Annotated in this window: 121 protein-coding genes, 10 tRNA genes, 1 rRNA gene, 1 pseudogene, 2 riboswitches and 2 other annotated features (1 of these 137 cut by a window edge); of the genes and pseudogenes, 79 read left to right on the top strand and 54 right to left on the bottom strand. The window is 47.7% G+C overall.

Annotation, left to right across the window (positions count from 1 at the left end; genetic code table 11):
• On the top strand, positions 1-119 hold the 3' portion of the coding sequence (locus KNO95_RS10580; RefSeq protein ID WP_026824587.1) for a DUF3817 domain-containing protein. 178 nt of this gene lie to the left of the window's left edge; the window shows 119 of its 297 coding nt (coding positions 179-297); the start codon falls outside the window, past its left edge; the stop codon is at positions 117-119.
• Positions 120-139: 20 nt separating this feature from the next.
• On the opposite strand, the gene KNO95_RS10575 is transcribed toward KNO95_RS10580, so the two are convergent.
• On the bottom strand, positions 140-1,393 hold the full coding sequence (locus tag KNO95_RS10575; protein ID WP_214878975.1) for an MFS transporter: 1,254 nt from the start codon (positions 1,391-1,393) through the stop codon (positions 140-142).
• 110 nt (positions 1,394-1,503) lie between these two features.
• On the opposite strand from KNO95_RS10575, the gene KNO95_RS10570 reads away from it, so the two are divergent.
• Positions 1,504-2,694, top strand: a complete 1,191-nt coding sequence (locus tag KNO95_RS10570; protein ID WP_214878973.1) for a helix-turn-helix domain-containing protein — start codon at positions 1,504-1,506, stop codon at positions 2,692-2,694.
• Positions 2,695-2,698: 4 nt separating this feature from the next.
• Here KNO95_RS10570 and KNO95_RS10565 read toward each other — a convergent pair whose 3' ends face one another.
• Both KNO95_RS10565 and KNO95_RS10560 read right to left on the bottom strand, forming a co-directional pair.
• Positions 2,699-3,706: a S66 family peptidase gene (locus tag KNO95_RS10565; RefSeq protein WP_214878971.1), complete on the bottom strand. Its 1,008-nt coding sequence runs from the start codon at positions 3,704-3,706 to the stop codon at positions 2,699-2,701.
• Between the two features lie 63 nt (positions 3,707-3,769).
• Positions 3,770-4,096 (bottom strand): winged helix-turn-helix transcriptional regulator, encoded by a 327-nt coding sequence (locus KNO95_RS10560; protein WP_214703645.1) that lies wholly within the window; start codon positions 4,094-4,096, stop codon positions 3,770-3,772.
• Positions 4,097-4,202: 106 nt separating this feature from the next.
• Here KNO95_RS10560 and KNO95_RS10555 point away from each other — a divergent pair, with 106 nt between their 5' ends.
• Complete coding sequence (locus tag KNO95_RS10555) at positions 4,203-5,006, top strand: VOC family protein (protein WP_214703647.1); 804 nt, start codon at positions 4,203-4,205, stop codon at positions 5,004-5,006.
• Positions 5,007-5,017: 11 nt separating this feature from the next.
• Here KNO95_RS10555 and KNO95_RS10550 read toward each other — a convergent pair whose 3' ends face one another.
• Together KNO95_RS10550 and KNO95_RS10545 are read right to left on the bottom strand one after the other, a co-directional pair.
• Positions 5,018-6,010, bottom strand: coding sequence for a 5'-3' exonuclease (locus KNO95_RS10550; RefSeq protein ID WP_026824581.1), 993 nt, complete (start codon positions 6,008-6,010; stop codon positions 5,018-5,020).
• Positions 6,011-6,210: 200 nt separating this feature from the next.
• Positions 6,211-7,533 carry a hemolysin family protein gene (locus KNO95_RS10545; RefSeq protein ID WP_251125158.1) on the bottom strand — a complete coding sequence of 441 codons (1,323 nt, stop codon included), beginning with the start codon at positions 7,531-7,533 and terminating at the stop codon, positions 6,211-6,213.
• Between the two features lie 189 nt (positions 7,534-7,722).
• On the opposite strand from KNO95_RS10545, the gene KNO95_RS10540 reads away from it, so the two are divergent.
• Positions 7,723-8,520: a glucose 1-dehydrogenase gene (locus KNO95_RS10540; protein WP_214700906.1), complete on the top strand. Its 798-nt coding sequence runs from the start codon at positions 7,723-7,725 to the stop codon at positions 8,518-8,520.
• A 33-nt stretch (positions 8,521-8,553) separates the two neighbouring features.
• Here the strand turns inward: KNO95_RS10540 and KNO95_RS10535 are convergent, their stop codons facing one another.
• On the bottom strand, positions 8,554-10,509 hold the full coding sequence (locus KNO95_RS10535; RefSeq protein WP_214700920.1) for an ATP-binding protein: 1,956 nt from the start codon (positions 10,507-10,509) through the stop codon (positions 8,554-8,556).
• Positions 10,510-10,698: 189 nt separating this feature from the next.
• Here KNO95_RS10535 and KNO95_RS10530 point away from each other — a divergent pair, with 189 nt between their 5' ends.
• Entirely contained in the window at positions 10,699-11,019 is a 321-nt protein-coding gene (locus tag KNO95_RS10530; RefSeq protein WP_026824570.1) for a PadR family transcriptional regulator, read from the top strand.
• The gene (locus KNO95_RS10525) at positions 11,016-12,044 is read left to right on the top strand and encodes a DUF4097 family beta strand repeat-containing protein (RefSeq protein WP_214878969.1); all 1,029 of its coding nucleotides are present in this window, start codon (positions 11,016-11,018) and stop codon (positions 12,042-12,044) included. The genes KNO95_RS10530 and KNO95_RS10525 overlap by 4 nt, the downstream gene beginning before the upstream one ends.
• A gap of 39 nt (positions 12,045-12,083) precedes the next feature.
• Here KNO95_RS10525 and KNO95_RS10520 read toward each other — a convergent pair whose 3' ends face one another.
• The 4 genes from KNO95_RS10520 to KNO95_RS10505 all read right to left on the bottom strand — a co-directional run bounded on the left by KNO95_RS10520 (position 12,084) and on the right by KNO95_RS10505 (position 16,428).
• Entirely contained in the window at positions 12,084-12,776 is a 693-nt protein-coding gene (locus tag KNO95_RS10520) for a LutC/YkgG family protein (protein ID WP_026824568.1), read from the bottom strand.
• Positions 12,776-14,176, bottom strand: coding sequence for a LutB/LldF family L-lactate oxidation iron-sulfur protein (locus KNO95_RS10515; RefSeq protein WP_285800440.1), 1,401 nt, complete (start codon positions 14,174-14,176; stop codon positions 12,776-12,778). Before KNO95_RS10515 ends, KNO95_RS10520 begins: the two co-directional genes overlap by 1 nt.
• A gap of 2 nt (positions 14,177-14,178) precedes the next feature.
• Positions 14,179-14,916: a (Fe-S)-binding protein gene (locus KNO95_RS10510; RefSeq protein ID WP_026824566.1), complete on the bottom strand. Its 738-nt coding sequence runs from the start codon at positions 14,914-14,916 to the stop codon at positions 14,179-14,181.
• A gap of 228 nt (positions 14,917-15,144) precedes the next feature.
• On the bottom strand, positions 15,145-16,428 hold the full coding sequence (locus KNO95_RS10505) for an NCS2 family permease (protein WP_214703822.1): 1,284 nt from the start codon (positions 16,426-16,428) through the stop codon (positions 15,145-15,147).
• A 244-nt stretch (positions 16,429-16,672) separates the two neighbouring features.
• Here KNO95_RS10505 and KNO95_RS10500 point away from each other — a divergent pair, with 244 nt between their 5' ends.
• The 6 genes from KNO95_RS10500 to KNO95_RS10480 all read left to right on the top strand — a co-directional run bounded on the left by KNO95_RS10500 (position 16,673) and on the right by KNO95_RS10480 (position 21,509).
• The gene (locus KNO95_RS10500; protein ID WP_026824564.1) at positions 16,673-16,906 is read left to right on the top strand and encodes a hypothetical protein; all 234 of its coding nucleotides are present in this window, start codon (positions 16,673-16,675) and stop codon (positions 16,904-16,906) included.
• 10 nt (positions 16,907-16,916) lie between these two features.
• Entirely contained in the window at positions 16,917-17,876 is a 960-nt protein-coding gene (locus tag KNO95_RS10495; protein WP_214703656.1) for a LacI family DNA-binding transcriptional regulator, read from the top strand.
• Positions 17,877-17,943: 67 nt separating this feature from the next.
• Complete coding sequence (locus tag KNO95_RS10490; RefSeq protein ID WP_214703658.1) at positions 17,944-18,225, top strand: HesB/YadR/YfhF family protein; 282 nt, start codon at positions 17,944-17,946, stop codon at positions 18,223-18,225.
• 97 nt (positions 18,226-18,322) lie between these two features.
• Positions 18,323-18,457, top strand: a complete 135-nt coding sequence (locus KNO95_RS14495) for a hypothetical protein (RefSeq protein WP_256441184.1) — start codon at positions 18,323-18,325, stop codon at positions 18,455-18,457.
• A 93-nt stretch (positions 18,458-18,550) separates the two neighbouring features.
• The gene (locus tag KNO95_RS10485) at positions 18,551-19,480 is read left to right on the top strand and encodes a manganese-dependent inorganic pyrophosphatase (RefSeq protein ID WP_214878967.1); all 930 of its coding nucleotides are present in this window, start codon (positions 18,551-18,553) and stop codon (positions 19,478-19,480) included.
• Between the two features lie 202 nt (positions 19,481-19,682).
• Positions 19,683-21,509, top strand: a complete 1,827-nt coding sequence (locus KNO95_RS10480; protein ID WP_251129392.1) for an IS1182 family transposase — start codon at positions 19,683-19,685, stop codon at positions 21,507-21,509.
• On the opposite strand, the pseudogene KNO95_RS14590 reads toward KNO95_RS10480, so the two are convergent.
• The 3 genes and pseudogenes from KNO95_RS14590 to KNO95_RS10465 all read right to left on the bottom strand — a co-directional run.
• Positions 21,466-21,927 (bottom strand): annotated as a pseudogene (locus KNO95_RS14590) (DUF418 domain-containing protein); the annotation flags it as partial. The gene KNO95_RS10480 and the pseudogene KNO95_RS14590 sit on opposite strands and share 44 nt — an antisense overlap.
• 602 nt (positions 21,928-22,529) lie before the next feature.
• Positions 22,530-24,083 carry an ABC-F family ATP-binding cassette domain-containing protein gene (locus KNO95_RS10470; RefSeq protein ID WP_026824559.1) on the bottom strand — a complete coding sequence of 518 codons (1,554 nt, stop codon included), beginning with the start codon at positions 24,081-24,083 and terminating at the stop codon, positions 22,530-22,532.
• Positions 24,084-24,143: 60 nt separating this feature from the next.
• Positions 24,144-24,752, bottom strand: coding sequence for an NAD(P)-dependent oxidoreductase (locus KNO95_RS10465; RefSeq protein ID WP_214703663.1), 609 nt, complete (start codon positions 24,750-24,752; stop codon positions 24,144-24,146).
• Positions 24,753-24,878: 126 nt separating this feature from the next.
• Positions 24,879-24,980: riboswitch (purine riboswitch) on the top strand.
• Positions 24,981-25,057: 77 nt separating this feature from the next.
• Between KNO95_RS10465 and KNO95_RS10460 the strand changes: the two genes are divergently transcribed.
• Genes KNO95_RS10460 through KNO95_RS10445 form a run of 4 tightly spaced genes read left to right on the top strand, consistent with a single transcriptional unit; the run spans position 25,058 to position 28,011 of the window.
• Positions 25,058-25,639, top strand: a complete 582-nt coding sequence (locus KNO95_RS10460) for a xanthine phosphoribosyltransferase (protein WP_214703665.1) — start codon at positions 25,058-25,060, stop codon at positions 25,637-25,639.
• Positions 25,636-26,940 (top strand): nucleobase:cation symporter-2 family protein, encoded by a 1,305-nt coding sequence (locus KNO95_RS10455; protein WP_214703668.1) that lies wholly within the window; start codon positions 25,636-25,638, stop codon positions 26,938-26,940. Before KNO95_RS10460 ends, KNO95_RS10455 begins: the two co-directional genes overlap by 4 nt.
• Positions 26,941-26,974: 34 nt before the next feature.
• Complete coding sequence (locus KNO95_RS10450) at positions 26,975-27,622, top strand: NAD(P)H-binding protein (protein WP_214703670.1); 648 nt, start codon at positions 26,975-26,977, stop codon at positions 27,620-27,622.
• On the top strand, positions 27,619-28,011 hold the full coding sequence (locus KNO95_RS10445; RefSeq protein WP_214703672.1) for an RDD family protein: 393 nt from the start codon (positions 27,619-27,621) through the stop codon (positions 28,009-28,011). Before KNO95_RS10450 ends, KNO95_RS10445 begins: the two co-directional genes overlap by 4 nt.
• Before the next feature lie 19 nt (positions 28,012-28,030).
• Here KNO95_RS10445 and KNO95_RS10440 read toward each other — a convergent pair whose 3' ends face one another.
• Positions 28,031-29,296 (bottom strand): purine/pyrimidine permease, encoded by a 1,266-nt coding sequence (locus KNO95_RS10440; RefSeq protein WP_026824553.1) that lies wholly within the window; start codon positions 29,294-29,296, stop codon positions 28,031-28,033.
• Between the two features lie 73 nt (positions 29,297-29,369).
• On the opposite strand from KNO95_RS10440, the gene KNO95_RS10435 reads away from it, so the two are divergent.
• Entirely contained in the window at positions 29,370-30,074 is a 705-nt protein-coding gene (locus KNO95_RS10435; protein WP_214703675.1) for an alpha/beta hydrolase, read from the top strand.
• 35 nt (positions 30,075-30,109) lie between these two features.
• On the opposite strand, the gene KNO95_RS10430 is transcribed toward KNO95_RS10435, so the two are convergent.
• The 3 genes from KNO95_RS10430 to KNO95_RS10420 form a co-directional block, all read right to left on the bottom strand.
• Positions 30,110-31,288, bottom strand: a complete 1,179-nt coding sequence (locus KNO95_RS10430) for an MFS transporter (protein ID WP_214878965.1) — start codon at positions 31,286-31,288, stop codon at positions 30,110-30,112.
• 117 nt (positions 31,289-31,405) lie between these two features.
• A complete protein-coding gene (locus KNO95_RS10425) occupies positions 31,406-32,140 on the bottom strand; it encodes an endonuclease/exonuclease/phosphatase family protein (protein ID WP_353048131.1) in 735 nt (244 codons plus the stop codon).
• A 108-nt stretch (positions 32,141-32,248) separates the two neighbouring features.
• Positions 32,249-33,877 carry a PTS transporter subunit IIBC gene (locus KNO95_RS10420; protein WP_214878964.1) on the bottom strand — a complete coding sequence of 543 codons (1,629 nt, stop codon included), beginning with the start codon at positions 33,875-33,877 and terminating at the stop codon, positions 32,249-32,251.
• Between the two features lie 220 nt (positions 33,878-34,097).
• Here KNO95_RS10420 and KNO95_RS10415 point away from each other — a divergent pair, with 220 nt between their 5' ends.
• The 3 genes from KNO95_RS10415 (at position 34,098) to KNO95_RS10405 (ending at position 35,955) form a co-directional block, all read left to right on the top strand.
• Entirely contained in the window at positions 34,098-34,862 is a 765-nt protein-coding gene (locus KNO95_RS10415; protein WP_214703687.1) for a TrmH family RNA methyltransferase, read from the top strand.
• Positions 34,810-35,379, top strand: coding sequence for a GNAT family N-acetyltransferase (locus KNO95_RS10410; protein WP_026824547.1), 570 nt, complete (start codon positions 34,810-34,812; stop codon positions 35,377-35,379). The genes KNO95_RS10415 and KNO95_RS10410 overlap by 53 nt, the downstream gene beginning before the upstream one ends.
• A gap of 87 nt (positions 35,380-35,466) precedes the next feature.
• Complete coding sequence (locus tag KNO95_RS10405; RefSeq protein ID WP_251125156.1) at positions 35,467-35,955, top strand: hypothetical protein; 489 nt, start codon at positions 35,467-35,469, stop codon at positions 35,953-35,955.
• Positions 35,956-35,979: 24 nt separating this feature from the next.
• Here the strand turns inward: KNO95_RS10405 and KNO95_RS10400 are convergent, their stop codons facing one another.
• Positions 35,980-36,477 carry a hypothetical protein gene (locus KNO95_RS10400; RefSeq protein WP_214878963.1) on the bottom strand — a complete coding sequence of 166 codons (498 nt, stop codon included), beginning with the start codon at positions 36,475-36,477 and terminating at the stop codon, positions 35,980-35,982.
• A 111-nt stretch (positions 36,478-36,588) separates the two neighbouring features.
• Between KNO95_RS10400 and KNO95_RS10395 the strand changes: the two genes are divergently transcribed.
• Complete coding sequence (locus KNO95_RS10395; RefSeq protein ID WP_026824544.1) at positions 36,589-37,245, top strand: TVP38/TMEM64 family protein; 657 nt, start codon at positions 36,589-36,591, stop codon at positions 37,243-37,245.
• A 30-nt stretch (positions 37,246-37,275) separates the two neighbouring features.
• Here KNO95_RS10395 and queF read toward each other — a convergent pair whose 3' ends face one another.
• Genes queF through queC form a run of 4 tightly spaced genes read right to left on the bottom strand, consistent with a single transcriptional unit; the run spans position 37,276 to position 39,567 of the window.
• Positions 37,276-37,764 (bottom strand): preQ(1) synthase, encoded by a 489-nt coding sequence (gene queF, locus KNO95_RS10390; protein WP_483297388.1) that lies wholly within the window; start codon positions 37,762-37,764, stop codon positions 37,276-37,278.
• 11 nt (positions 37,765-37,775) lie between these two features.
• Positions 37,776-38,486, bottom strand: coding sequence for a 7-carboxy-7-deazaguanine synthase QueE (gene queE, locus KNO95_RS10385; RefSeq protein WP_214703691.1), 711 nt, complete (start codon positions 38,484-38,486; stop codon positions 37,776-37,778).
• The gene (queD, locus tag KNO95_RS10380; protein ID WP_026824541.1) at positions 38,468-38,926 is read right to left on the bottom strand and encodes a 6-carboxytetrahydropterin synthase QueD; all 459 of its coding nucleotides are present in this window, start codon (positions 38,924-38,926) and stop codon (positions 38,468-38,470) included. The genes queE and queD overlap by 19 nt, the downstream gene beginning before the upstream one ends.
• Complete coding sequence (gene queC, locus KNO95_RS10375) at positions 38,923-39,567, bottom strand: 7-cyano-7-deazaguanine synthase QueC (RefSeq protein WP_026824540.1); 645 nt, start codon at positions 39,565-39,567, stop codon at positions 38,923-38,925. The genes queD and queC overlap by 4 nt, the downstream gene beginning before the upstream one ends.
• Before the next feature lie 217 nt (positions 39,568-39,784).
• Here queC and nhaC point away from each other — a divergent pair, with 217 nt between their 5' ends.
• The 4 genes from nhaC (at position 39,785) to KNO95_RS10355 (ending at position 43,661) form a co-directional block, all read left to right on the top strand.
• Positions 39,785-41,161 carry a Na+/H+ antiporter NhaC gene (gene nhaC, locus KNO95_RS10370; RefSeq protein WP_214878962.1) on the top strand — a complete coding sequence of 459 codons (1,377 nt, stop codon included), beginning with the start codon at positions 39,785-39,787 and terminating at the stop codon, positions 41,159-41,161.
• A gap of 84 nt (positions 41,162-41,245) precedes the next feature.
• On the top strand, positions 41,246-41,830 hold the full coding sequence (locus tag KNO95_RS10365; RefSeq protein ID WP_214878961.1) for a DNA-3-methyladenine glycosylase: 585 nt from the start codon (positions 41,246-41,248) through the stop codon (positions 41,828-41,830).
• An 82-nt stretch (positions 41,831-41,912) separates the two neighbouring features.
• Positions 41,913-42,425: a type 1 glutamine amidotransferase domain-containing protein gene (locus KNO95_RS10360; RefSeq protein WP_026824537.1), complete on the top strand. Its 513-nt coding sequence runs from the start codon at positions 41,913-41,915 to the stop codon at positions 42,423-42,425.
• Between the two features lie 165 nt (positions 42,426-42,590).
• Positions 42,591-43,661 (top strand): MFS transporter, encoded by a 1,071-nt coding sequence (locus tag KNO95_RS10355; RefSeq protein ID WP_214878960.1) that lies wholly within the window; start codon positions 42,591-42,593, stop codon positions 43,659-43,661.
• Between the two features lie 275 nt (positions 43,662-43,936).
• Here KNO95_RS10355 and bshB2 read toward each other — a convergent pair whose 3' ends face one another.
• Genes bshB2 through pdxK form a run of 3 tightly spaced genes read right to left on the bottom strand, consistent with a single transcriptional unit; the run spans position 43,937 to position 45,835 of the window.
• The gene (bshB2, locus tag KNO95_RS10350) at positions 43,937-44,587 is read right to left on the bottom strand and encodes a bacillithiol biosynthesis deacetylase BshB2 (protein ID WP_026824535.1); all 651 of its coding nucleotides are present in this window, start codon (positions 44,585-44,587) and stop codon (positions 43,937-43,939) included.
• Positions 44,584-44,955 (bottom strand): YojF family protein, encoded by a 372-nt coding sequence (locus KNO95_RS10345; RefSeq protein ID WP_026824534.1) that lies wholly within the window; start codon positions 44,953-44,955, stop codon positions 44,584-44,586. The genes bshB2 and KNO95_RS10345 overlap by 4 nt, the downstream gene beginning before the upstream one ends.
• Before the next feature lie 55 nt (positions 44,956-45,010).
• On the bottom strand, positions 45,011-45,835 hold the full coding sequence (gene pdxK / locus KNO95_RS10340) for a pyridoxine/pyridoxal/pyridoxamine kinase (RefSeq protein WP_026824533.1): 825 nt from the start codon (positions 45,833-45,835) through the stop codon (positions 45,011-45,013).
• A 186-nt stretch (positions 45,836-46,021) separates the two neighbouring features.
• Between pdxK and cbpA the strand changes: the two genes are divergently transcribed.
• Entirely contained in the window at positions 46,022-46,657 is a 636-nt protein-coding gene (gene cbpA, locus KNO95_RS10335; protein WP_026824532.1) for a cyclic di-AMP binding protein CbpA, read from the top strand.
• A gap of 36 nt (positions 46,658-46,693) precedes the next feature.
• Here the strand turns inward: cbpA and KNO95_RS10330 are convergent, their stop codons facing one another.
• The 3 genes from KNO95_RS10330 to KNO95_RS10320 form a co-directional block, all read right to left on the bottom strand.
• Entirely contained in the window at positions 46,694-47,212 is a 519-nt protein-coding gene (locus KNO95_RS10330) for a GNAT family N-acetyltransferase (RefSeq protein ID WP_353048130.1), read from the bottom strand.
• A 63-nt stretch (positions 47,213-47,275) separates the two neighbouring features.
• Positions 47,276-48,160, bottom strand: coding sequence for a diacylglycerol/lipid kinase family protein (locus tag KNO95_RS10325; protein WP_214878959.1), 885 nt, complete (start codon positions 48,158-48,160; stop codon positions 47,276-47,278).
• Between the two features lie 128 nt (positions 48,161-48,288).
• A complete protein-coding gene (locus KNO95_RS10320) occupies positions 48,289-48,663 on the bottom strand; it encodes a hypothetical protein (protein ID WP_015880488.1) in 375 nt (124 codons plus the stop codon).
• 159 nt (positions 48,664-48,822) lie between these two features.
• Between KNO95_RS10320 and KNO95_RS10315 the strand changes: the two genes are divergently transcribed.
• The 4 genes from KNO95_RS10315 to KNO95_RS10300 all read left to right on the top strand — a co-directional run bounded on the left by KNO95_RS10315 (position 48,823) and on the right by KNO95_RS10300 (position 52,708).
• Positions 48,823-49,254, top strand: a complete 432-nt coding sequence (locus tag KNO95_RS10315; protein ID WP_026824529.1) for a MarR family winged helix-turn-helix transcriptional regulator — start codon at positions 48,823-48,825, stop codon at positions 49,252-49,254.
• A 119-nt stretch (positions 49,255-49,373) separates the two neighbouring features.
• The gene (locus KNO95_RS10310) at positions 49,374-50,009 is read left to right on the top strand and encodes an NAD(P)H-dependent oxidoreductase (protein WP_026824528.1); all 636 of its coding nucleotides are present in this window, start codon (positions 49,374-49,376) and stop codon (positions 50,007-50,009) included.
• Between the two features lie 80 nt (positions 50,010-50,089).
• Complete coding sequence (locus KNO95_RS10305) at positions 50,090-50,767, top strand: uracil-DNA glycosylase (RefSeq protein WP_034770695.1); 678 nt, start codon at positions 50,090-50,092, stop codon at positions 50,765-50,767.
• 143 nt (positions 50,768-50,910) lie between these two features.
• Positions 50,911-51,104 (top strand) — a binding site (T-box leader).
• Between the two features lie 44 nt (positions 51,105-51,148).
• A complete protein-coding gene (locus tag KNO95_RS10300) occupies positions 51,149-52,708 on the top strand; it encodes an aromatic amino acid hydroxylase (RefSeq protein WP_214878957.1) in 1,560 nt (519 codons plus the stop codon).
• A gap of 49 nt (positions 52,709-52,757) precedes the next feature.
• Here KNO95_RS10300 and KNO95_RS10295 read toward each other — a convergent pair whose 3' ends face one another.
• Positions 52,758-53,756, bottom strand: a complete 999-nt coding sequence (locus tag KNO95_RS10295; protein WP_214703712.1) for an alpha/beta hydrolase — start codon at positions 53,754-53,756, stop codon at positions 52,758-52,760.
• 30 nt (positions 53,757-53,786) lie between these two features.
• Positions 53,787-54,608 (bottom strand): Cof-type HAD-IIB family hydrolase, encoded by an 822-nt coding sequence (locus KNO95_RS10290; protein WP_026824525.1) that lies wholly within the window; start codon positions 54,606-54,608, stop codon positions 53,787-53,789.
• A gap of 125 nt (positions 54,609-54,733) precedes the next feature.
• On the opposite strand from KNO95_RS10290, the gene KNO95_RS10285 reads away from it, so the two are divergent.
• From KNO95_RS10285 to KNO95_RS10270, 4 genes are all read left to right on the top strand, one after another.
• The gene (locus KNO95_RS10285) at positions 54,734-55,426 is read left to right on the top strand and encodes a response regulator transcription factor (protein ID WP_026824524.1); all 693 of its coding nucleotides are present in this window, start codon (positions 54,734-54,736) and stop codon (positions 55,424-55,426) included.
• On the top strand, positions 55,423-56,802 hold the full coding sequence (locus KNO95_RS10280) for a sensor histidine kinase (protein ID WP_214703714.1): 1,380 nt from the start codon (positions 55,423-55,425) through the stop codon (positions 56,800-56,802). The genes KNO95_RS10285 and KNO95_RS10280 overlap by 4 nt, the downstream gene beginning before the upstream one ends.
• A gap of 64 nt (positions 56,803-56,866) precedes the next feature.
• Positions 56,867-57,232, top strand: a complete 366-nt coding sequence (locus tag KNO95_RS10275) for a DUF1499 domain-containing protein (RefSeq protein ID WP_214703716.1) — start codon at positions 56,867-56,869, stop codon at positions 57,230-57,232.
• Positions 57,229-58,653, top strand: a complete 1,425-nt coding sequence (locus KNO95_RS10270) for a dihydrolipoyl dehydrogenase family protein (protein WP_214878955.1) — start codon at positions 57,229-57,231, stop codon at positions 58,651-58,653. Before KNO95_RS10275 ends, KNO95_RS10270 begins: the two co-directional genes overlap by 4 nt.
• Before the next feature lie 33 nt (positions 58,654-58,686).
• Here the strand turns inward: KNO95_RS10270 and KNO95_RS10265 are convergent, their stop codons facing one another.
• The 3 genes from KNO95_RS10265 to KNO95_RS10255 form a co-directional block, all read right to left on the bottom strand.
• Entirely contained in the window at positions 58,687-59,466 is a 780-nt protein-coding gene (locus KNO95_RS10265; protein WP_026824520.1) for a flagellar motor protein MotB, read from the bottom strand.
• Positions 59,444-60,226 carry a flagellar motor stator protein MotA gene (gene motA / locus KNO95_RS10260; protein ID WP_026824519.1) on the bottom strand — a complete coding sequence of 261 codons (783 nt, stop codon included), beginning with the start codon at positions 60,224-60,226 and terminating at the stop codon, positions 59,444-59,446. Before motA ends, KNO95_RS10265 begins: the two co-directional genes overlap by 23 nt.
• Before the next feature lie 86 nt (positions 60,227-60,312).
• Positions 60,313-60,504: a hypothetical protein gene (locus KNO95_RS10255; RefSeq protein ID WP_224862903.1), complete on the bottom strand. Its 192-nt coding sequence runs from the start codon at positions 60,502-60,504 to the stop codon at positions 60,313-60,315.
• A gap of 200 nt (positions 60,505-60,704) precedes the next feature.
• Here KNO95_RS10255 and KNO95_RS10250 point away from each other — a divergent pair, with 200 nt between their 5' ends.
• Positions 60,705-62,084, top strand: coding sequence for a TrkH family potassium uptake protein (locus KNO95_RS10250; protein WP_214703718.1), 1,380 nt, complete (start codon positions 60,705-60,707; stop codon positions 62,082-62,084).
• A 141-nt stretch (positions 62,085-62,225) separates the two neighbouring features.
• Positions 62,226-62,549, top strand: a complete 324-nt coding sequence (locus KNO95_RS10245) for a hypothetical protein (protein WP_214703720.1) — start codon at positions 62,226-62,228, stop codon at positions 62,547-62,549.
• 69 nt (positions 62,550-62,618) lie between these two features.
• Here the strand turns inward: KNO95_RS10245 and KNO95_RS10240 are convergent, their stop codons facing one another.
• Together KNO95_RS10240 and KNO95_RS10235 are read right to left on the bottom strand one after the other, a co-directional pair.
• Positions 62,619-63,689, bottom strand: a complete 1,071-nt coding sequence (locus KNO95_RS10240; protein WP_214703722.1) for an SDR family oxidoreductase — start codon at positions 63,687-63,689, stop codon at positions 62,619-62,621.
• Positions 63,686-65,860, bottom strand: a complete 2,175-nt coding sequence (locus KNO95_RS10235) for a PAS domain-containing sensor histidine kinase (protein WP_051545917.1) — start codon at positions 65,858-65,860, stop codon at positions 63,686-63,688. The genes KNO95_RS10240 and KNO95_RS10235 overlap by 4 nt, the downstream gene beginning before the upstream one ends.
• Before the next feature lie 127 nt (positions 65,861-65,987).
• Here KNO95_RS10235 and KNO95_RS10230 point away from each other — a divergent pair, with 127 nt between their 5' ends.
• Positions 65,988-66,482, top strand: a complete 495-nt coding sequence (locus KNO95_RS10230; RefSeq protein WP_026824515.1) for a restriction endonuclease — start codon at positions 65,988-65,990, stop codon at positions 66,480-66,482.
• 217 nt (positions 66,483-66,699) lie between these two features.
• Positions 66,700-67,182: an LURP-one-related family protein gene (locus tag KNO95_RS10225; RefSeq protein WP_026824514.1), complete on the top strand. Its 483-nt coding sequence runs from the start codon at positions 66,700-66,702 to the stop codon at positions 67,180-67,182.
• A 61-nt stretch (positions 67,183-67,243) separates the two neighbouring features.
• Here KNO95_RS10225 and KNO95_RS10220 read toward each other — a convergent pair whose 3' ends face one another.
• On the bottom strand, positions 67,244-67,867 hold the full coding sequence (locus KNO95_RS10220; RefSeq protein ID WP_026824513.1) for a DUF1836 domain-containing protein: 624 nt from the start codon (positions 67,865-67,867) through the stop codon (positions 67,244-67,246).
• A gap of 151 nt (positions 67,868-68,018) precedes the next feature.
• On the opposite strand from KNO95_RS10220, the gene KNO95_RS10215 reads away from it, so the two are divergent.
• Positions 68,019-68,669 carry a diacylglycerol/polyprenol kinase family protein gene (locus tag KNO95_RS10215; RefSeq protein WP_026824512.1) on the top strand — a complete coding sequence of 217 codons (651 nt, stop codon included), beginning with the start codon at positions 68,019-68,021 and terminating at the stop codon, positions 68,667-68,669.
• Positions 68,670-68,823: 154 nt separating this feature from the next.
• Positions 68,824-69,744 carry a UDP-N-acetylmuramate dehydrogenase gene (gene murB / locus KNO95_RS10210; protein WP_214879056.1) on the top strand — a complete coding sequence of 307 codons (921 nt, stop codon included), beginning with the start codon at positions 68,824-68,826 and terminating at the stop codon, positions 69,742-69,744.
• An 88-nt stretch (positions 69,745-69,832) separates the two neighbouring features.
• Here murB and ald read toward each other — a convergent pair whose 3' ends face one another.
• The 4 genes from ald to trhO form a co-directional block, all read right to left on the bottom strand.
• Complete coding sequence (ald, locus tag KNO95_RS10205) at positions 69,833-70,963, bottom strand: alanine dehydrogenase (protein WP_026824510.1); 1,131 nt, start codon at positions 70,961-70,963, stop codon at positions 69,833-69,835.
• 132 nt (positions 70,964-71,095) lie between these two features.
• Positions 71,096-72,319 carry a PucR family transcriptional regulator gene (locus tag KNO95_RS10200; RefSeq protein WP_214703726.1) on the bottom strand — a complete coding sequence of 408 codons (1,224 nt, stop codon included), beginning with the start codon at positions 72,317-72,319 and terminating at the stop codon, positions 71,096-71,098.
• Between the two features lie 90 nt (positions 72,320-72,409).
• Positions 72,410-72,835, bottom strand: coding sequence for a divergent PAP2 family protein (locus KNO95_RS10195; protein ID WP_026824508.1), 426 nt, complete (start codon positions 72,833-72,835; stop codon positions 72,410-72,412).
• A gap of 117 nt (positions 72,836-72,952) precedes the next feature.
• A complete protein-coding gene (gene trhO, locus KNO95_RS10190; RefSeq protein WP_026824507.1) occupies positions 72,953-73,894 on the bottom strand; it encodes an oxygen-dependent tRNA uridine(34) hydroxylase TrhO in 942 nt (313 codons plus the stop codon).
• 225 nt (positions 73,895-74,119) lie between these two features.
• Here trhO and KNO95_RS10185 point away from each other — a divergent pair, with 225 nt between their 5' ends.
• Positions 74,120-74,764, top strand: a complete 645-nt coding sequence (locus KNO95_RS10185; RefSeq protein WP_214703727.1) for a TVP38/TMEM64 family protein — start codon at positions 74,120-74,122, stop codon at positions 74,762-74,764.
• A 17-nt stretch (positions 74,765-74,781) separates the two neighbouring features.
• Here KNO95_RS10185 and KNO95_RS10180 read toward each other — a convergent pair whose 3' ends face one another.
• Both KNO95_RS10180 and KNO95_RS10175 read right to left on the bottom strand, forming a co-directional pair.
• Positions 74,782-76,065: a Na+/H+ antiporter NhaC family protein gene (locus KNO95_RS10180; RefSeq protein ID WP_026824505.1), complete on the bottom strand. Its 1,284-nt coding sequence runs from the start codon at positions 76,063-76,065 to the stop codon at positions 74,782-74,784.
• 67 nt (positions 76,066-76,132) lie between these two features.
• Positions 76,133-76,228: riboswitch (SAM riboswitch) on the bottom strand.
• A gap of 98 nt (positions 76,229-76,326) precedes the next feature.
• Positions 76,327-78,006, bottom strand: coding sequence for a GGDEF domain-containing protein (locus tag KNO95_RS10175; RefSeq protein ID WP_026824504.1), 1,680 nt, complete (start codon positions 78,004-78,006; stop codon positions 76,327-76,329).
• 154 nt (positions 78,007-78,160) lie between these two features.
• Positions 78,161-78,372 (top strand) — a binding site (T-box leader).
• A 58-nt stretch (positions 78,373-78,430) separates the two neighbouring features.
• On the opposite strand from KNO95_RS10175, the gene argS reads away from it, so the two are divergent.
• Positions 78,431-80,113, top strand: coding sequence for an arginine--tRNA ligase (argS, locus tag KNO95_RS10170; protein WP_026824503.1), 1,683 nt, complete (start codon positions 78,431-78,433; stop codon positions 80,111-80,113).
• 44 nt (positions 80,114-80,157) lie between these two features.
• Here argS and KNO95_RS10165 read toward each other — a convergent pair whose 3' ends face one another.
• Together KNO95_RS10165 and KNO95_RS10160 are read right to left on the bottom strand one after the other, a co-directional pair.
• Positions 80,158-80,736, bottom strand: coding sequence for a metallophosphoesterase family protein (locus tag KNO95_RS10165; protein WP_214703729.1), 579 nt, complete (start codon positions 80,734-80,736; stop codon positions 80,158-80,160).
• On the bottom strand, positions 80,733-81,224 hold the full coding sequence (locus tag KNO95_RS10160; RefSeq protein ID WP_026824501.1) for a YajQ family cyclic di-GMP-binding protein: 492 nt from the start codon (positions 81,222-81,224) through the stop codon (positions 80,733-80,735). Before KNO95_RS10160 ends, KNO95_RS10165 begins: the two co-directional genes overlap by 4 nt.
• 68 nt (positions 81,225-81,292) lie before the next feature.
• Here KNO95_RS10160 and pulA point away from each other — a divergent pair, with 68 nt between their 5' ends.
• Entirely contained in the window at positions 81,293-83,290 is a 1,998-nt protein-coding gene (gene pulA / locus KNO95_RS10155; RefSeq protein ID WP_214703731.1) for a type I pullulanase, read from the top strand.
• Positions 83,291-83,304: 14 nt separating this feature from the next.
• Here pulA and KNO95_RS10150 read toward each other — a convergent pair whose 3' ends face one another.
• On the bottom strand, positions 83,305-83,469 hold the full coding sequence (locus tag KNO95_RS10150) for a YycC family protein (protein WP_214700972.1): 165 nt from the start codon (positions 83,467-83,469) through the stop codon (positions 83,305-83,307).
• Between the two features lie 130 nt (positions 83,470-83,599).
• Between KNO95_RS10150 and KNO95_RS10145 the strand changes: the two genes are divergently transcribed.
• The 3 genes from KNO95_RS10145 (at position 83,600) to KNO95_RS10135 (ending at position 87,496) form a co-directional block, all read left to right on the top strand.
• Positions 83,600-84,400: a hypothetical protein gene (locus tag KNO95_RS10145; RefSeq protein ID WP_214700973.1), complete on the top strand. Its 801-nt coding sequence runs from the start codon at positions 83,600-83,602 to the stop codon at positions 84,398-84,400.
• A gap of 91 nt (positions 84,401-84,491) precedes the next feature.
• Positions 84,492-86,615, top strand: a complete 2,124-nt coding sequence (locus KNO95_RS10140) for an MMPL family transporter (protein ID WP_214703732.1) — start codon at positions 84,492-84,494, stop codon at positions 86,613-86,615.
• Positions 86,616-86,863: 248 nt separating this feature from the next.
• On the top strand, positions 86,864-87,496 hold the full coding sequence (locus KNO95_RS10135; RefSeq protein ID WP_214878953.1) for a YitT family protein: 633 nt from the start codon (positions 86,864-86,866) through the stop codon (positions 87,494-87,496).
• An 11-nt stretch (positions 87,497-87,507) separates the two neighbouring features.
• Here KNO95_RS10135 and KNO95_RS10130 read toward each other — a convergent pair whose 3' ends face one another.
• The gene (locus KNO95_RS10130) at positions 87,508-87,963 is read right to left on the bottom strand and encodes a hypothetical protein (protein ID WP_214703736.1); all 456 of its coding nucleotides are present in this window, start codon (positions 87,961-87,963) and stop codon (positions 87,508-87,510) included.
• 140 nt (positions 87,964-88,103) lie between these two features.
• Between KNO95_RS10130 and KNO95_RS10125 the strand changes: the two genes are divergently transcribed.
• Both KNO95_RS10125 and KNO95_RS10120 read left to right on the top strand, forming a co-directional pair.
• Complete coding sequence (locus tag KNO95_RS10125) at positions 88,104-88,289, top strand: hypothetical protein (protein WP_214778338.1); 186 nt, start codon at positions 88,104-88,106, stop codon at positions 88,287-88,289.
• A 109-nt stretch (positions 88,290-88,398) separates the two neighbouring features.
• Positions 88,399-89,121 carry a YwiC-like family protein gene (locus KNO95_RS10120; RefSeq protein WP_214878951.1) on the top strand — a complete coding sequence of 241 codons (723 nt, stop codon included), beginning with the start codon at positions 88,399-88,401 and terminating at the stop codon, positions 89,119-89,121.
• Here KNO95_RS10120 and KNO95_RS10115 read toward each other — a convergent pair.
• From KNO95_RS10115 to KNO95_RS10105, 3 genes are all read right to left on the bottom strand, one after another.
• Positions 89,118-90,068, bottom strand: a complete 951-nt coding sequence (locus tag KNO95_RS10115; protein WP_214878949.1) for a DUF4003 family protein — start codon at positions 90,066-90,068, stop codon at positions 89,118-89,120. The genes KNO95_RS10120 and KNO95_RS10115 overlap by 4 nt on opposite strands.
• A gap of 89 nt (positions 90,069-90,157) precedes the next feature.
• Positions 90,158-90,589, bottom strand: coding sequence for a type III secretion system chaperone family protein (locus tag KNO95_RS10110; protein WP_026824494.1), 432 nt, complete (start codon positions 90,587-90,589; stop codon positions 90,158-90,160).
• Positions 90,590-90,656: 67 nt separating this feature from the next.
• Positions 90,657-90,923 (bottom strand): metal-sensitive transcriptional regulator, encoded by a 267-nt coding sequence (locus tag KNO95_RS10105; protein WP_026824493.1) that lies wholly within the window; start codon positions 90,921-90,923, stop codon positions 90,657-90,659.
• Positions 90,924-91,199: 276 nt separating this feature from the next.
• Here KNO95_RS10105 and KNO95_RS10100 point away from each other — a divergent pair, with 276 nt between their 5' ends.
• The 5 genes from KNO95_RS10100 to KNO95_RS10080 all read left to right on the top strand — a co-directional run bounded on the left by KNO95_RS10100 (position 91,200) and on the right by KNO95_RS10080 (position 96,661).
• Positions 91,200-91,505 carry a rhodanese-like domain-containing protein gene (locus KNO95_RS10100; RefSeq protein ID WP_026824492.1) on the top strand — a complete coding sequence of 102 codons (306 nt, stop codon included), beginning with the start codon at positions 91,200-91,202 and terminating at the stop codon, positions 91,503-91,505.
• Positions 91,502-93,967, top strand: a complete 2,466-nt coding sequence (locus tag KNO95_RS10095; protein ID WP_214878947.1) for a CoA-disulfide reductase — start codon at positions 91,502-91,504, stop codon at positions 93,965-93,967. Before KNO95_RS10100 ends, KNO95_RS10095 begins: the two co-directional genes overlap by 4 nt.
• 207 nt (positions 93,968-94,174) lie before the next feature.
• On the top strand, positions 94,175-95,620 hold the full coding sequence (locus KNO95_RS10090) for an alanine/glycine:cation symporter family protein (RefSeq protein ID WP_214878945.1): 1,446 nt from the start codon (positions 94,175-94,177) through the stop codon (positions 95,618-95,620).
• A gap of 85 nt (positions 95,621-95,705) precedes the next feature.
• Positions 95,706-96,161 (top strand): hypothetical protein, encoded by a 456-nt coding sequence (locus KNO95_RS10085; RefSeq protein ID WP_214878943.1) that lies wholly within the window; start codon positions 95,706-95,708, stop codon positions 96,159-96,161.
• Positions 96,162-96,214: 53 nt separating this feature from the next.
• The gene (locus KNO95_RS10080; RefSeq protein ID WP_214878940.1) at positions 96,215-96,661 is read left to right on the top strand and encodes a hypothetical protein; all 447 of its coding nucleotides are present in this window, start codon (positions 96,215-96,217) and stop codon (positions 96,659-96,661) included.
• 39 nt (positions 96,662-96,700) lie between these two features.
• Here KNO95_RS10080 and KNO95_RS10075 read toward each other — a convergent pair whose 3' ends face one another.
• Positions 96,701-97,657 (bottom strand): metal ABC transporter solute-binding protein, Zn/Mn family, encoded by a 957-nt coding sequence (locus KNO95_RS10075; protein ID WP_214878938.1) that lies wholly within the window; start codon positions 97,655-97,657, stop codon positions 96,701-96,703.
• A 175-nt stretch (positions 97,658-97,832) separates the two neighbouring features.
• Here KNO95_RS10075 and KNO95_RS10070 point away from each other — a divergent pair, with 175 nt between their 5' ends.
• The 3 genes from KNO95_RS10070 (at position 97,833) to KNO95_RS10060 (ending at position 99,918) form a co-directional block, all read left to right on the top strand.
• Positions 97,833-98,768 (top strand): alpha/beta hydrolase, encoded by a 936-nt coding sequence (locus KNO95_RS10070; RefSeq protein ID WP_026824486.1) that lies wholly within the window; start codon positions 97,833-97,835, stop codon positions 98,766-98,768.
• Positions 98,769-98,831: 63 nt separating this feature from the next.
• Positions 98,832-99,431, top strand: a complete 600-nt coding sequence (locus KNO95_RS10065; RefSeq protein WP_214878935.1) for a histidine phosphatase family protein — start codon at positions 98,832-98,834, stop codon at positions 99,429-99,431.
• 10 nt (positions 99,432-99,441) lie between these two features.
• The gene (locus tag KNO95_RS10060; protein ID WP_214700984.1) at positions 99,442-99,918 is read left to right on the top strand and encodes a DUF456 domain-containing protein; all 477 of its coding nucleotides are present in this window, start codon (positions 99,442-99,444) and stop codon (positions 99,916-99,918) included.
• Positions 99,919-99,993: 75 nt separating this feature from the next.
• Here the strand turns inward: KNO95_RS10060 and KNO95_RS10055 are convergent, their stop codons facing one another.
• Positions 99,994-100,467, bottom strand: coding sequence for a YwpF-like family protein (locus tag KNO95_RS10055; protein WP_026824483.1), 474 nt, complete (start codon positions 100,465-100,467; stop codon positions 99,994-99,996).
• Between the two features lie 113 nt (positions 100,468-100,580).
• Here KNO95_RS10055 and KNO95_RS10050 point away from each other — a divergent pair, with 113 nt between their 5' ends.
• Entirely contained in the window at positions 100,581-100,883 is a 303-nt protein-coding gene (locus tag KNO95_RS10050; RefSeq protein ID WP_026824482.1) for a hypothetical protein, read from the top strand.
• Between the two features lie 32 nt (positions 100,884-100,915).
• On the opposite strand, the gene KNO95_RS10045 is transcribed toward KNO95_RS10050, so the two are convergent.
• Positions 100,916-102,361, bottom strand: coding sequence for a nicotinate phosphoribosyltransferase (locus tag KNO95_RS10045; RefSeq protein WP_214703765.1), 1,446 nt, complete (start codon positions 102,359-102,361; stop codon positions 100,916-100,918).
• Positions 102,362-102,383: 22 nt separating this feature from the next.
• Complete coding sequence (locus tag KNO95_RS10040; protein WP_026824480.1) at positions 102,384-102,917, bottom strand: cysteine hydrolase family protein; 534 nt, start codon at positions 102,915-102,917, stop codon at positions 102,384-102,386.
• A gap of 139 nt (positions 102,918-103,056) precedes the next feature.
• Between KNO95_RS10040 and KNO95_RS10035 the strand changes: the two genes are divergently transcribed.
• From KNO95_RS10035 to KNO95_RS10025, 3 genes are read left to right on the top strand one after another with little or no spacing between them, the layout of a single operon-like run.
• Positions 103,057-103,332: a 4a-hydroxytetrahydrobiopterin dehydratase gene (locus tag KNO95_RS10035; RefSeq protein ID WP_214703768.1), complete on the top strand. Its 276-nt coding sequence runs from the start codon at positions 103,057-103,059 to the stop codon at positions 103,330-103,332.
• Positions 103,325-103,807 (top strand): hypothetical protein, encoded by a 483-nt coding sequence (locus KNO95_RS10030; protein WP_251125153.1) that lies wholly within the window; start codon positions 103,325-103,327, stop codon positions 103,805-103,807. Before KNO95_RS10035 ends, KNO95_RS10030 begins: the two co-directional genes overlap by 8 nt.
• 33 nt (positions 103,808-103,840) lie before the next feature.
• Positions 103,841-104,158, top strand: a complete 318-nt coding sequence (locus KNO95_RS10025) for a hypothetical protein (RefSeq protein WP_026824477.1) — start codon at positions 103,841-103,843, stop codon at positions 104,156-104,158.
• A gap of 44 nt (positions 104,159-104,202) precedes the next feature.
• Here the strand turns inward: KNO95_RS10025 and KNO95_RS10020 are convergent, their stop codons facing one another.
• Positions 104,203-104,928 carry a rhomboid family intramembrane serine protease gene (locus KNO95_RS10020; protein ID WP_026824476.1) on the bottom strand — a complete coding sequence of 242 codons (726 nt, stop codon included), beginning with the start codon at positions 104,926-104,928 and terminating at the stop codon, positions 104,203-104,205.
• A 63-nt stretch (positions 104,929-104,991) separates the two neighbouring features.
• Here KNO95_RS10020 and acpS point away from each other — a divergent pair, with 63 nt between their 5' ends.
• From acpS to KNO95_RS09925, 19 genes are all read left to right on the top strand, one after another.
• Positions 104,992-105,360: a holo-ACP synthase gene (acpS, locus tag KNO95_RS10015; protein ID WP_026824475.1), complete on the top strand. Its 369-nt coding sequence runs from the start codon at positions 104,992-104,994 to the stop codon at positions 105,358-105,360.
• On the top strand, positions 105,347-106,423 hold the full coding sequence (gene alr / locus KNO95_RS10010) for an alanine racemase (RefSeq protein WP_214878933.1): 1,077 nt from the start codon (positions 105,347-105,349) through the stop codon (positions 106,421-106,423). Before acpS ends, alr begins: the two co-directional genes overlap by 14 nt.
• A 129-nt stretch (positions 106,424-106,552) precedes the next feature.
• Positions 106,553-106,831 carry a hypothetical protein gene (locus KNO95_RS10005; RefSeq protein WP_026824473.1) on the top strand — a complete coding sequence of 93 codons (279 nt, stop codon included), beginning with the start codon at positions 106,553-106,555 and terminating at the stop codon, positions 106,829-106,831.
• 5 nt (positions 106,832-106,836) lie between these two features.
• Positions 106,837-107,187, top strand: coding sequence for a type II toxin-antitoxin system PemK/MazF family toxin (locus KNO95_RS10000; RefSeq protein ID WP_026824472.1), 351 nt, complete (start codon positions 106,837-106,839; stop codon positions 107,185-107,187).
• Positions 107,188-107,330: 143 nt separating this feature from the next.
• The gene (locus KNO95_RS09995; RefSeq protein ID WP_015880558.1) at positions 107,331-107,657 is read left to right on the top strand and encodes an STAS domain-containing protein; all 327 of its coding nucleotides are present in this window, start codon (positions 107,331-107,333) and stop codon (positions 107,655-107,657) included.
• Complete coding sequence (gene rsbW / locus KNO95_RS09990) at positions 107,654-108,133, top strand: anti-sigma B factor RsbW (protein WP_026824471.1); 480 nt, start codon at positions 107,654-107,656, stop codon at positions 108,131-108,133. The genes KNO95_RS09995 and rsbW overlap by 4 nt, the downstream gene beginning before the upstream one ends.
• Positions 108,099-108,899 carry an RNA polymerase sigma factor SigB gene (sigB, locus tag KNO95_RS09985; RefSeq protein WP_015880560.1) on the top strand — a complete coding sequence of 267 codons (801 nt, stop codon included), beginning with the start codon at positions 108,099-108,101 and terminating at the stop codon, positions 108,897-108,899. Before rsbW ends, sigB begins: the two co-directional genes overlap by 35 nt.
• A 24-nt stretch (positions 108,900-108,923) precedes the next feature.
• Positions 108,924-111,095: a Tex family protein gene (locus KNO95_RS09980; RefSeq protein WP_051545916.1), complete on the top strand. Its 2,172-nt coding sequence runs from the start codon at positions 108,924-108,926 to the stop codon at positions 111,093-111,095.
• A 233-nt stretch (positions 111,096-111,328) separates the two neighbouring features.
• A tRNA-Asn gene (locus tag KNO95_RS09975) sits at positions 111,329-111,403 on the top strand.
• A gap of 9 nt (positions 111,404-111,412) precedes the next feature.
• Positions 111,413-111,504 (top strand) — tRNA-Ser (locus KNO95_RS09970).
• Positions 111,505-111,534: 30 nt separating this feature from the next.
• Positions 111,535-111,609, top strand: a tRNA-Glu gene (locus tag KNO95_RS09965).
• Positions 111,610-111,614: 5 nt separating this feature from the next.
• Positions 111,615-111,690: transfer RNA gene (locus KNO95_RS09960), tRNA-Val, on the top strand.
• A 21-nt stretch (positions 111,691-111,711) separates the two neighbouring features.
• Positions 111,712-111,787: transfer RNA gene (locus KNO95_RS09955), tRNA-Asp, on the top strand.
• Positions 111,788-111,794: 7 nt separating this feature from the next.
• Positions 111,795-111,866: transfer RNA gene (locus KNO95_RS09950), tRNA-Gln, on the top strand.
• 9 nt (positions 111,867-111,875) lie between these two features.
• A tRNA-Lys gene (locus KNO95_RS09945) sits at positions 111,876-111,951 on the top strand.
• A gap of 23 nt (positions 111,952-111,974) precedes the next feature.
• Positions 111,975-112,062 (top strand) — tRNA-Leu (locus KNO95_RS09940).
• Between the two features lie 3 nt (positions 112,063-112,065).
• Positions 112,066-112,142, top strand: a tRNA-Arg gene (locus KNO95_RS09935).
• An 11-nt stretch (positions 112,143-112,153) separates the two neighbouring features.
• Positions 112,154-112,230: transfer RNA gene (locus KNO95_RS09930), tRNA-Ile, on the top strand.
• Positions 112,231-112,330: 100 nt separating this feature from the next.
• A 16S ribosomal RNA gene (locus KNO95_RS09925) occupies positions 112,331-112,399 on the top strand; the annotation flags it as partial.

Raw genomic sequence — 112,399 nt, 5'->3', positions numbered from 1 at the left:
GGCGCTTCCGTTGGGGCTTCAAAGTTTTGACGCTTGCTGTTATGGCATCCGTCATCCCATTCGGACCATTTTTATTAGAAAAACGGGTACTCCCGTCAACAGAGAAGACATCGAACTGATTCGTTCGATGTCTTTTTCGTTACGACACACGTTCGGCTGACTGAAGTGCAGCTTTTTCTGCCTGGATGTCGTGACGGATGCGATAGGTGAGTGTGAAAGTACATAAGAGTAGACCAATCATACAGGCGGTATATAGATGAGCGACTGGCACAAGATCACTTAATATTCCGAATAAGATGAAACCGATTGGTGTGATCCCCATCGCGAGTGATTCGAGTACCCCAATCACACGACCTAAGTAGTTCGGGTCCGTATTCGTTTGTAAGAGCAATTGAATGGGGATATTGACACGTACGATGAAGAAACCGCTCAGTAAAGCGAACATCGCAAAAAAGAAAATCGACGTGATGACGTTGAAGTTCAAATATAATGGAATGGCAGGGCCGACAAATAGAATGCTGAGTATGGTCAGTGCTGATCGCATGGTCGATAGGCGATGTTTGATGTTGAATAACGGCAAGGCGTGAAGTAAAGAAGCGACTAAAAATCCAATGGCAACCATGCTTTCAAGTAGTCCGAACTGGAACGGGGACACACCGACCTCTTGTAATGCTGCAATCGGGAACAACACTTCTGACGCGACGAAAAAGAAGTTCAAGAATGCGGCGAGGACGGTGACCGTCCATAAAACGCGCTGCTGTTTCAAATAAGACAGACCGGACCGTACATCTTCCCAGGTGGATTGTTCGGTTGGAGCAACCTCTTTCTGATGAAATGTGAGTCGAGAAGCAAGTAACGCAGCAATCATGAAGAATAGGGCTGAGCTGAATAAAAACACTGGAATCGGTATGAGTTTAAACAGTGCTCCGGCAAGAAGCGGAGTACCGATACTTGAGATGGAGATGATACTTTGAATGAGGGAGTTGGCACGTTGAAGCTCTTCCTCTTCAAATAGAAGTGGAATCGAACTCGATAGCGTGACCGATAAGAAAGTGGAGACGATGGATAAGAAAAATGTGATGACATAAAAGGCAGGTGCTTCAAAAGTCCACATTAGACTTCCAATCCCTGCGAGTAAAAATAATCCTCCATTCAAAGACTCCATCTTGATGATGACGCCTTTTCGGTCAAGCTTATCCGCATAAGCACCGGCAAATGGTGACAGGAGAACGCGTGGCAATGTTCCTGCCAGTAAGACAAATGCAAATTGCAGTCCAGATCCGGTCGTCGTCAATACCGTTAAGCCTGCTACGAACGTAAATAAGTTGGATGCGAACAAAGACATGAATTTACCGAGTAATAAAATGGAGAGGTTGGACGAAAAGAATTTCATAGGAAGCACTCCTTTGCAAATTTGTTAAATGTGATTTAACATTAGCATAAAGGTACGGGAGTGAAATGTAAACAAAAAGTTCAATATAATTTAACTTTTCGAGGTGGCATATGATTGGTGAACGAATTAAAGCGTTACGAAAACAGAAAAAAATGACCCAGACGCAGTTGGCGGAAGGGATTGTCACGAAATCGATGCTCAGTATGATTGAGAACGGGAAAGCGGAAGCATCGATGCGTAGTTTGCGAGAACTTTCCAGTCGTTTAGGTGTGTCGATGCAACAGTTATTGACGGACCCGAAAGAAGCTGAGCTACAAACGATGGTCGAACAGTTAGAATATGAAGAAATGACACTCATCTCGCGTTCGGATCAAGAAATACGACAGATGCTTTCCCCATACTTAAAAGAAGAAATGAACTCTGTGTGGCAAGGGAAAGCGTATATGTTGTATGGCGATACGTACTTTCAAGAAGAAGAAAATGAGAAGGTGTTAGCCTACTACGACCGAGCGATTGAGATTTTTGAAAAATTAGGAGAAACAGATGAATTGGCGATCGGGCGCATCAGCCAAGCTTACTATTTATTGATGTGGAACCGATATGAAGAATCGATTGAGCGGATTGACGCGATTGAACTCCTTGATGCGAAGTACATGAAAGCGAAAACGAGAACTGAGTATGCCATGTTGATCGTCTTTAAAAATCTTCTTTGTGATGAGGATTTGGAAGGCTCCATTCGACAGCTTGAAGACGCGCTCGAGTATATGAAGCGGACTAGAATCTACTACCGTGCGGATGACGTATATCGGACCATTTCGATTTGTGCGCTCTATTTGAATGATGAGACGAAAATTCGTGAGTCTTTACAAAAAGCGAAGCAATACATTCAATTCACGGAAGACCGCTTGGCAGAAATCAAAGTGGCACTTTCCGAAGCACTCTATGCGATGGAATACCGACATATTGATCTGTTAGGAGAAAACGTCAAGTTGATGGAATCACTCACGACAGAGATTGAGCCGTTCATTGCGGCGATTTCGATGGCGAAAGGTGTGTACTACGCTTTTCGAGGGGAATCGGAAAAAGGAAGAGAGTGTTTATTGGCATTATGGGAAAATCGAGACGAGTGGAAAACACATAGTTTAGTCGATATCGCGATTTACTACGAAGGGTTATTAAGGGGAACACTGAACGGATGCGGGGACGACTGGGTATCCGTGATCGAAGAAAAAGTGAAGGAATTCCCACAAGGTCTGTTTCGCAAACGTTTAGAATTATTACTACAACAGATCAAGGGCTGACGAATCAGCCCTTGAACGTTTGAACCAATGTCCCTTTACCATGTTCGACCTGCACAGAAGCGTGCGCTCCGTTAACGAGCGTCATCTGCGGGGGAACGTGCCCACAATCGATATCGTAAAAGATTGGAATACCTAGAGTGTGGTGAAGCTCTTCATACACCATCTCGACCGTATAGTCTTGATGCACAGAAGGTGCCTCACTCCGTCCAAATAGAATACCAGACGTATGCTCGAACCAACCGGCCCACTTCATTTGAAGGAGGGTCCTTTTTAGTGCCGGAATGTTCATCTCGGCGTTTTCAAAATACCAAAGAATCGGTTCGCCGTTCAGGTGCTCGTGTTGGAACGTCTTGACGTTTCCATATGGCGTCCCGATTGTATGTAAGAGCACATCAAGACATCCACCGAGCAATCGACCTGTCGCGTGTTGACCACCGACAGCTTTCCATTCATTCGTTTCCGTCAAGTGAAACAGATGTGGCGTTGGGTTATCAAACTGCCATTCTTTTTGGAACTTCTCGGACGAACGTTGGATGACCGTCTCGTTGGTCCGCGTCGACAACACATCGAGCCAACGTGAACTCGTCTCGTCCCACACTTCGGCACGTAAGTCGACTAAGTTTGGACCGTGTGCCGAGGCGATTCCGGTTTTTAGCGTATACACAAAAAGCAATAAACTTGTATCCGAATAGCCGAGCATCCATTTTGCGGGTAATGTCTGCCACTCGATTTGATTGAGAATCTCCATTAAGAGTTCCCCACCCCAGGGCGGGACAATCAAGTCGACTTTGTCATCTTGAAGTAGAGATGTCAGCTCATGTGCACGGACCCGAGCCGGAGCGGACTTCCCAAATCGTTGTTTCCACGCATTCGGAGTGAATTGCAACGTGAACCCTCGAGTGGAAAACTTCTGTTCCGATTGATGTAATAAATGGTGCAGTTCTTCTGGTATACCTGACGAAGGGGCAGTGACACCGATGTGATGCCCGGTCAACTGTGGATAACGAATCATGACGACCTCCTGTGGATAAGTGATGATTGGGATGGGTTAAAATGGTTATCCACATGTGGACAACTAATTAGAGCGCATTCGTTCGGCATGACGTATTCCCCATTCATTCATCGCTTCGAGAATCGGGATGAGCGTTTTCCCATACTCACTTAAGCGATAGTCAACACGGGGAGGGACTTCTGGATAGACGGTTCGGATGACAATCTCCTGTTCTTCTAAGTCACGGAGTTGTGCGGTCAATATCTTTTGACTGATTTTTGGTAACGATCGCTTCAACTCACTGAAGCGTAACGTATCCCCGTTGATTAGTACGAGGAGGATGGAATGCTTCCATTTTCCTGTGATCAGTTCGAGTGCCGTATCGACTTCGCAGCTTGTTATGTTGGTCACATCGCTCTTCCTTTCCAATAGTATCGTTGAAGTAACTATACCACCTTTTTGTGCCTACTTCTGTAACGTAAGCTGAGCGGGTATAGTGGGGGTGAGGTGATTTTATATGAAAATCGAGAAAATTGAACTAGGACCGGTGACGCTTCGGGTCCGTGATATCGAACAGGTGAAACAATTTTATGTAGACGTAATCGGGATGAACGTCATAGAAGAAACCGAAGAACTTGTCACGCTCGGAACGAAAGAACGTTCACTCGTTATCTTGCACAGTGTGCCACAAGCGAAGACGAATCCACGAGCGGCAGGGTTATTTCATTTAGCAATTCTATTGCCGGATCGCGTGGAGTTAGGAAGCATCTTGGCACATCTTATTGAGCGGCGTATCGAAGTCGGGCAAGGTGACCACTTGGTGAGTGAAGCGTTCTACTTGAGTGACCCAGAAGGGAATGGAATCGAGCTGTACGCCGATCGTCCGAAAGACCAATGGACGTATGAAGCAAACGGTCATGTGAAAATGGCGACAGAGCCTGTCGAGTATGAGTCGATGCTTCAAGCTGCGGCGAATCGACCGTTCACAGGTTTACCAATCGGGACAACGATGGGACATGTGCACTTTAAAGTTCGGTCAATCGAAGCAGCAAAACGCTTCTACCATGATCGTCTCGGTTTTTCCATCACGACGGATTCTTATCCGGGGGCACTGTTCCTTTCGGCAGACGGATATCACCATCACATTGGTACGAACGTGTGGGCACGTCCGAGTGATGCTCTAGGAGTTGAGGCAGGACTCGAGACATGGACGCTTCTCGTCAATGAGCAGACGAATCAAGCATTAGGTGGTACGTCATCTGAATGGTCGTTGACCGATGAAGACGGGATTACCGTGCATATAAAAAGAACGGACGCTTGACGTCCGTTCTTTTAATGTGCGGATACTTTCTTCTGACTTGCATTGAATGAGATGCGAAGTCCGCGTTTTTGATACGCTTGCTCGACTCTCTTCGGGTTGATGCTGAGCTCGAGATGAGCTAGCTTCAAATGTTCAAGTGCTGGCACCGTGACATCAAGACGAACGAGCTCCATATTACGCTCTGCTTTTTTGCGTGTTCGTCTCAAGTTACGGGGCACCTCCTCTGACGTCAGTGCCGCGATCGTTTCATTTACTTGTTGTCGTTTGTCACCTTTGATGCTCAAGGCAGAATACAGCTTATCGAGTGAACCGAATCGTTTGATCAGTTGAACCGATTGACTTTCATCGAGTCCAGCCACTGGAGGAATACCGTCAGAACGGTCTCCTGTCAACGCTTTAACGGCTGACAATTGCTTCGGTTTCAACCCTTCGTATAACGCTGCAATCTCTTCTGGTCGAATTTCTAAATGACGTTTGAGAGGTAACGGACGGTTATCACGAATGTCACAGCGAGCCTGCATTTGCTGAAGCTCCTGTGTTTGTAACCAAACGGTGATTCGTGGACTGACAAGCTGTAACAAGTCTTTATCTTTTGTCATGATGACCACAGGGGCACTGCAACTGAATTTACGCGCGATATGGGCAATCAAATCTTCCCCTTCATACCCTTCTACTTGGAATTGTGGAATCCCACTATCCTCAAGCAATTGGCGCATGAGTTCCATCTGCGCTTTCAATTCAGGCGGTGTTTGGCGTCTGCGGCGTTTATAGCCCGGGTACAGTTCTCGACGCCATAATGTTTCACGTGAGACGTCCCAGACGACGACAAAATGAGTCGGACGATGTCTACGTAGAATCGTCCGAATGAGGCCGGTCATTCCGATGACGGCACTCCGATCGTTTTTTGATACCTCGCGTCCTTTTTTCGTTCGGCTCGCGGCGGCACCATAATAAGCACTGGCCAGCATGGAGTTACCGTCAATCAAAAATAGTTTGCGTTCCATGCGTAACCTTCTTTCTATTTCTTTCTGTTTAAACCGAACATCTCGCCATGTTTCGGTGATGTTGTGTCATTGAGTGGGTGACACTCAAATAAGCAACATATGTGCAGTATATCACGGTAAGAGGCGAAAATATAGCGACAGTTCGATTCGAATGTTAAAAACCCTTCTCTACATTTAGGAGAAGGGCGTGAAAAAAAGCATCATTCTGATATAGGTTCTTCCTTTTCATATGAGGCTAAAATCAAATCAACGAAGACGATGCGGTGATTATCGACTTCACTCACAATCAGTTCGTGATTACCAGGCAAAGTGAAGCGTTCGCCCGTTCGTGCGTTCGCTTTTTGTGATAAAACGAATCCGCCGACCGTATCGACATCATCCTCGATTTCAATGCCAAACCGCTCTTCGAGTTCTTGTGTTAATACGAGTCCCGAGAGACGGTAATGTTTCGGAGCGACTTCTGTAATTTCAGCTTGTTCATCTCGGTCGAACTCGTCTCGGATTTCACCAACGATTTCTTCTAAAATATCTTCAATCGTCAAAAGGCCGGCAGTTCCCCCGTATTCATCGATGACGAGGCACATCATCGTCTGTGCGTTTTGCATTTTCACCATCGCTTCTTGAAGTGGAGTGAACTCAGTAACGAGTGGTAATTGATGAATGAACGATTCGAACGGCGCATCATTTTTCGAAAGTTGAGCAGTGAAAAGTTGTTTTGCGTTCACGAATCCGAGAACATCGTCCCGATCGCCATCCCGTGTGACCGGATAACGCGTGTACTGGTGTTCTTCGACAACCGAAATAATTTCTTCGATTGTATCTTCTTCATCAATCGTCACCATGTTCATTCGTGGAACCATGGCATCTTTGGCAATCCGCTCGTCAAAGGAGAAGATGTTTTGTACGTATGCTAACTCGTTTTCGTTAATCTCACCACTACGGAAACTTTCCGTCATGATGATTTTCAGTTCTTCTTCCGAGTGAGCCGTTTCTTGAGCCGTCGTCTGAACCCCGAACAAGCGGAGAGTCAGTCGAGCCATACTGTTCAAGGCACGAATGAACGGATAGAAGAGTTTCGTGAACACATAGAGCGGACGCGCGACAAGGAGCGTCAACTTTTCAGATTCATGAACCGCAAGCGTCTTTGGAACTAATTCCCCGATGACGACGTGCAGGAACGCGATCAGTAAAAATGCAATCAGAAACGACAAGAACGTCACGAGTGATTGTGATAAGTTCAACTGTTCAACCAACGTGTGGATATATTTTTCGATTTGGTCAGCGCCGATCCATCCGAGACCTAGTGCGGAAAGCGTAATCCCGAACTGAGAAGCAGAGAGCGAGTCGTCAATATTTTCGATGACTTTTTTCGCAGTGACGGCTTTCTTGTTTCCTTCGAGCACGAGCTGGTCGAGTCGAGCGCTACGCACTTTTACAATTGAAAATTCGGCTGCCACGAAAAAGGCAGTCAAAAAGATTAAGAGCGTAACGATGAATAAGCTAAGTAACATGGGACTGTCCAACAATTCCCCCAAAAATCGGGGAGTCACCTCCATTAAGAATAAGATCAAACGTCCTTCAGGCGTTTCCTGAAAACGAATAGTTTGTTTCAGTATAGTTGATTTGTATCAAATATTCAAAATGCAGCCAACTATGTTTGAGGAAAAGGGAAATGCGGGAACTAAAACCGAGAAGATGAAGGAGGAATTGATATGGCAAACTATCCAGAGTTGAAAGGAAAAGTCGCAGTCATCACCGGAAGCTCGAAAGGTCTTGGTCGAGCGATCGGGGAACGCTACGCAAAAGAGGGGATGAATGTCGTCCTCAACTATCGAAGCAGTGAAAAGGAAATGGAAGAGGTCATCCGGGGAATCGAAGCGGGTGGCGGGAAAGCGGTCGCCGTGAAAGGAGATGTCTCTGAAGAAGGGCTTGCGGAGAAGATGATTGAGAAAGCCATCTCTGAATTCGGGAAGATGGATCTTTTCGTCAACAATGCCGGTGTACAAGTCGAAGCGAAGACGCATGAAATGGAATTCGATAACTGGAAACAGATTATCGACGTTAACTTGAACGGGACATTCCTTGGCGTTCGTGCCGCTTTGAAATACTTTGTTGAACATGAAATCGAGGGCAATATCATCAATATGTCTTCTGTTCATGAGGTCATTCCACGACCTGGCTATACACATTATGCAGCAAGTAAGGGTGGCGTGAAAATGTTCACGAAATCAGTCGCTCTCGAATACGCACCGAACCATATTCGCGTCAATGCGATCGCGCCAGGTGCAATCGACACGCCAATCAATGAAGAGACGATGAACGATCCGGAAGAAAAAGAGGGGTTAGAGGCTCTCATCCCATCACATGCGATTGGGAAGCCGGAGCAAATCGCTGCCGTTGCCGCTTGGCTCGCATCAGATGAATCGTCCTATGTGACAGGGACAACAATCTTTGCTGATGGTGGGCTTTCGCTCTATCCATCATTCGGTCCAGAGAACAAAGTACAGTAAACAAGAGGGTGCGATGTCGCACCCTCTTGTTGTTTAACTACTCATTTGATTCGATAGATCCATTTTTGGGAGACTCACGGTGAAAATGGAACCTTTGCCGATGTTTGATGTGGCGTGGATTGCACCACCATGACCCTCTGCAATTTCTTTACAAATCGCGAGCCCGAGACCCGTGCCCCCAATTTTACGACTTGCGGAATTGTCGACGCGATAGAACTTGTCAAACAGCTTCGGCAGCGCCGTCTGAGGAATTCCGATTCCATGATCTTCAATCGAAATATCAATCCAGTCGGGTCGTTCACATGCGACACGAACATTGATATCGCCACCCTTTGGAGAATACTTGACTGCGTTATGCAGCAAATTCGTAAATAGCTGTCCAAGTCGTGTCCGGTCTCCGTATACATAGACATCTTCCTGACAATCAAACGTGATGCGATGGTGTTGGCTCGATCCTTGGTGCACCGTGATGGCCTGTTCGAGAATGACGGATAGACGTTCTGGTTCGTTATGGTACGTCTGTTTGCCAGACTCCATCCGCTGCACATCAAGCAAGTTTGAAATCAAGTCTTCGAGACGCAATGTCTCTTGATGAATCATTCCTAAATATTTTTCGGAACGTTCAGGAGACAGTTTACGGAAACGAAGTAGTTCTGTGAAACCGATGATACTTGTGAGCGGCGTACGGAGTTCGTGAGATACAGTTGACACAAGCTCGGTTTTCAGGCGATCGACTTCAGTCTCATGTGTCACATCACGGAAGACAAGCATCGTACCGTGGCGTGTCCCTCTCAAGTAAACCTTCTCCGCATACATTTGAATGAAGCGCTCTTCTTGATTCATCGAGAACGTGACGCTCTCTTCTTTACACTGTCCATCGAATGACCGTTCCATGAAGGCGAAAAACGCATCCTTTTGGTCGACCTGGAGGCCGAGTTCTTCTAGACTCACATCTAATCGATATAAATCGACTTCATTTCGTTTCGTAATCGGTTGATTAAACAAGACGAAGAGTGCCTGATTGGCTACTTTTTCTTTTGTTGTGTGCTCCACATAGATGACAGCATCCCGAATCGAGTGGAGGAGACGTGCTGTCTTTTCACGTTCTTCCTCGATTCGATGACGTTGTGTCGTGAGTGACGAAGCCATCTGGCGGAAAGATGTCGTCAATTGCCCGACTTCATTTTTAGATTGAGCAGTTGCCGGGATGACCGGCTGTCGCTCTCCAGCAAGACGCTTACTATTTTCAATCAACTCCTGAAGTTGCCCTGTCAATCGTCTGACGTAAGGACGGGCAACGATGAAGAGAATGAATAAAACACCGAGTAAAGAAAGAAGCCAAAGTGCCTGTGCCCATTTTGTATGGGTCGCAAGTTGGGCACGGAGGGCGTCCTCCTCTGCGTTCAGTGAGTTCCGGTATTTCGTGAAGACGCTCTCCATATCGACAATGCTCGCGCTCATATCTGCAGCACTTTTCGAATTGATTTTGAATTTACGATCCGTCGGCGGTTCTTTTTGTGGATTTACTTTCCCGAGTGTCGGCATTTTCAAGAAAGGCTCGGTGACACTTCCGCTCCGCTTTCCTTCTACATAACGTTCAAGGCTCGGCATGACGCGTTCCTGATAAGCGACAAACAGCGTACGAGCATCTCCCGCGTACGTTTTTTCCTTATCGGTCACGGCGTTCTGTTCGAACCAAGTCGTCTGTTCGTCAATCAAGACTTGCTTTTCTTGGACGCGCTCTAACATCGCGTCGTCCCCGAGGATAACGTATCCACGCATTTCATATTGCATCGACTGCCATGTCTCGAACAATTCGGTCGCATTCGTGCGCCGTTCACTAATGTTCTCGAGCGATGATGTCGTCTGTTCGATTTGGTTTTCCGTATACACATATACGGCAAGAGACGTGAGGAGAATCAGTCCGATGAATAAGTAGAAGACGAATAAAAATTGTCTTCCAATCTGTTGGTCAATCCATGACTTCATAAAGACCATTCCTTCCTGGAATGATGAACATTCCGGCTGTGACAAATATCCTACGAGTGTCATTCTTTCATTGTACAGATTCGTTTCCTCAGATGCTATATATTAAGAAATTAGGGGAATACTCACTATTGTTTATTGAATAGTAGTAAATGATGTGCTATTGTTCTATGTATAGTAGGGGGTGGGATCATGAATCCTCAATTCAAAAAAGGTGTGTTGAATCTTTGTGTACTTGCGCTTGTGGCAGAACAAGACCGCTACGGCTATGAACTCGTTCAAGCGATTTCGGCCAAAGTGGCCATTTCGGAAGGTGCTGTTTATCCATTGTTACGTCGACTGACGACAGATGGCTATTTCACGACGTATTTAACGGAGTCCGGGGAAGGGCCACCGCGAAAGTATTATCAGATTACGGAACAAGGGAAAACACATTTGACTGAGTTGCGAGCGGAATGGGATGTATTCACAAACGGCGTCAATGACTTAATCCGAGGGGGAGACGACAGATGAATGAAGAACAGTACTTGTCAGAGCTTGAGCAATTATTGATGAAAGTAAAGGTGAAGGATCGCCTCGATATATTACGAGATGTGTCCGAGTATTTCTCGAGCGGCCGATTAGAAGGAAGAAGTGATGAAGAGATGGCACGCGAGTTAGGGGAACCGAGCATACTCGCCTCGGAACTGCTCGCCTCCGTCGATTTTGAAGTATCGGAGTCGACACGACCACCCGCGGTTGTTAAAAGTTCGACGGTAGCCTTTCAAAGTGTCCTCATTCAAGTACAAAATGCGCAAGTGTTCGTCACTCCATCACAAGATGGCTATGCTTACGCAACGCTCGAAACAGAGACGGATCATGGGGTCGCGATGGACATCGTTGGGGACACACTGGAGATTCGAATCGAATCAGAACGTCGTTTTGGTCTATCTGATCTATTTTCGTGGTTCGGGTCGAAAGCACCGGTGCTTCGGGTTGAATTGCCACATCACGCCTATCATCAAATTCAATTGAAAAATCGCCACGGTTCGAGTGATGTACAGGACCTCCAAGCGGAACGATTACATGTCGAAAGTGAGAACGGTCGAGTCGTCGCGCATCAGATTCAAGCGAAACACGGTTTACTGTGCACCTCGAACGGAAAAGTGCTTGCGTCGAGTTGTCACGGTCATGATTGGGAGCTTCACTCCTCAAATGGTCGTGTCGAAGCGAAACACTCTCGACTGGAGCACATCAACATCCATTCGTCGAACGGTCGAATCGATATCAATCACGTCACGGGGGCGATTGATGCCAAAACGTCAAACGGACGGATTGACTGTTCCGTACAAGCGATTCAAGCACCGATTCGGTTAAAATCGAGCAATGGAAAAATTGACTTACATGTCGATGAACGTCCGGAAGATGTGACGATTCGAGCGAAGTCTCGAAATGGTAAAGTTGATGTGTTCGGCGAACGATCGAAGGAATGCGTGTTTGGGGACGGGGCGATTGAAGTGAAGTTAACAAGTTCAAACGGAAGCGTCACCGTGTCATGATAAAAGTAGCCCCTCCATCAATCGATAGAGGGGCTTTCCTTATAAATCATGCACCAAAATATAGGCGACTCGAACAGGACCATGAACGCCGACAATGAGATTCATCTCGATGTCGGCTGAGTTTGACGGTCCAGAGATGAAATTGACACCGTTCGGGGAATGAAGGCCGTCTCGGTCTAGTGCGGCAAGTTGTTGTGCCGTTTGCGTCATGCGCGGAACAAGGACAGACTTCGGGATGATCGCGATATGGTCTTGTGGTAACAGACTGATGGTCCGTGATTTACCAGGTTTCGCATATTGGACGATCGTCGCACTTTCCGCAAACGCTGCATCCGCAATTGTGATTCCGATGTCAGCACGTATAGCCAAATCTCGACTCATTTCCGGTTGTGTCGAATCCCACCAAGCGAACGTCTCACTCGTTGAGGGTGCCCAAGCAGAAATCCGTTCATCGTTTTCCGCAAGGATGCGCGTTCCTTCATAGCGTTCAATCAAGAGACGGAGCGTATCATCAAGATGTTTCGATTCACATTCTACTAAATCGGTGTGGATTCGGGTCGCGACCATGCGAAACGTCTCGAGCAGTTCCTCTTCACTCACACCTTTTAACACGTGATCTTGTGGATGGTTCTTATATTCGCGTTTCGGTGGTGTGAGGTCAATTTCACGACCAAGTTGTTTCGCGATGCGTTTTAAAAAGTCTTCACGGTTTGTAATTGTTCCAGGATTCATCAGACGTTCCCTCGTTTCTTGAACCAATCTCGAACGGTCTGTTTATTTGGCTGTGGTAAGTCTTTCGAGTCCGTCCAAGCTGGTAGTCCTTTTTCAATCTGACCAGACGTGGCGAATGGTGATGACGCAAACGGTGCAACGTGTTCCGCTGCTTCAAATAAGAACGGACTCGAAGCCGTGACGGCAAATCCTTTCATCGCAATCCGCTCCACGAAAGGTGATTGTTTATTCTCTTCTACGATGACACGGCGGTGTTCGATCAACAGTTCATGTAGCGGAATCTTCACAGGACATGCCTCTGTACAGGCGCCACATAGACTCGACGCGTAGGGGAGTTCTTTGTAGTTCTCATACCCGTCAAGGAGTGGGGCCAAGACGGCACCAATCGGACCAGGATAGATGGAGCCGTACGCATGACCACCGATATGACGGTAGACAGGGCAGACATTGATACAGGCCGCGCAACGAATACATTGCAGGACAGATTGAAACTGTGTGCCGAGAATGCCTGATCGTTTGTTGTCGACGATGACGAGATGGAACTCTTCTGGTCCATCGACTTCCCCGACTGCGCGCGTTCCGGCGAACGTCGTGATATATGAAGTGAGTCGCTGACCGACGGCGCTTCGACAAAGCATATTGACGAGTACCTCGAACTCTTCATAGGAAGGGACGACGCGTTCCATCCCCATAACAGAGATGACCGTGTCAGGAAGTGATGTCACCATGCGTCCGTTTCCTTCATTTGTCACAAGCCCGACGGCTCCACTCTCCGCAATGGCGAAATTACAGCCGGTGATGCCGACTTCTGCCTTCAAAAAGTCTTTCCGTAATTCTTGTCGCGCATAGCGACCGAGTTCAGTCGGGTCGTTCGAGCCGATATATCCGTGAGCAGTGAACGTTTCATGCACAGCGTCTCGGTCTTTATGCAAGGCAGGGGCGACGATGTGAGACGGTGGGTCTTCGTCAAGTTGTAAGATCCATTCCCCAAGGTCGGACTCGACGACGGTACATCCTTCTTCCTGAAGCGCCTCGTTCAATCCGATTTCTTCTGTGACCATCGATTTTGATTTCACGACATGTTTGGCTTGTTTCGAGCGAACGACTTCCCGAATGTAGCGGTTCGCTTCTTCTGGTGTCTCTGCAAAGAAGACGCTCCCGCCGCGTTTTGAGACGTTTTCACTCAATTGATATAAGTAATAGTCCAGATGTTCAAGCACATGCTGACGAATCTCTTCCGAGTGGTCACGGAATGCTTCCCAGTCCCCGAGTTCGCCCGCAGCGTTCAACCGTCCATCGCGCAGTCGGTTTTGAGCCGAACTGACGGCTTGACGCATAAACGCATCCTCAATCCCGTCTTTCCGACGGTCCTGAAACTTCTCATCTAACCGAATCCCCATGCTCATGCTTGCTTCACTCCTTCATTTAAGACTTCGGCAATATGCATCACTTTAATCGGATGTCCTTGTTTATGAAGACGTCCACCGATATTCATTAGGCATGAAGCATCAGCTCCAATCAACACCTCTGCGCCTGACTGTAAGATGGACTCGACTTTCTCATCCACCATCTGGACCGACACATCAGGCATTTTGACAGAGAACGTTCCTCCAAACCCGCAACAGTTATGTACGTTCTCAAGTGGAATCATCGTCAGACCGTCGACGTTCTCGAGCAATTTCCCGGGAGCTGCTTCAATTCCGAGGAGGCGAGTCATATGACAGGATGCATGGTACGTCGCCTTACTAGGGAACTTAGCACCGACATCGGTGACTTCGAGCACATCAACGATGAACTGCGTCAGTTCGAACGTTTTGGCGGCGTGCGCTTCTGCGCGTGGTCCCCACATCGGGTCATCTTGAAATAAATGTGGATAGTCGCGCATCATCATGACACAAGATCCTGATGGTCCGACGATATACTCTGCATCTGCCTTCTCAAACGTTTCAATCATGTGCTTGGCGATTTTCTTCGTTTCCTCATGATAACCACTATTATAGGCGGGTTGTCCACAGCACGTCTGTTCAAACGGGAAAGTCACATCGCATCCTAAATGTTCGAGTAGTTCGACTGTCGCTTTTCCGACAGAGGGGAACAACGTATCAGATAAACATGTGACGAATAAAGCTACATTCGGCATAGTCATTCCTTCTTTCTTCTAAATAATAACGATTTCAACGTCATTATTTCATAAAGCGTAGGAAAGTGACAGAAAAATGGGGAGAAAAACTTATTTATTTGTAAAATACTGTTTAATTGATAACGCATCTCACTGAACCGATATTCATCTCTTTTCTGATATAAAACAGGGAAGGAGCACGTATAACAGAAAAGATCCTCGTCACATGACAAGGATCTTTTGTCTAACTTATAGGAAGAACATTTCCAAAATGAAGAGTGCGCCGAACAAGTAGATGAGCGGGTGAACCGTCTCTTTGTTCATTGCTTTGAAGATTGGGTATAAGATGAACCCGAATGCGATTCCGCGTTCGATGCTTCCTGACAAAGGCATGATCAAAATCGTCATGAACGCCGGGAAGTATTCGCTAAAGTCACTCCAATCGATGTACCGGACATTCGTCAACATGAGCGCACCGACGATGATGAGGGCAGGAGCCGTGATCGCCGCTACGCCAGAAATGGCACCGATGAGCGGGCTGAAGAAGAGTGTCAATCCGAACAATCCAGCGACGATGGCCGTCGTGAGACCCGTACGTCCACCTTGGGCGACACCGGCAGCAGACTCGATGTATGCCGTAGATGGGCTCGTTCCGACGAGTGATCCACCCATTGTAGCAAGCGAATCGGCAAAGAGTGCACGGTGACCATTCTCGATCGTTCCGTCTTCTTTTAAGAGACCGGCTTGTTTTCCGACACCGACAAGCGTACCTGTCGTATCGAACAATGTGACGAGGAAGAACGAGAGCACGGCACCGAACAAACCGTATTGAATGACATCACTAAATGCCGTCACGGGGTTGACCATGAGTCCCTCCGGAAGGGTTGGCATCGCCGTGACACCGTCGATTTTTAAGATATCCATGAAGTATGCCGCAATCCCGGTAAGTACCATCCCGATGAGTAAAGAACCGGGTACGTTTCGTGAGAAGAGGAGTGCTGAGATGATCAAACCGCCTAGTACGAGTAGAGCTTCTGGAGAAGACACGTCACCGAGACGCACCAAGTTCGCCTCGTCGGCGACGATTAAGCCCGATAACTTCAAACCGAGTGAAGCGATGAAGAGCCCAATCCCGGTCGTGATGGCATGCTTCAACGAAGTCGGGATCGCTTGAATCAACTTCGTTCGAATCGGAGAGAGCGACAAAATCAAGAAGAAGACGGACGAGACGAAGACGACACCGAGCGCGGCAGACGGGGCAATCTGCTCTTGGGCGACGAGCGTGTAAGCGAAGAATGCGTTTAGTCCCATCCCTGGCGCCACAGCGATTGGTAAGTTCGCATAAAACGCCATCAAGCCTGTCCCGATAAGGATAGCAATAATTGTTGCTGTGAAAGCTTGTGCGAACGGGATACCTGCGTCAGATAGGATCGCCGGGTTGACGACAGAGATGTACGCCATTGTGACGAACGTTGTGATCCCAGCGGTCACTTCTTGTTTAACATTCGTCCCATGTTGTTTCAGCTGAAAGATATTCATCGATAAAACTCCTTATTACAGTCTATTTCCGAACATTAATTGAAAAAAATGAGTAAATTAACGTTATCAACTTGATGACTATACAAAAATGTTCGATTCACGTCAATTGTTTTACGTAAAAAACATGGAAAATGAGGAATAGTAATAAAAAATGTTCGGAAATAAACTTTTCTAAAAAGATGCTTGCTCTGAAACGCGTTTCAGAGGATACGGTATAGACAAAGGGAGGGGAACCGATATGAAGCCGACAACGTGGAAGACATGGTGCAGTGGAATCGTATACGAGCTCGTCATCAATCAGTTGTATACACCGTTTGGAAAAATGTTGTGTACCCGTTTCCGTGAAGAGTTTCTTCATTTACCGTTAGAAGAGCGCTTCCGTCTCGTTCAGGCGATCCGTTGCCAAGTCGTCGAAAGAGGTGACAGTCAGCAAGCAGAGTGGGTACACTATATGCAAAGACTGACAAGTTGAGGTGAGACGAATGGCGAATATTCGAGATATCGCAAAGCACGCTGACGTTTCGGTGACGACGGTTTCGCGCGTCTTGAACGAGCATCCGTACGTATCGAAAGAAAAACGGGCCCGTGTCCATAAAGCGATGAAGGAGCTCGGGTATTTGCGGAATCAACAGGCGTTGACGCTGTCGACGGGGAAAACACAACGCGTCGTCGTCATCTTGCCTTACATGGATCATCCGTATTACGGTCTCTTCGTCAACGGGCTTGCGAAAGCGGCCCTCGAGCACGATTACCGACTCGTCATGTGGCAAACGGAGTATAAGCTGAGTGAAGAGCGGCAAGCGCTTGATCTATTGAAGCATCGCGAGGTCGATGGGGCGATCGTCTTGTCTCACGAGATGTCCTTTAAAGAAATGGAGACGTACCGCGCTTACGGACCGATTGCCGTGGCGACCGTCGGTGCACCAGAGACGATCTCATCGATTCATGTCGATCATTACGCATCATTCGTATCCGGTATTCGTGTATTACAGAGTCACGGGTATGAGCAGATTGGTATGATTTTGTCGAGAAGCCATAGTCCGAGTTCCCTTGCGCGTCAGCAAGCCTATTTCGATGAAGTAGACCATGCGCGTGAGCAATGGATTTGGACTGGGTATTTGACGAGCGAGGATGGCGTTCGGTTGGCTGAAACGTTCCTCTCTCAAAAAGAGCGTCCTCGAGCGCTCTTTTTCTCGTCTGATTATGTCGCGCTCGGATTTTTAGGAGAGATGCAACGAAGGCATATTGCCATTCCCGAAGAAGTCGCTATGCTCGGATTTGATGGGCATCCGATTGGTCGGGCGTTCGGACTGTCGACGATGCTCTCTCCGAATGAACAGATTGGCAGGCGTTTATTTGAAACGACGCTTGCCGAGATGAACGGTGCTCAACCTGAAACACATGGGATGACAGTCAGCTATCAAGTCGGGACAACACTTTAGGCAACTTCCTCGCTCGACTGTTTTGAAACGTTTAGAATGAAAGGAGTAGTCGAGAGGAGGAGATGTTATGAAGATTCAAGTAACAGAAGAAGCGCTCCAATGGTTCAAACAAGAGATGGAAGTCGAAGCGGGTCAAACGGTTCGTTTGTTTGCGAAATACGGGGGTTCGACAGACTTGACGCACGGTTTCTCCGTCGGGGTCATCACGGAAGAAGTGAACAATGCGGCCGTTGAGACAGAAGAAGATGGCATCCGTTTCGTCGTGGCGGAACAAGATGAGTGGTTATTCCAAGGCCAAGACGTGAAAGTCGAACTTCGCGAAGAAGAAATCGTCTTCGTACAAGCCTGACGTTTCAGTTTGTTTACGTTTGATGAAATATCGTTTCATGAAATCTAGCTTGGGGAACAGGTTACGACAAGTCAGATTTTCGAAAGGATGACGTGATATGTCAGACAAAGAAAAGCGTGAACAAGAAGAAAAAGAGAAGTTGAAACGAGATCAACCGGACATCTCCCACGAAGAGGATTCAAAAGGAGATCATTCCGACCTCGAAGAGACAGATGAAGACGAACAATCATAAGAGCCGACACGGCTCTTTTTGTTTGGGAATTGAAAGAAATGTCGTGGACGTTATAATGGATAAGGGAAAACTATTTAGTGAGGAGAATGAGATATGAGTACAGTACTAGTCTTCGGACATAAAAATCCAGATACCGATACGATCACGTCAGCGCTCGCCTATGCCGAGTTGAAGAAGAAATTAGGGATGGACGCAGAGGCAGTCCGTCTCGGTGAAGTGAACGGGGAAACACAATATGCACTCGATCACTTCCGCGTAAAAGCACCACGCTTGATCGAAGGCGTGAAAGGTGAGGCGGAAGAAGTCATCTTAGTCGACCACAACGAGTTCCAGCAAAGTGCGGACGGCATTGAAGACGTGCGAATCCTTGAAGTCATCGACCACCACCGCATCGCGAACTTCCAAACGGCAGACCCGCTCTACTATCGTGCGGAACCAGTCGGATGTACAGCGACGATTTTGTTGAAGTTGTATAAAGAGAATGGTGTCGACATTGCAGCGGACATGGCCGGTTTGATGCTTTCAGCCATCATCTCGGATTCGCTTCTCTTCAAATCGCCGACATGTACGGATGAAGACATCAAGGCAGCGAAAGAACTTGCAGACATCGCTAGCGTCGATGTGGAAGCATACGGTCTTGAGATGCTCAAAGCGGGTGCGGACCTCAGCCAAAAAACGATTGAAGAGCTCATCTCACTCGATGCGAAAGAATTCGCGATGGGTGACTATCGTGTCGAAATCGCACAAGTGAACACGGTCGACGCGAACGATGTCTTGAACCGCAAAGAGGAAGTCGAAGCGGCCATCTCCAACACGGTTGCAGCGAAAAACTTAGACTTGTTCGTATTCGCCATCACGAACATTTTGACGAACGATTCGGAAGCCATCGTCGTCGGACCAAAACCAGAACTCTTCGAACAAGCGTTCAACGTGACGCTTCAAAGCGGATTGGCGACACTTCCAGGCGTCGTCTCGCGTAAGAAGCAAATCGTACCCGTTTTAACTGAAGCGGCAACAAAATAAAAACTCGAAGCCTATGCCTCGAGCGGAGAGGCTGGGACATAACCCAGTAGATTTATAAGAAAGAGGCCCCCGTGAGCGACTTGTTCGCTCGCGGGGGCCTCTTGTCATTTTTATGGGTTCGTGCACGCATTTCGGACTAAACAGATAGGGGCGACCTCTGATAAAGTTAAAGTGACCAAACCATAACTTTGGAGGTGCCCCTATGTACAAAGAGTATACCATGAACCAATTGGTTTTGCCCCTAGATTTAGAAGTCCGGCTGCAGGAAAACGATATCGCCTTCGCCGTCCATGACCTCGTCGAACAGATCCCGGACGAGGCATTCGAACCGTTCTGGCGAACGACGGGCTGCCCGGCCTATCACCCGCGCATGATGATGAAAATCGTCCTCTGCGCCTACACACAGTCCGCGTTCTCAGGACGAAAGATCGAGGGCCTTCTCAAGGACAGCCTACGGATGATGTGGCTCGCCCAGGGCCACGAGCCGAGTTATCGGACGATCAACCGTTTCCGTGTCCATCCGGCCGTGTCCCCGATCCTGAAGGAGGCTTTCGTCGCCTTCCGGTGCCATCTCGTCGAGACCGGCGCAATCGATGAGGAGGCGATCTTCATCGACGGCACGAAAATCGAGGCGAACGCCAACCGCTACACCTTCGTCTGGCGCAGGGCGGTCGAAAAACACCACGCCGCGCTCGTCGAGAAGTCGAACCAGATGTACGACGAGCTGATGGCCGACCAGGTCATCCCTGAGATCGAACGGGAGAGCCCGGACGCGCTCACGGCCCAAGAGCTGGAACAAATCGCAGCGCGACTCGAGGAAACGATCGAGTCCATCAACGAGGAGATCAGCTCAACGACGGACGTCGAGGAACGGAAACGATTGCGTGCGGAACGTAAGAAGCCCCGCCATCTCCGCAAACAGGCTGCCGACTTCGCGGCCCGGAAACGTCGATACGAGGAACACATGGCCACCTTCGGCACACGCAACAGCTATTCGAAGACCGACCGTGACGCGACGTTCATGCGGATGAAAGAGGATCACATGAAGAACGGTCAACTGAAACCTGGCTACAACGTCCAAATCGCAACCGAAGGTCAGTACACGCTCGCCTATGACGTCTATCCGAACCCGACCGACACGAAAACGTTGATCCCGTTCCTCGACGAGATCGAAACCTTCCTCGACCTGCCCGCCTACATCGTCGCCGATGCCGGGTACGGGAGCCAACAGAACTACACGGACATCCTCGAGCGCCGAGGGCGCCAACCTTTGATCCCGCACACGATGTACCGGAAGGAACAGAAGAAGAAATGGCGCGACGACCCGTTCAACCTCGCGAACTGGGCATATGACGAGGGGACCGACACGTTCACGTGTCCGGACGGAAGAAAGCTTCCGTTCAGTCACGAGTCCCACCGAACCGACCGTGACGGCTTCATCCGTGATTTTCGTGTGTACGCGTGCGAGAGCTGCGTCGATTGCCCGTTCCGAGAGCTGTGCACGAAAGCCGAGGAAGGGAGACACCGCCAGGTCAGCGTGAACGGGACCTGGGAAGAACAAAAGAATATGACGAGAACGCTGCTTTCGGATGAGAAAACCGGTGCCGTCTATGCCCGACGCAAGACGGACGTGGAACCAGTTTTTGGATATCTGAAGGCCAATTTGGGTTTCACCCGCTTCTCCGTAAGGGGGAAACAGCGTGTGAAATGTGAGCTCGGCTTCGCCCTCATGGCGGTGAACCTACGAAAGTTCATCGCCAATGGCATCGGCGGAAGTACAAAGAAGGGGTCCGGCCACCGAAAATCGGTGACCGGACCCCTCTTTTTATCAAAATCTCTAAAACCGGCTAGTTATGTCCCAGCCTCTTTTGTTTTAAAAAAAGACCGGACAATAAAGTCCGATCTTAAGATGATTTTGTTTGTCTTCCGTATGTTCCGAGACGCCACAGCTTCTCAAACGGTCCGTAACGGTGATTTTTTAGCCACCACATCGAGAAGAACGATTGGGCAATCAAAATGGCGATGCTGAGGAATAGGCCTTCGGTTAAAGAAAGCGCCCCGTACGCCCCGAGTGCGATCACTGGCAAGACAATAATCAACGTATGTGTCAAATAGTTCGTAAGTGCCATCCGTCCGAGCGCTTGAAGCGGTGCGAACGTGCGACCTTTTCGAACGGCGACCGTGAACAGGCAGACGTATGTTGTAGCGAGTAACTTCCCGGAAATCCATACAGCTGCTGAGTTCGTAGACACATAAGAGGCGCCATCACCGTAATGATGCCAGATGATGATTCCCCAGAATGGTATGGCTGCAATTGCGCAGATGGCAGCAGTCCGGGTCAATCCTTGGATGCTCCAAGTCAGAAGCTTTCGTTCACGTCCGATGAAGAGACCGAGTAAGAACAGACCGAGAATCTCGATTCCGACAAAAAGTGAATTTTGAATCATAGTAAAAATCTCGTTGTCGAATCGATAGTCTAGCCAAGGACCGAAGCCTGAATTAAAGACCGTCGGGAACGACTCTCCTAAATACATGTATCCAAAAGCCCACTCTACATAGATAGGGGCAACGTTGAATAGTAAGAAATTTACAGTCAACAGTCCCCATGCCCACGTCAGAATGGCACGGTTACTCAATCCGTAAAAAAGAGGAAGCAATAAGCCCCACATCGCATACGTATGAAGGATGTCACCCGACCAAATCGCCAAGTGCGCGAGACCGAACAAGAAAAGAATCAAGATTCGGCGTATGTAACGACTGACCGAATCGCCCCGGGCGTAAGAGCGCTCGAGGAAAATCGAAAAGCCGATCCCAAATAAGAGGGAGAAAATCGTATAAAACTTCGTCTGCACGAACAAGTCGAAGAGGGTGCGGACGAATAAATCGCTTCCCGCATAGTCGGGGCGACCGAACATCCAGTCGCTCCCGAGCATGGTAGGAATATTGACGAGGAAAATGCCGCAGAGGGCAAACCCTCGGATAATGTCATACAAGATAATCCGTTCATTCGTTTGAATTGGGCCAGCCATACGACACGTCCTTTACTGAATTAGAATACTTTCGTCGTCCACGATTCACAGTTCCAGACGTCTGTGACGATATCCTCATAGAATTCTGGTTCGTGACTGATGAGGAGGACGCTTCCTTTGTACTCTTTCAACGCACGCTTCAACTCTTCCTTCGCGTCGACGTCCAAGTGGTTCGTCGGCTCATCGAGCAAGAGAAGGTTTGTCTCGTTATTAAGGAGTTTACAAAGACGAACTTTCGCCTTTTCCCCACCACTGAGGACCGAGATCTTACTTTCAATGTGCTTCGTCATGAGACCGCATTTCGCGAGCATCGCGCGCACTTGCTGTTGATTGAGTGACGGGAACTCGCTCCAAATTTCTTCGATACACGTGTTGTTACTCGTCGCCGCTTCTTGTTCGAAGTACCCCATTTCAAGAAACTCGCCGCGTTCGACTGTCCCTTCAAGCGGGTTGATCAAGCCGAGTAAGCTCTTCAAGAGTGTCGTTTTCCCGATTCCGTTCGCTCCGACGAGGGCGATCTTTTGACCGCGCTCCATCTGCAGGTCGAGCGGACGTGAGAGCGGCTCATCATATCCGATGACGAGACCTTTCGCATCAAAGATGAGGCGTCCTGACGTACGGGCCTGCAAGAAGCGGAATTCCGGTTTCGGACGATCTGCGCTCAATTCGATGACATCCATCTTGTCGAGCTTCTTCTGACGTGACATCGCCATGTTTCGCGTCGACACACGCGCTTTGTTTCGTGCGACGAAGTCTTTCAAATCGGCAATCTCGGCTTGTTGACGCTTGTAGGCGGCCTCAAGCTGCGAACGCTTCATCTCGTACACTTCCATGAACTTGTCATAGTCTCCGACATAGCGGTTCAACTCTTGGTTTTCCATATGATAGACCAAGTTGATGACGCTATTTAAGAACGGGATATCGTGCGAGATCAAGATGAAGGCATTGTCATAGTTTTGGAGATAACGCTTCAACCATTCGATATGGACTTCATCCAAATAGTTGGTCGGCTCATCGAGGAGTAAGATATCTGGCTTCTCGAGAAGCAACTTCGCAAGCAATACTTTCGTACGCTGCCCACCTGACAAATCCGTGACGTCCCGGTCGAGACCGACATCTAAAATACCGAGACCGCGTGCGACTTCTTCTACTTTCGCATCGATGATATAAAAGTCGTTCGAGTCGAGCGTCTCTTGAAGTTCACCGACCTCCGCGAGCATGTCTTCCATCTGTTCAGGTGTCGCGTCGCCCATCTCCATGTAGAGTTCGCCGATGCGCGTCTCCATGTCGATCAAGTATTGGAAAGCACCTTTCAAGACGTCACGAATCGTCATCCCGCGCTCGAGTACCGCGTGTTGGTCGAGATAACCGACACGGACGTTTTTCGCCCATTCGATTTTTCCTTCATCCGGTTGCAGTTTGCGTGTGATGATGTTCATGAACGTCGATTTTCCTTCACCGTTCGCTCCGACGAGACCGATGTGTTCCCCTTTTAAGAGACGGAAAGAGACATCGTTCAAAATAGCGCGGTCACCAAAGCCGTGGCTCAAGTTTTGTACCGTTAATATACTCATAATTCGTTTTCGTTCCTTTCAAAGTAAACTACCCGATATTGTAGCATGAATCCAATCAAATTAGTACGCCAGTCCGACTGACTCCCGTACGTGTTCATGTTCTTCAATCGTATGAAGCATGAACTGGGCGACATCTGCCCGGGAGATGTGCTTCCCGTTCTCTGGCACTTCATCGATGGCCGTGCGATAAGTCGAGGTGCGAGGGCCGTCCGTCAATTGCATCGGTCGTACAATCGTATAATCGAATGACGAATTGCGCCATAAGTTCACGGCTGCTCGATGATCGCGGAGCGGCTTCCGAAGCATGAACGTAATGGCCTTTCCGGCAAGTCCAGGAATTTCATTGTCAATCCCCGCTGAAGCGAGATAGACGATACGTGAGATAGTGTTCGATTTCATCGCGGGGACGAGCTTGTCCGTGACACTCGCTAAAAAGTCAGGGTCGCTCAAATCCGTTCCGAGACAACTGACGACTGCGTCGTGACCGTGCATCGCTTCCGTCAATGCGTCGACATCATATAAGTCGCCTTCGATGATTTCAAGTTGTGGGGTCCGAATCAGCTTTTTCTGTTCACGAACGAATGCGGTGACATCATGACCGTGCTCGATAGCTTGATCGATGAATTGATGTCCGGTCCGACCGGTTGCGCCTAATACGAATAACTTCATACGGGCAGGGCTCCTCTCTCATATCCAATAACTACAGTATACAGCAGTTTCAGAAAAATCGAACATTTCACCGTTTGATTCTAACCTATTGCATTTCTCGTCAGCTTGTCTACAATAAGGTCTATCTTATATAAATAGATTCGCACTCGTATATCAGCGGAAATATGGTCCGCAAGTCTCTACCGAACTACCGTAAATGGTTCGACTACGGGTGGCGCTTGTCGTATGCTATCGTTGATTTCCATGCGGTTCGTTGCCTCCCGATGAGGGGTGACGAATCGCATTTTTTATTGGAGGGGAAAACAATGAAGCAGTTAGAAGACAAAATCCGTGAAGAAGGTCGGGCCTTATCCGACCAAGTGTTGAAAGTCGACGCCTTCTTGAATCATCAAGTCGACCCGGTACTCATGCAAGCCATCGGTAAAGAATTCGCAGAACGTTTCAAGGACGCCAACATCGACCGCATCGTCACACTCGAATCGAGTGGGATTGCGCCGGCGATGATGACGGCGCTTGAGATGGGTATCCCGTTCGTATTCGCGCGTAAACGGAAATCGCTGACACTCCAAGATGATCTCGTGGAAGCGGACGTCTATTCGTTCACAAAACAAGAGACGAATCGGATCAGTTTGAGCCGACGCTTCGTCTTACCAGGCGAACGTGTTCTCGTCATCGATGACTTCCTTGCGAACGGGGAGGCGGCACTTGGTCTGACACACCTCGTGGAAGCGGCAGGTGCAGAGGTCGCAGGGGTTGGGATTGTCATCGAGAAGTCATTCCAACCAGGGCGCGATAAATTGATCGAGCGTGGCTATCGCGTCGAATCGCTGGCACGCATCGCGAAATTAGAGAAAGACCACATCTCGTTCGTGGAGGTCGTTCGATGAATACGTTCAAGACGGCAAGTCTCGGATTTCAGCATCTACTCGCGATGTACACGGGAGCGGCAATCGTTCCACTCATCGTCGGTGGTGCCATCGGGCTTGGTCCAACCGAACTCGCCTATCTCGTCGCAATTGATTTATTCATGTGTGGGGTAGCGACGTTACTACAAGTATGGACGACACGCTTCACCGGTGTCGGATTGCCGGTCGTCCTCGGATGTACGTTCACAGCAGTCGGTCCGATGATCGCTATCGGGAGCGCAAACGGGATCACGGCTATTTATGGCGCGTTGATTGCGAGCGGACTCATCGTCATCCTCATTTCTGGCTTTGTTGGCAAACTTGCACGCTTCTTCCCACCGGTTGTGCTCGGTTCGGTCGTGACAATTATCGGTCTCTCGCTAATTCCGGTTGCGATTAATGACATCGGTGGCGGGATGCCGGGTGAACCTGGGTTCGCATCCATGCAGAATCTCGGATTAGGTGGTTTAACGATTTTACTCATTCTAGTCTTGAATCGTGTCGGGACCGTCTTCACACGGGCCGCTGCCGTTCTCTTTGCCGTACTGATTGGAACGGGGGTCGCCGCTTCACTCGGGCTCGTCGACTTCAGTCCTGTCCGTGAGGCGGGTTGGTTCCAAATGGTCCAGCCGTTCTACTTCGGCATGCCGACATTCGACGTGTCCGCCATCCTCGTCATGACGCTCGTCGCCATCATCTCGATGATTGAATCGACCGGTGTATTCTTGGCGCTCAGCGATATCACGAAAAAGCCAATCGGTGTGAACGAATTGACGAAGGGGTATCGTGCGGAAGGCGTCGCGACGATTCTCGGAGGGATTTTCAACAGTTTCCCGTACACGACGTTTAGTCAAAACGTTGGACTCGTCCAATTGTCAGGTGTGAAATCACGGCGTGTCATCTTTTGGACAGGTGGGTTGCTCATCTTGCTCGGCTTCCTTCCGAAAGTCGCTACGTTCACGACATTGATTCCAAAACCAGTGCTTGGGGGGGCGATGCTCGTCATGTTCGGAACAGTCGCCGCTTCTGGAATTCGGATTCTGAGCCAGGTCGACTTTTCGAAAAACGAGAACTTGATCACCATTGCCCTCTCAATCGGTGTCGGACTCGGGATTACGGCAAACCCGGCTATCGTCGCAAACATGCCGGAATGGCTTCAGTTGTTCACAGATAGCGCCATCGTAGCAGGTTCGTTCACAGCGCTCCTCTTGAACGGGTTCTTCCGTACGATGGACCGTTATCGTCCCACGACGATCATTGCCGAAGAACGACAAGTCAGCTAGACTGAAGGAAATAGTAGTCTAGGAGGAGTCATAGATGGGGAAAACTGCACTTGTCGTAGGCGCGACCGGCTTGATTGGCCGCGAATTGGTTGAACAGTTGTTAGAAAGTGACCGTTATGATGCGGTCTGGATTGTCGTCCGACGCTCAAAGCGTTGGAGTCATCGGAAGCTACATGAGGTCGTCGGATTCGAGGAGATGGATGCAGCGCTTCCACAGATCGACGACGTGTACTGTGCACTCGGCACGACGATTGCGGTAGCAGGCTCGCAGGAAGCGTTCAAACAAGTTGATTTAGAATTACCACTTGAAGTTGCTCGTGTCGCCAAGGCACATGGTGCGACGCGCTATGCAGTTGTATCGGCACAAGGTGCATCGTTGCGTTCATCTTTCTTTTACAACCGTGTGAAAGGGGAACTCGAGAACGCGTTACGCGTCTTCAACTTCCGTCATTTGATTATCGCACGTCCTTCTCTATTACTCGGAGAGCGTGATTCTTTCCGACTTGGGGAGAAAGCGGCCGAGGTCATCAGTCGACCGTTCCAGTCACTTTTGCTTGAGAAGACACCGGAAGTCGCACCGATTCAAGCGCTGCACGTTGCACGTGCCTTGATCATGGCGTCTGAAGAAGGTGAAGGAATCGAAGTGTTGACGTCGGGGATGATGCAGAGGATGAGCCGATGAATCCATTGACGAAGAAACGAACGAAAGCGGTCTTGATTGACAGTGTCATCGCAGGGTTCGTCAGTTATGGCGTAGAACAACTTGTTCGAAAGAAAGTGAAGAGCGAGTTCGTACATGCGGTCGTGACACCGACGCTATTAACGTATGTGATGGAAGCTTGCCAAATGAGTCGAGGAGGACAAACAATCGGCTATAAACTGATGGGACTCGAGTTGAAAAATGATGACGGCACGGCTGTCACGGCGAAGCAGGCGTTACAGCGCGCCCTATATCGTGACACCTCGTCAGCAGTTCGTTATTGGAAAGACCGTGCGCATTTCGAACAAGAAGAAGGCGCCGTATTACCGCACGATGCCCGTTACCATATGCATGTACGTGAAAAGAACTGACCATAGGCCAGTTCTTTTTTTAATCCTTGATTTTACTTAAGATGGCCGTCGTTAAGGCAACAATTGTTCCAAGGACGAGTCCGTTAGAGAAGACGGTCGCAAGGAGCGGTGGCAAATCATTCATCGAACCAGGTGGCAGAAGCATTGCTCCGGCACCGATGACGAGCGGGAGACCGACCGTGAGAGAAGCCGTTGATTGTTTTAATTCAAAGGCTGCCTCATTGATTCCGATGATGATCATCGTCGCGATGAGCGGAGTCACAATCGCATAGCCGACAGCGGCCGGGATACTCGCAATCAACGAGACGAATGGACCGATGAGTGCTAACCCCATCATGAGGGCGTGAGCAATCAGATGAGGGGCGCGTTGGACGCTCTCCGTCGAAGAGAGGAATCCGGCCGTCCCTGAAATAGCGACAGGACCCGGTGTACCGAAGAGACCGGCCACGATTTGACTGACACCACTGGCGACACCCGACGCGGGAACGTTCCCTTTGATTTCTCGTTTTTCACGAGAACTGACGATGCGCTCGATCAACTTGATATTCGCGAGTACGTTCGTCATGAGAAGCAAGGTGATGACGAAAGCCGTCGGCAACAAGTTCCAATCCCACACCCAATTTCCGAACGGAAGCAATTCCGGTACGAGGAAGAAGGATTCCGAACGAACGATTGGATTCCCGAGGTTAAGTAAGTGAAACAAACCGAATCCGACGAATAGTGTCATGACGAGTCCATATTGCTTGAAGCGACTTTGCTCGAGCGTGAGTGCGAACAAGACGAGCCCTGCCGTCGCGACGGCTTGGACGATGTTGATCCCGTCTTCCGTCACCCCGAAGCCACCTTTAATGACAGCCCCTGATAATTGGAGGACGAGCAAAATCATATAGACGCCGAGCACTTGCGGTGTAAACAGGGAAAGCATGCGTCTCAAGATGCCGGTGACGGTCAACAATACGCCGATGATCCCGCTCAAGAACAACATAAAACCGAGTGCCTGCAGTGTTTCTTGCTGACTTCCGTATAGGGCGGGACCGATTGATGCGTATAGGGTGAAGACACCCCACCAAATGCCGGCGGGCCCTTCGAGAATCGGGAGGCGATGCCCGAGCATCGTCTGGACGATGCTAAAGAGTGCGAAGATGAAGAGTGAGCGGGATATGAAGGTCATCGTCTCATCTGGTGACAGTTCAAACAAGGCGGCGATGGAGAGTGGTGGTACAATATTTGTAGCTAAAATAAAAATAAACCACTGAATCGTCGTGGTTACATTACTTCTGGTCATGGTGTCCCCCTGATCATACTTTTTCTTATTAGTGTAACGTTATGATGAAGTGGATGCAAATGGAGGCTATATAATGAAGAAATTCTTTAAATGGGCAGGACTGGTAGTCTTAGGACTGCTTGTCATCGCGGTCGCTGGCTTTTTCATTTGGACACAGTTCACGTATGGACCGACCGATGAAGCGACGCAGTATGCGGAAGAAGGGACCTTGGTTGACAATCGTCTCGAGTTCGGAGACACGGCGAGCGAGGTCGGGGTCATTCTCTACCCAGGGGCAAAAGTCGAGAAAGAGGCGTATGCGTATTATGGAACACGATTAGCCGAGGAAGGTGTTTTCGTCGCCATTCCGTCGCTTCGTCTCAACTTAGGCATTTTAGATATCGACGCAGCCGATTCAATCATCGAGGCACATCCGGAGATTGAACGCTGGATCGTGGCCGGTCATTCGCTCGGAGGTTCGGCGGCATCGGGTTACGCGCTCGAGCATCAAGAGTTGGTGGACGGTGTGATTTTCCTCGCCTCGTATCCGATCAGTTCGATGGTCGATAGTGATTTACGCGTGTTATCGATTTCAGGTGAATTGGATGGGCTGGCTGTCCCGGAAGACATCGATGCGAGTCGAAACGATCTTCCTGACGATAGTCAATTCGTGCAAATTGAAGACGGGAATCATGCGAACTTCGGGATGTATGGTCCACAAAAAGGAGATCAGGAAAGTCCGCTTACATCGAAAGAACAATTGGACGAAGTCCTTTCGGCGATTCTCGAATGGTTATAAAAAAACGTGCGCACCTGCATCGAGGTGCGCACGTTTTATCGTTGGTCGAGCGAATAACTGATTGCAGTCAACCCGGTTGTGACGAGGGCGACCAATCCGCCGACGAGCGCGAGCGTCATGATCGGACTCGTCGCATAGACGACACCACCGAGAGCGGAACCGAGTCCAATTCCGACGTTACTTGCCACTGGCATGAGTGACGAGGCGAGACCTTTGGCGTTCGGATTGAACTTCTCTGCCAAATCAATCAAATAAATCTGAGTCGATGTCGTCAATAAAATTGCCATGAACGACATGAGTGCGATATTGAGAAGACCGAGCGTCACATTCGACGTCGTCACAAATAGCGCGGCCAGGACGAACGCCTGGACGAGAAAGACGAACCGTAGGCGTCCGATTGGATTGTGACTAGCGATTTTTCCGGCAGCGATATTACTGAAAATCGAAATGAATCCGTATGCGAATAAAATCGGACTGACCCAAGCGACCGGTACACCGAGTACATCTTTTAAAATCGGCACGAGATACGTATACACGACATACGTTGCCCCGAAACCGAATGCCGGAATCAAGAAGGCGATCAAGATGCGCGGATTCGTCAGGAGTGCCATTTGTTCACGGAGTGATGCTTTTTCTTGAGACAATTGATTCGGCAAGACACGATAAATGGCGATCCAGGCTACTGCACCGAGCAGAGTCGTCAACCAAAACGTCGATTCCCAGCCTGCCTGTTGTCCGATGAGGGTCCCAATCGGAACACCGAACACGTTCGCCATCGTGAATCCACCGAAAATAAAGGACACGGCCACACCCCGTTTTGTTGGAGGGACGCTCTCGCTGGCGACGAGCATGGCAAGCGAAATCAAGACGCCTGTGACGACGGCCGTCAGCATACGCAAGACGAGTAACCACTCATACATGGGAGCAAGGCTGCTCAACAAGTTCAGGACCGTGAAGAGGATGGTTAGGCCGAGCATCAATTTACGTTTTGGAAGATGGCTCGTCAAGGACATCGTGATGGGTGTGCCGACGGCAAAGCTGATGGCGAATGCCGATACGAGACTTCCTGCCGTCGCGATGGAAATGGATAGACCGCTTGCGATATCAGGCAAAATGCCGACGATGACAAATTCACTCGTTCCGAGAACGAAGGTTAATAAGGAGAGGGATAGGACTAGGGTCCAGTCGCTTCGATTGAGCGAGCTTGTCTTCATGTTCAAACACTTCTTTCTATTTCATTCATTAGTAGTTAGACATCAGTCTTTTATCACGTTACAAGATTTTCCCCAAAAGAAAAACCCTTTTCTCCCAAGTCGGAAGAAAAAGGTGAATCAGCGCCAAAACACGGTCGCTTCGACACCGGCGTGGTCGGAGACGACGGGCCCGTTCTCGCCATCGAAAACGACGGCATGACGGGAGACGTGAATCGGTGCATTCGTCAACATCAAGTCGATGCGGAGCGATTTCTTGTTTTCATCCCATCCAGCGATTTTCCCTTGGACGGTCGCATCGCCTTCGCGTTCCGTTGCGAGATGGAACAAGTCTTGGAGCCCTTTCTCCATCAAATAATCGTATCCTTCGCCTCGAATGAAGGCATCGTTGTTGAAATCACCGAGTAGAAGAGCATGATCGTCATGCTCGACGCGACGCAGCAGTTCATCGAGTTGATGCTTCACCGGTTCTTCTTCGTCATGCCACCATCCGAGGTGACACGAGTAGACGGTCGTCGGAGCATCTGCTCCTTCGATGACAGCTTTGACAATCTTACGGGACTTGTAATTGTCAGGGTCCGTCGTCTTCGATACGAAGAATGAATCGGTCGATAGAAACGGCGTGCGTGACAAGATGGCGACGCCTTCCTCATAAATGTCATATCCGTAATGAGCAAAGTCCCATGTCATGTGATAGGGAAGATCTAACTCTTTCAGGCGCTCGACGAGGACGTGTGCGAAGTTGTTCTCACGGATGTTCCCGTAGAGGATTGGAGCCTCTTTATGTTGATTGACTTCTTGAAGCGCAATGAGATCGTACTCTTCGCTCGCAATGCGTTCGATGATGGCATCAATTTTCTCTTGTTGGCGGTCTTCTAATCAGGCATGACAATTGAGCGTTAAAATGTTCACGATAGTCCTCCTTTAGAAAAAGGCCAACTCTCGAGCGAGTTGGCCGATAGATTATGCACCGATGACGTCTTGAATGTCTGATTTCAATACGTCGGCTTTCGGGCCGTAGATGGCTTGGACCCCACGGTCTTTCACAATCAGACCCATAGCGCCATTTTTCTTCCATTCTTGTTCGTCAGAGACGAGTGAGACGTCTTTAACGGTCACGCGAAGACGAGTCATACATGCGTCGACATCCTCAATGTTTTCTTCCCCGCCGAGAAGCGTGATAATCCCCATGACTTGTTCGTTACCTGTCACAGACGACTTCTCTGTCGTCTCTTCCATGTAGTTCCCGTTACGTCCTGGCGTTGGCAAGTTCATCTTCTTGATGAAGAAGTTGAATACACCGAAGTTGAGGAAGAAGAATACGACAGAAACGAGAACGAAGTTGATCAAGTCTTGAAGAAGTCCTGCTTTGACGATCATCGGGATGCGCGTCAAAAGTTCGATCGCACCGAAAGCGTGAACACGTAGGTCGATGATATCTGCCAAGGCGAAGGCAGCACCCGCCATGAGTGCGTAGACGACGTAAAGAACTGGTGCGACGAACATGAACATGAACTCGATTGGTTCTGTGACACCTGTCAAGAAGACAGCGAGTGCGGCTGACAAGAACATCGGCTTGTACTGTTCTTTTTTCTCTGCATCGACGTTACGATACATCGCATATGCGGCACCAATCAACGCAGCGAATGACAAGATGACTTGACCGACTTTGAAGCGGGCCGGAACGACATCGGCGAGAAGCGCGTTGTATGCGGCAGTATCACCAGCAGCACGCAAGTTGACGAGGTCCGTCACCCATGCCAACCAGAGCGGGTCTTGCCCGGCAACGACCGATCCAGCTGTCGCACCTGTTAAAATCGTATACGTTCCACCGAGTTCCGTGTAGTTCATTGGTACTGTGAGCATATGGTGTAAGCCAAACGGCAAGAGTAGACGTTCGAGTGCCCCGTAAATGAATGGGGCGAGTACTGGAGCCGTGTTACGAGATGTGGCAATCCACTCACCAAAGCTGTTGAGCGCCCCTTGAATTGTTGGCCATACAATCGATAGAACGATGGCAGCAACGACTGAACCAAGGATGACGACAAATGGTACGAAGCGCTTCCCGTTAAAGAACGAGAGGGCGTTCGGCAACTTGTTGAAGTTGTAGAAACGGTTATAAAGTGCACCACCGAGGAAACCGGCGATGATCCCGACGAACACACCCATGTTGAGGGCAGGTGAACCGAGTACAGATGTGAAGTAGTCCGCGACGACAAGGTTTGCACCGAATAGTGAATCGATTGTCGCTTCAGGGTCTTGAAGCATGGCGCCGTTGACACCGAAGATGGCTCCCGTGACACGGTTAATCAAAATGAAGGCGAGGAGTGCTGCGAACGCACCACCTGCACGATCTTTTGCCCACGAACCACCAATCGCGACTGCGAAGAGGATATGTAAGTTGACGATGATTCCCCAACCTAAATCTTCAATGATGCGAGCCGTCGTTAATAAAATACCGACATCTCCGGCTGACATTCCAATCAGTTTTCCAATCGAAATCATCAAACCGGCAGCCGGCATAACGGCGATGACGACCATTAAGGCCTTGCCAAGTTTCTGCCAGAAATCGAATGAGATCATTTTTTTCATACTATACGCTTCCTTCCTGTGAGGGAGTTTTGTATATTTTTATGTTTGCCAATAGTGCAATCGCTTGCATGAATAATTGTAATCGATTGCATAAATTCGTGCAACCGTTTTCGCTATTTTCATTTTTTTCATTCTTTAAACAGATTTGGGTACATAGGGGCAAACTTGTCAGTCGAATCGAATCTAGCTACAATATGATAGGTTGAAGGGAGCGAGAAAGATGGGATGGAGACAGACTACATCTGCTTTGACGAAAGAGGAGCAGATTGAATTAAAAGAAGAGTTGCTACAGAAAGGTGTCTTATTGAAAGAGGATCTTCCTCTCTATGAGATGCTCATGCCGGACCGAATCAAACGGATGTATGAAGTATTAAATATACGAACGAACCATATCACGATTTTAACGGAAGGTGTGGACGATCCACACAACCAATCTGCCGTCTTACGTTCGGCCGATGCGTTCGGGGTACAGACATTACACGTGGTCGAAGGGCGAGCGAAGTTTAAACCGAACTCGATCATCGCCAAGAGCGCAGATCGCTGGGTGGACGTCGTAGAGCATGGCTCCATTGAAGAAGCGATTGACTCCTTAAAAGAAGGCGGCTATCAAGTGTATGCGACGGCATTAAGTGAGGAAGCAATCCCACTCGATGAAGTCGATGTGTCGAAGCCAACCGTTCTTCTATTCGGGAATGAACATAGTGGTGTGTCGGAAGCGGCACTGAAGCAGGCGGACGGGAACTTTGTCATTCCGATGCAAGGGTACGTACAAAGCTTGAACATCTCCGTGGCGGCTGCGATCTCCTTGTATGATGTCACGACACGGTCTCGTCATATCGTGACGGATGGCTATGAACTGCCTGTCGAGGATCAAGCACGCATCTTTAAAGACTGGATGGTCAAGAGTCTACCGAAACGTTCGCTCGGACTATATAAACAAAAAGGCGTCACGGCTTTCGAACGGGAGACAGGAAATTCGGAATGAACGGCGAAAGGAAAAGACGTACGGAATCTTTGTCCAGAAACTGAAAGGGGATGGAACGATGAGTACGACGAGTTCATTTATCGTAAAAGATGTGACAAACAACTTTAAAGATTTTGAAGAGGATTTCTTCCGACTGTATCGTACGTTATATGGCGATCTCGATCAGTTACGATTTAAAGAGCGCCTGTATCGACACGCTAATCCGTTAGTGCTCTTAGCATTCTCAGAAGATCAGCTAATCGGCTTTAAGATTGGCTATGAGGCAGAGCCTTATCGATTTTATAGCTGGGCGGGCGGCGTACACCCGGACTTTCAAAAGCATGGTATCGGTCGCAAGCTGATGGACACGCAACTCGAGTGGGTCGAAGCGCAAGGGTTCCATTCGATTCGGACGAAAGCACGCAATACGAACAAAGGAGTCATCATCTTGAACCTCCTTTGTGGATATGACATCATGGGCGCCTACACAGAAGATGGAGAGCCACGCATCATGATGGAGAAACAATTGAATAGTTGAATAAATGCCGCGGTCGTTTGATCGCGGTTTTTTGATGAAACCAATTCGATTGAATGAACGTACATAAAGAAAAAGGGGGAATTTGGAATGAAAGTGTTTGGATTTAGTGGAGATCCATTTAGTAACTCGATAGGGGATTCATTCTTTAATGGGTTATTTGGCGTGTTTCCAATCATTTTCATGGTTGTGTTCGGTCTGATTATTTTTGCGTTTATCAAATCAGGAATGAACTATTCTAAAACATCAAGTACGTTGAAAGACTTACAGCGCTTCGCCTCTCAGCTCGCCGATGACCCAGACGACGATACGGCCGAACGATTGGCAGACTATTTACGAGGAATCGATTCCTTTTCCATTGAGCGTACACGCATGGAGCCGTTCCGTGTCGCGCTCGGGTGCTATCAACTGATTATGGAGTCTAATTCCATTCGTGAGGAGACGAAAGAGCGGGTCGACCGACAATATAAACGTCTCGGGATTTTGGACGGGGAGAAATTTGCCGATGAAGCACCCCCGCGTAGCCGTTCCTCGTCGAGTCACCACGACATCCATCACAATCACCATGATCACATGTAAAAAGCGAAGGGGTTCCTTCGCTTTTTACATGTATCGTGATGCATCAAATTCAATGTCTGCTTGATGACGGATAGCTTGGATGGCACTTTCGATTCGGATGGCCCGTTTCTTAATGTCACGTGCCTTCAAACGATATAGTTCTGGGTCGTACAAGGCATGTTTGATTACGGCGACCCCGTGTACATATTCTTTTTTCGGACGAAGTGACAACTTTTCATAAAGCCGTGCCTGAACACGTAACTGAATGGCAAGCTCAATCGCTTCGACGAGTGGGAGTGGACCGTCGTGTGTTTCGACGACGGATCGGACGTTCTCTTCTTGAATCAAGCGGTCGAGTTGGCGTAAGTCAAGACGGATATGTTCCAGTTCCATCTCGATGTCTTGAAGAGAACGGGACTGAATCGTCGGAATGGATTCAGTCGCTTCGATTGAGATGAACGCTACGTTCTCAATCTCTTCGGTCAATGTATCGATTTGCTCATGGAGCAACTGTTTTAATATTAGGGCATCTGCAAGGTTCATATCGATTTCCTCCTTCTGCTTTTTCTAACCGTACCACATCGAGATGGCTGAAAAAAGGTGGATGACATCCTGGATTAGGGGAATAAAAACAAATAGGAAGGAGGAAGGGCGATGAAAAAATGGAAAACACAGTGGATGATTGCATTCGTCCTACTCTTGTTCGGAACAGCGACGTTCCTGTATCAGTGGATTGACGTAAGTCCAGGCGACATTCGGGACTACATCATCCAATTCGGATGGTTGGCTCCCTTGATCTATATCATTTTATTCACCATTCGACCGCTCATCCTGTTTCCGACATCGGTCCTGTCGGTCGCCGGCGGTTTGGCATTCGGGATCATACCTGGCGTCATCTATACTGTCATCGGAGCGACGCTAAGTGCTCTCGTCGCTTATTATGTGGCTATCTATTTCGGCGATCGTTTCCTGCATCATTTTGAATCGACGAACTATGAAGCGATTCAACAAAAAATCGAAGAAGACGGATTCTTTTATGTCCTCATCTTACGCCTCATTCCACTCGTCAATTTCGATTTGGTCAGCTACGCTTCAGGTTTGGCGAAAGTAAAGGTGCCGGCGTATCTGTTTGCGACCGTCGTCGGCATGATTCCGGGGGCGTTCGCAAACAATTTTCTCGGAAGTAGTATCGCTAGCGGTGATTGGACGCTCATCGCCTTGGCATTCGGAATCATGCTCGTATTGACGCTCATCGCGACGGTGTTTCGTGAACCGATTAAACGACAGATTCATCGCTATCAAAAAAAGTAGGCGACTCCACATGGAGCGCCTACTTTTCAATTAACGATTGTCGATCGTCTCAGGGTAGAGGTCATGGTTGAACAGACGATGTTCTGCCATTTTTTCGTATTTCGTGTCCGGTTTTCCGTAGTTGTAGTATGGGTCGATCGAGATGCCGCCACGCGGTGTGAATTTCCCCCACACTTCGAGATAGCGCGGCTCCATCAACTTGACGAGGTCTTTCCCGATGACGTTGATGCAGTTCTCGTGGAAGTCGCCATGGTTACGGAAGCTGAACAAGTACAGTTTCAACGACTTCGACTCGACGAGCTTCTCATCCGGGATGTACGAGATGTAGATTGTCGCAAAGTCCGGTTGATTCGTAATCGGGCACAAGGAAGTGAATTCCGGTGCGTTGAATTTGACGAAGTAATCATTCTCCGGGTGACGGTTCGGGAACGCCTCAAGTACGTCCGGTGTGTATTCAAAAATATAAGGGACGCTCTTCTGTCCGAGGAGCGAGAGGTCTTGTAAGTCTTCTGATCTCATGTTCATTCTCCTTACACGCCACGTTCGTTGGCGTACAGTAATGTGTGTAGTTGCGGTAGGACGCGGACGCTTTGCCAAGACGGGTCGCGTGCGACGTCTTCCCACAGCTGTTTCAAGCGACGAAGCTGGGCATCGGTGATATCACCATCAGCACCCGGATCTGGGTTACCGGCAGATAAATACATGACGTCCGGTGAGTAGCGCTGTTGCACTTCTTTTGCGTAGGCAAGATCCACTTCATCAAACACGGCGACTTTAAATGTCGTTTGCTCCGGACGCAACCGTTCGACGATCGCGTCGAGTTGTTCCCAGTTTGTCTTCATACCAGACGACGGGGGCTTCGGACTGAGGGTCACGTCGTCGATTTGTGTGATCCAGTCTTGATAGCGGCTACCTTGTGTCTCGACAGCTAATGTGATGCCACGTTCTTTCAACTTCACGACGAGGTCTTCCATGGCTGCGATGAGGAGCGGGTTGCCCCCCGAGATGGTGACGTAATCATACATACCGAGTGCGTCAAGGCGTGCGATCACCTCGTCTGCTGTCAGCATATCCGGTTTTTCTGAACCGTCCCACGTGAAGGCGGAATCGCACCACGAACAGCGGTAATCGCAACCGGCGGTCCGGACGAACATCGTCTTTTGTCCGATGGCGCGGCCTTCTCCTTGGAAGGTCGGTCCAAACACTTCAAGAACAGGGATTTTCACGATTCCACCAACCATTCACGGCGGAACTCAGCGTACGACGTCGGCGTTTCATACAAACGGACGAATTCGACGCGGACGTCGCGTTCATTCGGCAAGTGTGTCGCCAACTGTTCAAAAATCCAATAGCACATGTTTTCTGCAGTTGTATTCATATAAGGGAGTGACTCGTTCAAATAGCGATGATCGAGATAAGGCTCAAGCTCTTCTTTAAAGATGGTCTTCAAGTCACCAAAGTCGAGTGTCATCCCACGATTGTCGAGAAAGCCGCTGACACCCATCTGGAGTTTGTACGTATGACCATGAAGGGCACGACATTTGCCGTCATAATCAAATAGATGGTGCGCCGCGTCGAACGTCACTTCTTTGACGATTTGAACGCGATGCGGACAGTAGATGAGCGATCCTTCTTGTTTTGATTCGACACTTGTCGGAGCGAGGAACGGAGCATGCTTCATACGCGCACCTCCTCATAAGCTGTGAGTCCGTTTTGGCGAAGGATACACGCCGGACATTCTCCACAACCTGAACCGATGACACCGTTGTAGCAAGTGAGCGTGCGTTCTTTGACATAGTCGAACGCACCGAGCTTGTCGGCGAGTGCCCACGTTTCTTTTTTATCGAGCCACATGAGTGGTGTGTCGATGACGAATGGATAATCCATCGCTAAATTGAGTGTCACGTTGAGTGATTTGATGAATTGGTCTCGGCAATCCGGGTAGCCTGAAAAGTCCGTTTCACATACACCGGTCACGATGTGGTGCATACCGAGTTGTTTGGCCATGACGGCCGCGAATGATAAAAATAGATGGTTGCGTCCATCAACGAACGTGTTTGGGACGTCCGCATTGTCGATGTCGAGATCGTGTCTCGTGAGCGCATTCGATGTGAGTTGTCCGAGTAGGGACAAATCGAGGATGTGGTGTGGGACATCGAGTTCTGTCGCAATTTCTTTTGCGACCTCGATTTCCGCATCATGGCGTTGACCATATGCGAACGTCACCGCCTCCACATGAGAGAATTGTTGTTTTGCCCAAAACAGGCAAGTGGTTGAATCTTGGCCACCACTAAAGACGACCAATGCTTTTTCGTGTTGCATGAAGCACACTTCCTTTTCGCTAGTTTTGATGTCGGAGGAGGTTACGAACTCCGGAGGTCACCCTCAAGCATTTAATTTATCATAAAAAGTCGTTTGACAGGGAGAAAGGAAGCGAGTATAGTAAAAAACATCACTAATACGCTTTTGTGCATAAAAGCGTTTAAGCGGTTAGGTGGAATAATAAATAATCAGGATATAACGAAAGGAGGGGACGTCGATGCAGATGAAAGGAAAAGAAGCTGTATTCGTCGTGTTAATGAGCGGGATCACCTTGCTCGCACTGATGTTTTTGGCCAAAGCGACGCCACACATGGCGATTTTTGGCACAATGGTAATAGTAGGTGGATACGCGTATTATCGTTCACGCGACTTCAAACAGATTGAAACAGCAATGATCAACGGGATTCGTGAAGCGATTATGCCGGTGTTGATTCTGTTGTTGATTGGGATGCTCATCGGGGTATGGCAAATGTCCGGAACGGTCGCGACGATCCTCTCCATCGGATTAAATACAATCTCTGCTGAATGGTTCTTACCAAGTGTCTTATTAATTACGATGATTGTCTCAACATTCACAGGAAGCGCATTTACGACAGTCGGTACGGTCGGTGTCGCCTTGTTCGGAATCGGGACGGCGCTAGGCATCTCGCCGGCTCTCGCCGCAGGTGCGATCGTGTCGGGTGCGCTCTTCGGAGACAAGATGAGCCCGTTGTCGGATACGACCAACTTTGCTCCGGCAGTGGCAGGTGTCAAACTGTTCGACCACATTCGTTTTATGATGGGGACGACGATTCCAGCGTTTATCATCACATTGATTTTATTCACATTCCTTGGACGCAGTGGTCAAACTGCCGATACGACACAAATCGCGGAAGCACAGACAGCGCTCGGCGGACGATTTGATCTTTCTTGGCTCACGTTGATTGCCCCTGTTCTTGTCGCAGTGCTTGCATTTCGCCGCATGCCGGTCTTGCCGACGATGCTCGTCGGGATGTTCGCTGGTGTGTTGACGGCTGGATTCGTTCAAGGAAACTGGAGCATCTCGAACTGGCTCGGCGTCATGCAGTCTGGATTCAAGTCAGGTGTCGAGAACGAGACGATTGCGACGGTACTCGATCGTGGTGGTCTTGAATCGATGCTTTGGTCGGTCAGTCTCGTCTTGATTGCCCTTGCATTCGGCGGCTTATTGCGCGAACTCGGTGTCTTCCAAGCCATCGTTGAATCGTTGCTCGAGCGGTTGAAATCACCAGGAAGTTCGGTCCTCTCGGTCGTCCTCAGTTCAATCGGTGTCAACTTGCTCGCGGGAGAGCAGTACTTATCGATTCTCTTGCCAGGACAGGCGTTCAAACAAGGGTTCATCGATCGCGGGATTGACCCACGCTACTTGTCACGTGCGCTTGAGGATGGTGGGACTGTGATTAACCCACTCATTCCGTGGGGTGTCTCCGGAGCGTTCTTCGCAGCGACGCTCGGTGTACCTGTATTGGAATATGCACCATTTGCGTTCTTCCTTTGGCTCAGCCCGGTCTTCACCATCATTTTGGGATACGTTCGGTTGGGGAAGCAGCATGAATCACTAAAAATCGCATCGTAAATGAGTGATGTCCTGCCGTGCAGGGCATCTTTTTTGTATGGAGGATACGACTTTTGAGAAAATGGAACAAACGGAGGTGGAACTATGAAGCGACTCGATTTGGCATTTTATGAACAACCGACACTCGATTTGGCCCGCTCCTTACTCGGTCAATATTTGGTGAGACGACACCCGGAAGGCGACATCATCGCAAAGATTGTCGAGACAGAAGCTTATCTCGGTGCCATCGACCGAGCGGCACACAGTTTCGGGGGACGTCGGACGAAGCGAACGGAAGTCATGTTCGGAAAACCGGGACATGTATACACGTATCAAATGCATACGCATACGCTCTTGAACGTGGTCAGTGGACCAGTCGGCACACCGGAAGCCGTGTTGATTCGAGCCGTCGAACCGATTCAAGGTCATGAATGGGTTGCGGCGAATCGTCCCGGGGTGAAGCGATATGACCAAACGAACGGACCGGGGAAGTTGACAAAAGCACTCGGAATCACGATGGATTTATACGGACACTCGTTCCAACAAGACCCGCTCTATATTGCGGAAGGTGAGACTGAAATGGTGATCGAGGCGGGTCCACGTATCGGGATTCCGAATACGGGCGAGGCCCGTGACTACCCGTATCGCTTCTTTGAACGCGACAATCCGTACGTCTCGAAGTTCCGTTGAATGCATGCAGTGATGTTTAAGTGATTCATGCCTGTGGAACAGTCCCTATGTGCATAAAACAAACAGAGGGAGTGTTTAGAACATGGCAAAAGTAGCAACGCTCATTACAGATATGTTTGAAGATGTAGAATTCACGGGTCCCCGTGACGCATTGGTGGATGCGGGACATGACGTCGTGACAATCGAGAAGAAAGCAGGCAATACGGTAGAAGGAAAACAAGGAGAGGCGAAAGTGAACATCGATCAATCGATTGACGATGTATCGCCAGAAGATTTTGACGCCCTTCTCTTACCAGGCGGATTCTCTCCTGACTTGTTACGTGAAGACGAGCGGTTCGTTTCGTTCGCCAAAGCCTTCATGGACGCGAAGAAGCCTGTGTTTGCCATCTGTCACGGACCACAGCTATTGATTACGGCGAAGACGCTTGAAGGTCGTGATGCAACCGGATATAAATCGATTAAAGTCGACATGGAGTATGCTGGAGCGAAATATGCGGACAAAGAAGTCGTTGTCTGCCAAAACCAGCTCGTGACGAGCCGTCAGCCGGATGACATTCCGGCGTTCAACCGTGAGATTCTCAACTTATTAAAATAACACGTCGACCACGAGATTCGTCTCGTGGTTTTTTTGTGTTTTCGGGAATAGACAAGTAAGGAGGAGATTCAAGTGAGAAAACGAGCACGTTCACCGAGTTAAGTTCGTCGAAACGTTGTCCGACTAGGGTGGGTTCGTTGGTTTGAAGGGCTGATTCCTGCCTACGTGATTGAACGGCTGTTCTGGGAGTCACGGGGCATCTCCATTCAGGAAGTCGTCTATCTAGAGATGGTGTATGCGCTCATCATCGTCCTGCTAGAAGTACCGACTGGCGTCTGGGCGGACCATACGGCACGGCGTCGACTCGTCCAAATCGGTATCTGGTTGGAGTGGCTGTCGTTTGTCGTCATCTTGCATTCGTTCACGTTCATCGGTTTCTTTGTCGCGATCAGCTGTTCGGCCATTGGGTCGGTCATTCGAAGCGGGGCAGAGAATGCGTTGCTGTATGAATCGTTACAAGAAAGCCATGATGCTTCGTCATTTGAACGAGTTCTTGGAAGGTTGAATGCGATTGGCATCTTGTCCGCTGTTACAGCGGCATTGAGTGGTAGTATGTTGGCTCAGTACCTTTCCTTGGAGTGGAACTATCAGCTTTCCATCGGGAGTCTATTGATGGCGACACTGTGTAGCGTATTTCTCGTTGAACCGACTCATCGAGAGCGGGAGGAGCGTTTGACGTGGCGTCATGTGTTCAAAGGGTTTCAATTCATTTGGTCAAAACAACAACTTCGCTATGTCACAATCGGTTTTTTGGCAACGGTATCCGCTTTTAATTTCATCGATGAATTTTGGCAACTGTACGCTCGCGATGTGTCCGTTCCGATCTATTGGTTCGGTGCCATTTCAAGCGTCCTGCTTTTGATTCAGTTACCTGGTCAACTTTTTGCGGGGACGCTTATACGATTTGCGTCATCTGAGCGTTGGTTAAACGGGTTCGGTTGGGTGATGGGTGGCGGGTTTCTCTTCATCGGCTTATTTCCGAGTCCAATCGGAATTGGTGTGATGGGATTGTTGGGACTTCTATATGGGGCGATGGAGCCGCTCTATTATGGACTTTTGCACCATCAAGTTCCTTCATCTATTCGAGCGACGACGGAATCGTCTGTCTCGATGCTATGGCATCTCGGTATCCTCATAATAGGGATTGTCTTTATTGGGGGAACGACATCGTCGCTATTTCTTGCGTTCATACTAATCGGACTTGTCGTTTGGTTCGTTCATGCGACTCACTCTTAATCATGACAGGCATGGGCCATAAGCCATGTCTGTTTTTACGTCTTAAGACGGACGAAATGACAGGATATTGGGTGTATGATGAAAATAATCAAATTTTGTACATAAAAAAACAGCACACCCTAATAAGTGGGTGCCCTGTTTGAAACCAATCAATTGAAACGTTCGTAAAGTCTAGAAGAGGTGAAAACATGGGACAAATCGTTGTAGTATTCGGAACGTTGATTGGTCTTGGGACCGTCGGGGCCTTGCTGTATATGACCCGCCTAGCCTATGAATCATGAGAACGGATAATGATAGAAGCGCTCACGTTGGAGTAACTCCATAACGTGGGCGTTTTCTGCATTGTCAATGGCGCGTAGAAGACCTTCCGTCTGAGAACGATGGGCAAAGAGGGAGTCTTTCTTCTGTTCACTTTCTTCCGTCACATCGACGATCACGTGAGGTTGTCCGAGCTCTTCTTCTGTGCGGCGATCGAATGCGACACCTAAAAACTCAGGGCGCGCTTCTCCCATCTCCTGAAGTGCTCGTACGACGGCACGAGCTGTCGCTTCATGGTCCGGGTGAACGGCATATTCTGGATAGAATGAGATGACGGTTTCCGGCTTCACTTCGTCAATCAAGGCGCGGAAACGAGCAGCGAGTGCGGCTTCGTCTTCGAACTCGACGGTTTTATCACGAAGACCCCACATGCGCAGGTCTTCGATTTCCATTATCCGACAAGCCTCTTCTAATTCACGTTTTCGAATTTTAGGGAGTTCTTCACGTGTCGTAAAAATTGGGGAGCCCATGTTGCGCCCCATCTCACCGAGTGTTAAACAGACATACGTGACCGGAAGCCCTTTTTGACGATGTTGAATGATCGTTCCGGCTGAGCTGAACGCCTCATCGTCTGGATGTGGGAAGATGACGAGTAATGGTCCATTCATTGATTTTCCACCTCCGAAGCTCCTTGAGGGAGCGGTTTTACATCGATATGCAGCGCACATGCCAGGCGACCGAGACGATCGTGACCAGCGAGTAACAGCTGCTCGCCATGCACTTCAAAATCGGTCAAACCTTCCACATAGAGCCAGCCATGATCAAGTTTTAATCCGACTCGATAAGGTCCGTTTCCTTTAATTTGACCGATGCTATATTCGATTTTAGCGTTACGAATAAACATCCCGGCATTATGAAAGTCGGGGTCGTTATGTGTCGCATAGGCACCGTTTGTTGTCTCAACATGTACGAAAAGCGGTGTTGCGACGTGACTGTCCAAATATTGTTGAATGTGATTAGGTTGAATTGCTTTCACGTCTGTCCCTCCAATGGAAAGGATGACCCGAAACACGCGGTTCCGGGTCATCTTTTTACGATTGTGCAGCTACTTTTTTGCGGTACCCTGTATGGTTCGTCGGTCCAACGTATTGGTTTAGACGGAATGAGTGACGAACTGCTTCTGTGATAAACTCTTTGCCGATTTCGATTGCTTCATCGACCGTATGACCGTTTGCGAGAGAAGCTGCGATGGCAGAAGAGAACGTACACCCGCCACCATGTGTGAATGCAGGCTTAATTTTTTCACTTTCAAGTAGACGGAATTCATTTCCGTCGTATAAGACGTCAAACGCTGTGTCGAATCCGAGTTTGCCGCCGACTTTAACGATGACGATTTCCGCGCCGAGCTCATGGATTAAACGAGCTGCTTCTTTGATTTCGTCCATCGTCGATGGTGTTTTGTCGAGGCCAGCGAGCATACGCGCCTCGAATAAGTTCGGTGTGATGATTTTTGCGACCGGCACGAGGTGTTTCCGCATTGCGACCGCAACGTTCGGATCAAGAATTTCATCGGCACCTTTACATGCCATGACTGGGTCGACGACCGCATTCTTGATGCCATACTCTTTAATTTTACGCGCAGCGAGTTCAATGATTTCAGGTGTCGGGAGCATACCTGTCTTCACCGCGTCGACTCCGATTCCAGCGAGAACCGTATCGATTTGCTTTTCAATCAATGTCGTATCGATTGGAAAGACTTCATGGTTCCATGCGTTATGTGGATCTTGTGCCACAATGACAGTCAAGGCTGTCATGCCATACACACCGAGTTCTTCCATCGTTTTGAGATCGGCTTGGATACCCGCGCCGCCACTCGTATCAGAACCGGCGATCGTCAATGCTTTTTTCATCGTCATAATCGTTCATCCCCTTTGTCTGTTTGGATAGTTTCACTATAACGACTTTTTCGAATTCCGACAAATTCAAGGATTAAAAGAAGTGTTCATAACTTTTCAGAAAAAACATGCAGGATATTCATCATATTTGGGGAATAATAATGAATAGGGTGTAGACCACTTTATTATTGGCTAGGAGGAAAACGCATGTTAGTGCATAGCTTATGTATCCCAAAGAAAGATGTTGTCACCATCAGTGAAAAGGCAACATTGCGGGAAGCGCTTCATACGCTTGAAGAAACAGGGTATCGCTGTGTACCTGTTTTAGACGAGACGGGAACATTTTTCCGCGGTAACATTTATAAAATGCATATTTATCGTCATGGAATGAACGGGGAAAACATGGATGATAATGTGATGACACTTATTAAAAATACGCAAAAATACGTTCATGAATCCGATGGGTTCTTCGAAGTATTCTTCTCCATCAAAGAATTGCCGTACATTGCGGTATTAAAAGATGAAAGCAACGAGTTTTATGGAATTTTGCCACACGGTAAGATGCTCGGCATGCTCGAAGAGGCGTGGAGTCGTGACACAGGAAGCTACGTCTTGACGATTGCCTTGAGTGAACAAGCGGGGGCGCTCGAAAAAATCACGAAAGTCGTGAACAAGTACACATCGATTGCGAGCCTGATGACACTCGATGCGAAAAGTAAGGTAGTGCGTCGGGTGCTCGTGACGCTGCCACCTGATTGCGATGAAGATAAGAAGAACAAAGTAGTCTCTAAGCTCGAACAAAAAGGCTTCCGCATCGTCGAAGTCGAAAATTTGAATAATTAAGTAAAAAATCCTTCCACATCAAGTGGGAGGATTTTTTTAGTCAAAGCGTTTCTCCATACGAATATCGGCCCAAAATTGATCATCCCAATAGGTGAAATGCTCGATCCGTCCAATTTCTTGATAGCCACATTTTGAATAGAGACGATGGGCCGCATGGTTGAAGGCAAATACGCCGAGTTCCATACGAGGCGTTTGTTTGGCTCGCAATATCTCTTCTAACAAACGAAGAGCTTCCGTACCAACGCCTTTCCCTCGACCGATGGATTCACCGATGACGAAACCGAGCCATGCCGTACCGGGTTGTTGACGATACAAGTGAGGCGGGTCATACATAACGTTCATTTCTCCAACGAGATGGTCATCTGCATAGATGAGAAAAATGTCATGCGTTAAGAGCCGTTCTTCTAAATCATCAACTGTCATCTCATAATGGGCGGTCAAATCTTCTTCAGAGCGGCTCGGTCGAATGAGATGTACGATTTGTGGGTCGTTATTCCAACGATTGAACGTATTGACGATGTCGTCGGTTGCTGTTGTAAGTGGAACGAGCGAGATATTAATAGGTCATTCTCCTTTCTCGCTTAAAAACATTCGGTTCCATTGATAAAAGTCCTGCTCTTAGACCGGCTTCAATACGTTTAAATGGCTCGGTAAAATCTCAAATGTTAGCGGCAACGCACCGCCTGTGTCTCCATCTGCGTTTACCGGAAGGGCATCAGGCGAGCTTACTTTCACACATTTCGTACAAAATGATGTGACGCTGTCGGTCTCCTTCAGTTTTCCTGTGAATAGGGCGGGTGTTAATTGAAGGGCATCTTTTAGACGAAGTTCTTCAAAAATATAGACATGAAGAAGCCCATCGTTGAGTCGCGCATCCGGTTCGAAATTTTCAAAACCTCCGACTGAGTTCGTCAAAGCGATGACGGCGAGATATGCCTTATTATCAAATTGTCCGTCCTCACTCTCAACCATCAGTTCATATGGGCTATGTTCTCTGAAGGCTTTAATTCCTTCAATCAAGTAGGCGAACGGTCCCCATTTTGTTTTTTCTTCCACACTTACTTCGTCGACCGCTTCGGCAATGAGGCCGATGGCGATGATGTTCATGAAATAACCGTTCTCATATTTTCCGATATCCATCGGCGTCGGTTTGGCATCACGAAGTGCCTCGATCGCTTTTTTAGGATTGCTTGGGACACCGAGTGCACGGGCGAGGTCGTTGACCGTACCGAGTGGGATGATGCCGAAGTCAGGTCGATGAGTGGCTTCGGCCAGGCCGGTTACCGCTTCGTTCAAGGTTCCGTCCCCACCCATCGCAATGACGGCCTGGTAGTGCTTTTCTGCTGCTTCACGTGCGAAGTCCGTCGCATCCTGTTCCTTTTCAGTGAATCGGACATCGACGTGTCCATATCGTTCGCGCAACACCTCTTCGGCATGTGTCGCATGTTGTTCCCCTAACTCTTTTCCTGAGGATGGATTGACGATTAACATGACTGTGTCCATTCCGACATGTCTCCTTTTTCATTCGAATACTGTCCTTTATTCCCGTCAAAGAAAACAGCTACTCCTAAAAAAATCCCCATTTCGGCTAGTTGTTTCGGTCTAACCGTCATGGGGGATTATCATTTTGTTTAGTAATGACGAAATGCGGACATATCTAAATGACTCGCTTCAGACTCATCGACCGCGAGCTCAATCCGCAAATGTTCATTGAACGGAGAGACGAGGGCACCCATACACGCGACCGGTTCATGATCGGGGACCGGTGATTTACGTTTCGTTTTGACGAATAAATAGTCCGATCGTTTCAACGTCAACAAGAAACGTTCCACGGCATGCGGTTCACGGGTCACGTTTGGCCAAGGTAAATGATTGAATAACAAAAAGACCGCACCTTCTTTTTCGAGCGCATAGTCCGGTGCGATGCCTTCCCGATTCAACAAATCGATGACAGCATGCAAAAACTCCCGTTTAATCGTCAATGAAATTTCGTAATACTCACGCATACGGTCCACCCCTTCTTAAAATCACAATACTACCATTCTAAACGTTTCCGACATAGGCGACAATGAAGAAGTTCCTTGACGAAGAATTTTTCCCGGCTTATACTTCATAAGTCCTGCTATACTAGTGATATATGATGAACGAATTGAGGTGAAACCGACATGATTGAATCCCTTGAATTGAAGGCGTGGGTCGTTCTTGCGCGGACGATGGATGCCATCAGTGATCGTGTGAAAGAAGATTTACGACGCCACCAGTTAAATTCAACAGAGTTCGGTGTTTTATCCGTACTGTATAAACGAGGAGACACCCCGCTACAACAAATTGGGGATCAGATTTTGATTACGAGCGGTAGTGTGACATACGTCATCGACAAGTTGGAGAAGCGAGGGCTGATTGAACGAATCGCCTGTCCGTCTGACCGTCGCGTCACGTACGCCTCGTTGACAGACGATGGACAGACGCTCATGGACGTCGTCTATCCGCAACATATTGAAATCTTCAAAGATATATATGGACCGTTAAGTGATGAAGAGACGGAACAATTGATTACGTTATTAAAACGAGTCGGTTATAACGCAGCGGGCAAATAAAGCCCGTTGCTTTTTTACATAATATCTTGAAATTAAAATAATTGACGATGAGATATACAGATGATATAGTTCTAACTGTTATTGAAAAAGTATAGATTACACAAATGGAGGATTACACGATGACTAAAGTATTATATGTATCGGCTAACCCGAAACCAGCTGAACTTTCATACAGCAAGCAAGTTGCAGAAACATTCGTATCGACACTTAAGGCTGAAAACGAATCAATCGAAGTAGAAGCAATTGAACTCTACGATGTCGATGTACAAGAAATCGATGGAGATGTGCTTAGCGCATGGGGCAAATTCGCGTCAGGTGAAGCACTTACTGACGTGGAAGCGAAAAAAGTAGGAACGATGAGTAGCATGCTCGAGACATTCATGGAAGCGGATCTCTACGTATTCGCGACACCAATGTGGAACTTCTTCTTCCCAGCGCGTATGAAAATGTTCCTCGATAGCGTCCTTATGGCGGGCAAAACGTTCCGTTACACAGAGCAAGGACCTGTCGGCTTGCTTGAAAACAAACAAGCGATTCACATCCAAGGAACGGGTGGAATCTACACAGGAACGGACCTCAACTTTGCGGACGCGTACCTCCGTCAAGCGCTCGCGTTTGTCGGTGTATCTGAAGTCACAACGGTAGCGGTTGAAGGGATGAACCAATACCCAGACAAAATCGAAGAGATCGTGGCGGACGCGAAAGCGAAAGCAGAAGCACTTGCAAAAGAAGTAGCAGGCGCAGTAACGGTATAACCTTGAAGGACGAGTCGATCGACTCGTCTTTTTGTATGCAATTATTTTGGGTATGATACAAAGGGAAAGGGGAGTATGCAATGGCAGATCAGTTATCGAGTCGACTGCTTGGAGATTGGACGGATATCATCCAAGAGGAAATGAAACAGCCCTATTTTCAACAGTTGAGGCAATTCGTCGACCAAGCTTATGAAGAAACGATCGTTTACCCGACCCGAGAAGACATTTGGAACGCATTTATTTACACGAAATTCAGTGAGGTGAAGTGCGTCATTTTAGGGCAAGATCCGTACCACGGACCGAATCAAGCGCATGGACTCAGTTTTTCGGTGCAGGACGGGGTACGTTTCCCACCGTCTCTACGAAACATCTTTCAAGAACTAAAAGATGACGTTGGATGTGACCTCCCGAAGAGTGGCAATCTTGAGAAATGGGCGAAACAAGGGGTCCTTCTCTTAAATACGGCACTGACGGTTGAAGCGGGGAAGGCGGGCTCTCACCGTGGAAAAGGGTGGGAACAGTTCACTGACTCCATCATTGAGCGGCTCGGGAGTCGTGAGGAACCAATCGTATTCATTTTGTGGGGAAATGATGCGAAGAAGAAAATGAAATGGATTGGAGACCAACATAAAGTGCTCACGTCGGTACATCCAAGTCCGTTGTCATCCCATCGTGGATTCTTCGGCTCTAAGCCATTCTCCCAAGTAAACGATGCATTGAATGAGTGGGGAAAACCCCCGATTGAGTGGTGTCTCTGACAGTCTGCGAAAATTCGTAGGCTGTTTTTTGTTGACGCCTTTGTTTAGCTTTGGTACAGTAACTAACAAGACGTCACTTTAGCACTTAAAAGCATATATGCATAACAGCATAACTGTATAAAAGATAAAGAATTGAATATGTAAGAAAAGCGAAGAAAGAACCGAAGTAGAGACATCTTCCATGGCCCAGAGAGCGTGTGGTGCTGCGAACACGCCCAAAAGATGAATCGAATTACAGTTCCCGAGCTCTCGTGATTGAGCGGTCCCCCGTTATCGGATCAAGTGACTAGATATTCTCTAGTAACTAGGGTGGTACCGCGGCTTTGTCGTCCCTATCGATTCAATCGATAGGGATTTTTTGATTTCAAAGGAGGACTTCACATGTTGACACAATCGATTTCAAAACACCTAGCCCCACATATTTCACCGCAGTTCTACAATGAATACACACCAACGGATCACGCCGTTTGGCGTTTCGTGTTGCGGTTGAACTTGCATACGTTAGAAGGGAAGGCGAATCCGTTTTACATCGAAGGATTGAAACGGACGGGAATGGGACCGGACCGATTGCCGAACGTCGAACTGATGACGGATGAGATGCAGACGGCAGGATGGTCGACGGTCGCAGTGGATGGACTCATCCCCGGTGTTGCCTTTTTTGACTTCCAAGGAAATGGGATGCTGCCGGTCGCGACAGACATTCGGAAAGTCGAGAATATTTTATACAGTCCAGCGCCTGATATCATTCATGAGGCGGCAGGACATGCGCCGATGTTGATGGACCCGACGTTTTCGGAAATCGTTAAACGCTTCGGTCAATTAGGGGCCAAGGCGTTCATGAACCGAGAAGAGCATGCCTCATTCGCAGCATTGAAACGCTTGACGATTGTGAAGGAAAATGCCAATTCGACCGAACAAGACATCGAGGCGGCGGAAAAAGCCGTCCATGAGGCGAAAGCGCAAGTGACTGGCTTCTCAGAGGCACAACAAGTCGCACGAATCTTTTGGTGGACTGTTGAATTTGGATTGATTGGTGACCTCGAGCGTCCGATGATTTACGGGGCAGGTCTCTTGTCCTCTGTCGGAGAGAGCCGTCACTGTCTGACGGATGCGGTCGTCAAACATCCATTCGACTTAGAGCACGCGCTACAGACGAAGCAGGACGTGACAAACATGCAAAAAGAGCTGTTCGTTATTCCAAACTTTGAGACACTCTCTTCTGTCTTAGATGAACTAGAAGGAAGAATGGCGATTCGAAAAGGTGGAATTGAATCCGTGGCGAAAGCGTTGGCGTCGGGAAGTCAGTCGACGATTCGACTCGAAGACGGATCAGAACGTGTCGGCATCGTTCGCCACATGACGGAGTCGAAAGAGCATACGCTCATTCAATGGGATGAATGCACCATTGTAAAAAGTGGTCAGTTAACGAAACGAGAGCGTCATGGACTCCTCATTGTCCATGATACGGAATCTGCGCTAGACCGCGATGACCTCCTCGAGGACGGGACGACCGTTCGTCAAGCCTGTGCATCTGATCTGCTCCAAGACGTGAACGTTCAGTTAGAAGGACGGACGATTCCTCTCGACTCACTCGAGGTACGTGTCGACTCGCTTCCATCGATCTTCCCAGGAACGACGGTAGACGAGCTGATGATCATCGAAAAACCCGTGATCATCGAGCGAGATGAACGTGTATGGACGAACGATGACCCGATGTTCAATCGAATTCATCTCATGCGTGAGCGGGGAGAATCGATTGATGGTCTCATCCCAGAGATTTTAACGAACCACCCTGACGCCTGGTTATTACACATTGAGTGTCTGGAACTGGTGAATGACGAAGGACTGAAACAGACATTGATTGAACGTCTTGAAGCATTGCGTCATACCTCTTCATCCCGTAATGAATTGATTGGTCGTGCGTTCGAACTATTGCGCTAACGAAAAGAGGCGACGTTTTCCATAGTAGGAGAACGTTGCCTCTTGTGCATTATACAGATTGATTTGTCGCTTCGCGTAAGAACGTAATCAAACGGCGATACGTAGAGTTAGCCGCTGGGCGGTCCATTTCGAAGTAATAGTTATGACCGAGCTCGTGCTCATTCCGATCATAAAAGACAGTCGTGACATCCGTACGTCCTGAAAGAATCGTTGCAAATTCCTTGGCCTGATCCTCAAAGGAATGGTCATTTCCGTCCGCGATAAACGTTGGGACGAATGTGGCCGGTACATTGACGAGTGGCGACGCTTCAGCAACGACCGGGAGAGTTTCCCAATTGTATGTGCCGAAGTATGCCCATCCGATTCGTTTGAACAAGAAGCGGTTCACAGATTTCGATGATTCGAGCCATGTGCGCTTCAAGTCGAGCGGTGCAGACAAGAGGATGGCACCGAGGATTGAGGATTTTGGTACGACTTGTCCCACTTCAGCAGAAGGCGAATAGTCGTCATTCAACTGGATTCCGACAAACTGTGCGGCGAGCTGTCCACCATTCGAATCACCCGCAAAGAAGACGCGGTCTAAATCGAGACGGAAGCGGTCATTGTTCTCAGCAATGAACGAGTACGCTTCTTCGATTTGTTTGAGCGGGGTCGGGTACATCACGTCAGGTGCGAGTGCGTAATTGATACTGACGACGTTGTAGCCGTTACTCGCAATCGAAGTGGCGTATTTTAACACATCCGATTTATCTCCGCCGACGAATGATCCACCATGCACCCAAAAAATCGTCGGCACAGTTCGTCCGTTTCCTTCATAACGAATCAAATCAAACATTCCATTGTCATAAGAAGACAAGTAGTCGATGTCTTTTCGGACAGACGTTTTTTGAACGACTTCCTCAAATTCTTTCATCTCCACTTCGTTCCCCCCTGCGAACGAAGTTTTGATTAAACGTGTCGCTGGTTTAGGAGAAAGTAACACATAAGCCGCTCCTGCGACTGCTGTTCCAATCAATCCGACTCCAGCACGTTTCAACCCTTTATTCATCTTACTTCCTCCCTTTCTACAATCAGAAGCTTATTGCGTGACGAATACGTCCGTCATATATGTCTCGATGACATGAGCGATGCCGTCTTCATTGTTTGACTTCGTAATGAAGTCCGCTTTCCCTTTGACTGTCGTGTTAGCGTTACCCATCGCAACGCCTAGACCTGCCCATTCAATCATCGTCAAATCATTGTTTCCGTCACCGCAAGCGATCACTTCGTCTTGTGCGATACCGAGTTGATTGGCTAGTAAGGCGAGGCTTGTGCCTTTTGTGACACCGGCTTCTGTGAACTCTAAGAAGAATGGTTTTGAACGAGCGACGGCTAGTTTTCCGGCCAACTCTTCTTGTAGCTTCGTTTCAATCGGAGCGAGCGTGTCACCATCCGCGAGCATCAAACATTTGACGACCGGAGCCGTCACAGCTTCTTTAAAGTTGTCGACATGTACGACAGGCATGCCCGTCAATTCACCTTCGATATCCGTATAAGAGTTCGGACGATCGGTTACGATTTCGTTACCGACGTACGTATGAATCGCGATTCCTTCCCGTTCACTGATATCATGGAGATGGGCGACCGTGTCCGGTTGGAGCGTACTTGAGAAAATCTCTTCATTTGTCGCACAATTAATGACCGAGGCACCGTTGAACGATAAGATGAAGCTTCCGTATTTCGCGAGCTCCAATTCGCGGGCTGCCTCCCACATCGCAAACGTAGGTCGTCCGCTCGCCAGTACGACTTTATAGCCGCGTGCCTGCGCATCGAGAAGTGCTTCTTTTGTCTTCGGGGAAATCGTATGGTCGCTCGTGAAGAGCGTATCATCCATATCTAATACAATCATCTTGTAACTCATAGTAGTAGGGGGTCCTCCTTCAGAATCTAATGATACAATCCTAAACCTTTTTAAGGTCAATTGACAACCTTGTCGCAAAAACGTAACTATAATGTAGAGAAGTGAACTCTAGAAGAGGTGGAAATATGAATCGAATTTTAGTAGCTGAGGATGAACATGCGATTCGCAGCTTCATTATTGTCAACTTAAAACGAGCTGGATTCGATGTGTTCGAGGCAACAAACGGTCGTGAAGCGGTTACCGCGTTTGATCGTGAACCGTTTGACGTTGTTTTGTTAGATGTCATGATGCCAGAAATGGATGGATTCGAAGCATGTGCCGCTATTCGGGATATTGATGAAAACGTCGGAATCATCATGTTGACGGCACGAACGCTCGAAGAAGATAAAATTGAAGGACTCGGAAAAGGAGCAGACGATTACATCGCTAAACCGTTTAGTCCAGGTGAGTTGGTCGCGCGCATTCAAGCATTATTGCGCCGAGTCGAGAAAGTGAAACGAAAAGACTCGAAACGCTTGAAGTCGGGACCGTTCGCAATCGACCTTGCAGCGAAGCAAGTGACAAAGTACGGACAATCTATTGATTTAACACCAACAGAGTACGACTTGATTTGTCATCTCGTTCAAAATGAAGAGATCGTCTTGTCACGCGATGCGTTACTCGACGCGGTATGGGGGGTCAATTACTTCGGCGATCGAAAAACGGTCGATGTCAATATTCGACGCCTGCGTCAAAAAATCGAAGACGATCCGAGTCATCCGATCTATATTGAGACGTTATGGGGTCACGGATATAAATGGCGGAGACATGAGGCATGAAACAACAGTTAGTCATTCGCATGATGATTGTCGTGACGATCGTCTTACTTCTGCTCGTCAGCGTCTTGTCTTACGGGACATATCGATACTATTACGAGTATGAGTCAGAAGCGTTACTGAGTCATGCGACAACAAGTGCATATCTATATCCTCAAGCCCAAGTCGGGTTTGAGACGCCTAGTGCGTTCTCTGTCCTCGTCCGAACATTCGGATATCCAGGAACCGATTTGACGATTGTCGACCGGAGCGGTTCGATTGTCAAAACGACCGGTCAACGGACTAGACAGGCCTCTTTTTCTCAAGAACAATTACAAGAGCTTGCACGAGGTGAATCGGTCGTACAAGACTATGATGTCGGTGAAGAGCACTATCTGTCTGTCACGAGCCCAATTGTGACAAATGATACGTCAGAGTTTGCCATTAGTTTCACGCGCCCACTTGAAGATTTGGATACGCTCATTCGCGAAATTTGGATGACGGTCGCCATAATTGGTGTCTTGATCTGGTTACTTGCTCTGTACACCGTCATTCGGATTGCCGATCGCTTCGTCAGACCGATTCGTCAAATTATTGAAACCGCTGATGAGATGGCTCAGGGCGACTTCGATGTATCGGTTGAATCGAATGAGAAACATGAGCTAGGGGCATTGGCTCGAACCCTCACGTATTTGGGTGCGAAAGTGCAACAACATCAATCGACACGGAACGAATTTCTCTCGAGTGTCTCACATGAGCTTCGAACACCTCTCACATCGATCAAAGGATGGACCGAGACGATTCGGGGAGGCGATGAGAAACTGTCTGAAGAAACAGAGCTTGGTTTGAGCATCATCCATTCCGAAACGGAGCGTATGATTGGTCTTGTGGAACAGTTACTTGATTATACAAAAATCGAAGAGAGTCGATTGGTCTTGTATCGTCAGGAACTGGATTTAGTTTCCTTGTTGCGAAAAGTGACGTTGCAGTTAAAGCAGTCACTCGAAGACAAAGACATCACGCTCGTTGAACGGTATCCTCAAAAGTCGATCGGACTTTTTGATGAGAACCGATTGAAGCAAGTGTTTTTAAACATTCTCGAGAACGCGATTCGCTTCTCACCAGACGGTGGGACATTGACGATTCGTTTCGTTCAATCAGAACGCGTCGCCTTCATCTCGATCATCGATGAAGGTCCTGGTATTTCTCGTGAGCACTTACAGCGCATCACAGAAATGTTTTATCAAGCTCAAGTGACGGAAGGCAGTAGCGGTCTCGGACTTGCGATTTCGAAGGAATTGATCGAGGCACACGAAGGAAAACTGGTCATCGAGAGTGAGATTGGACACGGGACGACCGTGACCGTTTTATTACCGCTCGATCCGAGCGAACTACATTAAAAGGGTTAAACCTCCCGAATTCAGGCTACATATAGATGTATGTAGAATGAGGGAGGTTTTTATGATGGCAAATCAATCCTTGAAGCCGTTAAAAGGAAGTCCGAACGCCGTTTCGACACAAACCTCGATTGAGGAATTGCGTATGTCTCCATTGCCATATGCGGGCAGTCGCGAGCAATCGGTTGAAGCAATCAAGATGGCAATGAATCAATTGTCTCGGGCCGAACTGGTGAAAGAAACAGACGATAGTCTTCATTATGTGGTGACTTCGAAAGTGATGCGATTTAAAGATGATGTCGATTTTCTATTTGATGATGCGACTCAACAAATCGAGTTTAGGTCCGCATCCCGTGTCGGCTATTCAGACCTCGGCGTGAATCGAAAACGGATGGAAAATGTGAGTGAACAATATCGGAGGTTGATTCGATGAAGGATTATCAGTTGATAGTCATCGGTGGTGGTGCCGCTGGAATGACGGTGGCCGCGGGTGCTGCAAATTTAGGTGTGAAAGTAGCGCTTGTTGAAAAGAACAAACACTTAGGTGGAGACTGTCTACATGTTGGATGTGTACCATCTAAGGCGCTGATTGCCGCATCAAAAGAAGCAAATGCGATGATGCGGGCGGCGCGTGTCCTCGGAACAGAGTTCAATGGAAGAGAGCATTACCAAATGTCTAAGGCACGAGTCGACAAGGCACGTGCTATCATTCAAGACCATGACGGGACAGAACGCTTTGAAAAGATTGGCGTGGACGTCTATATTGGAGAAGCCTCGTTCCAAAGTCCGCATGAACTAAAGGTGGGGAACGATTTATTGATCGGGAAAAAATTTGTTATCTCGACGGGGTCGAAACCAACAGTCCCTCCCATCGATGGACTAGATCAAGTCCCATACTTAACAAATGAAACCGTCTTTGAAGAAGAGACGCTTCCAGAGAGTTTGATTGTCATCGGTGCCGGAACGGTCGGACTCGAGCTGGCTCAATCATTCGTTCGACTCGGCTCTCAAGTCACGGTGCTCGAGGCGCAGGAAGACTTCCTTCCGAAAGAAGACAAAGACGTCTCAACGTATTTAAAATCCCAACTTGAGATGGCGATGTGCTTAAAAATCGGCGTGAAGGTGAAACGAGTCGATGAAATCGATGGACGAGTCCGTGTCACGACAGAAGTAGATGGTGAAACGATTGAATATGAGGCGGACAAATTGCTCATGGCGACAGGTCGCGTTCCACGGATTGATGCGCTTCGTCTCGACCGGGCAAACGTTCAAGTGACGAAAGGGTATATCGACGTCTCATCTTCGTATCGAACGTCACAATCACATATCTTTGCGATTGGGGATACAATCAAGACGCTGCCGTTCACACATGCGGCCGGCGAAGAAGGGAAGGCGGTTGTCGCGAACGCACTGTTTGGGTTATGGAACAAGGTCGACTATAGTAAGCTACCGTGGATTACGTTCACAGACCCTGAAGTGTTTCATGTTGGCATGACAGAGCAGGAGGCGCGCGAGCATTACGGCAATGACATCGAAACGTATGAAGCGAAACTGTCCGAAGTTGATCGCTTTATCGCTGAGCGTCAAGAGGCTGGTTTTGTCAAAGTCATTACGAAGAAAAATGGAAAGATTATCGGTGCGCATGCGGTCGGTGAATCGGCAGGCGATTGGATGCAAATCGTCGTCTATGCGATGCAACGTGGCGATAAGATCGGGAAGTTGTCTAGGATGATTTATCCATATCCGTCGCGAAGTGAGGCGGTGAAGAAAGTCACGGATCTTTATTGGCGGAAACGCTTGTTTGAAAGTCCGCTCACAGAACTTGCAAGACGCTACTTTAAATTGATGCAATAACACAAATCACCCACTCAAACGAGTGGGTGATTTTTAGTCAGGTAGGGTGATGGTTTCAATCATCTTTGGTTCGCCTTCGGAAAGGTCGACGAGTGGTTTAATTAGCACTTCGACGCGTCGATTTTTCGAGCGACCTTCTTCTGTGTCGTTCGTCGCGATTGGTTTAAATTCACCGTAACTTGCCAGTGTGAACTGAGCCGGGTTCAAGGCGTCATTTGCTAAAAGGCCACGCATGAACGCTGTCGCACGAGCCGAACTGAGTTCCCAGTTTGACGGGAAACGTGCTGTGTTGATTGGGATGTTATCAGTATGGCCGGAAACGACAATTTCTCGTTTTCCAGCTTTCTCTAAAATCTGACTGATGTTTTGAGCAACGTTCCGAGCATCCGTATCGAGTGTCGCCTCTCCTAAGTTGAAGAGGGCACGATCTTGAATCGTCAAGACCAGACCACTCGAGTTGATGGTCGCTTTGATTTGGCTTTCAAGCCCATTCTTTTTAATGTATTGATTCACATCTTCTTTCAACTCATCAAGCTGAGCTAGCTCGTATGTGCGTGGGTTGGCGGTCGTATCGGTTTTATCCGTCCGACTGATATCACTGTTTGAGGCGGTCGAAGCCTGAAAGACGCTGACGCCTCCTGAGAATACTTGGTTGAAAGACTGTGACATTTTCTCAAGCTTTGTCTGGTCGACATTGCTCGATGCAAATAACACGATGAAAAGCGCAAGCAGGAGGGTCAACAAATCGGCGTAAGGAATCAGCCATCCTTCCGGAATGTGTTCTTCATGATCATGCTTCTTTTTGCGCTTCATAGTCAGCTCGCTCCTTTGGAGACAAATACACAGACAGTTTATCTTCTAACGTTTTTGGAGATTCACCGCTTTGAATCGATAAAATCCCTTCAATCATCATTTCCTTGATGATGACTTCACTCTTTGAATACTGCTTGAGTTTATTCGCAAATGGGAACCAGAGCACGTATCCGGTGAAAATTCCGAATAATGTTGCCACGAATGCTGCTGAAATGGCATGGCCGAGCTTTTCAATATCCGATAAATCTTTTAAAGCTGCAATCAATCCGATAACGGCTCCGAGTACCCCGAGTGTCGGGGCGTATGTCCCGGCTTGGGTAAAAATGTCGGAGTTCGCTTTATGGCGTTGTTCCATGTTTTCGATGTCACGTGACATGACTTCCGCAATATATTCAGAAGGCTGACCGTCGATGACCATCATCATGCCTTGACGTAAAAACGGTTCTTCGACTTGTTCGAGCGCCGTTTCGAGTGATAAGAGGCCCTCTTTCCGAGCTTGCGTCGACAAGTCGACGAATTGCGTGAGCAATCCGGATTTACTTGGGAGTTCTTGTTTTTTGAACAAGATTTTAAACAGTTTGGGGACGTTCTGCAGCTGCTCTTTCGATACGGCAATACTGACCGCTGCGGCTGTACCGACAAAAATGATAACCAGTGCGGCTGGGTTGATCAGCGGCGCAACACCTGCTCCTTTTAATATCATTCCACCGACGAGGGTGAGGAACCCGAGTATGAGTCCGACTAACGTGACGACATCCATGTCTTTGTTTTCCACCTTTCCGAAATAAATCAGGACAAAAAAAGCGAGAGACGCTACTCGTCTCCCGCAACATGCGTTCCCGATGATTAAGCGCCGTTTTCATCTATCAGCATTTGAATGCTGATATTTCGTTCTTCACGCTCTATATCGGTTAATACGTCGTATTTTTTTAACAATGCGTACAATTGATTCACGACTTCTTGCTCGAGTGACCAATTGAGTAACTCTTCTAGCTGAAAATAAAGGTGGGCGGGCATACATTGTGATTGGCGCTCCAACCTTCGTGAGACATCCTCTATCGAATGATCTACCGTACTAGGGTCCACGGTTTCATTCAACCTCCTCAACAATCTTAAAGTCTATCTCTCATAATACCAAAAAATCGTGAGGAGCGTTAGAGATACATTTTCTTGTTGGCATTTATTGAGGCGAGGAGTAACATGGGGCTTAGAATAATAGAAGAGAAGGAGATGTCGTGATGCGGCATAGATTGTCAGCGCGTGAGTTGCGCTTAAAGCGAGTCGAGTCACTCTATCGAATCGTATTTGAAAAACCTGCTCGTTTCATTGCGGGTGGCTTCTTACTTGCGATTTTTATTGGGGCAACTCTTTTATATATGCCATTTGCCCAAGATGAGCCTGTTTCTTGGATTGATTGCCTATTCATCGCGACTTCTGCGGGAACTGTGACGGGGTTATCTACGGTTGATATTGGAACATCTTTCAATACATTCGGGGAATTAGTCATTGTTGCTCTTATTCAAATCGGTGGTCTCGGCTTTATGACAATCGCATTAATGCTCTTGAGCGTATTGGGTAAGAAAATCGGATTGAAACAACGAATAATTTTACAGGAATCATTAAACTTAGCAGGACCGGGTGGAACGGTACGACTTGTAAGAAACATTATTTTTACGACTGTAATTGTGCAATTCATCGGGATGTTATTTTTAACGTTTGAACTTTATAGTACAGAAAATTATTCTTTCATCTCAGCGCTACACTACGGTTTTTTCCATGCTGTTTCTGCCTTTAACAATGCAGGGTTCGCATTATTTCCGGATAGCCTGATGTCGTTTGAACAGAACACGGCGATTGTTGTAACGATTGCACTCATGATCATGGTTGGTGGTCTCGGCTTTACGACCATTGCCGACGCGACAGAAGTAAGAGGGTGGAAACGCCTCGCACTTCATTCGAAAATCATGATTCTATCTCTGCTTGTCATCAATGGGATCGCTTGGTTCATGCTAATGATGTTTGAATGGGTATCGAACGAAGGTGCTTTGTATGGACGATCGTTCGGTGAGGCGCTACATGTGACATTCTTTCAAGCCGTGACGACGCGAACAGCCGGTTTCAATACAATCGATATCGCCACGATGGCGCCTGTATCAATCGGCTTAATTTTGATTCTCATGTATATCGGGGCTGGTGCAGCGTCGACTGGGTCTGGGATTAAAGTGACGACACTTGCAGTCATCTTCGCGGATATGTGGGCGTTCATCGCAGGAAAAAAAGAAACGGTTATTATGGAACGGACGATTGATGCGTTTCAAATAAAAAAAGCATACGTCGTTGCAATTTCGAGTTTCTTTTTTATTCTTATAATCACGACACTTGTTATTTTGACGAACGGTCACATTCCAGCGAGTGCCATTTTATTTGAGACAGTCTCGGCATTCGGGACGGTGGGATTATCGCTAGGAATCACCGCGGAATTGAACGATGCTGGAAAAGGTCTGATTATGTTCATGATGCTTCTCGGACGTGTCGGATCGCTGACGATTCTCTTTACCGTCGCACGTCAAGCCGACCGGAAGATTCGCTATCCGAAAGAGAAGATTTTGATTGGGTGAACGATGGTCCGTATATAAGAGTAGGTTGCAATCCTTGTGAATGGGGTTGCAACTTTTTTTAGATTTAGAATAGTCAGGAGGTGACAACGTTTTTTGACAGCCTTCATCCGATTAAATCATTGGTATATAATGGGCTCGTGAATGCAAAATCGATTTAGATTGACAAAGGAGGGTTATGGCCTGTTATCTTGGCTCGGTATGACAAAAGGAGAGGAGACAGGACGATCATTTTTCGGGGGTGTGTCGAAACGAGCGGTGACGCTTGTGTTGTTCTCCTCATTGATGTTGATGTACGGTGTGAAGTCGCTATTGATCTACCTGATTCCCACAGCGTATTTGGAAGATGCCATCGTTGCGGTTCTCCCTGGCATCGTGGGGCTCCTCGTTTCGTTGGTGTATATCCTCGTCCTCGAACGTCTGCTACATGATCAAGCAGTGTCTCGTAACCACGCGGATGAGAACTAAACAAGTGTACGCTCGTTCACAGTGTACACTTGTTCTTTTGGTTCCAGTCATAGTTGAAGCCCTGACACCTCAGGGCTTTTTGTGTGTCATGAAATAACGGACGATCTCCGGTAGATAATCTTGTAAATCTGGACAGACGATGCCGGTCCCGTCGAGCGCACGGATCGTTTGTGTCGTGTCAAAATGAACGGGATGCTTGAAGTACTCCAATAGTTCATGAGGGACATCGAGTTGTGCGGCATTCTTCCAGGTCGTGAATGCGACGTCCGCAACAGCGTGAGGGACCGTTCCTCGAGGCGGACGTTGGAACATCGTCTCATGCAACATACGATACACTTCTCGCGCCCCGTGTGGGAAGGGGTCTGTCAGATGGAACGTTCGTTTCATTCCTTCTGGCGAGTGTGCCAAGAAGGCGGTCGCTTCCACTACGTAATCATAAGGAACGAGATTCACCTCGACGTTTGCTCGACCGATATAAGGCAATGGTCGCATCTGCTGGAGTTGAGCCATCAACTTCAGTACGAAATAGACACCGTCAAACTTTTTCGTTTCTCCTGTTCGACTATGGCCAATCACGATACCAGGCCGAATGATGGTGATTGGCATGATTCCCATCTCACGTGAGACGAGCGCTTCTGCTTCGTATTTAGTCGCTTCATAATGATTTTTAAACTGTGCCCGATGCCATAACTCGTTTTCATAGACCGTTCCCCGACGATGTCCAGCGATATAGGCTGTACTGAAGTATACGTAACGCTTTAATTGTTTCGAGCGCTTGGCGAACGCCGTTACATGTTTCGTTCCGAGGATATTGACACGATAACCGGTATCATAAGGAATGCTTAGGTCGTAGGCAGCAGCAAGGTGAAAGACGTAATGCACGTCTCGCTCGATGACGGACCGCATAATCGGATCAAGAATCACTTCAGGCAACGTGATATCCGCCTCCACTAAGACGAGCTGACGAGGCTCGAGGGATGTCATGGACAGCAACGTATCCCGTAGTTCTTCCGCTTCACGCTGTTGGTTCGGAAGGTGTAGCGCATAGATCGTTCCGATTTGGTGAGGTAACGAAGCGAGGTGTTCAATTAATTTTCCTGCTAAAAATCCAGGGAATCCGGTAAAGGCATAATTGTTCATGACGTTTCCTCCGCTAAGTCTAATGTGAATGTAAAAGTTGATCCTTTTCCGATACTCGATTCTACTTCAATGCTTCCGCCGTGTGATTCGATAATTTCTTTACAAATGGAAAGACCGAGACCGGTCCCGCCGATTTTACGTGTATCCGAATTGTCGACCCGGTAGAACTTTGTAAATAATTTCTCGAAAGCGTGCTCAGGAATACCGATTCCGAAGTCCCGAATGGATACATGAGCCTGGTTGTGGTCTTGTCGGATTCGTACTTCGATTTCTTGTTCGTTCGGCGAATACTTGATGGCATTTGAAATCAAGTTGACAAGTACCTGTTCAATCCGGTTTCGGTCAGCAATCAACAGCATGTCATTATCGGCATTGTCGAAATGGATAGCGTGGTCATTCGTTTCACGGAAGCGTTCAATCACTTCTAAGACGAGTTTATTCAAAGAAAAATGATCTTGTTTATATTCCTGATGCCCATCCTCCATGCGTTGAATGTCCAAAAAATCGTTTAGTAAAGCAGTCAGCCGTTTGGCCTCCTTCGCCATCGTCTTCAAGAACCGTTCTCGTTTTTCAGGTGTCAAATCACGTGCGAGCATCAATTCGATGTACCCTGACAACGAGGAGAGTGGTGTTCTGAGTTCATGTGAGACCGTACTCACTAATTCATTTTTAATCTGATCCATTCGTTCTTCTTCAGTCCGGTTCCGGAACACGAATAAGAAGCCACTATCCATACCGAATTGCCGCTTCGTATCCATAATTGTCCCGTACATCTCGTAATATTCTTCATCCCGGTCGCTCGGCTGTGGGATGGAGAAGCGCATCGACACCTCTTGAGCCGTTCCGTCGAGAAGTTGGTCCATCTTGCGTAACATTTCGCTTCGATCACGTGGACGGAACGTAGAGAGGAGCGGGATACGTTCTTGAATTTTATTCGGAGCGATTCCAGGTAAATCCATGAGTCGTCGCGCGTGGACGTTCATGAACAAGACACTCCCGTTCGATTCGGTTAAGACGAATGCTTCATTCGACGCTTGCAAAATGGATTGAATGACATCCCGTTGACGGGCGATTGCATTTTTTTCACGTTCGAGCATACGCTCTACTTTTTTACGGTCACTGATGTCACGCATGACGGCTACCCGTAACGTTTGACCTTGATACGTCACTTCTTTCGGATATACTTCCATTTCTAAGAATGTCCCATCTTCTCGCCGTCCAATCACTTCATAAGGGGTTTGAATATGGTTCCGAATGCGTCTCAGTACGTCAGCCCGGTATCCTTCTGCGATGAACTCGATGGTTTGGCGGCCGACCATCTGTTCGGCAGGGATTTTGAATATAGATTCAGCTGCCTTGTTCGCATCGAGAATCATCCCATCCTCATGAAACAGGACGGCTTCGATGACGGATTCGGCAAACATACGATAGCGTTGTTCTTTATAACGCAGCTCTCGTTTTAATTCAATCTCCGGGCTCACATCGAATACAAAGAAAAAAAAGCCGATGAGTTGCTCTTGCTCGTACACCGGATGCATGAATAGTTTTCCGATGAAATGTGTCCGGTCCTTACATTGAAACTTCCACTCCCGGTCTCCTTTGTCGAGAGCAAGGCGCAGCATTTGTTCAAAAGAAAGCAGCTGTTCCATTTCGTCCTGATACGCGGAGCGCTTTTCGCTCAACTCTCTCGATTCAAATAGAGCGAACGGAGTCATTTCATAGAGCACTTCATGGGGTGCATAGCCGAACAGTTCTGTTGCCCCTTGATTAAATCGAGTGATTAACAGATTCGCATCCGTCATAATCATCGCCATATCGAGCTCTGTGTGCATCATTGCCTCAAAGGCGTTATGCTGAATCGTCACGCGTGTATCGTGAGGGAGGGGTTCGATGGAGAGGATGTAATTATCTTCCCAAGGGTTAGCGTGCACACGCATCGTCGGTAGTTCATACATCCAAGGAAGCCCTTGTTCCATGCGACGAGACAATTCCATCGTAATCGGCGACTGGTTGACCATATGGAAAAGGTTAGCACGAGTCTGCAGATTCTCTGGAAATTGCTCTAGAAATGGGCGGTTTGCTTGGACGATTGTTCCATCTTTCTGTATTAAAGCAACCCCATAAGGTAGTGCATGTAGTAACTTACTTTGGAGATTGGCGTGATTCTCCATGAACGATCATCCCTCCTTCGTCGGTGTCAGACGAGCATATCTTTTATATCATTCGACATATCCCCCTTTCATTTCCTGCCCTCGAAACGGTAAAGTGAGAGAGAAGACTCAGAAAGGAAAGATGGGGATGATTGGATTACTCATTAGTATCATCGGTGCCATTAGTTTATGGTGGTTCGAGGCACCACTTTGGAGCAGTATTTTGCTTCTCCTGCTTGGAATCGGGTGGTTTGTTTGGAAGATTCGGTTGTCGACGATTGATCGAATCGATCGCATGGACGGTCGAGAGTTTGAACTATTTTTAGAAGAAGTGTTCACAGCACTCGGTTACACGGTCACCGTGACACCTGCATCCCGAGACTTTGGAGCTGACTTGTTACTGAAGACACCTGATGGATGGACGATCGCGATACAAGCGAAACGATATGAAAAGGTGGTCGGACTTGAAGCGGTTCAACAAATTGCGGCGGCAGTCCCGTACTATCAAGCTCATGAAGGATGGGTCGTGACGAACTCGACTTATACGGACGGTGCGTATGAATTAGCGTCACCAAATCAAGTTCGTTTGATTGCAAGAATGGAACTTGAAGAACTCTTAAAAGAAGCGGGATATAAGCGATAAGAATAGGCCTGTTCACAAGTTCGACAGAATCCGGAATAATGTCGAAAAAAAGGGGTTGTCTTTTTCGTTAAACGATGCAATAATCATCTTCGTCATATGAAATATGTAGTAGTTGAAACGAGATAAAAACTACACAGAGAAACGATTGGGGTTTTAAGAAATACCCGACCGTACACATAAAAAAAACACGGTTGGAACGTGCTAGGAGGAAAAAGCGGTGCGCAAATTAATTTATGTAAAAGGTTGTGTCTTTACGCAAGGTGAGGCGACCATTTATGATGAGACAAATGATGCGATCGGATCTGTTCACCGCGACGCGGAAGGCAGCGTCCAAGTACACAATTTGTCTGGACGACAGATCGCTCACGGGAAGTATATTCCGAACTGCCAAAAATGGGTCGTGATGAACCATGACGGGCAGGCGATCGGTCAATTGAAAGATAAGTTCTCGTTATTCGGGAAAAAGTGTGAGTACAATGTCTATGAACGCGGACTCTTCACGATTCAATACGATGTGGAACGTCATAAGTTCAGTGTCCGAGACAAAGCAGGTAAGCTTGTCGCCGAACTACGGAAACAAGAAAATGATACGTTCTGCCTAACGAAAGAAGCAGACCAACTATCCATGTTCGAACTTCTTTCTGTTTTAAAGACGTTAACGGTTAAATCGCGGATGCCGCTTGCAGTATCTGTCTCATAAAAATGACGAGCACCGGTCGAGGGGACCGGTGCTTTTTTGATGCCACGACAAAACCGCTTCATCAAATGAAGCGGTTTAAATAGTGCTTCGCCTCGAGTTCGAGTGTCGTCACCCGATGTGCGTACAGACAGAGCTTCAAAACGTGGACGATATTCGGATGGGTATATTTCGTCTTTTCAAGTGAACGTTTTGCCCGCGTATCGAGAAGATCGATCGGGCTTGTGGACTTCGCATATTCCGCATACAGACGATAGAAATCAATCGGGGTGATGAAGTCGTCTTCGTCCCGGTCAGGGTTGTTGAAGATGAGCGCCAACAAGGAACTCGTCTCTTCCAGTGAAAAAAGGTGTTTCAAGTCATCAAGGAGATAAATGATTGCCGCTTGATGCAAGGAATACTTTTTACCGATTCGTGGGACACCGATGATTTTCCGGACTTCACGCTTCGTCCAGTTTTGAATTGTCGTCGCAGAGAGATGTTCTCCGGTCAATGCGTTCGCAAGTGCGACGATTTGGTTGATTGATAAGCCGTTCTTTTCAATATGAAACAAGTGGATTTTTCGAAGCTCTTTTGGAAAGTGCTCACGTACGTCCTCGGGGAAGAGGGCGATGGCTCGCTCGATTTCTCCGACCTGCATAAAATGAAGGCAATCTGCCAAAGTTTGAATTGAAGTTGCGTCGCGCATACGGCCACCCTTTCTATCGCCAACATCGTACGTTGGCTATACAGTCATTTGACCTCATTCTACCAAATGTTTGAAAAGTAAGCTAGGATGGGCACCGATTAAGGTATAATGACGGTATCATATACACTCTGTACATAAAGGTGGTCAAGCAATGAATGAATGGATTAGTTCAATTCTTTCGATCGTGGTCGTCCTCGTATTTCTCGTAGGACTCGAACAAGTTGGGAAACGTCTTGGATGGACAGATGAAACAATTCGAAAAAGTGTACATATCGCAGTCGGGCACTGGTCTCTTTTAGCGATTTGGTTATTAGAGTCATGGTACGTTGCGGCAGTCCCGCTTATCTTTTTTACCTTTGCGAACGCGATCTTGTTATACAAAAGTCCATCGCCGGTACATCAAACGGAAAGAAAGTCGCTCGGGACAGTTTATTATCCAATCGCGTTACTCGTTATCCTCTATTTTTTCTTTGAGTCAGAGCCGATTGCTTTTTTAGCCGGTTCACTCGTTCTCGCATGGGGAGACGGGATGGCTGCACTCATCGGACGGAAATACGGCACAATCACTTATGACTTATACGGCCAAAAGCGTTCCTTCCAAGGAAGTGTCGCGATGTTCCTTAGTTCATATGCGGTCTTATTTTTATTGTTTTTGTGGAATGATATCGTGATGTGGCAAGTGGTAACTTATGGGTTTATTATTTCCATCATTGCAACGCTGACAGAAGCGATATCGTATCGAGATTGGGATAACTTTACAATCCCCATTGTAGTTGCTATGGCCACATCACTATTGTTATAAACTAATTGCTAATTTGTAAGAAAAACGTTGCTTGTCACGCCCGGTAATCATTTGTATACTGTGTTTCGTACTGAAACCATTCAGGGACGTGCTCGGGATGAATGAAATGGGACCGAACACTGATTAAATAGAACGTAAAGGATTGAGTGAACGCATGAGCTTTTTACAGCAACTTCAAAGTATCATTCCGACCGAGCGCGTCCTTAAAGACGAGCCATTGTCGGCGCACACGTATACAAAACTAGGTGGAAAGGCAGATTACTTCGTAGCACCACATACGTACGAAGAAGTACAGGCCGTTTTAGAACTAGCCCATCAGGAAGCGATGCCATTTATGGTTCTTGGGTTCGGTTCAAACTTGATTGTGCGGGATGGGGGAATCCGCGGAATCGTTTTAAATTTGAATGAATTAAACACGATTCGTCGTGATGGCGATCAAATGATTGCACAAGCTGGAGCAGCGATTATCGATGTTTCTCGTCAAGCGCTTGCAGAGAGCTTGTCTGGTCTTGAGTTTGCTTGTGGTATTCCTGGAACGGTCGGTGGTGCGGTCTATATGAATGCTGGTGCATACGGAGGAGAGACGAAAGACGTCATTACGTCTGCGACGGTATTGACACCGGAAGGCCAAGTACTTCATTTGTCAAAAAACGAACTGGAACTTGATTACCGGACGAGTCGTGTATCTAAAGAGGGATTGATCGTATTAGAAGCGACGTTCGAACTCGAACCGAAGAACTACGAAGTGATCAAAGAAGTGATGGACGATTTGACATATAAACGTGAATCGAAGCAACCGCTGGAGTATCCTTCATGCGGAAGTGTATTTAAACGCCCACCTGGCTATTTTGCCGGCAAGTTGATTCAGGAATCAGGTCTACAGGGTAAGCGAATCGGAGGAGCAGAAGTATCGCTCAAGCACGCCGGATTTATCGTCAATATTGACGAGGCGACAGCGACAGAGTACATCTCGCTCATTCGTCACGTCCAAACGACCGTCAAAGAAAAGTTCGAAGTGGAGTTAGAACCGGAAGTGAAAATTATCGGGGAAGACATCACCGTTGAGAATGCATAATGAAAGAAGGAATCGGACGACTTCGTTCGATTCCTTCTTTCATTTATAACAAAAAAGCAACGAGAACGGGCATCTCGTTGCCTTAGATTTATGCTTGTGTTTGTTTTGCGACCGCTTCATGAGCAGGAACGAACGGATATTCCAGATCACGAGCGACCGCTTCATATGTGACAGTCCCTTTGATGACGTTTAAGCCTTTGAGAAGTGAACCATTTTCAAGAAGTGCTTGGAATACGCCTTTTTGTGCACATTCAATGATATATGGCATCGTCGCGTTCGTCAGACCCATTGTTGATGTGCGTGGTACTGCTCCCGGCATGTTAGCAACGGCATAATGCTGTACACCATAACGTTCATACGTCGGTGCATCATGCGTGGTGATGTGGTCGATTGTCTCACAAATGCCTCCTTGGTCGATCGCGACGTCTACGATGACAGAGCCTGGTGACATTCGTTGTACCATTTCTTCTGTGACAAGCTTAGGTGCTTTCGCTCCTGGAATGAGGACAGCCCCGATGACGAGGTCACTCTCGGCCACTCGTTTGGCGATATTATATTTATTTGAGATTAACGTGTTGATGGTATTTCCAAACAAGTCATCGATTTGACGAAGACGAGCAGGGCTAATGTCCATCAGCGTAACGCTTGCGCCGAGACCGATTGCGATGCGGGCCGCGTTCGTTCCGACGACACCGCCCCCGATGACGGTAACATTCGCACGAGGCACGCCTGGTAATCCTGACATTAAAATTCCTTTCCCACCGTGAGGTTTTTCAAGGATTTGTGCTCCGATTTGGGCAGCCATCCGACCTGCCACTTCACTCATTGGTGTGAGAAGTGGTAACGTCCGATCGACCTCTACTGTCTCATACGCAATTGCTGTTATACCTGAATCGACGAGCGCTTTCGTTAACTCTGGCTCCGCCGCGAGGTGTAAATACGTGAAGAGCGTCAAATCAGAACGGAAATATTGATATTCCGACGGCTGTGGCTCTTTTACTTTAAGTGCGAGTTCGACGCCTTCCCATACTTCTTTCGCTGTTTCGACGATTGTTGCACCTGCATCGATATACTCCATATTCGTGAATCCACTACCGAGTCCGGCGTTCGTTTCGACGACTACGTCATGACCAAGCTCTGTTAGCATAAATGAACCCATCGGTGTTAATGCCACCCGATTTTCGTTGTTTTTAATTTCTTTTAATACCCCGATTTTCATGGAACATTCCCCTTTCATTCCGTTGACACAAATTGTTCACACCCCTAGTATAAATCCAATTGAAAGCGCTGTCTTTATCATGGATTCTAAAAACGAAGACGTTCGCTTTGTGAAAAAACACAAAGCGAACGTCTAGTCTTCTAATCGATATTGACCAGCTTTGATGGCCAAATAAATCATAGCTCGTTCCGGTAATGACACTTGAGTGATATTCGTCAACTCTTCGATGCGTCGAATCCGGTATAGGACGGTATTCGGATGGATGTGTAGGTGGGATGCGACTCGCTTAACATTGCCTTCGAAATAAAAATACCATTCGAGTGTCGTCACGAGTTCGGTCTGATGGGACGAATCGTAATGTTGCAACCGTTCGATGGTCGGATGGGTTTCAAGTCGGAGCCCGATGCGCCGTGCGAGCTCTGGGACAAGTTGATAAATTCCAATCTGTTCGAAAGCACGGGAAGTCGAGAGTTCGAGAGGGAACTTGCGACGCAATGTCGTGACGCGTCTTGCTTCCTCGGCTGCGTCGTATAACATGTCACTCTCAAAAAAGCGTCGACTGATTCCGAGTCGTGGTTCGGATTCGATAAATTTGTCTTGAAGTAACTGTTCGAACCGTTCCGCCCAAGCTAATAATTCCGTCTCTTCATCGGACAGTTCAGACTTCATATAGTGCCAGACGAGTAACTGCTGACCATCGATGGCATGTAAAACGACTTCGATTGCCTCTTGAGTTGCGAGCACATAATGAAGACGCTCAGCGAGTTGAGGGGTGATCGGTTGGGTACATTCGATGATTGTTAGACGACTCGCGACCGCGATAGGTGCGAGTTCATTCAATCTTTCGCGATTAGAATCGGAGAGCGACGAAGAAGCAAGGACATCTAATAAAAAACGTTCAAGCTCGGCACTGATACGACGTTCGTGCATCGCAATTGTCATGAGTAGTTTCTTGGCGATTGTCGCTCCTTCTTGTAGAATTGCCAACTCTTGATTGGTGAACGGATTTGTGCGGGCTAAACTCCAAATATAGCCGAGTACTTCATCATGTTGTTTGATGACGATTGCCGCGCGTTCCCCGAGACCGATGGAGAGCCGCGCTGGGATGACAACGGGTTCATCTTGGACGGTGACTTCTCTTAAAATACCACTCTCCCATAAATCTTCGATCACGGCTTCAGGTACGCGACGACCGATAATGGTCGCGATTCTGGCCGGGTCGGTCGAGTCGGGATGGGTACTATAGGCGAGTAATTGGTGATAGCGATTTTCAATCGTAATAGGTGCTCGAATCGCTTGGCCAATCGCTTCGGCGAGTGTATCGAGTGATTCATATGATTTCTGCAAAAAAGGCATATCGATTCCTCCTCACTCTGAGTATACCGTCTTCTTTGTGAAACTTCACAAAAAGAATCGAGAGTGTGAGAAATGACATACCTTTAACGATTAAATGGGAAAAAACAATCCAACGACAAGGCCGAGTAAAGCCCCAATGATGACTTGGAACGGCGTATGTCCGACAAGCTCATTCAAGAGCGGGGTTTCATGTTTGATCCCCTTAAAGTAGTCATTCAAGAGACGAGCTTGAAACCCGACCGCCTGGCGAACTCCGGTAGCATCATACATGACGATTGTCGCAAAGACGACGGCGAGTGCGAACATACTCGAGTCAATCCCTTCTGCACGACCGATTGCCGTAGCGAGAGCAACGACAGTAGATGAGTGTGAACTCGGCATGCCGCCTGAAGCGAACATGATTTCAATTTCAAAATCCCGTGTTTTAATGAGTTCAGTTACGAGTTTGGCCGCTTGGGCGATAAACCAAGCAAGAATCGCAGCGAGTAAAGGTTCGTTAAACATGCAAGTATTCACTTCCTGTCTGACATAGTACCTTCACTATACCCGAAAGCGTCTCAGATTATACGTTAAGATTTCGTCAAAAAAGGTGCCGCGGATGAGTCATCCGTGACACCTTTTGGTCGATTTTTGTTACCCGACTACTCCTTCAGTTTCCTGAAGTTTCTCTGCAATATTGTCGATGATATAACGGTTGCGTGGGTGTTCTTGACACTCTTTTGAGCATGAACGCATTTGTTTCGGTTCACACTCTTCACAACAGAAATGTTGAACGTTGCACTCCGGGTTGGCACAATTAACGTAACGAACCGTTTCTGTCCCGCAATGCATGCAATGTGAGACGACAGATGGGTTCACCGAGTTGACAGGGACGTTGATGCGCTCATCGAAGACATAAAGCTCACCGTCCCAGTTCTCTCCTTTTGTCGCTTCGTCTTTTCCATACATCGCGACACCACCTTTTAAGTGGAAAATGTTATCGTGACCTTGGTCACGCATATATGCTGTAAATTTCTCGCAACGGACGCCGCCGGTACAGTATGTGAGAAGAGTTTTCCCTTCGTAGAGGTCCTTGTTCTCTTCAAGCCATTCCGGCATGTAACGTGAAGCCTCTACATCAATTTTGATCGCATTTTTAAAGCGACCAAGTTCGTACTCGTAGTTGTTACGAACATCGAGGATGACGACATCATCACGGTTCATCATCTCTTTCCATTCTGCTGGTTCTAGGTATGCTCCGTGTTGTTTCGGCACATCAAACTCACCATCAAAGCGCCACGTCACGAGCTCTTTCTTGTGACGAACAAAAATTTTCTTGAAGGCATGCTCTTCGACTTCATCGATTTTAAACTCAATATCGCTGAAGAGTGGGCTTGCTTTCAAATCATTCATGTATTGCTCGGTTTGTTCCCATGTACCGGAGCACGTTCCGTTGATTCCTTCAGAAGAAATCAGGATACGCCCTTTGATACCGAGATCTTTACAATACTTCAAATGTTCTTGCGTGAGTGTTTCTGGGTCTTCGATATTGACGTACTTATAGTACAGCAAGACCCGCATTGGTTTTGTTTCCATGTTATGTTGCTCCCCTGTGTTCAGTTTTTTGCAGGAAAACGAACGTTGGGTTGTGTCGTTCGACGAATAGACTTGCCTGCAACCACAAGTCCATTATTATATGATAAATATCACGACGGATTTTCGCAAATGGTTTTTAATTTTTTTTGATGAATGCAGGGAGATGCGTCTTCTAAATCGAATTCGGGTAATAGAGTAGTAACGAAAGTTGAAGGTGGAACGACTATGCTCACTTCTCTCCAACAGTACATTATCCAATTGATTGAGTGGCTTCAGAGTTTGCCTGGTGGTCCTTGGGCTGGTCTTGGTGCTCCATTTTTAGAAGCAATCTTCCCTTTTCTGCCACTCGTCTTAATCATTTCTGCGAATGCGGCGACATATGGCTTTTTGTTAGGTGTTCTCTTGTCGTGGATCGGGAGTCTTCTCGGAACGATTGTCGTCTTCGCGGCCGTCCGGTACATCTTCCGAAAACCGATGACACGATGGCTTGAGAAGCATAAGACGGCGATATATTGGTTAGAACGAATTAATCACATGAGCCCGATTTCGCTCGGGTTCTTATATTCACTCCCGTTCATCCCGGTCAGTTTGATTACCTATTTACTGGCGCTCATCCAAATGAAGCTCCGTACGTTCATATTAGCAGCGGGATTTGGTAAACTGCTCGTCGTCGTCATTTTCTCTGTCATCGGAGACCAGTGGGAAGAATTTATTCAAAGCCCGTTTCGCTTGTCGATGCTCGGTCTGCTCTTAGTCATACTATGGGCCATCAGTCGAGGGCTTGAGGAAGTGCTCAAGCGACGGGCGTTCAAGAAACGGAACGAGCAATTGAAACAAGAGATGGTGACCAAACGACAAACACCCCTTTGAGAAAGGGGTGTTTTCGCTTATGACTGTTTTTTAAAGCGCGGGAAGTTGAAAGCAATGGCAATCCCTCCGCAAATAAAGAGGAGGAACGGATAGAACATGAACGGGACGAGGTCAGGCGATGCCGTCTCCGTCAACTCTGCGGCAATGAGGAGTTGTGCTCCGTATGGGAGAATCCCTTGTACGCCGCACGAGAAGATGTCGAGCACGCTAGCAGACTTTTTCCGTTCGATGTCATATTCGTCTGCAATGTTCGCTGCAAGCGGTCCGGCTACGAGAATGGAAATCGTGTTGTTCGCCGTCGCCACGTTTGTCGCACTGACAAGACCGGCGATACTCCATTCAGCACCGGCCCGTTTTTGGATGCGTGACGTCAAGGCATCACGTAAATATGCGAGACCGCCGTTATGTGAAATGAGTCCGACAAGTCCGCCCATGAGTAACGTCAAGAACGAGATTTCGGCCATGCCGATCATCCCGTCCGCAATGGCTGTCACAAACGCTGTCACAGATAAGCTTCCGTCAAGTAGACCAATGATACCCGTGAGCGTAATCCCACCTAACAAAACGAGAATGACGTTCAGTCCTGTTAACGCTAGTCCGATCACCGCGAGATACGGAATCAGTTTATACCACTCAAATGCAGCGACATCGACAGTCGATTCACCGTTCGATAAGACGGCGAGTAAAATGGTTGTGATGATTGCGGCCGGTAACACAATCCAGAAGTTCGTTCGGAACTTATCACGCATATTCGTCCGTTGTGTCCGCACAGCAGCGATGGTCGTATCTGAGATAAACGAGAGGTTATCCCCGAACATCGCACCCCCGACGACCGCTGCCGCAGCGATGGCGACGTTGACACCACTCTCTTCATGTATACCGAGTGCGATTGGTGCAAGTGCAGCAATCGTCCCGGTCGACGTTCCCATCGCCATGGAGATGAAGGCGGCAATGACGAAGAGCCCGCTCAAAAGAAGCGATGGTGGTAAGAGAGTCAACGCAGCGTTGACCGTTGCATCGATGGCGCCGATTGATTCAGCGACGGTTGAAAATGCGCCGGCCAGTAAGAAGATAAAAATCATAATGATGATTCCCGGATTGCCGGCTCCTTGAGCGATGCGCTCGACGGTTTGGGTAGCATTTCCTTTTGTCATGAATGCTGCAACCATCAAGGCGATGATGGCCGCAACGAGGACTGGAAACTTATAAAAGTCCCCGTAATAGACACCCGCTCCGATGAAGAAGAGTAAGAAGACGAGCAACGGCAAGAGTGCCCATTTGTTTGCTGTTGGTTGTTCCAAAATAATCACCTCATTAAAAATAAAAAGGACCCTTTTCTGAGAAAAAGGTCCTTCGTGCGAAATACCCTTTTCATCTTTCGAGCAATACGCCCGCTGGATTTGGCACAGGTTCCCCGCTGCCGAGACTTCACAGGGCCAGTCCCTCCGTCTCTCTCGATAAAAAGTTAGTCTATTCCATTATCAAACACGTTCCTTAACGTACCTGTTTCGAATCTAGTTGTCAACTTAAAAACTCCCCAATTCGATGTGAGAAAGGGGAGTTTACGTCGTTAAATTGTTGAAGTGTGCCACGCGGTTACGTCCTGCATATTTCCCACCGACATACAGCGCGCGGTCTGCGTTTCGAATCGTATCATCTAGACGCTTATTTCCAAACGCTTCAATCGTATCGACTCCAATCGACGTGGTCACAGAAATTTCGTGTTGGTCGACACAAAATGGTTTTGCTTCGATTTGGTGACGAATGCGCTCTGCGACTTCAATCGCTTGGGTCATATCACACTGGTTGAGGAGTAAAATGAATTCTTCCCCGCCATATCGTGCGGCAAAATCATCTGTACGAAGTACTTGTCGAATTCGTCGCCCGAATTCTTGTAACACGTGGTCACCGACTTGATGTCCATACGTATCATTGATTTTTTTGAAGAAATCAATATCGAGCATGGCGACCGAAATCGGATACATCGAGATATCGGATATTTGTTGAATCCCATATTCATAAAATGCGCGTGCATTTGCGAGAAGCGTCAAACTATCCGTCCGGCTCTCGGTATAGAGACGGTCTCGTTCATGACACCGACTGATGGTCCGATTGAACGACTTTAAGAGTTTGATGATTTCCTGCTGAATGATTTTTGGATATCCATAAACCGGCTCGCCGGTCATGACAATCCATGTACGAATTCCTTCTATTTCTTCCGAGCGGACAGAGACGAAGCTATGATAGTCATTATGGAAAGCATCGGAAAGTGAGGCATCCCATTCAAATCGCATCTCATAGTCGAGGACGGGGTCATTCGGTTGACTGATGTCGAGTAGTGCGTATACGACTGGTCGATCGATTGGTTGACGTGTCTTCAAATCAAAGTAGAGTATACGATCGAACAATCTGAACTCGACATATCCTTCATCGTAGTGATTCAATTGTTCACACTGACTTAAAAAAACTTCGATGGCTTGCGCCTCACTCTGTGACAAGGAGACGGCTTCTTTTGCTTCATCGTATTGTTCGATCAACGATTTGAATGCATCTTGCCGCTCTTTTTGAATGAGGAGCCGCTTAATAAAAAATGTTAATGCAGCCGCGATGCTACTGACGACAAGTAGATTGGTCTCTCGGAACAACGCCGCCGCTAAAATGAAGATCAAACTGACGACGTACGTATAAAATGCAATCTTCATAAAGTCGCTCAAGGCGATGTCGACACGGAACCACCATTTCACCTGATATTTTTGGAACACGGTGTTTAAGAAAATTGCAAGAAACAGTCCGGCGAGTGGAACAAAAGATTCCTGTGAATAAAAGTCAAGTCCGGTCTCGCCACCAATGGCGAGATAGACAGCTGCCGGAATAACAATTTCTAAATAAGCTGTAATGGCGTTCCAAGGATAAGTGAAACGGAATCGACGGATGGCGACTTTTGGTTTCAGATTGGCAAATTGAAAAATAAACAATCCGATTTGGTTGACGATGAGTGCCGTTTCAAATCCAAAAAATAAAAATAAGATTAAGACGATACTCTCAGAAAAAGTGAAGTACACACCTTTGACTTCGATTGAGTCGAGTTGAAAAATGATGACGAGTAATGAGATTAAAATAAACGACAACGGATCGATGGTCGGGGCGTGCAGGATATCCAATGCAAATAATCCGATGGTGAAGAGGAATAAAACGCTCCATATACTCCAGCCGAGCACGGACATCTTGCGAAAGTGGTTCATATGTTCCCTCCTAGCTTGGGAAATTTCAAGATATAATAGTAAAGATTCGTCAGGATTTCGTGAGAGTCCTGCTTCTCTTCTATCATGATTGAATTCTAGCATTGAGTATACAGGGAATATCCTCTATAATGAAGTTGCTTTTCAACCGCATAGACGAATGTCGATGAAAAAGAGAGTAACGACGATTTGGTCAACAAAGCGATTCGGGGATTGGTGAGAGCCCGGGCTGACAAACGTCGCGAAACGCACTTTTGAGATGCTATCCGAAATGAGAGTAGGCGTAGCCGGAGGGAACCGTTATCACCATAAAGCGGTCTGCATCATGCAGGCAAGAAGAGTGGTACCGCGGGAATTCCCGTCTCTTTGCATCTATTGCAAAGGGCGTTTTTTTTATGAGCTGCAATAAAAGAAGGAGGACATACAAATGAGTTATGAACGCAAGTACGCAGAAGCGTTATCACGTGTCATCGGAGAAGAACTTACGATTGACCAAATTGAAGCACTGATTGAAAAGCCAAAACACGAGGCGCACGGTGACCTCGCCTTCCCATGTTTTCAATTGGCGAAAGCTTACCGGAAAGCACCTGTCATGATTGCGACAGATATCGCGAATGAATTAAACGATGAATTGTTCACGAAAGTCGAGGCGGCGGGACCTTACGTCAACGTCTTCTTAAGCCGTGATGTCGTTTCAAAAGAAATTATTAATACGGTGCTCGATGAGAAGTCGGATTATGCAACACATGCGACGCGCAATGAAACGATTGTGACAGACTTTTCATCACCGAATATTGCGAAACCGTTCTCGATGGGGCATTTACGTTCGACAGTAATCGGGAATGCGATCAACCAAATCGCACGTAAAAACGGATATGACGTCGTCGGTGTCAACCATCTTGGAGACTGGGGTACACAGTTCGGAAAACTGATGGTCGCATACAAGAAATGGGGCGATGAAGAAGCGGTTCGTGCCAACCCGATTGCAGAACTCTTGAAGTTATACGTCCATTTCCATGAAGAGGTGAAGACACAGCCGGAACTCGAAGATGAGGGTCGTGCCTGGTTCAAAAAACTCGAAGATGGCAATGCGGAAGCGACAGAACTTTGGCAATGGTTCCGTGACGAGTCACTCAAAGAATTCCAAAAAGTATACGACCTCCTCGGTGTGAAGTTCGAGAGCTTCAACGGTGAAGCGTTCTATAACGATAAGATGGGACGCGTCGTCGAGATGCTCGAAGCGAAAAATCTATTGGTCGAAAGTGAAGGCGCAATGGTCGTCTCACTCGAAGACGAGAACTTGCCACCATGCTTGATTAAGAAGAAAGATGGCGCAACATTGTACGCGACTCGTGACTTGGCAGCGGCCATTTATCGCTACGAGACGTACAACTTCGTTCAAGCGAATTATGTCGTTGGTGGCGAACAGGCGCTCCATTTCAAACAACTTTTCTCTGTCCTTCGTAAGCTTGGATACGACTTCGTAGACGGAATGCATCACGTACCGTTTGGCTTGATTTTGCAGGAAGGGAAGAAGATGTCGACACGTAAAGGACGCATCGTTCTTCTTGAAGAAGTCTTGAAAGAAGCGATTGAAAAGGCACAAGGGAACATCGAACAGAAGAACCCAGACCTTGCGAACGCACAAGACGTTGCCCGTATGGTCGGTGTTGGTGCAGTCGTCTTCCACGACTTAAAGAATGAACGCATCAACAACATTGAATTCGACCTCGACAGCATGCTTAAATTTGAAGGCGAGACAGGACCTTACGTTCAATATACGAATGCCCGTGCCAACTCACTCCTTCGTAAAGGAAACTATGATGGCTCACCGTTCGCCGGTGCAGACGATGACCACTCATGGAATGTCGTCACGATGCTCAACGCGTTCCCGCACGTCATCACTCGTGCTCATGAACGCCGCGAACCATCCATCATCAGCCGTTACGTACTTGACCTCGCGCAAGCGTTCAACAAGTATTACGGCCATGTCCGCGTCCTAGAAGACGATGCGGGCAAACAGTCACGTCTCGCTCTCGTCAAGGCAGTGACGCTCGTATTGACGGAAGGACTCCGTTTACTCGGTGTCGAAGCTCCAGGAGAAATGTAAGACAGACGAAAGGACCTCAAAAAATTGAGGTCCTTTTCCTATGCTCACACTTTCATCCGTGTCACCGTTCGGGCTTCCGTGTCATATAGACACCATTCCCGGTCAAAGATGACGGCGCCGACGTTGATAATATATCGTTTTTTCTTCAAGTGAAACGGTGTCCCGATTTCCCATGGAAGAGATTTACCTTTTCGATAAATACCCGGAATGTGACTGTGTCCGATGAAGACGAGCGGGTATGTCCCTTTCTCGACGATCGGTTCCCAGTCCTCGTTCCATTTGACTTGATGCCCATGTAAAAAGCGTGCCTCTCCAAGAGTCGTCTGTTCGGGTAACAAGGAAATTCGTGTTTTCACAGGATGGTCGATGACGAGTACCTCGTCGATTCGCTCCTCCTGATTGCCCCGTAGACTTGGGAAGGTCAGTAACGCTTCATAATTTGGGTCGTACGTCACAACGTCTTCGACATGATGAAACCGCTCATGGCGTCGCTTTTTTCCGATATGGCACTCATATAGGTCGCCGAGACAGAGGATGTGCTCCGTTTCGCGATGAACATGCTCGAGAACAGCCTTTAAATCATCAAACGAACCGTGCGGATCACTGATGATAGCGAGTTTCATCGGAAGTTCGTGAATTGGGCATCGACGGACAACTCGAGCTCACGCACGAGTTGCATGACGGCCTGGAGGTCATCACGTGATTTACCCGTGACACGAATTTGGTCGTCTTGAATTTGTGATTTTACTTTTAATTTTGATTCTTTGATGGCGTTGTTGATTTTTTTTGCGTCATCTTTATCGATACCGCTCTTCAATTTCACGCGTTGACGCACCGTGCCGCCAAGTGCGTGCTCTACTTTTTGATAGTCGAGGTTTTTTGTCGGAACACCGCGTTTGATCAATTTCGTGATCAAAACGTCTTTTAATTGCTCGAGTTTATAGTCGTCATCCGAGATGAGGACGAGGTCGCCATTGTCGAGGGACATCTCACTCTTTGACCCTTTGAAGTCATAACGGTTTAAAATTTCCTTTTCCGCAATTTGGATTGCGTTCTTTACTTCTTCAAGATTCATTTCTGACACGATATCGAAAGAATTGTCTTTTGCCATGTTTCATCCATCCTTTGTGTGGTTTTGTTATAATGATAGCAGATTTGAAGCAGTGAAGGAGTGAAGAGATGGAACGTACAATGGATCAACATACACATGTAGACTTAGATCACGTTGCCTATCACGGGAAAGACCTAGGGGTGACGTTCAAAGGAGAACAGATTCGACTACGTGTCTGGTCTCCGGTCGCGGAACAGATGTCGGTCAAGCTATACCGTACAGCACGTGCCCGAAAGTTTGAACGACTTGAACTAGAACCGGCCGAGAAAGGGACGTGGGTCATTGAACTCGATCGTGCCTTATGCGAAGGTCAATTTTATGTATTTGAAGCAATGATTGATGGAAAGAAAGTTGAATCGCTCGATCCTTATGCGAAAGTCGTCGGAGTGAATGGGAAACGTGGATGTCTGCTCGATCCGACATCCTTGAACCCGGATCATTGGATCAAAGAACGTCCGCTATTCAATTCTTCACAAGAAGCGGTCATTTACGAAGCACACGTACGTGATTTGACGAGTCACCCGGAGAGTGGGGCTACGCATCGCGGGAAATTTTTAGGCATGACCGAGACGGGTACGACGACAACGAGCGGTTATCCGACCGGTCTCGATTACATCACATCGCTAGGGATCACGCATCTCCAATTGATGCCATTCTTTGACTATGGGTCAGTGAATGAATCACGTGAAAGCGAAAATAACTACAACTGGGGATATGACCCGGTACATTATTTCGCGGTCGAAGGCTCCTATGCTTCAACGGCAGACGATCCGGCAACGCGAATCGTTGAACTGAAAGCGTTGATTCAATCTCTCCATGACCGGGGTATTCGTGTCATCATGGATGTCGTATTTAACCATACGTACGATGCGTTGACGACGCCGCTCGGTCAATTCGTCCCTGACTACTACTACCGATTAAACGAAGACGGGACACTAGCAGATGGTTCGGCATGCGGGAACGATACGGCATCCGAGCGCGCGATGATGCGTAAGCTCATGGTCGAGTGTGTCACGTACTGGGCCAAAGAATTCATGATTGACGGGTTCCGTTTTGATTTGATGGGACTACATGACGTCAAGACGATGAATCAGATTCGAAAGGCGCTCGACCGCGTCGACCCATCAATCCTTGTCATCGGGGAAGGTTGGGATTTGGATACGCCCCTTCCAGTCCGTAAAAAAGCGAACCAACATAATGCGCACAAAATGCCGCGGATTGCCCAGTTCAATGACGGGATTCGAGACGGTGTCCGAGGAGACGTCTTCATCGAAGACTTGCCGGGCTGGGTGAGTGGAAACACGGACATGACAGCAGACGTGAAACGAGGGATTGCTGGTGGAATCACGAGCCAAAGTTTCGCCGATGAGCCGAACCAGGTCGTCAACTATGTGGAATGTCATGATAATTTGACACTTTGGGACAAGCTGTCTGTGACGAATCCAGAAGATGATGAGACGACACGTCGTCGCCGTCACCGCTTAGCGACATCGATTGTGCTTCTTGGACAAGGGATTCCGTTCCTCCATAGTGGCCAGGAGTTCTTCCGGACAAAAGACGGGGATGAGAACAGCTTTAACTCAGGTGAAGTCGTCAACCGTGTGGACTGGACACGAGCGGAACAAGAAGCACCAAGTGTAGAATATGTCAAAGGCCTCTTGCGTTTGCGGAAGCAATATCCGCTCTTCCGCCTCGAGAACACGGAACAGATTCGAAAACATTTACGTTTCTTCGATGAAGAAGAAGGCGTGATTGCGTTTGAATTGAGTCGCCATGTAGAGGGTTACGTAGAAAGACACATCGTGTATCATAACGGGCTTGAAGAGGCGGTCGAGGTCAAACTCCCGTCTGGTAAGTTTGAGGTGAACGTAGAAGACCATACCGTCAATCTGACGGCACCGCGCCAAGTCGAAGAACGCCACATGACGGTGGCACCCCTTTCGACACTTGTTGTGACCGAGCGTCGCCCGGATTACAGCAAATACGCTGTGGCCGGTGGTGCTGCACTCGCCGTGATCGGCGGTCTCTGGTATGTATCGAAGAAGCGGAAACGTAAAGAGCAGTAATCAAAAAGGAGACGTTAATCCGTCTCCTTTGGTGTGTCTCCCTCTGATTGAGATGCTTCGAGTTGCATCATTTTTTGGACGAGGATGTGCTTCGGCATATGCATCAGTTCTTCGAGCGGGACGTTTAATTTTTTCGCAAGCTCAACAGCGGTCTCTGGCGATAATTGTAATGGACGCATTGGAATTCTCCTTTCTAAACCATAATTCTATACCGTCAGTATACAGGAAAATAAGAAATGTGTTGAACGAACACATTCAAAATCGAATTTCGTTTCGGTCGTTGCTAAGCTGAAATTAGGAAGTGATCAAATGTACAAACAAACAGCAGACTTTCAATTTCATCAAACGATCGAATGGTTAGAACGTGTCGGTGAAGGTTGGATGTTGTACTTGGCGCAAACCGGCTTTTTGTTCTTTGACGAGTCGTCTCAAATTCGCTGGGAGATTGACTGGATATGGACACCGTGCGCCCTATATGTGGAGCCGAACACGACGCGTGCCGTAGCTTGGTTTCAAGAAAGAGGATTTTACGGAGTCATTGATTTACAACGAGGAACGATGGAGACACATGCGATTCCACAAAGATTCAACGGAGATTGGTTTAGCAATCTGCACCATTGGCAAGGTAATGACATCTTCTTATATTCAGCCGAATCGGATGTCGTGGCTTTGAACCTTGACGATCATACGTTTCGGTATAGTCGTTACGAAGAAGTCCCGATGTTCGGGGACATCATCGAGCTGGCCTATCAAGGGACGTATGATTTCGAACGATTCACACCTGAAACATGTGTGACCCTGTTCGATGAAAAAGCACATCATTTTTTAGTAGAGAATGTGATAACGAATGAAAACTGGCGCATTCCCTACCAAGGAGACCGTGACACGGTCATTCTCGATCAAGTCGGAGAAACGACGGCCATCACATCGACGGAGTCGTTTCAGCTATTTCACCGGGATAAAGAGTTATTTTGTTCAAGCATATGTGCAGACAATCAATTATTGAAAGTTATGCTATTAGATGACCGAGGCGATCGTCTCGTCGTCTTATCTGCACCACCAAGATTTTGTCATAGTTGGCTTCAAGTTTTTGAACGACAAAGCTCCTGAACCGAGCACGGGTTCAGGATTTTTTTGTGAAGTGATGATGAATGGAGAGAGAAACGGGAAGTAAATGGTTAGAGAGGGAGGAGTGACAAGGATGGAATGGTTGGGTAGGCAGTTAATTCGCTTTCGATATGGGGTGCTACTCGTTTGGGCAATTTTAATTGCGGGGTCAGTTTATTTTGGATTGCAGCTTCCGAGTGAATTAAAAGGAAACGGTTTTGCGATTCAAGACGGACGGTTCCAACAAGTGGAAGATACATTGAATGAACGATTTGATCGGGCAGGGGCATCCATGATCGTCTTATTCGAAGGTGGAGACCTAGATGCGATTATGGACGAACAACAGGAACGCTTTGAAGCGATTCCAAAGATTGACGGGGTGATCACACCGGCAGAGAACCCAGACGCCCGGTCAGGAGACGTATCCTATTTCGTGCTGGAATTCGAAGATTACGATGCGGCGGAATCCTCGATTGATGCCGTCCGAGACGCGCTCATCGTGGACACGGATACCGAAGTCCGCTTGACGGGAGAACCCGTATTTGCGGACGATTTGAATGAGGCTTCAAAAAATGACTTAATTCGGGCAGAGTTAATCGGGATTCCGGTTGCGCTTGTTGTGTTGTTGCTCGTTTTTGGCACACCACTCGCCGCGCTCATGCCGTTACTCGTCGGGTTGATTACATTCATTGTGGCGGCGGGATCACTATTCTTTTTTGCACAAAACATGGAATTATCCATCTTTGTCCTGAATGCTGTAGCGATGATTGCCATCGCGCTCGGGATTGATTTCTCCCTGTTACTCGTCAATCGGTATCGTGAAGAATTGGCGCGTGAACAATCGAGAGAAGAGGCCATCATACGAACCGTTGCGACGGCCGGGCGGTCGATTCTCTTCTCGGGACTTTGTGTATTTGTCGGATTGGCCGGCCTATTGTTCATCCAGGTCGACGTTTTTCAGGCAATCGCACTCGGTGCACTCATTGCGGTTGCAGGGGCGGTGTTATCGGCACTGACACTCTTGCCGTCATCTCTTTACTTAGTCGGTGAGGCCTTGAATAAAGGACGGATCATCAAGTCTGATGAGACCCGTTCTGAAAAGCGTTGGCAAAAGCTTGCCCGCTTCGTGATGAAGCGTCCCGTGACGATGACACTCGTTGCATTGTTGTTATTACTACCGAGCCTTTGGTTCGTTCGCGATTTAGAGTTGAACATACCAGATGCCGACGCGCTCCCGACCTCATACGAATCACGAGCTGCGCTCGAGCGATGGGATGATGTGTTTGGGGATAATTCGACCGATGCGGTCATTCTGTTCGAAGCGAACGATTTGACCGATCCGATGATTTTAGAGGAATTGACGAGTCTCACGGATGAGTTGAATGAAGTCGACATCGTCGATAACGTCTCGACTTTCCTGACGACATCGGGGTTAACACCGGAGACGTTTACGCAACTCGCCCTGGCGGCACCTGAACAACTCGCTCCGCTTGAACGCCTCGTCACACTTGACGGGAATACGGATTTGGCACTCGTCAACGTGAGCTTTGATGTACCTCCGAGCGACAAAGAAGCGCAAGCATTCGTACGCGATTGGCGAAATCAAGGGTTCGAAGTCGGTGGACCGGCAGCCTTCAATGAAGAGATTTACGACGAAATTTATGACAGTATCCCCTATGCGGTCATCACTGTCATCTTGGCGACATTCTTCATCCTCATGTGGGCGTTCCGTTCTATCTTGATTCCGATCAAAGCGATTCTCATGAACGTGCTCGGTCTAGGGGCGACGTTCGGACTGCTCGTCATCATATTTGAGTCGGGCTATGTGTATGACGCCGAGACAATCAGTATTTTGACTCCGGTCTTTATCTTCTCGCTCGTCTTTGGGTTGTCGATGGACTACGAGGTGTTTCTCGTTTCACGAATCGAAGAATATTACCGGGAGACGGGTGACAATGACTACGCGACGGAGATGGGACTGGCGAAAACGAGTAAAATCATTACCTCGGCAGCCATCATTATGATTGTTGTCACAGGTGCGTTCGCCTTCACAGGCGTCAGTCCGATCAAACAGCTCGGAGTCGGGATTGCGCTCGCCATCTTCATTGATGCGACCATCATCCGGATCCTGCTCGTTCCGTCCCTCATGAAACTGTTCGGGGATTGGAACTGGTGGTGGTTCGGGAAGAAAGATTTACCGAAACGTAACATGCACTAAAGGTAACATTCAGCAACTAAATCAAAATGTGTGGTAAACTGTGTACAAGATTACGCGCAATTTGAGAAAGGAAGGTCTTTATGGATACCGAGAGGACATGGCCTCTGTTCCAACTTCCGGACTTCTAGCGTTGAAGGATCACAATCACGTGTATCAATCAACAAACGGAAGATCGGAGATGGAACAGATGGAACCGCGGCTACGACTGAGGATCCTCCTCTCCGTCAAGAACGGGGAGGACAATCGGAATGAAACGAGTTGCTACCATAGTGCTCGGAACGCTAATCATGGCGTTCGGTTATTATTATTTGAATGAACAGTTTGGTTTGGCGGAAGGTGGGTTCGTCGGATTATCGCTACTCGGTCGTTATTTATTTGATATCGACCCGGCGATTTCGATGATCGTGCTCGACATTCCATTTTTTATCATCGCGTTATGGTGGAAAGGATGGCGTTTTGTCGGGCAGGCGGTATTAGCCGCTTCGTCCTTATCGCTCAGTTATGCGATGTGGGACCGTCTCGATTTGCTCACGTTTGATATTCAAGTATGGCCGGCGACGTTATTCGCTGCCATCGCGAGTGGGATTTTGACCGGATATGGTCTCGGTCTCGTCTTGAAGTCAGGTGGAGCTACCGGAGGCGACGATTTATTCGCCATTGGCTTATCGAAATGGACAGGTGTGTCGGTCGGCACGATTTTGATTATCTTTGATGTGATCGTCCTTGGGATTTCACTCATTTATTTACCATTATCGAATGCGCTCTATACACTTCTTGCGGTGTCAATCGCCGGACGAGTCGTCACAAAAATGCTCGTCGTCGATGAGCCGAAAGTGACACCTGTCGTACCAAATTGGACACCAAAAAACGATCTCGCGTGAGATCGTTTTTTTTAGTTCATCGAAACTGCGATGTCAAACAAGTCTTGTTTCGAAAGTTGATCTCCTTTGTAGTCGATTGCATATTCGACGCCATCTTGTTGCCAACTGAGCACGGTGAGTTCATCGGTCTCATTGAGGTATACAGGAGAACCTTGAATGGTTTGAGCATATGCTTCCCACGTTTCAGTATGGTGCCATCCTAGTTCAGTAGTTGCCCATACGGTAATAGACTGCTCATCATTTTGATAAACGAGTTCGACCCGACTTAAGCTGACGAGATGAGCATATTCACTATCGGTGACAAAAGGAAGCTGCGTGGGGCTTTGAATCTCGAATGGGACGAAAGAAGTCGTTGCGTGAATGGGTAGAGGGACTTCGCTTCGTCCGATAAAAAGTAGAAAAAGACTCATGCCGAGAATACACTTGAAGATAAAACGGCCTTTTCGATCTTGTGGCAGTAAAAACATGATCGAATTTCACCTCACTGAACAATTTATACATTTTCATTTAGTATAAATGAGGTATTTGTTTAAAACATACAAAAAATAACTTTTTATTCACTGATGATGATATCATGGAGGATGACTAGAAATGAGAGGTGCATCTTATGAAAAATCGAAATATTGTCAACTTTAGTATCCTCGTATTACTCATGGCAGTGATGGTCGTGAACAACGTTGATGGGCTACACACGCTCAAGACGTTGGTGAACGGTCTTGCAATCTTGACGTTATCTGTCATCGGAGTTGTATACGTGACAAACTATGCTAAAAATAAGAAACAGGCAATGTGATGAGATAGGTGGCTGAGGCTACCTATTTTTCTTTTTCGTTATTTGTGCTAAACCTCACAGCGCATGCTATCACCATCCATTACACTAGTGGATGAAGGAGTGATAGGTGATGAAATGGATGATTCCAACACAACATGGGGCATGGTCGATGCTCATTTTACCGTTTGTTCTTGGAGGAACGGTCGGAGGATGGACGTGGACACATATGCCTTTTGCCATTGCATGGCTATTTGTTTATATGGGAACATTCTTCTTGTTCCAATACATCAAACAACGTAAGAAATCGCGTGAGCTTTTACGCACAGTGATGATCTATCTGATGATTGCTACATTATCCATCATTCCAGTCCTATGGATGCAATGGAGTCTCATCTGGTTCGCTTTTGCGATGATTCCATTCGGTCTCGTGAACGCTTACTTTGCCAAAATCAAAGATGAGCGAAACGTGTGGAACGACGTCAGTGCCGTCACGTCATTCTGTATCGGAGGAATGGCGAGTTATTACCACGGAACACACGTCTTTGATGAAACGATTATATGGGTATTCGTTTTACCATACCTCTATTTCCTCGGAAGCATCTTTTTCGTCAAGACGATGATCCGTGAAAAGCAGAGCCTCACGTATCGAAACCTTTCGTGGGGATATCATATGTTACTAATCATCGTTTTCATTACACTAGGTTATCCTCTACTCGCATTGGCTTATGCACCAAGCCTGGTACGCGCTGTTTGGTTCCACGGCAAAAAGATCCCAATCATGAAGATTGGGATTGTGGAAATCGCTAACTCGATTTTTGTATTAACGTGGCTCGCGACATATCTCCTGATTTAGTTTGTAGATGACGAAGTACTCGCGAGGACGGCAGCAGTCGTAGCAGCGGTCGCCGCTTGTTGCATCGCGAGCAGGTGAGCGAATGTGCCGTGAAGCAATAAATCGTTCGCTTCTCCAGTAGTGATGTGGTCGGCTGCCACAAGTTGAAGCGCGACGAGCACGCTATGTGTATTGAACCAGCGCTGCTTGTCTTTTTCCACATCCACAATTTCTTTTACGGCGTGTATGGAATCCATGTTCGGCTCTGTCACGATGCTAAGTAGGGCGAGCGCAGGCAAGTGTTCACGACGGATGGATACTTCTACTTCCTCTAAGTGCGACTTCCAAGTGAGCAATCGTGACACCGCTTCTTCTGGAGAAGAGTCGCTGAATGTCAGTAAATGAGAGACGAGTTGCAGTTCGTTTGACTTCGGAAGTCGGTCTTTCAATAATGTATAGTGCTGCTCGATACGTTCATTTAAATCGATGATGTCGTCAAACGCTTGAACGAGTACGAGTGCTGATAACAAATCTTCCTCACTCGTCAACCAGGGATGATGTTGCTTAAACGTTTGGTACAGGTCCGTCGCCTCATCGAGTCTTTGCTCAGGGTGATCTACATTGATCAGTTGATTCGCTAAAAAAGGACGCAATGAACTGAAGCGGAAGTGTTTACGGTCGAGCAATGTATCAAGTCGGAGCGCCTCATCGATCGCAGTTCCGATGTCTTCGTACTTAGCGTCGAGAAACGAAAGCCACACGAGGTTTTGGCTACCTCTGAACTTTGAGAATATCTTTGTTTTTTGTTTCAATGTATCACGTGCGTCTGAAAATCGTGATGCATCGAACGGGGTATCGTGAATCGCGTAATGAATGGCCATTAAGCGCCGGAAGTCATCTGTCAGTTCCCATTTCGTCGCTTCTTTGATGGCATCTAGTGCCTCTACATATCGTTCATAACGTGTCATGTCGAATCGCCTCCTTGGTCAACCATACGAGATGGAGTAGAAAGATGTTTCAAAAAAGCCGCCACGGAAAAAATCCGGGCGGCTTTTCATTATTGTACTTGTGTATACAATTTTTGCATGTACTCGTTCACTTCATCGGCCGCTTGGAACATCATGAATGAATGTTGCAAGATGATCTCTGGTGAGAAACCGAGGTCGAGGTCGAGTGTAGATGCGAGTGTGACATCACGATCGCTGTCGAGTACGCAGCGGAAGTATTTGAACTCCTGGTTGAACTCGTTCAAGGCATTGAGAATCGGTAAATCTTCTACATAGTCTGGGACGTGCGTGACGGTCGCAGCGTACAACTCAGCGTCTGTCGTCTTTTTGTTAAAAGCGATAATCATAACGGGCTGAGCCCCGGATTTTGTTGTTTCACGCGTCAAAAACGTGACGTGCGTTTCAGTGTCGCTCTCTTTGAACGTCATATTGCGTTCAGCGGCGAGCGCTTTAAATGATTCTACTTTTTCTTCGAAGTTCACAAGGAAATCCCCCTTAGTAAGTCGTTACTCTAACTTTCCCCCATTTGAACAGGGAAAGCAAGGGGAACTAGCGTTTCATCAACATTTTAATGGCTTCTTCTACCGTTTCTGACGTATCTTCACCATCTTCCTGAGCTGTGATGATGCACTGCTCTAAATTCTTAGCCACGATGATTGTCGAAGCGCGATCGAGCGCGGATCGGGCGGCACTTAATTGCGTCACGACATCGCGACACTCTTTCCCTTCTTCCATCATACGGATGATGGCGCGAATTTGTCCTTCCACGCGTTTCATGCGATTCAATACTTTTGCATCGTATACATACGGTTCCATATCATTCACCTCTATAGGAAAAATTGTTCAGTTACCCAACTATTTATTGTGTAGGCTCATCTTAATACATGGGGGAGTATGTGTCGAGCACCAACTACTTTATGAAGGTGTGATGAAAAATTCTACATTTCGTCAAACTTATTTCTTGCATTTGAATACCTAAGGGGGTATATTAATGACGTGGAAGCGAAATGTTCAACAAATCACAAACTTGTTGGACGCCAGCTACCAAGCCGAATGGTATAGATTGAATCGAAAAGGAAAGGTAGATCAGTTATGAAAGCATCCGCTTTAAAACGTCAGATGGACTTTGAAGTGCCTGTAAACATCGTCGACGTACGTGAACGTGACGAGTTTGAAGAAGGTCATATCGAAGGTGCAAAAAACTATCCGTTATCAGAAATCACCACTTGGATTGATACACTCGATCCTGCTGAAGAATATGTCGTTCTTTGCCGCTCTGGTGCACGTAGCACGCAAGCAACTTGGCAAATGGAGGCAAAAGGCTATAAAGTGGTCAATATAGAAGATGGCTTGATGAGTTGGCCAGGAGAAGTCGTCAGAGGAGGAAATGGACAATGAGTAAAAAAATCGTAATCGTTGGTGGAGTAGCAGGTGGTGCATCTGCAGCAGCACGTCTCCGTCGTTTAAATGAAGAAAACCAAATTGTCATGTTCGACCGTGGGGAGTATATTTCATTCGCGAACTGTGGTCTTCCATACTACATCGGAGACGTCATTCAAGATCGTCAAAAATTGCTCGTTCAAACAGTTGAAGGAATGAACAAACGTTTCCAACTCGATATCCGCAACTTGACGGAAGTGACAAAAATCAACCGTGACGAAAAAACGGTGACGGTGAAACACGTCCAAACCGGTGAAACGTATGATGAGTCATATGATGTACTCATTTTATCACCGGGGGCGAAACCGATTCGTCCGAACATTCCTGGAATCGATGAAGCAGAAGATATTTTCACACTACGTAACATCCCGGACACGGATAAAATTCGTAGCTATGTTGATGACAAAGCACCGAAACACGCGACAGTAATCGGTGGGGGCTTCATCGGGATTGAGATGGCGGAAAACTTACGTGAGCGCGGCGTTGACGTCACACTCGTCGAGATGGCAGACCAAGTCATGACGCCACTTGACCGCGAGATGGTCGCTCCAATTCATGAACATATGCGCCTTCACGGTGTCGAACTTCAATTATCAGACGGTGTTTCTTCATTCTCTGAAAAAGGGAAGAAAGTACATTTGACAAGCGGTCGCGTCATCGATACGGATATGGTCATCATGTCAATCGGTGTCATCCCTGAATCGACGATTGCACGGGAAGCGGGCCTTGAGACAGGTACGCGCGGCGCGATTCGTGTCAACGAAAAAATGCTCACATCAGATCAAAATATTTATGCAATCGGAGATGCCGTCGAAGTACTCGACTATGTCTTCCAAGAACCAACCGTTGTACCACTCGCATGGCCAGCGAACCGTCAAGGACGTCTTGTGGCGGATATCATTAATGGTCGTGACGTTAAATACAACGGAACGATGGGAACAGGAATTGCCAAAGTGTTTGATATGACGGTCGCATCGACAGGATGGAACGAAAAACGTTTGAAAGCGGCTGGTAAGACTTATGAAGCCGTCCACGTGCACCCGGGTTCGCACGCAGGGTACTATCCAGGATCGACACCAGTTTCGCTCAAACTCTTGTTCCACCCGACAACGGGTGAGATTTACGGTGCGCAAGGTGTCGGCATCAATGGAGTCGACAAACGTATCGATGTCCTTGCCACAGCGATGAAAGGTGGTTTGACAGTTCTTGACCTTCCGGATCTCGAACTCAGTTACGCTCCACCATTCAGTTCAGCGAAAGATCCGGTCAATATGATCGGCTATGTCGCTTCGAACGTCGTGCTCGGCGACAACGAAGTCGTACATTGGGATGAAATCGATGAGCTCGTGAAAAATGGAGCGACATTGCTTGACGTGCGTGACGAATCAGAACATGAACTTGGGAAGATTCCAGGATCAATCAACGTTCCGTTGAATTCATTACGTGAAAACTTAGACAACTATGACCGGAATGAAACAATTTATGTAACGTGCCAAGTCGGTCTTCGTGGATATCTCGCATCACGAATCTTGCGTCAAAACGGATTCAAAGTGAAGAACTTGAGCGGTGGCTACAAAACGTGGTCACAAATCAATCGTGATTTCGAGGCGCTTGAAGAGGAGAACACATCAAATGAAACTGCAGCAACCGTTGTAGAGGAGGAGTCAGCACAGATGACGAATGCACCAATTGGTGAAGCGGTTATTTTAGACACGTGTGGTCTACAATGCCCGGGACCAATTCTGGAAGTGAATAAGAAAGTCGCAGACCTCGGAGAAGGCGAAACGCTCCGCGTACTCGCAAGTGATCCAGGATTCTTCGCTGATATCGAAGCGTGGGCGAAGAAGACAGGCAATAAGCTCGTCTCGAAACAATTTGTTAACGGACGAGTCGAAGCCATCCTTCAAAAAGGACAAGGTCCGGCTGCTCCGCAGGCGGGCGCTCCAACAAAAGACGGTGCGTCAATGGTCGTCTTCAGTGGAGACCTTGACCGTGCGCTCGCATCCCTCATCATTGCGCAAGGTGCTGCAGCGATGGGTAAAGACGTGACGATGTTCTTCACATTCTGGGGACTCAATGTCATTCGCAAACCGGACGCACCGGAAGTGAAGAAACAAGGCCTTGAAAAAATGTTCGGTATGATGATGCCAGGACATGCCGGCGAACTTCCGCTCTCGAACATGAACTTCGGTGGTGTCGGTCAAAAAATGATGAAAAAAGTCATGAGTGACAAGAATGTTCCTTCTGTCGAAGAAATGATCAAGTCGGCGCAAGAGGCGGGCGTAAAAATGGTAGCTTGCACGATGTCGATGGACGTCATGGGAATCAAAGAAGAAGAGTTGATTGAGGGAGTCGACCTTGGTGGTGTTGCGGCATATCTTGGCGCAGCAGAAGACGGCAACTTGAACCTCTTTATCTAAATATGAAATATTTAACGAATCGGGTTGCGATGAGCAATCTGATTCGTTTTTTTTTTTTTTTGCAAGATTCGATTTGGTCAAATAGTCCATCATGCAAGAAAGTGAATTAATATTGCAATTTTCGTATAATTTACCTATAATTCTACTCATGTTAAAAAAGTTGACATGACTTTTTTGTTAAGAGTTTTAGAATGATGGAGGATTAGTATGGAGAAATTGGTAGAGAAGCTTGTTTCGCAGGCGAACGATTTGTTGTGGTCGCAAGTGCTCATCGTTGTACTTGTCGCATTAGGTCTTTATTTTACGGTTCGTATGGGGTTCGTCCAGTTCCGTATGATTCCTGAAATGTTCCGTCTTTTGTTTAAAGAAGGGGCGGCGCGTGAGAAAGGACAAGTATCTTCTTTCCAAGCGTTCGCAATCGGAACGGCGGCACGTGTCGGAACAGGTAACATTGCCGGTGTGGCGACAGCGATTGCGCTCGGTGGTCCAGGGGCGGTCTTTTGGATGTGGCTCATTGCCTTGATTGGAGCAGCATCTGCATTCGTCGAAAGTACATTGGCACAAGTGTATAAGATTCGTGACGGACGCACATGGCGCGGGGGACCGGCTTATTATATGGAACGTGCGCTTGGTCAACGTTGGCTCGGTGTTTTATTCGCAATTTTGATTACGTTCGCATTTGGATTTGCATTCAACTCGGTACAGTCGAATACGATTTCACTCTCTGTGAGTAATCAATTTGGGATCAGTACAACAGTCGTTGGGATTGTCCTTGCGATTGTGACGGCCGTTGTCGTCTTCGGTGGGATTCAATCTATCGCACTCTTGTCGAGTATCATCGTTCCAGTCATGGCAGGTGGCTATATCCTACTCGCGATTTGGATCATGGTGACAAATGTCAATCTCCTACCAGACGTCTTCAGCCTCATCTTCTCAGAGGGAGTCCTCGGAATCGAGCAACTCTTCGGTGGTGCGATCGGTGCGATGGTGCTTCAAGGGATTCGTCGTGGTCTCTTCTCGAACGAAGCAGGTATGGGTTCTGCGCCGAACGCCGCTGCAACAGCGGAAGTGTCACACCCTGTCAAACAAGGATTGATTCAATCGTTTAGTGTCTTCGTGGATACATTACTCGTCTGTACATCGACAGCGATGATCATCTTGATTTCAGGAGTAGCAGGTTCAGAATCGTTTGCAGGTGTCGAACTGACACAAGCTGCATTGACAGCAGAAGTCGGTCCGGTAGCGACATCGTTCTTGACGATTGCAATCTTCTTATTCGCTTTCAGTTCGATTCTTGGAAACTATTATTACGGAGAGACGAACATTCAGTTCATCTCAGATAAAAAAATCTACGTCACGCTCTATCGCATCGGTGTCGTCGGAATGGTCTTGTTTGGTGCGGTCCGTTCTGCAGGTCTCGTCTGGTCGATTGCGGACGTGTTCATGGGTCTCATGGCACTCGTGAACTTGTATGCGATCTTCCGCTTGGCGAAGGTGGCTCGCGCCGTTCTCGATGACTACTTGTTACAACGTCGAGCAGGAGAAGACCCGGTCTTCTATGTCGACTCGGTTGAGAACCTTCCTGGCCGTGAATATATCGAAGCTTGGGAGAGCGAACCAGAAGAACAACAAACAGGAACAAATCGTTTTTGATGTAGGAAACCGTCTACGAATTTAAGTAGGCGGTTTTTTTACATATACAAGACGGGTAATGTCATAAAAAAGGGGGCGTTCATGTATGGAGACGACGCATTATGTACGTGTTTCCCCAGAAGTATGGGTATCGTTCAACCAAGAACCGGAGATGATTTTAGACTGGTTGATTCATATGCATGAGCAATATCGGGATCGGGACGACACGCTGACGCTTCCGAATGTGGAACCGTTTCAACGCGTGCTCAGTCAAATCGAAGTGTATATCGATGGGGCGGACACATACAATATGGAAATGGCACTCGTTGGCGAGGAGTTGATTGTGAATGAAGCGCAGGCGGTCGTTGTCGGTATACTGACTCCTCAATTGCTTCACATCGTCAAAGACACGTTGCATGCGTTCGGACGAGATGACGTGAAAGACATGGCGCTCGTGGCAAAAGATGAGTTCGAGACGATTTGGGAAGACTGGACCCGGTTGCAACAGTTCTGTGAGACGGCCGTGTCCCGAGAAGAGTTTGTCTTAATTTATTATGAGTAAGGATGGACCTGATGTGATACCATGTAAAAAAATGGTATAAAGGGGATTCGCTCATGGACGTGATTGGCACACTCATCTGGATCGGCATTCTGATTAACCCGTTTCTTGCGTATCAAACGGGAGTCAAATCACTTTATCGCATCACGCTTATCTCATTCACCGTCTTCTTGGTGACATGGGGGTATGCTGTGACGGGCGGGCTGGTGCCTGTCCTATTTGACACGGCTTGGAACGTTCTACTCGCCGCTTATATTGGTCTATTGGTGTTGAATAGCTATCTCGTCAGCAAACGGTTTGTTCCGAAGATGACATGGATTCGTTTTGGTGTGATCGCACTGATTGGATTTGGTGTCAGTCAAGCGTGGTTGGGAATGAGTACAGGGGAGTGGACGCGATCATTCTTCATGGACGGGGATTTCTGGATGATGAGCGTCATAGTATCGCTCCTGATCCTGCTTCTCGTCACGATGAAGACGTTAGACCGTCGAATAGAAGCATGAAAAAATCCCGAAACGAGCCATCTCGTTTCGGGATTTTAATTATTTCAAAGCTGTCTCGAGTGCCTTGACGTTTTCACGCATCAAGTCGAAATAGCTCTTATCCATCTGTTCTTTTGTGACCGATTCCAAGTTGTAAATCGTCACGCTTTCTGCGCCGATTTCTTGCTTCACGACCTCAGCAACTTTTGGTGTGACCGTGTCTTCAAAGGCAATATAGTTCAAGTCGTGGAGACGAGCCTCTTCAATGATTCGTTTGAGGGCTTGTTGTGATGGTTCTTCAGAAGGTGTGAGTCCGGCGATTGGTAATTGTTCGAATCCATAGCGTTCAGCTAAATAGCCATAAGCGGCATGCGTTACAAGAAGTTCTGATTTCGTCCCGTTTTCGACCGCTGCTGCCAATTCACTATCTAGGGAGTCCGTTTCTTCTTTGAATGCACTTAAGCGATCCGCAAACTCGTCTTTATAGTCCGGGGCCTCTTCACTGAGAGCTGCTTCAACGGCTTCCGCCATTGTAAAGGCGTTCATTGGGTCGAGCCAAACGTGAGGGTCGTATTGTCCGTGGTCGTGATGGGCATGCCCGTCTTCCGAGTGTCCATCTTCTTCATGAACATGAACGGTATCAGTTGCATCGAGCAACGCCACGTTCTCCGCTGTTTTAACGAAGGTGACGTTCTGTCCATCTAAACTCTTCTCCATTGATTCGACATATGGCTCTAAATCGTGACCAATCGTCAAAAAGAGATCGGCTTCAGCAATTTGAGTCATCTGCTTAGAAGTGGGTTCAAATGTGTGCGGGTCTGCTCCGGGTGGGATGACCATTTCGACGTTGACTTGATCTCCGCCAATTTCTTCAGCTATTGACTTTAAAGCGAAGGTCGAGGCATACACCGTCAATTTGTCGCCCGTTGATTCCGTTGTGTTATCTCCTTCGGTATTACCGCAAGCTCCAAGTAGAAGCGTCCCGGCAGCGACGGCACCTAGCCATGTCTTTTTCATCTTTCATCGTCCACCTTTCAAAAATTATCTGAATATTAAATCGTAACAATTACGTTTTATGACTGCGATTAATATTATAGTGTGCCTTTCGAAGCACGTCAAGTCCGACTTCTGATGGATAGATTTTTGAAAAAAACGGGAATATGATTAAAAAAAGGGACGAGGAGTGGATTGTATGAGAAAGGAGACTGCCTGGTTTGTAGGTGGTGCGGCGATTGCTGCCGCGACTGCAGCCGGGGCTAGCGTGTGGAGTCAGTATGGGTCACTTGTCAGATGGCAAGAACCCGAATTGCCGATTCGACCGACAACACGCCGGCGTCACACGTACACGTATAAAATTGTCAACGATCGTCCGCTCCAATTTGATTTATATCTCCCTCCAGGTGAAGGTCCATTCCCGGTAGCGGTCTATGCACACGGGGGAGCATTTGTCAGAGGGGACCGGAGCATGGTGACGTTGTTTCATCCGTTACTCGATCACTTTTTAGGGAAAGGAATCGCTGTCGTCAGTATCGATTATCGCTTATTTGAAGATGGGGTGTATTTCCCTGATAATATCTCCGATGCTTCAGATGCACTTTGCTATTTGAAGAAACACGAGTCGTTGTTGATGCTTGATACACAGCAATTACTCGTGTGGGGCGATTCTGCGGGAGCGGCTTTGTTGCTCGCGACAGCACTCGATCGTCACAAACAATTTGTAGGTGAACTCGGGGATGACCTCCCAGAAATCAAAGGGGTTATCGCCTTGTATCCACCAACAAACTTTTTATTATTCAAGTTCATTCAGACGTGGTTGGCTCATTTGAAATTCTATGAAGGAAGCCGTGAGGAGTGGCGTGAACTGATGGTGAAATGTTCACCCGTTTCCCATTTATACGCTGATGCACCGCCAATCTTATTGTTACATGGGAAGAAAGATCCGATTGTGCCATTTGGCCAGGCGCTTCACTTCGTCGAACATGCGAGTGATGTCGGTGCGAACGTCCAACTCATTTCATTTCCTAATGGAACGCACTCACTTGCAAGTTTCCTGCAATCGGACAATCCAATCAACGAAAAGCAACTTATGGCACGCATCAACCGTTTTATTGATGAATGCATGGTATGACGTTGCGATTTTTAGGGAAGATGGTACGATGAGTGATGATTGAAAGTATAAGGAGTGGAAGTAGTGACAGAGTTATGTTTAGTCAGGCACGGTCAGACCGATTGGAATCGTTTAGAAATTATTCAAGGGCGCGAAGATAATCCTTTGAATGCACTCGGACGTCAACAGGCCGAAGAGAGTGCAGCTTTTTTAAGTCAAGAACAGTGGGACATCGTCGTATCTAGTCCCTTATCGCGTGCGGTTCATACGGCAGAAGCGATTGCGACGTCATGTGGTATTGAGCATGGGGCGATTCGTTTAGATGAACGGTTTATTGAACGTGAATTTGGAGCGGCATCGGGACAGCCGGTAAAAGGCATTTATGAGGCTGTTCAAGCTGATGATCAGGAGCGCCTTCCTGGCCTCGAGTCGGAAGGTGAGATGCGTGCCCGTGTTTTAGAAGGAATGAAACATTTGGTCGACACATATCCAGGCAAGCGCATCATTGTCGTCTGCCATTCACATGCAATCAAAGCAGCGCTTTCAGCGATTGATGACACATACACGTTCCGTCATGCGATGCGGAACGCCTGCTCGAACTATATCATCCATCAACATGGTCAGTTTGAGGTGAAGGCAGTCAATGTAGCTGACCATATCACCGATCCGGCCATTATGAAATGAGGAGAATGTCATGACGACCTTATTATGGGTATTTATTATCGCATCATTTGTAGTCGCTTTTGCCGGACTCATTTACCCAGTCATTCCGAGTGTCCTATTCTTGTTTATCGGTTACATGATTTATGGGTTTGGTTTCTCATTTGAGCCACTGACTTGGACGTTCTGGGTATGGCAATCCGTCTTCCTCATCTTTTTGTTTGGGGTTGACTATGTCGTTACCCGGGCAACGGTGGACAAACGAGGTGGCTCGGAACGAGCGAAATGGGGCGCGACGATCGGCTTGATTGCCGGACCTTTCATATTCCCGCTCGTCGGAGTCCTTATTTTCCCGTTCATCTTCGCATTTTTGGCAGAATTGACGCTCGGGAAGACGACACGCGAGGCATGGAGTATCGGCGTCGGGACGGTTCTCGCCTTTCTCGGCAGCACGTTGTTAAAAGTTATCGGAATGACGATGATGGTCATCTTGTTCTTTATCTACGTGTGAGGCGGAGGTTATTTCTCCGTCTTTTTTTGTTTGAAGGGTCCAAGGTTGTGGGGAAATAAAAATAAGGTCATTCGATTATTCGAATGACCCAGTTTTGACTAATTGATTAAAGGCGAAACGGCTGAACGTTTGCTGCAGCTCGACTTTCTTCTCGAAGAAAGCTGGTTTCAAATTCGATGTGGCAACCCCATCTTGAATCAAGGAATCAAGCACTTGTTTCGTAGCATCCTGTTTCGGGATCAACATAAGTCCCTCGGCGACGAACGTATGATGATCGTTCAAAGCGCGTTCGCTCGTGAACGTCAAGGCGAGCGCAGCCGGGGCATTCGTCCGGGACGTGATGATTGCCTCGGCGAGGATAAGAATTCGTTTGTTTAAGTAGTGATGGAGCGTGACCGCGGACTCGGTCGGTACGAGCATCTCGAGTAGCCACTCAGAGTCGTGTTCTTTGGAGATGATCAATCCGTCGAGCAAATCGATTGGTAAGTTCAGTTCATTGCCGTATTCGTCTTGAACGAGACGGACTTGGACGAGGCGAAACGTTTTCATAGGATCGTTCCTTTCCGCGTTTTCTTTAGACCATCTTAACATAGTATGATGAATAGAATATGTTAAGATAACGGGGAAGAAACAGAAAAATAGAGAGTGAGGGAGGCATCAAGATGAGTTGGGTTGTTGGCGTAATCGGTTATGTGACGATTCTGGCGATTGTCTACTATGGTGTCCTTTTCTTCAAAGTGAAAGGGGAGCGGAGTCGGGCCGGCTATCGAATCTTTCTTTTGCTTGCCGGACTGTTTTTAGTCAGTGGGAGTGATTATATCATTGCACTGTTCCAAGGGGACACCGAAGCTACGTTTTGGCAACGGACTGTCTATTTTGTCTTGATATTGCTCTCTTTGTCGATGGCGCTTTACTTTCGGAGAAAAGAAGATCAAAGCCAAGCGGGCGAGATGACGATGGTATAAAAAAGGTTGTGGGAATGCACCCACAACCTTTTTTATTTTGGAACTCGCGTTTTGCGAATCATATCAAGTTTTAGATCCCAAAGTGGTTTACTGAACGTCACCGAGTAAACTTCCGGCAGGCGAAGGCGTTTATACTCTTCCCAAAGACCGTTCATCTGCTCATGGTGGTAAGTACGAATCTCGGTCGTGCTCGGTAGGTCATATACTCGTTTCCCATCGAGGAAAACTGGCTGCAACAAGCGTTTGACGTTGAAGTTACGTGTCTTGATTTTAAAGGCTGGGTCACGGACATCGATTAAGTCGATTTCTGTGTATGAATCAACCGGTTCGTCAGAAAGGGCGATGTAATCGCCTTTGAACATTTTCGTTTCCTTGTCGATGATCCGGTACAATTCTTTTTTATGAGGCGTCGTCGTCTTCACTTTGGAAGAAGATACTTTGATGACCGGTTTCAACTCTCCGGTCTCATCTTCTCGTGCGACGAGTTTATATACCATACCAAGTGCCGGCTGTTCATAAGCTGTGATCCCACGCGTCCCAACGAGGAACGTATCGGCTTCGGCGCCCTGCATTCGTAAGTCTTGGATGACGTACTCATCTAAATCACCAGAGACGACGATTTTAACATAGTCGAGACCGGCTTCATTCAATGCTTTCCGGGCACGTTTCGACAGATAGGCGAGGTCTCCGGAGTCGAGTCGTACAGACTTGAGGCGGTGTCCGTTTGCCTCAAGTTCTTTCGCGACCGTGATTGCGTTCGGAAGACCGGATTTAAGAGTATCGTATGTGTCGATGAGAAGGCTCGTGTTGTCTGGGTACATCTCAGCGAATGAACGGAATGCGCTCAATTCATCATCATGGAACTGAATGTCCGCATGTTCCATCGTCCCTCCTGTCGGTACATCGAAATCACGTCCGGCAGAGACGAGGCTTGTCACATCGAAACCTGCGATGTAAGCGGCACGTGTGCCGTAATAGGCGGCATCGACCCCTTGCGCGCGACGTGCGCCGCCTTCAAGGAGTGTTTCGTTCGGTGCAGCTTGGCGAATCCGTGCATATTTCGTAGCGATAAGTGATTCATGGTTGGCGATATTGAGGAGTGCCGTCTGGAACAACTTTGCCTCAAAGATGGTCGACTCAATCCGGACGACTTGTTCGTGGGGGAAGATGATTTCTCCTTCGCGGACACTATATAGTGAACCAGTGAACTTGAAATTCCGTAACACATTCTCAAACTCGTCTTCGAATCCAAGTTGTTTTTTCAAGTAGGCGATATCTTCTTCGGTAAACGATACGTTCTCTAAATAATGGACGATGTTCTCGAGTCCAGCAAAAACAACATATCCTCCACTAAATGGATTCGAGCGGTAGTAAAGGTCGAAGACGACTTTTTCGTTATGACGACCTTGCTTCCAGTAGATATACATCCAACGTGGAAGGTAAAGGTCCGTATGAAGTGCTAAATTGCGATGTAACATATATTTTCCTTTCTGTTTTACGTCACTTTCCGACGACGGTCGCACCGAGTGTCGTGACGAAATGTTCGAGCGCCCATTCGTGACCGACCGGATTAAAACTTTGGACGGCGTCGGCGTGGACGACGATTTGATAACCAAGATTGTAGGCATCTACGGCTGTGTGGAGCACGCAGATGTCCGTACAGACACCGACAAGATGAACTTCTGTGATGCCGCGTTCCCGAAGACGCAAGTCAAGGTCCGTTCCGGCAAACGCGCTATACCGTGTCTTATCAATCCAGTGGTCTGCCGTTTTGGATGCTTCTTTCACAGCTCCGTACAATTCACGACCTTCTGTCCCACGGATATTGTGAGGTGGGAACAACGTCGTTTCCGGATGGAAGGTGTCGCCTGCATCATGGACATCGTTTGCGATGACGACATAATCCTCTGTCGAGAACGTTTCAATCAACGTGACAATCCGTTCTTCAATCTCTTGCCCAGGTTTCCCGCAAGTCAAACGACCACTGTCTGCGATAAAATCAAATGTATAATCAATAACAATCAATGCGCGCATAGGAGATGCTCCTCTCATAATCAAAATGATGGCTATCCATCTCATTCTAAATCATTATACATCATGCGCGGAAGATTATTTTTCTTCGGTTTGGGTAGAATAAGACAAGTAGACCGTATAGGGAAAGGGGATTGTGACGATGGTATTATCACAAAGTGAATTGACAGACGAACTGTCACGCTTAAGAGGTTGGCAAGAAGTGAATGGGGAGATTCAAAAGACTTACCGCCTTGAAACGTTCCCGGAAGCCATCCAATTCGTACATCTAGTAGCGGATTTGGCTGAGTCACTCGATCATCATCCAAACATCTTAATCGAGTATCGGGATGTAACTTTGACCGTATCGACTCATGACGAAGGTGGTATCACGGAGAAAGACATTACACTCGCGAAAGGGTGTGAAGGACTTGTCTAAACTTTATATGACGTTCGCGTCAGGTAGCGTGGCGGAGCGCCTTCGGAAAGAACCGGGTGTCATCGCGGCGAATGGACATGAGACGATTTTACTCGCGGAGGGAGACAAATCCCCGTTCAAAAGTGGCAAAGTGTTTGAAATTGAAGAGGCATCAGGGGAATTCGTGAAAAAAGGAAACATCTTGTATGCGAACATCCCGGCAGATGAGAATGCCCGTTCTCTGTTATTTCATCAACTATTGACTGAAAAGGCGCCCCTCGGTGTCGGGCATGAAGGTTTTTCGGCTTACCGTCTCGGGGTCGACCCGGACGACCACCATGCTGTCGTCTTCATTCAGTTCACGTCTGGTGGAAAACACTTCCGAGATACGGCGGATTACGCAGTCTTCGAAGACCGGTTGAAACGGACCGTGGAACAACGTGGGTCAGGTCCTGTCATAAAACACTATGTCGTCACCGAGTCAGATAATCTATAATAAAAGATAACGTCATGTTAGGGGAGGATTTTTATGAACAAGAATTATTTCTGGTTGGGGATGGCTGCGGGTGCAGTAATCGGCGCAGCAGCATCACTTCTCCATAGCGAAACGCGCGATCAACAAGTAAGACAATTAAAAGGCATTAAGTCGAAGTTGAAGTCATCGAATACATCGACAGAAGCCCATGCAGTCGGTCTTCAAGCCTCATCGAAAGGGAACTTGAAAGATCGTGTCATGGAATGGAAATCGCTCTACGAAGAAAACCAAGATACGATTCAAAACCTTGTCGAAGACGTGAAGGATTTAGTCGACGTGCTTCAAGAGGCTCGTCATAAAAATCAAATTTAAGCAAACGGCCAAGCGATTTCGCTTGGCCGTTTTTTGTATCTTTGTCATAGGAATTGTGCCAATAATCCGAAGATGGCTAGTCCGATAATAATGTAGAAAAACCACTTTCCATCCCCAGAATGAATAACAGGGGGTGCGTACGAGCGTTGCTTATACTTTCCATAGCGAGCGGGCCGTGTATACGGAACGGCAAACCGTGAGAGTGGTAGGGCAAGTAAAAATCCTGAGAGGAAACCATACACATGCCCCCAAAGCGACACATTTGAACCGATTAATGTGAAGACAGCGCTGATAGCAACGAAGATATAAACCAAGCGGGCATCCTGGCTATACATCAACGTGCGACGGAAGCGGCCGATGAACACGTAAAATCCGAGAATGGCCAAGATTGCACCTGACGCACCAGCTTGTAGATAAAATAAATTGCTGACGGTGAAGTAGGTGAGCAAGTTGGCAAGAGCTCCGGCCAATACATAAAACAGGGCAAATTTCACATGACCGACCATTCTTTCCATCGCTGGCCCAAAGATGATCAGCGCGAACGAGTTGAACAATAAATGGCCGAGACTTAAATGAATAAAGTTGGCCGTGACCAAGCGGTACCATTGTCCGTCCGCGAGTGCCAAATGGAACGACCCACCCGTCGCCACGATTCGTAAACCAGGAGCGAAAGAATCGATGACAAACACAAGGAGTTGGATTACAATGAACAGCGTTACGAGTGGATATGCCCGTACAAACGTTTGTACATTTTCAGTACGACTAAACATAACATCACCTCTTTCCTCAATTGTATAAGGAAACGAGGAAAAAAGGAAAGGAGCGAGTGTCCTGTGATTGTAGGAATCGGAATCGATATCGTCGAGCTTGATCGGATGGCTCGCTCGATGAAACAACCGCGTTTTTTAAAGCGCCTGCTCACCGAAGCGGAATATGAGTTTATTCAACAGTACCCGCTACCGCGTCAAATCGAGTTTGTCTCAGGTCGTTTCGCCGCAAAAGAGGCTTATGCCAAGGCGGTTGGCACCGGCATTGCACACGGTTTATCGTGGCGTCATATTGAAATTTTACCAGATGAGACAGGACGGCCTGTCATGACCGCACCGTTTTCAGGTCGGATTCATGTCAGCATCAGTCATAGTCAAGCGTATGCGGTCGCGCAAGTCATCTTAGAAGAGGAGGGGCAACATGTTTCGTCCTAGTCGAATCGAGATTGATCGGGCGGCCATCGCCCATAATATAAAAGAATTATCAACACGTATCCCACAAGACATCATGGCGGTTGTCAAAGCGAACGCCTACGGTCACGGGGCGGTTGAAGTAGCGGAGATTGCACTTGAGAATGGGGCAACGATGCTTGGGGTCGCTTTACTTGAGGAAGCGATTGAGCTTCGCGATGCTGGAATCACGGCACCCATTCTCGTTATGGAGGCGCAATTCCCTGAATATGCCGGAGCTGCGGCAGAACGGGGCATCACGTTGTCCGTCTTTTCAGCCGAATGGTTAAAAGAGGCAACTCCTTATATAGAAGAAAAGCCCTTGAAGGTTCACATCAAAGTCGATACAGGGATGGGACGTCTCGGTCTGCGCACCCGTGAACAGTTGGATGCCTTACTAGAAGAAGCGACTGACTCGATTAGGGTGGAAGGGATTTACACCCATTTCGCGACAGCCGATGAACTAGATAGCGACTTGTACTATACGCAACAAGAGCGATTCGAACGGTTGATGGCGGGTCTACACGAGCGATTCCGTTATATTCATACGTCTAACTCAGCCGGAGCCATCCGAATGGCGGCTCAAGATGTTCCTTACAACTTGGTTCGTGTCGGTATCGCGCTTTATGGATTATATCCGTCAGGTGAGATGGAGACGTTCTATTCATTTCTGCGCCCAGCTTTCACTTTGAAAAGTCAGCTCATGCAGGTGAAACAACTTGAGGCAGGTCAAACAATCAGTTACGGCGCGACCTATACGACGTCGGCCGATGAATGGATCGGTACGGTCCCGGTCGGTTATGCGGACGGTTGGTTACGGAAGGCGAGCGGATTTGAGGTCGAGGTGGATGGCGTTCGTTGTCCAATCGTAGGGCGCGTCTGCATGGACCGTTTCATGATTCGTCTCCCAAAAGAGTTCCCAGTCGGTACGGATGTGACACTCATCGGTGGAAATGTCGCCATTGATGAACTCGCGTCACATCTAGGAACCATCAACTATGAGATTGTCTGTCAATTTACGAGCCGATTGCCGCGTCGCTATGTGTGAATCAAAAATCGTGTGAAATTATCTGAATTCTTTCTCGAATTCTCTATATTTTCCCATTCCTGCGTGTTATATTGATAAAGAACGCGGGAGATTTTCCGCCAGTCCATGAAACGATTCTGGAGGTGTAAGATGTTGAAGCAGCGAACTGCGGGTGCGCTAGCATCCGTCCCAGATCGGTTCTCGCAACAAGGGGGTCCGATTTCGATGAAAGACCGTGAAACACTGTCCTTGAACGATGTAGTGACATACTTGTCTAAAGAAATTGCTGATCGACAACAAACACTGCGTGAAGAATTGGCGAAAGGCTATCAAGAGATGGCCGCGTTTAACTTGAATATGGCAGAAGAGATGCTAACGATTGAAGCCGAAGCCGAACATGCTCTCTTACGTCAAGTAAGTGGGGTGTGAGCAGAGTGATCGTAAAGCGTGGTGACGTATTTTATGCGAATCTGTCGCCCGTAGTCGGCTCAGAGCAAGGTGGCGTTCGACCCGTTCTCATCGTACAGAACGACATCGGCAATCGCTTTAGCCCGACCGTCATTGTCGCTGCGATTACAGCTCAGATTCAAAAAGCAAAACTGCCGACTCATGTGGAAGTATATCAAGAGAAGCACGGACTCGAACGAGACTCTGTGATTTTACTTGAACAGATTCGAACGATTGATAAGCGTCGTCTGACGGATAAAGTCACTCATCTCGATGATGAGACGATGCATAAAGTTGACCGAGCGCTAGAGATTAGTATGGGATTGATCCCGCTCTAGCCTTACATAGATCAAGACTGGTACATAGGTATCGGTCTTTTTTTAAAATATTTTTTAAGAAAATGGTTTAAAATTTCGTCAGAGGGGAATTAAAATTAATCGTACTCAATTTATCTGTACGGACATTTAGGAGGGAATAGACAATGGATTTAGCGATTCGCGAGCAAGTCATTGGAGAACAATTACACCTTTACGTATCCGGGGAAGTGGATACATATACTGCACCAAAATTGAAAGAAGTATTGCATCCGGCCATCAGTGAACAAGATGTGGTCGTTCATTTAGACGAAGTGGAGTATATGGACTCGACAGGTCTTGGTGTATTCGTTGGGGCATTGAAGATTGCCACGCGTAACGAAAAAGAGTTGTCACTTGTCGGGGTCACGGATCGAGTCAATCGTCTATTCGAATTGACGGGTCTTCACAAACTTCTTTCTATTAATTCGAATGTAAGAGGTGGCACGCAATGAACAATGTTGAACAGACGGTCATGACGTTCCCGGCCAAACCAGAATATGTCGGTGTGGTTCGATTAGTCGTTTCAGGAATCGCTAACCGTATGGGATATACGTACGACGAGATCGAGGATATTAAAATCGCGGTCTCGGAAGCATGTGGCAATGCCGTGCAACATGCTTATGAAGAACATCAGGATGGAGAAGTCAAACTCTCGTGTGGCGTGTATGCAGATCGTCTTGAAATCACGATTGAAGATTCAGGCAAGACGTTCGCGGATGATGTGAAGCGTCAAGCGACTCCGGTCGAAGAGACGACGGAAATTGAATCGCTCCGCGAGGGAGGACTTGGTCTCTTCCTTATCGAAGCGTTAATGGATGATGTCTCGATCAATAAAGACAACGGTGTCAAAGTGACGATGACAAAACTCCTTAACAGGGACGAGGTGGATCAGAGTGCCAGCAAAATCTCAACAACGCCATCACAGTGATGATGAGGTACTAGAGTGGATTGAACGCTACCAACAAGATGACCAAAACGAAGAAGTGCAAATGCTACTCATCAATCGCTATTCAGACCTCGTCGAAGCGCTCGCTCGCAAATTCTCGCGAGGACGGGCGATTCACGACGATCTCGTACAGGTTGGGATGATTGGATTACTAGCGGCACTTCGTCGATTTGACCCAGAGTTTGGTCGTAGCTTCGAATCGTTTGCCGTCCCGACCATCATCGGAGAAATCAAGCGATTCATCCGCGATAAAACATGGAGTGTCCATGTGCCACGTCGGATTAAAGAGCTCGGACCGAAAATTAAGAAGACAGTCGAAGAGTTGACGACTGAATTGCAACGTTCTCCGCGAATCGATGAGATTGCCGATCATCTTGGCGTATCAGATGAAGAAATTCTCGAAACGCTTGAGATGGGCAAGAGCTATCAGGCTTTGTCAGTCGATAGTTCAATTGAAGCGGATAACGAAGGCAGTACGGTCACACTACTCGATTTAGTCGGTAGCCAAGAACGTGGGTATGAATCAGTCGATCAACGTCTCATTTTAGAAAAAGCGTTCAACGTCTTAAATGAGCGGGAACGTGCTATCTTAGAATGTGCCTACTATAAGAACATGAGCCAAAAAGAGACTGGAGAACTTCTCGGCATCTCGCAGATGCACGTCTCCCGTTTGCAGCGGCGAGCACTCGAAAAGCTGCGTGAAGCCATCAAAGTCCCACTCAATGAAGTATTCTCAAGCGATGACTAATCGAGTCGTCGCTTTTTTGTTTGAATGTTTGCTACACTTTGGAAGAGATCAAAAAAGGAAGTGATTCAAGTGATTGCGAAAGTGGCTAAAGCGTTAAACTTGAAAGGGAACCAAGTTGAGACGGTACAACAGCTTGCGTCTGAAGGGGCGACCATTCCGTTCATGGCCCGTTACCGGAAAGAAATGACGGGAAATCTGGATGAAGTCGAAATCAAAGGGATTTTAGACGCCCTTCAATATGAAGAGAGTCTACAAAAACGTAAAGCGGATGTCCTTGCCAAATTAGAAGAGTTGGAAAAGAACACGCCTGAATTAACGAAAGCATTAGAGGTGGCGACGACACTTCAACAAGTTGAAGACATCTACTTACCGTATCGTCCGAAACGACGCACGAAAGCGGAACAAGGTCGCGAGAAAGGGTTGCAACCACTCGCAGACTGGTTCCGTGACAAGTCACTTTATTCATCAGAGGCGTTAAAAGAACGCGCTCAAGACGTCGAAGTAGAAGAAGCGTTGCCACTCGTTCGTGCCATCATCGGGGAGGAATGGGGCGAGGAAGCGAAACTGAGACAGATGCTCCGTGACCGCGTACGCAAAGAAGGGCTCTTGCGCTCGAAGAAGAAAAAACAAGCGGAGGACGAGAAAGAGATTTTTGCACAGTACTATGAATATGAAGAAAAAATCGCTGGCATCGTCCCACACCGTGTACTCGCCTTGAACCGTGGAGAACGTACCGACGTTCTTCAAGTAAAAGTGATATTTGACGAGACGCGCTTCATGGATCAGACCCTCCGTACATATGAACGACTGCCGAAAGAGAAGCGTGAAATTGTCGAAGCGGCTGTGATAGAGGCTTATAAAAAATCTGTCTTCCCGGCAATTGAACGGGAGATTCGTGGTGAGTTGACAGAGAAGGCAGAAGAACAAGCAATCGATGTCTTCTCGAAAAACTTAAAGCAGCTCTATATGCAGCCACCTCTTCGCGAAGTAGTCGTCTTAGGGATTGATCCGGCATATCGGACGGGTTGTAAGTGGGCAGTCGTTAACGAAATCGGAAAAGTCGAAGAAGTCGGTGTCTTTTATCCGACGGCACCGAAACATGATATCGCTGGAGCCGAGAGAGTGTTGACGAGACTCGCGAAGGAATATCCGATCTCGGTCATCGTCGTCGGGAACGGGACTGCGTCACGCGAGACAGAACAATTCGTCGCCGACTGGTTGAAGAAAGCAGAGCGTGACATCGCTTATGCGATTGTGAACGAAGCAGGGGCGAGTGTGTATTCGGCATCGGAAGTCGCACGAAGCGAATTTCCGGACTTAAAAGTCGAGGAACGGTCAGCCGTCTCGATCGCACGCCGAATCCAGGATGCGATGGCGGAACTTGTCAAAGTCGACCCGCAATCAGTCGGTGTCGGACAATATCAGCATGACGTGAGCCAGAATAAACTGAAGGCATCCTTAGAATTTGTCGTCGAAAGCGTGGTCAACATGGTCGGAATTGACGTCAACCGTGCCTCCGAGTCTTTATTGACATACGTATCGGGACTTAACAAGACGACGGCAAAAAATATTGTGTCATACCGTGAAGAGAATGGACGCTTTGAAACGAGAAAGGATATTAAGAAGGTGCCACGTCTCGGAGCAAAGGCGTTCGAACAAGCGGCTGGGTTCTTGCGAATCATGAACGGGAAGGATGTTCTTGACCAAACTGAGATTCATCCGGAAAGTTACCCGCTCGCGTTATCGATTCTAAAAGAAATCGGCTCCTCTAAATCAGAGGTTGGAACAGCCGAGCTTCGAGAACGTCTACAGCAAGTCGACGCACGTGCATTGAGTGAGCGATTAGATGCGGGTCTTCCGACAGTAGAGGACATTTTAAAATCATTAGCCAAACCGGGTCGTGACCCGCGTGAAGATATTCAAAAGCCGTTACTACGAACAGATGTTATGAGCCTTGAAGATCTTAAAGTAGGGATGGAATTCCAAGGAACTGTCCGAAACGTCATTGATTTCGGTGCATTTGTCGATATCGGCGTGAAGCAGGATGGACTAGTCCACATTTCGAAATTGTCGAATCGTTACGTGAAGCATCCGCTTGATGTCGTTTCGGTCGGTGACATCGTAACTGTATGGATTGAACAAGTCGATGTGAATCGTGGACGAATTAGTTTGACGATGCTTACGCCGAACAGTTAAGACGATGCTTACGCCGAACAGTTAATAAGAAGAAACTCGGAGCAGGTAAAATGTTTTTCATTTTGCCTGCTTTTTTTTCAGAAAAAGTGTTGACGGTCTTTTTATGCCGTGATATCTTATAGAAGTCGCCGAGAGACGACATGCGAAATAAACGTTTTTCTAAGAAAATGATTGACAGGTTTCTGGTTTGCGGTTACAATATAAATCGTTACTTCGATAAGTTCAAGCAACGTTCCGCAATAGCTCAGTGGTAGAGCAACCGGCTGTTAACCGGTAGGTCGTAGGTTCAAATCCTACTTGCGGAGCCATTTTATTTTGGAGACGTACCCAAGAGGCTATAAGGGGCTCCCCTGCTAAGGGAGTAGGCTGGGAAACCGGTGCGAGGGTTCGAATCCCTCCGTCTCCGCCACTTAAAATTACTTAGAAGACACATAATATCGGCCCGTTGGTCAAGCGGTTAAGACACCGCCCTTTCACGGCGGTAACACGGGTTCGAATCCCGTACGGGTCACCATATATGGAGGATTAGCTCAGCTGGGAGAGCACCTGCCTTACAAGCAGGGGGTCGGCGGTTCGATCCCGTCATCCTCCACCATTTCAAATAAAAACGTAATCTGGTCTTGTGGTGTAGGGGTTAACATGCCTGCCTGTCACGCAGGAGATCGCGGGTTCGAATCCCGTCAAGACCGCCATTTACGTTGGGCTGTAGCCAAGTGGTAAGGCATCGGATTTTGATTCCGACATGCGAAGGTTCGATCCCTTCCAGCCCAGCTTTTATTTGAGTCATTAGCTCAGTTGGTAGAGCATCTGACTTTTAATCAGAGGGTCGCAGGTTCGAGCCCTGCATGACTCACCATTTTTCTTTTAACTTTATACGCTGCGGTCGTGGCGGAATCGGTAGACGCGCTAGGTTGAGGGCCTAGTGGTGGTTAACACCGTGGAGGTTCAAGTCCTCTCGACCGCACCATACGCACCCTTAGCTCAGCTGGATAGAGCGTTAGACTACGAATCTAAAGGCCGGGAGTTCGAATCTCTCAGGGTGCACCATTCTTTTTTATGGGCCTATAGCTCAGCCGGTTAGAGCGCACGCCTGATAAGCGTGAGGTCGGTGGTTCGAGTCCACTTAGGCCCACCATTTAAACTGACGAACTTTGAAAACTGAACGATGAGGCAAAAAAAGTTTTACAATTTTTGAATGAAGCGCAAGCTTCGTCAATTTAAGAGCTATATCAAATTCTTTGGAGAGTTTGATCCTGGCTCAGGACGAACGCTGGCGGCGTGCCTAATACATGCAAGTCGAGCGC

It is taken from the genome of Exiguobacterium sp. ERU653 (assembly GCF_018617775.1).
GTDB lineage: Bacteria > Bacillota > Bacilli > Exiguobacteriales > Exiguobacteriaceae > Exiguobacterium > Exiguobacterium marinum.
Note: the sequence above shows the minus strand (reverse complement) of the source record. Positions and strands in the feature narration are given on the sequence as shown.

Bases quoted from the DNA above. Each gene is read 5' to 3' on its own strand.
- KNO95_RS10575 (WP_214878975.1), bottom strand. From the start codon at position 1,393: ATGAAATTCTTTTCGTCCAACCTCTCCATTTTATTACTCGGTAAATTC.
- KNO95_RS10570 (WP_214878973.1), top strand. From the start codon at position 1,504: ATGATTGGTGAACGAATTAAAGCGTTACGAAAACAGAAAAAAATGACC.
- KNO95_RS10565 (WP_214878971.1), bottom strand. From the start codon at position 3,706: ATGATTCGTTATCCACAGTTGACCGGGCATCACATCGGTGTCACTGCC.
- KNO95_RS10555 (WP_214703647.1), top strand. From the start codon at position 4,203: ATGAAAATCGAGAAAATTGAACTAGGACCGGTGACGCTTCGGGTCCGT.
- KNO95_RS10550 (WP_026824581.1), bottom strand. From the start codon at position 6,010: ATGGAACGCAAACTATTTTTGATTGACGGTAACTCCATGCTGGCCAGT.
- KNO95_RS10540 (WP_214700906.1), top strand. From the start codon at position 7,723: ATGGCAAACTATCCAGAGTTGAAAGGAAAAGTCGCAGTCATCACCGGA.
- KNO95_RS10535 (WP_214700920.1), bottom strand. From the start codon at position 10,509: ATGAAGTCATGGATTGACCAACAGATTGGAAGACAATTTTTATTCGTC.
- KNO95_RS10530 (WP_026824570.1), top strand. From the start codon at position 10,699: ATGAATCCTCAATTCAAAAAAGGTGTGTTGAATCTTTGTGTACTTGCG.
- KNO95_RS10525 (WP_214878969.1), top strand. From the start codon at position 11,016: ATGAATGAAGAACAGTACTTGTCAGAGCTTGAGCAATTATTGATGAAA.
- KNO95_RS10520 (WP_026824568.1), bottom strand. From the start codon at position 12,776: ATGAATCCTGGAACAATTACAAACCGTGAAGACTTTTTAAAACGCATC.
- KNO95_RS10515 (WP_285800440.1), bottom strand. From the start codon at position 14,176: ATGGGGATTCGGTTAGATGAGAAGTTTCAGGACCGTCGGAAAGACGGG.
- KNO95_RS10510 (WP_026824566.1), bottom strand. From the start codon at position 14,916: ATGCCGAATGTAGCTTTATTCGTCACATGTTTATCTGATACGTTGTTC.
- KNO95_RS10500 (WP_026824564.1), top strand. From the start codon at position 16,673: ATGAAGCCGACAACGTGGAAGACATGGTGCAGTGGAATCGTATACGAG.
- KNO95_RS10495 (WP_214703656.1), top strand. From the start codon at position 16,917: ATGGCGAATATTCGAGATATCGCAAAGCACGCTGACGTTTCGGTGACG.
- KNO95_RS10490 (WP_214703658.1), top strand. From the start codon at position 17,944: ATGAAGATTCAAGTAACAGAAGAAGCGCTCCAATGGTTCAAACAAGAG.
- KNO95_RS14495 (WP_256441184.1), top strand. From the start codon at position 18,323: ATGTCAGACAAAGAAAAGCGTGAACAAGAAGAAAAAGAGAAGTTGAAA.
- KNO95_RS10485 (WP_214878967.1), top strand. From the start codon at position 18,551: ATGAGTACAGTACTAGTCTTCGGACATAAAAATCCAGATACCGATACG.
- KNO95_RS10480 (WP_251129392.1), top strand. From the start codon at position 19,683: ATGTACAAAGAGTATACCATGAACCAATTGGTTTTGCCCCTAGATTTA.
- KNO95_RS10470 (WP_026824559.1), bottom strand. From the start codon at position 24,083: ATGAGTATATTAACGGTACAAAACTTGAGCCACGGCTTTGGTGACCGC.
- KNO95_RS10465 (WP_214703663.1), bottom strand. From the start codon at position 24,752: ATGAAGTTATTCGTATTAGGCGCAACCGGTCGGACCGGACATCAATTC.
- KNO95_RS10460 (WP_214703665.1), top strand. From the start codon at position 25,058: ATGAAGCAGTTAGAAGACAAAATCCGTGAAGAAGGTCGGGCCTTATCC.
- KNO95_RS10455 (WP_214703668.1), top strand. From the start codon at position 25,636: ATGAATACGTTCAAGACGGCAAGTCTCGGATTTCAGCATCTACTCGCG.
- KNO95_RS10450 (WP_214703670.1), top strand. From the start codon at position 26,975: ATGGGGAAAACTGCACTTGTCGTAGGCGCGACCGGCTTGATTGGCCGC.
- KNO95_RS10445 (WP_214703672.1), top strand. From the start codon at position 27,619: ATGAATCCATTGACGAAGAAACGAACGAAAGCGGTCTTGATTGACAGT.
- KNO95_RS10440 (WP_026824553.1), bottom strand. From the start codon at position 29,296: ATGACCAGAAGTAATGTAACCACGACGATTCAGTGGTTTATTTTTATT.
- KNO95_RS10435 (WP_214703675.1), top strand. From the start codon at position 29,370: ATGAAGAAATTCTTTAAATGGGCAGGACTGGTAGTCTTAGGACTGCTT.
- KNO95_RS10430 (WP_214878965.1), bottom strand. From the start codon at position 31,288: ATGAAGACAAGCTCGCTCAATCGAAGCGACTGGACCCTAGTCCTATCC.
- KNO95_RS10420 (WP_214878964.1), bottom strand. From the start codon at position 33,877: ATGAAAAAAATGATCTCATTCGATTTCTGGCAGAAACTTGGCAAGGCC.
- KNO95_RS10415 (WP_214703687.1), top strand. From the start codon at position 34,098: ATGGGATGGAGACAGACTACATCTGCTTTGACGAAAGAGGAGCAGATT.
- KNO95_RS10405 (WP_251125156.1), top strand. From the start codon at position 35,467: ATGAAAGTGTTTGGATTTAGTGGAGATCCATTTAGTAACTCGATAGGG.
- KNO95_RS10400 (WP_214878963.1), bottom strand. From the start codon at position 36,477: ATGAACCTTGCAGATGCCCTAATATTAAAACAGTTGCTCCATGAGCAA.
- KNO95_RS10395 (WP_026824544.1), top strand. From the start codon at position 36,589: ATGAAAAAATGGAAAACACAGTGGATGATTGCATTCGTCCTACTCTTG.
- queF (WP_483297388.1), bottom strand. From the start codon at position 37,764: ATGAGATCAGAAGACTTACAAGACCTCTCGCTCCTCGGACAGAAGAGC.
- queE (WP_214703691.1), bottom strand. From the start codon at position 38,486: ATGGTTGGTGGAATCGTGAAAATCCCTGTTCTTGAAGTGTTTGGACCG.
- queD (WP_026824541.1), bottom strand. From the start codon at position 38,926: ATGAAGCATGCTCCGTTCCTCGCTCCGACAAGTGTCGAATCAAAACAA.
- queC (WP_026824540.1), bottom strand. From the start codon at position 39,567: ATGCAACACGAAAAAGCATTGGTCGTCTTTAGTGGTGGCCAAGATTCA.
- nhaC (WP_214878962.1), top strand. From the start codon at position 39,785: ATGCAGATGAAAGGAAAAGAAGCTGTATTCGTCGTGTTAATGAGCGGG.
- KNO95_RS10365 (WP_214878961.1), top strand. From the start codon at position 41,246: ATGAAGCGACTCGATTTGGCATTTTATGAACAACCGACACTCGATTTG.
- KNO95_RS10360 (WP_026824537.1), top strand. From the start codon at position 41,913: ATGGCAAAAGTAGCAACGCTCATTACAGATATGTTTGAAGATGTAGAA.
- bshB2 (WP_026824535.1), bottom strand. From the start codon at position 44,587: ATGAATGGACCATTACTCGTCATCTTCCCACATCCAGACGATGAGGCG.
- pdxK (WP_026824533.1), bottom strand. From the start codon at position 45,835: ATGACGATGAAAAAAGCATTGACGATCGCCGGTTCTGATACGAGTGGC.
- cbpA (WP_026824532.1), top strand. From the start codon at position 46,022: ATGTTAGTGCATAGCTTATGTATCCCAAAGAAAGATGTTGTCACCATC.
- KNO95_RS10325 (WP_214878959.1), bottom strand. From the start codon at position 48,160: ATGGACACAGTCATGTTAATCGTCAATCCATCCTCAGGAAAAGAGTTA.
- KNO95_RS10320 (WP_015880488.1), bottom strand. From the start codon at position 48,663: ATGCGTGAGTATTACGAAATTTCATTGACGATTAAACGGGAGTTTTTG.
- KNO95_RS10315 (WP_026824529.1), top strand. From the start codon at position 48,823: ATGATTGAATCCCTTGAATTGAAGGCGTGGGTCGTTCTTGCGCGGACG.
- KNO95_RS10310 (WP_026824528.1), top strand. From the start codon at position 49,374: ATGACTAAAGTATTATATGTATCGGCTAACCCGAAACCAGCTGAACTT.
- KNO95_RS10305 (WP_034770695.1), top strand. From the start codon at position 50,090: ATGGCAGATCAGTTATCGAGTCGACTGCTTGGAGATTGGACGGATATC.
- KNO95_RS10300 (WP_214878957.1), top strand. From the start codon at position 51,149: ATGTTGACACAATCGATTTCAAAACACCTAGCCCCACATATTTCACCG.
- KNO95_RS10295 (WP_214703712.1), bottom strand. From the start codon at position 53,756: ATGAATAAAGGGTTGAAACGTGCTGGAGTCGGATTGATTGGAACAGCA.
- KNO95_RS10290 (WP_026824525.1), bottom strand. From the start codon at position 54,608: ATGAGTTACAAGATGATTGTATTAGATATGGATGATACGCTCTTCACG.
- KNO95_RS10285 (WP_026824524.1), top strand. From the start codon at position 54,734: ATGAATCGAATTTTAGTAGCTGAGGATGAACATGCGATTCGCAGCTTC.
- KNO95_RS10280 (WP_214703714.1), top strand. From the start codon at position 55,423: ATGAAACAACAGTTAGTCATTCGCATGATGATTGTCGTGACGATCGTC.
- KNO95_RS10275 (WP_214703716.1), top strand. From the start codon at position 56,867: ATGGCAAATCAATCCTTGAAGCCGTTAAAAGGAAGTCCGAACGCCGTT.
- KNO95_RS10270 (WP_214878955.1), top strand. From the start codon at position 57,229: ATGAAGGATTATCAGTTGATAGTCATCGGTGGTGGTGCCGCTGGAATG.
- KNO95_RS10265 (WP_026824520.1), bottom strand. From the start codon at position 59,466: ATGAAGCGCAAAAAGAAGCATGATCATGAAGAACACATTCCGGAAGGA.
- motA (WP_026824519.1), bottom strand. From the start codon at position 60,226: ATGGATGTCGTCACGTTAGTCGGACTCATACTCGGGTTCCTCACCCTC.
- KNO95_RS10250 (WP_214703718.1), top strand. From the start codon at position 60,705: ATGCGGCATAGATTGTCAGCGCGTGAGTTGCGCTTAAAGCGAGTCGAG.
- KNO95_RS10245 (WP_214703720.1), top strand. From the start codon at position 62,226: ATGCAAAATCGATTTAGATTGACAAAGGAGGGTTATGGCCTGTTATCT.
- KNO95_RS10240 (WP_214703722.1), bottom strand. From the start codon at position 63,689: ATGAACAATTATGCCTTTACCGGATTCCCTGGATTTTTAGCAGGAAAA.
- KNO95_RS10235 (WP_051545917.1), bottom strand. From the start codon at position 65,860: ATGGAGAATCACGCCAATCTCCAAAGTAAGTTACTACATGCACTACCT.
- KNO95_RS10230 (WP_026824515.1), top strand. From the start codon at position 65,988: ATGATTGGATTACTCATTAGTATCATCGGTGCCATTAGTTTATGGTGG.
- KNO95_RS10220 (WP_026824513.1), bottom strand. From the start codon at position 67,867: ATGCGCGACGCAACTTCAATTCAAACTTTGGCAGATTGCCTTCATTTT.
- KNO95_RS10215 (WP_026824512.1), top strand. From the start codon at position 68,019: ATGAATGAATGGATTAGTTCAATTCTTTCGATCGTGGTCGTCCTCGTA.
- murB (WP_214879056.1), top strand. From the start codon at position 68,824: ATGAGCTTTTTACAGCAACTTCAAAGTATCATTCCGACCGAGCGCGTC.
- ald (WP_026824510.1), bottom strand. From the start codon at position 70,963: ATGAAAATCGGGGTATTAAAAGAAATTAAAAACAACGAAAATCGGGTG.
- KNO95_RS10200 (WP_214703726.1), bottom strand. From the start codon at position 72,319: ATGCCTTTTTTGCAGAAATCATATGAATCACTCGATACACTCGCCGAA.
- trhO (WP_026824507.1), bottom strand. From the start codon at position 73,894: ATGGAAACAAAACCAATGCGGGTCTTGCTGTACTATAAGTACGTCAAT.
- KNO95_RS10185 (WP_214703727.1), top strand. From the start codon at position 74,120: ATGCTCACTTCTCTCCAACAGTACATTATCCAATTGATTGAGTGGCTT.
- KNO95_RS10175 (WP_026824504.1), bottom strand. From the start codon at position 78,006: ATGAACCACTTTCGCAAGATGTCCGTGCTCGGCTGGAGTATATGGAGC.
- argS (WP_026824503.1), top strand. From the start codon at position 78,431: ATGAGTTATGAACGCAAGTACGCAGAAGCGTTATCACGTGTCATCGGA.
- KNO95_RS10165 (WP_214703729.1), bottom strand. From the start codon at position 80,736: ATGAAACTCGCTATCATCAGTGATCCGCACGGTTCGTTTGATGATTTA.
- KNO95_RS10160 (WP_026824501.1), bottom strand. From the start codon at position 81,224: ATGGCAAAAGACAATTCTTTCGATATCGTGTCAGAAATGAATCTTGAA.
- pulA (WP_214703731.1), top strand. From the start codon at position 81,293: ATGGAACGTACAATGGATCAACATACACATGTAGACTTAGATCACGTT.
- KNO95_RS10150 (WP_214700972.1), bottom strand. From the start codon at position 83,469: ATGCGTCCATTACAATTATCGCCAGAGACCGCTGTTGAGCTTGCGAAA.
- KNO95_RS10145 (WP_214700973.1), top strand. From the start codon at position 83,600: ATGTACAAACAAACAGCAGACTTTCAATTTCATCAAACGATCGAATGG.
- KNO95_RS10140 (WP_214703732.1), top strand. From the start codon at position 84,492: ATGGAATGGTTGGGTAGGCAGTTAATTCGCTTTCGATATGGGGTGCTA.
- KNO95_RS10135 (WP_214878953.1), top strand. From the start codon at position 86,864: ATGAAACGAGTTGCTACCATAGTGCTCGGAACGCTAATCATGGCGTTC.
- KNO95_RS10130 (WP_214703736.1), bottom strand. From the start codon at position 87,963: ATGTTTTTACTGCCACAAGATCGAAAAGGCCGTTTTATCTTCAAGTGT.
- KNO95_RS10125 (WP_214778338.1), top strand. From the start codon at position 88,104: ATGAAAAATCGAAATATTGTCAACTTTAGTATCCTCGTATTACTCATG.
- KNO95_RS10120 (WP_214878951.1), top strand. From the start codon at position 88,399: ATGAAATGGATGATTCCAACACAACATGGGGCATGGTCGATGCTCATT.
- KNO95_RS10115 (WP_214878949.1), bottom strand. From the start codon at position 90,068: ATGACACGTTATGAACGATATGTAGAGGCACTAGATGCCATCAAAGAA.
- KNO95_RS10105 (WP_026824493.1), bottom strand. From the start codon at position 90,923: ATGGAACCGTATGTATACGATGCAAAAGTATTGAATCGCATGAAACGC.
- KNO95_RS10100 (WP_026824492.1), top strand. From the start codon at position 91,200: ATGAAAGCATCCGCTTTAAAACGTCAGATGGACTTTGAAGTGCCTGTA.
- KNO95_RS10095 (WP_214878947.1), top strand. From the start codon at position 91,502: ATGAGTAAAAAAATCGTAATCGTTGGTGGAGTAGCAGGTGGTGCATCT.
- KNO95_RS10090 (WP_214878945.1), top strand. From the start codon at position 94,175: ATGGAGAAATTGGTAGAGAAGCTTGTTTCGCAGGCGAACGATTTGTTG.
- KNO95_RS10085 (WP_214878943.1), top strand. From the start codon at position 95,706: ATGGAGACGACGCATTATGTACGTGTTTCCCCAGAAGTATGGGTATCG.
- KNO95_RS10080 (WP_214878940.1), top strand. From the start codon at position 96,215: ATGGACGTGATTGGCACACTCATCTGGATCGGCATTCTGATTAACCCG.
- KNO95_RS10075 (WP_214878938.1), bottom strand. From the start codon at position 97,657: ATGAAAAAGACATGGCTAGGTGCCGTCGCTGCCGGGACGCTTCTACTT.
- KNO95_RS10070 (WP_026824486.1), top strand. From the start codon at position 97,833: ATGAGAAAGGAGACTGCCTGGTTTGTAGGTGGTGCGGCGATTGCTGCC.
- KNO95_RS10060 (WP_214700984.1), top strand. From the start codon at position 99,442: ATGACGACCTTATTATGGGTATTTATTATCGCATCATTTGTAGTCGCT.
- KNO95_RS10055 (WP_026824483.1), bottom strand. From the start codon at position 100,467: ATGAAAACGTTTCGCCTCGTCCAAGTCCGTCTCGTTCAAGACGAATAC.
- KNO95_RS10050 (WP_026824482.1), top strand. From the start codon at position 100,581: ATGAGTTGGGTTGTTGGCGTAATCGGTTATGTGACGATTCTGGCGATT.
- KNO95_RS10045 (WP_214703765.1), bottom strand. From the start codon at position 102,361: ATGTTACATCGCAATTTAGCACTTCATACGGACCTTTACCTTCCACGT.
- KNO95_RS10040 (WP_026824480.1), bottom strand. From the start codon at position 102,917: ATGCGCGCATTGATTGTTATTGATTATACATTTGATTTTATCGCAGAC.
- KNO95_RS10035 (WP_214703768.1), top strand. From the start codon at position 103,057: ATGGTATTATCACAAAGTGAATTGACAGACGAACTGTCACGCTTAAGA.
- KNO95_RS10025 (WP_026824477.1), top strand. From the start codon at position 103,841: ATGAACAAGAATTATTTCTGGTTGGGGATGGCTGCGGGTGCAGTAATC.
- KNO95_RS10020 (WP_026824476.1), bottom strand. From the start codon at position 104,928: ATGTTTAGTCGTACTGAAAATGTACAAACGTTTGTACGGGCATATCCA.
- alr (WP_214878933.1), top strand. From the start codon at position 105,347: ATGTTTCGTCCTAGTCGAATCGAGATTGATCGGGCGGCCATCGCCCAT.
- KNO95_RS10005 (WP_026824473.1), top strand. From the start codon at position 106,553: ATGTTGAAGCAGCGAACTGCGGGTGCGCTAGCATCCGTCCCAGATCGG.
- KNO95_RS09995 (WP_015880558.1), top strand. From the start codon at position 107,331: ATGGATTTAGCGATTCGCGAGCAAGTCATTGGAGAACAATTACACCTT.
- rsbW (WP_026824471.1), top strand. From the start codon at position 107,654: ATGAACAATGTTGAACAGACGGTCATGACGTTCCCGGCCAAACCAGAA.
- KNO95_RS09980 (WP_051545916.1), top strand. From the start codon at position 108,924: ATGTTTGCTACACTTTGGAAGAGATCAAAAAAGGAAGTGATTCAAGTG.